This is a genomic window from Streptomyces sp. GQ60 (assembly GCF_059758875.1).
This window is the reverse complement of record NZ_JCAXEG010000001.1, coordinates 735,206-848,110: the sequence shown is the minus strand read 5'-3', so window position 1 is coordinate 848,110 and position 112,905 is coordinate 735,206. Positions and strand designations below refer to the sequence as shown.

Sequence of the window (112,905 nt, the reverse complement as noted above, 5' to 3'; positions counted from 1 at the left end):
CTTCGGCCTCCTCGGCCGGTCCGGGCCTGCGGGCGCTGTCGCTGAGCCGGACGAGGAGCGCGACGATGATCCAGTTGGTGACCACGGAGGAGCCGCCCTGGGCGAGGAAGGGCATGGCCATGCCGGTCAGCGGGATCAGGCCGGTGACTCCGCCGGCGATGACGAACACCTGGAGCGCGACGATCGAGGCGAGTCCGGTGGCGAGGAGGCGGCCGAAGGGGTCGCGCAGCGCCAGCCCGGCGCGGAATCCGCGGGCGACGAGGAGCCCGTAGAGGAGCAGGATCGCGGTGAGGCCGACGAGGCCGAGCTCCTCTCCGGCGGTGGCGAGGATGAAGTCCGATTTGGCAGCGAATCCGATGAGGAAGGACTGGCCGTGGCCGAGCCCGGCACCGAGCAGTCCGCCGGCCCCGAAGGCGAAGAGGGACTGGGCGAGCTGGCCGGGACCGTCGCCGCGCTCGATGGAGGCGAAAGGATTCAGCCAGTCGTCCACGCGGCTGTTCACGTGCGGCTCGAACGTCCCGACGGCGTACGCGCCCACGGCCGCGAGCAGCAGCCCGATCGCGATCCAGCCGATACGGCCGGTGGCCGTGAACAGCATGATCACGAAGAGGCCGAAGAAGAGCAGCGAGGTCCCGAGGTCGCGCTCCAGGACGAGCACGCCGACGGAGAGCAGCCAGATGGCGAGGATCGGGCCGAGGACCCGGCCGGGCAGCAGCCTCAGCTTCCAGAAGAGGGTGCGCCCGGTGAGGGCCAGGGCGGTGCGGTTCGCCGCGAGGTAGGAGGCGAAGAAGACGGCGAGCAGGATCTTGGCGAACTCCCCCGGCTGGAAGGAGAGCCCGGCGAACCGGATCCAGATGTGCGCTCCGTTCACGGCCGGGAAGAAGACGGGCACGAGCATCAGCACGAGCGCCACGGCGACGGACAGGTACGCGTACTTCTGCAGCACCCGGTGGTCGCGCAGCAGCGCGACGACCAGCACGAAGAGCACCATCCCGAGGGCGGACCAGCGCAGTTGCTCTCCGGCGGTGGCGTTACCGGGGGTGGTGGCGTCGAGGCGCTGGATGAGGACGAGGCCGAGGCCGTTGAGCAGGACCGCGATCGGGAGCAGCAGCGGATCGGCGTACGGGGCGTACAGGCGGACGGCGAGATGGGCGACGAGCGCGGCCACGGCGAGGCCGGCGGCGTAGTGGGTGGCGGCCGCGGGGACGTGGCCGGTGGTGGCGAGCCCCACGTAGAGGTGACCGAGGACGGAGATCAGGACGGCGCCGCAGAGCAGCGACAGCTCGACTCCACGACGCTTGGGCGCACGGGCGTCGGGGGGCGGTGGCGGGGCGGGTTCCGTCACCTTCGCCGTCAGAGCGGTCATACGGGAAACGTAGCAAGGAGCCGGGTCGTATGTCCGCTTATGTCATAGTGTGCCGAAGAGTCGTCAGAACTGGTCGGAAGTGAAGTAGCGGATCAGGAGTCTCCCCTCATGGGACCTGCGGAGTTCATCGTCCTGGCCTTTCCGGAAGAACAGCTGCGGGTCGCCGCGGTCGAGGCGGTGATGGGGCTGCGCAAGGCCGGGGTGGTACGGCTGATCGACGGGCTGGTGGCCACCAAAACCGCGTCCGGTGAGGTGCTGTCGGCGGAGTTCGACGAGTTCGTCGAACTCCGGGGTCTGCTCGCCCACCGGGAGGCGGCCCCGCTGATCGGCCCGGAGGACGTCAGGGAATCGGCTGAACTGATGGACCGCGGCAGCTGCGCCCTCCTTCTGGTCGTCGAGCACGTGTGGGCCGAGGACGCCGCCATCGCCGTCCGCGCGGCGGGCGGCCGGATCGCCGGAGCGGTCCGCCTCCCGGCCGACCGGCTGGGGGTGGCCTGATGTTCATCCGCCCCATCGGCTCCGTGGTGAACCCCTCCCAGCGCCCCTCGGGCCACCCCCTGCTGCGCGGAATCCTGGCGCGCGGGTCCTACGTCTGGGACGCCTCCCAGCACCCGGCGGCAGCCGCGGCCCCGACCGCGGCCCCACCCTCCGGCCTGACCCCGACCCCGGCCCTGACCCCGACCCCGGCCCAGGCCCCGGCCCCGGCCCCGGCCCCGGCCCTGCAGCCCGGCCCGGTCCCCTCGCCCCCGGCGGCCCCCTCCGCCCGCCGGGAGCCCGCGGCCGCCGGCCCGGCTCCCCACCCCCGCCCGGCAGCTCCGGGACCGGCCTCCCCCGGAGCCGATCTGACAGACCACCTGACCCAACTGGCCGCCCTGGCCCGCGAGGGCCTGCTCACCCCGGAGGAGTTCTCCGCGGCCAAGGCCCGCCTGCTCGCCGGCTGACCCGGGCCGGGCTCCCCCGTCAGGCAGCCGCGAGGACAGCTGGTCGCCTACTACCGGGGAAGGCCCTTCGGTGCCCCCTCAGGGAGCGGGTGCGCGAAGTCCGGTATGCAGGACGGCAGCCGGGAGGTCTCCATCGTGCCGAAGCCCATGCCGTCGGTCGTACCGCCCCCGGACCCTTCGAGCGGCCTGACGAGCACCAAGGTGTGTCCCGGCTTCACCGTCTCGGAGTTGATCCTCAGTACTGGTTCGTCGGCCTTGGCGTCGAGGACGTCCTCGTACGGCTCCCAGGCCTGACGCTCCTCGTTCCAGACGGGTCCGTCGAACCCGCCGCCGGGCTCCTCGCATTCCGCCGCCGGCTTCCGCTGGATCACCATCACCGGGACACCCAGGCCCCGGAGCTCCCGCTCCAGGCCGGGGAGCCCCTCCGAGTTGAAGAGCTTGACGGTGATGGTGCCGTCCTCGCCCTTGGTCAGCGCGTACGCGGCCGAACCACCCCCCTGGGCCCCCATGACCGGCAACGCGATCGACACCGCGGCCGCCGTCGCCGCGAGCCCGACGATCAGCGGTATCCGGAACCGCCGGGCAGGCGAGCGGACGGCGAAGTCCGCGCGCCCGTCGAACCCCGCCCGGCCGGCGGCTATCGCCACGAGCTCCGCCTTCAGCCGCTCCTCGAACGCGGTGGGCCTGGTGCTCATCGTGCTACCTCCAACTGGTGCGCCGGAACGGAAGTGGGGGTGTCGGCCGGGGTGCGCAGCGCGCGCCGGGCGCGGTGCAGGCGGACCCGGACGGTGGCCTGGGTGACGCCGAGGGCCTGGGCGGCCTCGGCCGGGGTGAGTCCGTCGACCACGACCAGGTCGAGCGCGGCTCGCAGCGGCTCCGACAGTGCGGCATGCCGCTCGGCCAGGGCGCGGAAGGCCCGCTGTGCGTCTATCCGCTCCTCCAGGGCCGCCACGTCCTGGTCGTCGAGCAGCCTGCGGCCGCTGAGCCGCTGTAGTGCTCCTCGCTCGCGGGCTCCCGCACGGGCATGACCGGCCAGCACATTGCGCGCGATCCCGTAGAGCCAGGCGATCGGCACTCCCCTGTCGGGCCGATAGCCGGTCGCGTCCTTCAACGCGGCGAGGAAGATGTCGGCCGTGAGGTCCGCCGCCACGTGGGGGTCGGTGACCCGCCGGGTGACGAATCCGAGCACGGCGTCGATGTGCTGCTCGTAGAACGCACCGAACCCCTCCGGCGTCCGCAGGTCCGGTGGCGGGCGCCCCGCCCCCGTCCACCCGGAGTCCTTCCCCCTCCCAGCCGTCTGCGCGCCGGCCGCCCCCGCGTCGTCCTCGTGTGCGCTGTCCACCTGGTCCCTCCCCTGGTCTCCCGGGCCCCGTCGGCCCCTCACCCGTTACTTGGTGAAAGCCGCATCAAGCGTTTCATCGGGTCCGGCCGGCGGGCTTACGCCGACCGGGTGAGCGGGGCGCCACGGCCGCCCCGGGTGGGCGATTTGTCATACCGCACATGGCAGCATCGGCCGCCAGGAGGTGACCCCATGTCACGACGACGCAGACGTCGGCTGCTTCGCGCCGCGTGCCTCGCAGCAGCCCTCGTCACGGCCGGCCCGTTGCCCCTCGCCCACGCCGAGCCCGCAGCACCCCAGGCACCCGCAGCACCCGAGGCACCGAACACCCCCGCGACACCCGGCATCCCCGCCGCCCCTGGCGCCCCGGACGCCCCCACCACCCCCACCACCGAACCCGTGGGCGTCCTCCTCACCCGCCTCCAAGGCCTCTACCAGCAGGCCGAGCAGGCCGCCGAGGCCTACAACGCCGCCGAGACCGCCCTCACCGCCCGGCAGCGCGAGGAGGCCCGGCTCAGCACCGAGCTCGGCAAGGCCCGTACCGCCGTCACCGACGCCCAGACCACCACGGGCCGGCTGGCGCGCGAGCAGTACAAAGGGGCCCGCGGGTTCTCCCCGTACGCCCGGATGCTGTTCGCCGGAGACCCCCAAGGGGCCCTGGAACAGCGCCGGGTCGCTGAGCGCGAGGGGGCCCGGAGGGCCGCCGCGCTGGACCGGCTCACCCGGGGCGAGCAGCAGGCCGACATCCTCGCCACGGCCGCCCGCAAGGCCCTGGACTCCGAGCAGAAGCTGACCGCCGAGACCAAGGAGCGCAAGGAGGAGGCCGCCGCGCGGCTCAAGGAGGTCGAGCGGATGCTGGCATCGCTCACCCCCGCCCAGCTCACCGGGCTCGCCGCGCGGGAAGCCGGGGACACCGCCGCCGCGCAGCGGGAACTGATCGGTTCGGGGAGGCTGGGCAGCGGCGGCGCGCGGCTCCGCAACCCCACCGCGGCCGGCGGCACGGCCCTCACGTACGCGGCCGCCCAGATCGGGAAGCCGTACGTCTGGGGAGCCGAGGGGCCGGCCTCCTTCGACTGTTCCGGGCTGACCTCGCAGGCCTGGGCGCACGCGGGCCGCGAGATCCCCCGGACCAGTCAGGAGCAGTGGGCCCGGCTGCCCAAGGTGCCGCTGGACGAACTGCGCCCCGGCGACCTGGTGGTGTACTTCCCGACCGCCACCCACGTGGCCCTGTACGTCGGCGACGGCAAGGTCATCCAGGCGCCCCGGCCGGGCGCGAAGGTGAAGGTCTCCCCGATCGCCGCGAACCCGCTGCTCGGCGCGGTACGGCCGGACCCCGACGGGGCGCCGCTGCCCGCCTTCAGCCAGCCGCCGCTGTCCGAGGAGGCGACGGCGGGGGACGACGCCGGTTACTCGGAGGCCGAGGCGCCCGCGACGTCCGCCAGGTAGTCCGCGGCGTCCTCGGGGTCGTAGAAGTACGCGTCGAAGTCGGCCGGGTTGTCGAAGCCGTTGGCGAAGCGGTCCGCCACCGGCTGGAGCTGCCCGGCCGCGCCGAGCAGGTTCAGCACGTGCTCCGGCGGGACGCCGAGCATGGCGTTCGTCCACTGGGTGGCGGGCTTGCCGCTCGTGAACCAGTACTTGTCGAAGGTCGCCTTCATCCACGCCTCGTCGAACGGGTTGTCCCCGTGCATGAGGATCGAGGAGAGGTACGAGGCCGCGCACTTGGCGGCGGAGTTCGAACCCTGCCCGGTGATCGGGTCGTTGGCGACGACCACGTCGGCCACACCCAGCACCAGCCCGCCGCCCGGCAGCCGGCCGACGGGGTTGCGGACGACGGGGGCGTACCGCCCGGCGAGCGTGGCGCCGGCGTCCGTCAGCTCCACCTGCGTCGCCCGCGCGTACTCCCAGGGAGTGAACTTCTCCATCAGTTCCAGCGTCAGCGCGAGATGGTCCGCCGGGTCCTTCACGCCGCCGAAGGCGTCCAGGGGTCCGCCCGGGATCCCCTCCCAGAACAGGATGTCGGCCCGCCCGGAGGTGGTCAGCGTCGGCATCACGAACAGCTCGCCGACACCCGGGACCAGGTTGCAGCGCACGGCCTCCGTCTCCGGGTGCTCGGGGCGCGGAGCCAGCCCGTGCACGTACGACACGGCGAGCGCGCGCTGCGGGGCGTCGTACGGGGAGCGGGCCGCGTCCCGGCCGAACAGCGAGACCAGCTCGCCCTTGCCGGCCGCGACCAGCACCAGGTCGTACGTGCGGGAGAAGAAGTCCAGGTCGGAGACGGACGCGCCGTGGATGACCAACTGGCCGCCGCGCTGCGCGAAGGTGTCGAGCCAGCCGGACATCTTCACGCGCTGGTCGACGGACTGGGCGAAGCCCTTCAGCTTGCCGAGCCAGTCGATGGCGCGGCCGCCGTCGGGGGTGGCGACCGAGACGCCCAGGCCCTCGATCTTCGGCGCCTGCTGCTCCCAGAAGTTCAGCTGGAGGTCCCGCTCGTGCTGGAGCGCCGTGTCGAACATGCACTGGGTGGACATGACCCGCCCGGTGCGGATCTCGTCCGCCGTCCGGTTGGACATGAGGGTGACCTCGTACCCCTTCGCCTGGAGTCCGAGGGCGAGCTGGAGACCGGACTGGCCGGCGCCGACGACGAGTATCTTGCGCATCTGCACGTTCCTCTATTCGGGAGTCGAGTCGAGGGCGTGGCCCACGAGGGTCATCAGGGATTCCAGTACCGTGACCCGGCGCCGCGCGTCCATGATCACGACGGGTACGCGCGCCGGTATGGTCAGCGCCTCCCGCACGTCCTCCGGTTCGTAAGAAGGCGTGCCCTCGAAGTGGTTGACGGCCACGGCGTACGGCAGCCCGCAGCTCTCGAAGTAGTCGAGCGCCGGGAAGCAGTCGCGCAGCCGCCGCGTGTCCGCGAGGACGATCCCGCCGACGGCGCCGCGCACCAGGTCGTCCCACATGAACCAGAAGCGTTCCTGGCCGGGGGTCCCGTACACGTACAGGACGAGGTCGTCGTCGAGCGTGACGCGGCCGAAGTCCATGGCGACGGTGGTGGTGTGCTTGTCCGGGGTCGCCGACAGGTCGTCGGTCGGAGCGGCGGCCTCGGTCATCACCGCCTCGGTGCGCAGCGGCCGGATCTCGGAGACGGAACCGACGAACGTGGTCTTGCCCACCCCGAAACCGCCCGCCACCAGCACCTTCACGGCGACGGGCGCGCGCGAGCGGTCGTACTGCCAGGGCTGTACGCGCTCGTTCGGGTCCGGGTCCGGGGCCGGCTTCGGGTGCGCGTTCGGGGAGAAGAGACCGGTTTCAGAGACGGCGGAGCCCACTGAGCACCCTTTCGAGCAGAGCGCGGTCGGGACGGCCGCTGCCGTGCCCGGTGCCGTAGACACGGATCCTGCCCTGGTCGGCGAGGTCGCTGACCAGGACGCGGACCACGCCGAGCGGGAGCTTCAGCAGTGCGGCGATCTCGGCGATCGTGCGCATGCGGCGGCAGACCTCGACGATCGCCGGCATCTCCGGCATCCGGTCGGGCTTCTGCGGCTCGGACACCTTGCTGTCGAGGGCCGCGACGAAGGTCTCCACGTGCAGGACCTGCGTGAAGCGGGTGCGGCCCCCCGTCAGGGAGTACGGGCGTACGCGGGCGGGACGGCGATCGGCGCCGCGTATCGGCAGCCGGTCGGAGGCCGGACTCCTCACGGGGTGTTCTCCATCGACTGGCGCAGCTCACTGCGGACTTCGGGGGTCAGGACGTGGCCGGCGCGGCCCACGAACAAGGCCATGTGGTAGGCGACGACGCTCATGTCGCAGTCGGGCGTGGCGTGTACGCCGAGGAGCGAGCCGTCGCTGATGGACATGACGAACACGGAACCGTGCTCCATGGCCACCATCGTCTGCTTGACCGAGCCGCCGTCCATCAGGGCGGCGGCGCCCGTGGTGAGCGAGCCGAGGCCGGAGACGATGGTCGCGAGATCGGCGGACGCGCCGCGGGGGCCCTTGGGGCCGGCGGGTGTGGAGGGTGCGGCAGGCGTGTCGGGTGCCACCGGATCGGAGGACAGCAGGAGGAGCCCGTCCGAGGACACGACGGCCACCGAGTTGACCCCGGGGACCTCCTCGACGAGGTCGGTCAGCAGCCACTGAAGGTTGCGTGCCTGGGTGCTCAGTCCGTACGTACTGGGCGCGTTCATGTGCGTGCCTCCTGTGCGGTGTCCCCCCGGTCGGTCTGCCCCTGGTCCTGCGGCGGGTCCTGCGGTGCGTCCTGGCTGGGGGCGTGCGCGAGCTCGGCCTCCACGACGCGGCGCCCGTCCTGGGCGCCACGGTAGAACCCGCCGAGGCGGCGGCGCAGCTCGTCCGCGTCCACCCGGCCCGGCGCCGGGCGCGCCTCGTCCCCGCGTCCGGCGGCGACCACGCGGGGGCTCCGCTTGGGGAGCCCCTTGTCGGTGAGGACTTCCTCCGGCTCGGGCCCGTTCGGGGCCTGGGCGCCGGCGGGCGGATCGGCCTGCGGCGGTACGCGCAACACCTGCTCGGCGGGTGCGTCCGCGGGCGCCTGGGCGGCGGCCTGGGCCTGGGCCTGCGGCAGTACGCGGAACACCTGCTCGGCGGGAACCTCGACCGGTGCCGGGACCCGGAACACCTGCTCCGTGGGCGGCAGCTGCCCGGCCGGCGGCTCGAACGCCGCGGGGGCGGGCTCCGGGGCCACCCGGGCGGGCGGCTCCGCGGCGGCGGCCCGCGCGGTCTCGTGCGCGGGCTCCGGCTCGGGGAAGGCGGCGGGGGCCGGGACCGCCGTGACGGCCGGCTCCGCGGCAGCGGCTTCGGGCGCGGCCGGAGCCGGCTCGGCCGAGAACTCCGGGGCCGGGGCGGCGGGCTCCGCCGAAAGCTCCGGCTCCAGGTACGACTCCGAGGCCGGGTACGACTCCGGGGCCGGGGTCGGCTCCGGGGCCGGGTGAGGCTGCGCGGACGGGGTCGGCTCCGGGGACGCTTCAAGGGCGGGCTCCGGCCGGGCCGGAGCCGCCGGGGCCTCGGGCGTGGCGGCGGCAGGGCCCCGTACGCGCGAGGGGAGGGTGTTCTCGTTGGCCTCCGCGATCACCCCGGGCAGGTGCAGCGCGGGTGCGCCCGGCGCGCCCAGGGTGTGGACCGGCGAAGCCGGCGGGGTGGCGGGCAGCAGCGCCGCCGGTACGACGACCAGGGCCTCCGTGCCGCCGTGCCGCGTGGTGCGCAGCTCGGCGCTGACCCCGTGCCGGGCCGCGAGCCGCCCGGCCACGTACAGGCCGAGGCCCAGGCCGTGTTCCGACTCGGGCTCCTCGTCGTACGCGTCCGGCGTGGCCAGCCGCTCGTTCAGCGTGGCCAGCCGGTCCCCGGTGATCCCGATGCCCTCGTCGACGACGGACAGCACCACGTCGCCGGAGTCCAGCAGCCAGCCGGACACCTTCACCTTGGCGTCCGGCGGCGAGAAGGTCGTCGCGTTCTCCAGCAGTTCCGCCAGTACGTGCGAGATGTCGTCGGCGGCGTGCCCGGCGACCTGCGTGTACGAGGGCAGCACCCCGAGGTCGACGCGCTCGTAGCGCTCGATCTCGCTGACCGCCGCGCGCATGACGTCGACCAGCGGCACCGGCAGGCCCTGCCCGTGGCCGTGTTCCTGGCCGGCGAGGACGAGCAGGTTCTCGTTGTGGCGGCGCATCACCGTCGCCAGGTGGTCGAGCTTGAAGAGGGTGGAGAGGCGGTCCGGATCCGGCTCCTCGGACTCCAGCTCCTCGATGACGGCGAGTTGGCGTTCGACGAGCCCCAGGGTCCGCAGGGACAGCGATACGGACGTCGTCGACATGATGCGGCGGTGCTCTTCCAGCCCCGTCCGCAGCCGCGCGAGCTCCCCCTCCAGCGCCTCGCGCCCGGCCGCGAGCGCCTCGTTGCGGCCGATGAGACGGCGCCGGTCGGCGTCGAGTCCGGCGATCCGGGTGTGCAGGGAGACCGTCTGGTCGCGTACCGCGTTGAGGTGGCGCACCACTTCGGCGAACTCGTCGTTGCGGCCCGTGAACCGGACCGGTTCCACCGAGCCCTCCGGCGTCGCCAGCCGCGCCGCGCCGCGCCGCAGGACCGACAGCGGGCGGGTCAGGGAGCGTGCGATGGCCGTGGAGATGCCGAGGGTGACGAGGAACAGCACGCCGAGGGCGGCGAGCATGACCTCCAGCGCGGTCACGTCGTCGTCGCGCAGCGCAGCGAGCGCGGTGGCGCGCTGGCCGGCGAGGGTGGCTTCCACCGAGCGCATCCGGTCGACGCGGGCGGTGAGGGCCTGTCCGACGGTGCCGGGGTCGAGCTTGCGGTCCGCGGCGGAGAGGGCGGGCCGGTCGGTGAGCCGCTTGAGGTAGTCGTCGGCCGTCTTGACCTCGGGTCCGGTGACGGTGGCGGTCAGGCTCTGGCGTACGTCGGGACGCGCGGCCCGCGCGAAATCGTCGAGCGCGCCCTGCTCCCGTACATGCGCCCGCTGGGCGGCGGCGGTGAGTTCGTCCACGAAGGCGGCACCCGGCTGCCGCTCTCCGCCCGGCACGGACAGCGCGGCGAGCAGCAGTCCGCGGGTGGCGGAGGCCTGCTCCACGGCCTGCCCGAGGGGGGCCAGCGGACGGGTGGTGACGAGGGCGTCCGCGGCGCGCGGCGGGGTGAGCTCGGCGAGCCGGCCGCTCGGTGCGAGGAGTTCGGCGATGACGCCCGAGTAGGCCTGGTGGGCGGCGAGGGCGCTGTCCTTGCCCTGGACGGCCTCGGCGCGGACGGCGCCGACCCGGCCCAGGGCCCTGGCCAGCTCCTCGTCGGCGTCGGCTGTGATCTCGGCGACCTCGGCGAGCTGGCGGTCGGTGCCCGCGGCGCGTTCCTGGACCGCGGCCTGCGCGCCCTGGGCGCCGCCAGGGCGGCCCTTGGCCACGTACGCGGTGACGGCGTCGCGCTCGTCTCCGAGCAGGTGGGCCAGGGTGAGGGTCTGCCGGCTCTGGTCGGCGAGGTTGACCAGGTGCTGCGAGTCCTTCAGGTCCGCCGAGGCGGACAGGACCGCGGGCGCTCCCGCCGCGAGGACGGCGAGCCCGGCCACGGCGACCCCGATGACCAGCCTGCGGCGCACGCGGACGCGGCGCCCTGCGGGAGCGGTCGCGCCGAACGGGCCGTCGGGGGCTCGTCGGTCGGGTGCGGTGCCGTCGGGTGCGGTGCCGTTCGCGACGGTGCCGTTCTTCCGAGGCCGCTTCTTCTGCACCGGTGCTCGCAATCCTGTTTACGTGTGCTGCTCGTGCTCGTTGCCTGGTGGGGCCGGGGTGACGGCCGGTCACCGTATGACGGTCCCCCGCCTCCGTTGTACCGCCGCGCCGTACCGCCGTACCGCTTCAGACCCTCGCAGCGAGTTGGGAGGAGGGCCGCACATCGCCCGCCCGGCCACACGAAGGAGTGAACAGCACGGAAGAGCGGGCGGCCAACTCGGCGATCGGCTGTCAGAGCCCCTCCGTGGACGGGTGGTTGAAAGATCGATGCGGCTTTTGGCAGGATGCCCGCCCACATGTCGAGGGTCACACCGCTGACCCCGGCAGTCCCTTCCCGCCCCACCCGCCCCACTTTGGTCCGGACCTTCCCCGACCCCTCCGACCCCCACGGGCCCCGCGCGGGCAGAATGTCCGTATGCGCATCGACCTCTCCTCCGTGCCAGGCAACCCGGAACGCCCCAACGAGGACTGGATGTCGGCCGCGATCCCCGCCTCGGGCGGCGGGGTCCTGGTCGCCCTCGACGGGGTCACCCCGCCTCCGGGCGAGGTCGGATGCGTGCACGGAGTTCCGTGGTTCGCGGCACGACTGGGCGGCCGATTGACCGAACTGTCCGGATCGCGCCGGGACATGCCCCTCGAACGGGTCCTGGCCGAGGCCATCCGCGCCACCGCGGACGCCCACCGCGACACGTGTGACCTTTCTCACGTCCGGACGCCGCAGGCGACGGTGGTCGTGGTCCGCTGGGACGAGTTCTGGGTCGAGCACCTGGTGCTCTCGGACTCCGTGCTCCTCCTCCAGGCACCCGGAGGCGAGGTGCGCGCGGTCCTCGACGACCGGCTGGACCGGATCCCGCGCGAGCGGCTGCGTACGGAGGCCTCCGCCGACGCGCTGCGCAACGCGGAGGGCGGCTTCTTCACCGCCGCCGCGGACCCGGAGGTGGCCGCCCGGGCGGTGACCGGGCGGACACCGCGTGCGGAGGTACGGGCGCTCGCGGCGCTCACGGACGGGGCCAGCCGGTGGACGGACACCTTCGGGGAGGGCGACTGGTCCGCATGCCTGGCCGTGCTCCGCAAGGAGGGCGCGCAGTCCCTGATCGACCGGGTCCGCACGCTGGAATCGGACCCGGGCCGAGCGCACCGCCGCGGCAAGCGCCACGACGACGCGTCGGCGGCCTACGCGGAGTTGTAGCGGCGCCGAGGTCCCGCCGGCCCCGGTGCTATTCCCCGCTCGCGTTCAACTGGTTGAGGAGCCGCGCCAGTTCCGCCACTTCCCCGCGGTCCCAGTCCGCGAGCTTGCGCATGTACTGCTCGCGCCGGGCGCCCCGGACCCGCAGGAAGCGCTCCCGGCCCTCCGCCGTGAGCCCGACCAGGAAGGCCCGCCCGTCCGCCGGGTCCGGCTCGCGGGCCAGCAGGCCCAGCACCTCCAGGGCCCGGAGCTGTCGGCTCATCGTGGCCTTGCCGACCCCGAAGTACGCGGCGAGCTCCGTCGCCCGCTGCCGGCCGGCGGCTTCCAGCCGTACGAGGAGCCCGTACGCGGCCGGTTCCAGCTCCGGGTGCAGCTCGCGCGCCATCTCCCCGGAGGAGGCGCGGGCCCGTCGGAGGAAGACGGACAGCTCCCGCTCCAGGGCAAGGAACTCCTGGTCTTCGGTCCCGTGCACGGCCCGCTCCTTCGCTGGTGTGTGGGCCACCAGTATTTCGCAGCGGGCACGCCGGGGACCCGGGGCCCCGCCGGAGCGGGAAACCCCGGGCCCGCGGCCCGGCCGGATGCCCGGATCGGGCCGGGATGCCCGGTCGGACCGGATGCCTGGTCGGCCGGGATGCCCGGTCGGACCGGATGCCCGGCAGGCCGGCCGTCCGGATCGGGCCGGCCCTCCGGATCAGGCCGCGGCGGCCACCGGGACCGAGGCCGCGACCAGGGCCAGCTCCAGGACCTGGCGTACATCCGTCACCGGGTGCACCGACAGCCCCGCCAGCACCTCGGCCGGGACGTCGTCCAGGTCGGCCTCGTTCCGCTTCGGGATGATGACGGTGGTCAGTCCGGCCCGGTGCGCGGCCAGTAGCTTCTGCTTGACCCCGCCGATCGGCAGCACCCGCCCGGTCAGCGAGACCTCGCCGGTCATGGCCACGTCCGTGCGGACCTGCCGTCCCGACAGCAGCGAGGCCAGCGCCGTCGTCATCGTGATGCCGGCGCTCGGACCGTCCTTGGGCACCGCGCCCGCCGGGAAGTGGATGTGCACGCCCCGGTCCTTCAGGTCGGCGACCGGGAGTTCCAGCTCGGCGCCGTGCGAACGCAGGAAGCTGAGCGCGATCTGCGCCGACTCCTTCATCACGTCTCCGAGCTGGCCCGTCAGCGTGAGCCCGGCCGCACCCGTTTCGGGATCGGCCAGCGACGCCTCGACGAACAGGACGTCACCGCCCGCCCCGGTCACGGCGAGGCCGGTGGCCACGCCCGGTACGGCGGTGCGCCGCTCGGCCGGGTCCTGCGCGGACTCCGGTACGTGGTGCGGCCGCCCGATGAGCTCCCGCAGGTCCCCGGCGCCGATCCGCAGCGGCAGCTCCCGCTCCCCCAGCTCGTGCTGGGAAGCCACCTTGCGCAGCAGCCGGGCCAGGGAGCGCTCCAGGGTGCGCACGCCCGCCTCCCGGGTGTACTCCCCCGCCAGCTTGCGCAGCGCGTCCTCCTCCAGGACCACTTCCTCCGCGGCCAGGCCGGCCCGCTCCAACTGCCGGGGCAGCAGGTGGTCTCGGGCGATGACCACCTTCTCGTCCTCGGTGTAGCCGTCGAGGCGGACCAGTTCCATGCGGTCCGCGAGGGCCTCGGGGATGGACTCCAGCACGTTCGCGGTGGCGAGGAACACCACGTCGCTCAGGTCCAGTTCCACCTCCAGGTAGTGGTCCCGGAAGGTGTGGTTCTGGGCGGGGTCGAGGACTTCGAGCAGCGCCGCCGCAGGGTCTCCCCGGAAGTCGGAGCCGACCTTGTCGATCTCGTCGAGCAGGACGACCGGGTTCATGGACCCGGCTTCCTTGATCGCCCGTACGATCCGGCCGGGCAGCGCGCCCACGTACGTACGCCGGTGCCCGCGGATCTCGGCCTCGTCGCGGACTCCGCCGAGGGCCACGCGGACGAACTCGCGCCCCATGGCGTGGGCCACGGACTCCCCGAGGGAGGTCTTGCCGACGCCCGGAGGGCCTACGAGCGCCAGCACGGCCCCGCCCCGGCGCCCGCCGACGACGCCCATCCCGCGCTCGGAGCGGCGCTTGCGCACCGCCAGGTACTCGGTGATCCGGTCCTTCACGTCGCTCAGCCCGGCGTGCTCCGCGTCCAGCACGGCGCGGGCTCCCCGGATGTCGTACTCGTCCTCGGTCCGCTCGTTCCAGGGCAGTTCGAGCACGGTGTCCAGCCAGGTGCGGATCCAGGACCCCTCGGGGGACTGGTCACTGGAGCGCTCCAGCTTGTCGACCTCCTTGAGGGCGGCTTCCCGTACCTTCTCGGGCAGGTCGGCGGCCTCGACCCGGGCCCGGTAGTCGTCGGACTCCTCCCCGTCCTTCTCCCCGCCGAGCTCGCGCAGTTCCTTGCGCACGGCGTCCAACTGTCGCTTCAGCAGGAACTCCCGCTGCTGCTTGTCGACACCGTCCTGGACGTCCTTGGCGATGGACTCGGCGACGTCCTGCTCGGCGAGGTGGTCGCTGAGGGCCTTGATCGCGAGCCGCAGCCGGGCCACGGGGTCGGCCGTCTCCAGCAGCTCCACCTTCTGCTCGACGGTCAGGAACGGGGAGTACCCGGAGTTGTCCGCGAGGGCTCCGACGCCCTCGATCTGCTGCACCCGGTCCACCACCTGCCAGGCCCCGCGCTTCTTGAGCCAGCTCGTGGCGAGCGCCTTGTACTCCTTGACGAGCTCGGCGACGGCCCCGGGCAGCGGATCGGGCACCGCCTCGTCCACGCTCTCGCCCTCGACCCACAGCGCGGCGCCGGGGCCGGTCGTCCCGGCCCCGATACGGACCCGGCCGCGCCCCCGGATCAGCGCCCCGGGGTCCCCGTCGGACAGCCGCCCCACCTGCTCGACGGTCCCGAGCACGCCGGTGGCGGCGTACTTCCCGTCGATGCGGGGCACGAGGAGCACCTTCGGCTTGCCACCCGCGGCAGCGGCCTGCGCGGCCTCGACGGCACCCCGCACCTCGGCGTCGGACAGGTCCAGCGGAACGACCATCCCGGGCAGCACGACCTCGTCGTCGAGCGGCAGCACGGGCAGGGTGAGCGTTACGGACGTCGAAGCCATGATGTTCCCTCCGGCAGTGAAGTTGAGCTATGCCGACTCAATGCATGTGCGCGCCCCAATGTTCCCCGACACCCGTTCGCCGGGGGCGAACACGGGAAAAACCCAGGTCACCGCGTATGAAGGCGAGTTCGGGGCAGGGCCGCGCTCTCCGGAGGCCGGACCGAGGCCGGACCGAGGCCGGACCGAGGCCGGACCGAGGCCGGACCGAGGCCGGACCGAGGCCGGAGTCGGAGTCGGAGCCGGAGAGGCCGGGCCAGGAGCGGACGGGGCGGAAGCCGGAGGGGCGGCGGCCGTGGCGTTTCGGTGGCCGGGGATGCCGGGCAGGGGGGCGGCGCGGGCTGTCGGGAGGTCCGGGATCCCGCCCGGCTTCGGGCTGACTGCCTAACTGCCCTGTACGACCGGCCGGTCCGGGGACGGGGTGCCCCACTCGCTCCAGGAGCCGTCGTACACCGCGAGGTCCTCGTACCCGGCGAGGTCGGCGCCGAGGGCGAGCACGCAGGCGGTGACCCCGGATCCGCAGCTGAAGTACAGCCGCTCCCGCGCTCCCGCCGCCGCCCCGAAGGCCGCGCGGAGCTCCGCGGCGGGGCGCATCAGGCCGTCGGGGCGCTGCAGTTCGCCGAACGGGAGGTTGACCGCGCCCGGCATGTGGCCCCCGCGCAGGCCCGGACGGGGTTCGGGGGCGGTGCCGGCGAAGCGTTCGCGGGTCCGGGCGTCGAGCACCGCGGCGGCCGGATCGGCCAGGGCCGCCGAGACGGTGGCCGCGTCCACCAGCAGCCCGGCGCGGGGCCGGGCCGTGAAGGAGCCGTGCGGGCCCTCGTACTCCGGCCGGCGCTGCTCCACCGGCCGCCCCGCGGCGAGCCAGGCCGGCAGCCCGCCGTCGAGGACGGCCACCCGGTCGAAGCCCATGGCGCGCAGCATCCACCAGGCGCGGGCGCTGGAGTAGATCCCGGCGCCGTCGTACGCGACGACCGTACTGCCGTCGTCGACGCCGAGGGCGCGCATCGCCGCGGCGAAGGCGGCGGGGCCGGGCATGGTGTGCGGGGCGGCGGCGGTGTGGTCGGACAGCGCGCCGTCCAGGTCGAAGGGGCGGGCCCCCGGGATCCGCCGGCCCGTGTCGCGGTGTGCCCCGACGGAGGCGTCGAAGACGACGAGTCCGGGTATGCCGAGTCGCTCCGCGAGCCAGGCGCCATCGACGAGCGGACCGGGCGGCACGAGGGAGTCGGGGCGGGGGCGGGCTGCGTCCATGGGGCACCTCCGGCAGAAGTCGGCGGGCCCCGGTGAGGTCGGCGGCCCGCCGCCCATCCTCCCTCCTGCGTTCCCCCTTCCTGCGAACGCTCCGGCTTTCGGCGCGCGTTGCCACGACAGGCGGCCGGGAGGCGAGCCCGACCGGTCGACGCAGACCGCGCTCGCGCACCCGCCGCGGAGTGGACCTGGGAGGGGAACGGCGGGACCGGACCGGGCCGGTGGACCAGGGGAAGGAACCGCAGCCCCGGAGCGGGACCCTCGGCGCCGCCGAGAGCTACGGGCAGTCGCCCGGCCGGGCGAAGAGGGCCACGCGGGCGCCGCGCACGTCCTCCACCGCGCACAGGTCGAAGGAGGAGACCAGGGTCTGGCGCTTCACCGCCTCGGCCGGGTAGCCGTCCAGCGGCTGCCCCACCGGGTCCAGCAGGGCGACCACCCGGTCGACGGCCGGGTCGAGCAGGGCCGCCTGGATCTCCTCCGGAGTCCGCTCCACGCCCTGGAGGCTCCGCGAAGCCGCCGGGGTGCGGGACAGGGCGAGGTCGCGCAGGGCTCCGTAGGCCTCCGGCGAGGACAGCAGCCATTCGCGCCGCCGCGAGGGGAGGAAGAGCACCGCGTCGCCCGGGCGCGCGAGTTCGTTGACGGCCGCGGCCACGGCCCGCGCGTCGTCCTTGCGGCTCTCCGGGGTACGCAGCCACGCGGACCAGCACCCGACGGGGACGAGCAGGACCCCGACCAGCGGCCACACCCACCAGCCCCGCGCCGCGGCGAGCCGCGCTCCCGCGAGGAGGGCGAAGCCGGCGAGCGCGTAGAGGACGTACCGGTCCACGTACCAGGGGTGCACCAGCGAGACCGCGAGCAGCAGCCCGGGCGGCAGCAGCGCCAGCGGAAGGGCGACCCGTACGAGTTCCCGCGCGGCTCCCCGGGCCAGGAGCAGCGAGGCGGCCGCGAGGACCCCGTACACCGCCCAGTCCTGCCAGCTCGGCCGCCCGAGCCAGCCCAACTGCTGCTGCGCCTGCCGCGCGCTGACCAGCGCGAGCGGCAGCAGGGCGGCCACCACGGCTGCGGCCGCGAGCCGCCAGCCACGCGAGCGCCAGGCGGCGAACGCGTGCGCCGGCAGCGCCAATACGGCGAACTCGTGCAGCCAGCACCCGAGCACCAGCACCACGGCGTAGGCGGCCCAGCGCCGGCGCAGCATCAAGTACGTGGCCCAGACGACGGCCGCGGCGACGAGCGCGTACGAGCGCCCCTCCTGGGCGTACATCTGCACGGGCGGCAACACGGCGTACCCGACCCCGGCCAACGACGCGATCCGACCTGCCCGGTCGGGCCGTTCGGGCCCACCGGACCAGTCAGACCCGCCGGCCCCGCCGGCCCAGTCAGGCCCGCCGGACTCCCCGGACCCGACAGGGTCCCCGGACCCGCAGGACCCGTCTTGGTCCCCGGACCCGCCGGACCCGCCGGACCCGTCTTGGTCCCCGGACCCGTCGTGGTCCCCGGACCCGCAGGACCACCCGGACCCCCGAGGCCCCCCGGACCCGACGGGGTCCCCGGACCCGCCGTACCCGTCAGACCCCCCGGACCCCCCGGACCCGTCGGGGTCCCTGAACCCGTCGGGACGGTCGGACCCGTCGGACCCGGCAGACCCATCGGACCGGTTGGGGTCGCCCGGCCTGCCGGACCGGTCGGGGTCACCAGACCGGGGGTCACCAGACCCGTCGGGGCCCCTCGGCCGATCGGACCGGCCAGCCCGGTCAGCCCGGTCGCGGCCGCCGGCCCGCCCGGACCCACCCGGCACGCCACGCATCCACCCCCCTCCCCCGCCGCGCTGCGTCCCCGCGAGGTGGTGGGCCACCGCGGCCACGCCGGACGCGGCGAGGGCGGTGGCGGCCACCGAGGGGAGGCGCAGGGCCCAGAGGCCGGAGTCGGGGGCGCCGGCGTCGCCCGTCAGCGCGAAGACCGCGTGCATGAGCACGTAGTAGAGGCCGTGTACGGCGTCGACCTGGCCGAGCAGTTCCCAGAGCTCTCCGAGCGGCCGGTGCGCGACCTGCCACGTGACGGACTCGTCGCGCCACATGGAGCCGCCCCGCGAGAGGCCCCAGAGGCCGAGTGCGACGGCGGTGAGCGGCGGCAGCCAGCGCCAAAGGGCGAAGCGGCGGATGTCGGCCTCCGAGTGCTATCCGTGCGGGTGGTGCTGACTCCATACTCGGGGTTCGAGCCGGATACCTGCGGGGGTGGGGCGTGCGAGCACGTGGTGGGCGAGTGGGCTGGGCGACAGCGACGGCGGCGCTGGCGCTGGCCGTGGTGGCGGCCTTGGGCGGGTGCTCCTCCGGCGGGCCGGACGACGGAGCCTCACCGACACCGAACGCGAACGCGAGCACGGGCACCGGCGCCGGAACCGGCCCCGCCACGAACCCCCCGTCCGGGACGCCGTCCGCCGGTCAGAGCGCCGGCCAGAGCCGGGACCCGGGCACGGGAACGACCGCTCCCGCCCCGCGGCCCGCGCCCAGTACCTCCGCGCCCGCACCCAGCGCCTCGCCGCCGGCCGCCGGTGAGACGCTCGTCGCGGTCACCCGCAGCGGCGGCATCACCGGAAGGACCAGCACCTTGATCATCAAGGGTGACGGATCGTTCCTCCGGCTCAACGCGAAGGCCGAGACGGTCGACCACGACAAGCTCTCGGCAGCCGCCCTCACGCAACTGCGCACCGCACTCCGGGAGGCGGACTTCCCCCGCCTGCCGCGGATCTCGATGCCCGAGCGGCCGGCCGCCGACGCGTTCACGTACGCCTTCCGGCACGGCGGCTACGAGGTCGCCGCCGCCCAGACCACGCTGCCGCGCCCCCTGAAGGGGGTCCTGAGCGCCCTGCCGCCCTTCGAGCCGCGCTGAGCCGAAAAGGTCGAACGCACCGAGCGGAGCAGGCCGGACGAGCGGAGCGAGCCGAGCGAGCACCGCCACCCCCTACCGCCCCGTCACAGCCCCGTCCCCGCCACCGTGATCTCCCGCAGCCGCCGGTCCAGGTATCCGCGCAGCAGGACCGCCATGTCCACGCCCTCCGGGTCCAGCACCCACTGGATCTGGAACCCGTCCATCACCGCGATGGTCTCGCGGCCGACGGCCTCGCAGTCCGTGTCCGGCCGCACTTCCCCGCGCGCCACGCCCGCCCGGAGCAGGCCGACGCTGTAGCCGAGGACCCGGTCGTAGCGCTGCCGGAAGTACGCGTGCGCGGGGTGGCCGGGGTTCCCCGATTCGCCGACCAGGGTGTTGTACATCCGGACGAGCCCGGGCCGGCGGGTGTTCTCCTCGGCGAGGGCGACCACCGCGGCGAAGTGCTCGGCGACCGGGGGGGCCTCCTCGGCGGGCCCGCTGAAGAGCCGCTCCACGTCGTGCTGCTCGCTCTGCGCCAGAACGGACAGCAGCAGGTCCTCCTTGCCGCGGAAATGGTGCAGCAGGCCGCCCTGGGTGATCCCGCAGTCATGGGCGATCCGGGCGAGCGAGGAGGCGTGGAAGCCCCACTGCGCGAAGTGCTCGACGGCGGTGTCGAGGATCTTCTGGCGACGGGCGTCGCCCACCGCGTAGCCGCCCCGGGCGGCCGCCGCCTTGGGGGCCGTTCGGCCCTTGTCCTGTGCCATGCGGACCACCCTAAACCCGACTGTTTCCGGCCATCCCGATGGAGTGATCCAGCTCACCACGCGAAAACCTAGTGGGTGCGTGGTTTTCGCGCCTACGGTGAAACCGCCCGGTCGGCGACGAGGCCGGCGCGGAGACGCTGGAGCCCTCATGCCGCTCACGCAGGACCCCGGAAGCGCACTCGACGCCACCGACCGCCCCGATCCGGCCGGGCCGGTCACCGCACCGGTCACCGCACGACGCCCTCCCGCAGTCCCTCGTCCCGATGCTCGCGCCGTTCGCCCTCGCCATCGGAGGAGGGGGTAACTACGGCGCCCTCTTCCTCGTCGGCGGCATCGCGGCCGCCGACGGCGCCGCCCTCGTCCAGCTGATCCGCTCGGCGAAGTGACGGCCCTCCCGACCGGGCCCGCGGCCGCCCGGGCAGCCGGCCCCGGCTCTCCGACCGATCAGCGGCCCGCCGTCCCCGCGGCCTCCCCCGCGCACGCTCCCCCGCCCGCCCCCGCGACCGACCTCCTCAGGAGCCCTGCCATGAACGCCACCCCGGCCACCCCGAGCATCCCCACCGGCCCCGCGCCCCTCCCCTACCGGGACGCCTCCCTCCCCGCGGACCAGCGCGTGGAGGACCTGCTCTCCCGCATGACCCTGGAGGAGAAGGCCGGCCAGCTCTTCCACTCGATGCTGATGATGAACCCGGACGGCACCCCGGTCACCGAGACCGACGGCTCGATCCTCCCGTTCACCACCCCCGAGCTGATCGAGGGCCGCTCCCTCACCCACTTCAACCTCCTCGGCAGCTACGGCGCCCGCGAGATGGCGACATGGCAGAACGCCGTCCAGGAGATGGCCGCCGGCACCCGCCTCGGCATCCCGGTGACCCTGTCCACCGACCCCCGGCACTCCTTCACCGACAACATCGGCGCCTCCTTCAACGCCGGTGCCTTCTCCGCCTGGCCCGAGGCCCTCGGCCTCGCCGCGATCGGCGACCCGGAGCTGGTCTTCGAGTTCGCCGACATCATGCGGCGCGAGTACCTCTCCGTCGGCTTCCGCGTCGCCCTGCACCCGCAGATCGACCTGGCCACGGAGCCCCGCTGGGCCCGTCAGTCGGGCACCTTCGGCTCGGACGCGAAGCTGACGGGCGAGCTCGTCCAGGCCTACGTACGGGGCCTGCAGGGCGAGACGCTCGGCGCGGCCTCGGTCTCCGCGATGGTCAAGCACTTCCCGGGCGGCGGCCCGCAGAAGGACGGCGAGGACCCGCACTTCGCGCACGGCAAGGAGCAGATCTACCCGGGCGGGATGCGCGAGCACCACCTGGAGCCGTTCAAGGCGGCCATCGCGGCCGGCTGCTCGCAGATGATGCCGTACTACGGCCAGCCCATCGGCACCGACTGGGAAGAGGTCGCCTTCGGCTTCAACAAGGGCGTCGTCACCGGCCTGCTGCGCGAGGAGCTCGGCTTCCGGGGCATCGTCTGCACCGACTGGGGGCTGCTCACGGACTCGGTGATCTTCGGCGAGAAGCACCCGGCCCGCGCCTGGGGCCTGGAGCACCTGACCACCGCCGAGCGCACGGCCCGCTCGCTGGAGGCGGGCGCGGACCAGTTCGGCGGCGAGCAGTGCCCCGAGGTGGTCGTGGAGCTGGTCCGCTCGGGCCGGGTCCCCGAGGCCCGGATCGACGCCTCCGTACGCCGGCTGCTGCGCGAGAAGTTCGTCCTCGGCCTGTTCGAGAACCCGTACGTGGACCCGGACGCGGCGGCGGAGACGGTCGGCCGCGCCGACTTCGCGGCGGCCGGCGCCGCGGTCCAGCGGCGCTCCCTGACGGTGCTCACCAACACCGGGGAGACCCTGCCGGTCTCCGGCCGGCCGAAGCTGTACGTCAAGGACGTGGACGCGGACGTCGCGGCGGCGTACGGGGACATCGTGTCCGACCCGGCCGAGGCCGACCTGGCGGTGCTGCGGCTGCGCACCCCGCACGAGCCGCGCACGAACATCTTCGAGTCCTTCTTCCACTCGGGTTCGCTGGCCTTCCCCGAGGAGGAGCTCGCCGAGATCCTGTCCCTCCTGGACACCGTCCCGACCCTGGTCTGCATCAACCTGGAGCGGGCAGCGGTGATCCCCGAGATCGCGGAGCGGGCGGCCGCGCTGATCGCGGACTACGGGGCTTCGGACGCCGCCCTCCTCGACGTGGCCTTCGGCCGGGCCGCCGCCGAGGGGCGCCTCCCCTTCGAGCTCCCGCGCTCGATGGCGGCCGTGGCGGCCTCCCGCCCTGACGTCCCGAACGACACCGCCGACCCGGTGTTCCCGCACGGGCACGGCCTGACCCTGTAGCCCTGCGGGGCCGGGACCGCCCTCCGGGCGACCCGGTCCCGCCGGGGCGTACGCGTACAGGCCGACGCCGGCCAAAAATCCTGCCCCGCCTGCGTTTGAGGAGCAGGGGTCCGGGGGCAGAGCCCCCGTGCAGCGGACCCGCATGCGGAACCCGTCATAGCCGGAGCTCAGCCGCTCCTCTACGCTGCACCCCTACCACGCGGGATCTTCAGGGGCGGGACATGGAACAGACGCACACCACCACCCACAACGGCGCCGCGGCCACCCCCGGCGCGCAGCGCCGGGTACTCGTCGTCGAGGACGACCACACCATCGCGGAGGCCATCGCGGCCCGGCTCCGCGCCGAGGGCTTCCAGGTCCAGACGGCCGCGGACGGGCCGGCGGCCGTCGCCGCGGCCGAGAGCTGGCTTCCGGAGCTGCTGGTCCTGGACGTCATGCTGCCGGGCTTCGACGGCCTGGAGGTCTGCCGCCGGGTCCAGGCGCAGCGGCCCGTTCCGGTGCTGATGCTCACCGCCCGGGACGACGAGACCGACATGCTGGTCGGCCTCGGGGTCGGCGCCGACGACTACATGACGAAGCCCTTCTCGATGCGCGAGCTGGCCGCGCGGGTCCACGTACTGCTGCGGCGGGTGGAGCGGGCCACCCTGGCCGCGCACGCTCCGCGCGGGGCCACCCTGCGCCTGGGCGATCTGGAGATCGACCACGCGCAGCGCCGGGTCCGGGTGCACACCGAGGACGTGCACCTGACGCCGACGGAGTTCGACCTGCTGGTGTGCCTGGCCGGGACCCCGCGGGCCGTGCTCTCGCGGGAGCAGCTCCTCGCCGAGGTGTGGGACTGGGCCGACGCGTCCGGGACCCGTACGGTCGACAGCCACATCAAGGCGCTGCGCCGGAAGATCGGCGCCGAGCGGATCCGTACGGTCCACGGCGTCGGGTACGCCCTGGAGACCCCGGCGCAGCCGTGAGCGGCCACCGGCCGCCGGGGCAGCGGCCGCCCGGGGGGCTGCGGCCCTTCTCGCCGTTCTCGATCAAGACCAAGCTGGGCACGCTCGTGGTGGTGTCGGTCTTCATCACCACGGGTCTGCTGATGGTGGCCCTGCGCACGGCCACCGAGGTGCGCTTCATCACGGTGTTCTCGGTGATCGCCTCGATGCTGATCACCCAGTTCGTGGCGCACAGCCTGACGGCTCCGCTCGACGACATGACCACCGTGGCCCGTGCGATATCGCACGGGGACTACACGCGCCGGGTGCGCGGGGCGGGCCGCCGCGACGAGCTGGGCGACCTGGCCGCCACCATCAATCTGATGGCGGACGACCTGGAGGCGGTGGACCGGCACCGCAAGGAGCTCGTCGCCAACGTCTCGCACGAGCTGCGCACTCCGATCGCGGCCCTGCGGGCGGTACTGGAGAACGTGGTCGACGGGGTCTCCGCCGCCGACCCGGAGACCATGCGCACGGCCCTGAAGCAGACCGAGCGGCTCGGCCGGCTGGTGGAGACCCTGCTGGACCTCTCCCGCGTCGACAACGGGGTGGTGCCGCTGCGGGCCCGCCGCTTCGAGGTGTGGCCGTACCTGTCGGGGGTGCTGAAGGAATCGGGCCTGGCGGCCGCCGGCCGGCCGGGGCTGTCCTCCGGCTCGGGCGGGCACACCCGCAACGACGTCCACCTCCACCTGGACGTGTCCCCGCCGGAGCTGACGGCGTACGCGGACGCCGAGCGGCTGCACCAGGTGGTGGCGAACCTGATCGACAACGCGGTCAAGCACAGCCCCCCGCACGGCCGGGTCACGGTCCACGCCCGGGCGGGCGACGCGCCCGGGGGCCTGGTTCTCGAGGTCCGGGACGAAGGTCCCGGAATTCCGGAGGCGGAGCGCCACCGGGTCTTCGAGCGGTTCAACCGGGGCAGCGCGAGGGGCGGCGACGGCGGCACGGGCCTGGGCCTGGCCATCGCCCGGTGGGCGGTCGGCCTGCACGGAGGGCACATCGGGGTGGCCGAATCGTCACGGGGCTGCCGCATCCTCGTCACGCTTCCGGGCAGCTCGCAGGCGCCGGGTTGACGTAGGGTTCGAGTGGGAAGGACATGATCTCGGCCACATGCGCCGGGGTCCGTCAGGGGTGCGAAGCCAGGGGGCCGCAACCGCGGTGCCTCCTGCCCGAACCACGCTTGTTTCCCGCCATTCCAGGTGGTGAAACCCGCCGTTCGATGTGACCTGCGCGACGTAAGTCCCGCCCGGTCTGCATCTCACGGCCCGGGAGGCGTAGCCTTTATTCCCGCTGTCCATACCTTGTGAAGCGGAAGAGGGCGGTTGCCGCCGTGTCGCCACAGTCCCCCAGTAACTCGAGCACCACGACCGAAGCAGGAGAAGGCGGGAAGAACCCCGCCCCAGGCTTCGGCGCGAATGAGTGGCTCGTCGACGAGATCTATCAGCAGTACCTCCAGGACCCGAACTCGGTCGACCGGGCCTGGTGGGACTTCTTCGCCGACTACAAGCCGGGTGGCGCTGTCGCTCCGGTGAAGGCGGATAAGCCCACGGACCGGCCCGCTCCCCCCGCCGCGACGACGACGGACGGCGCCTCCGCACAGGCCGCCACCCCCGTCACCGCCGCGACCCCGCAGGCTTCCGACGCCGTCGTCACGGGGGCGGCCACGCCGGCCACCCCCGGCGCCGTGCCCACGACGCCCGTGCCAGCACCTGCCCCTGTACCTGCCACCCCCTCTGGTGCCCCTGCTGTGACTGTCACCTCCCAGGCCCCGGCCGCCGCCGCACCGGCTGCCCCTGCCTCCCAGGCTCCGGCTCCCGCCGCAGCCCCCGCCGTAGCCCCCCAGAAGGCCGCGCCCCCCGGTGCAAGCACCGCCTCCACCGGAGCGCCTAACGCCGCGCCCACCTCGGAGGCCCCCACGGGCCCCGACCTGGTGACGCTCCGCGGCCCGGCGGCTGCCGTCGTCAAGAACATGAACGCCTCGCTGGAAGTGCCGACGGCCACGTCCGTCCGCGCCGTCCCGGTGAAGCTGCTGTTCGACAACCGCATCGTCATCAACAACCACCTGAAGCGCGCCCGGGGCGGGAAGATCTCCTTCACCCACCTCATCGGCTACGCGATGGTGCAGGCCATCAAGGCCATGCCGTCGATGAACTACTCCTTCACGGAGAAGGACGGCAAGCCGACCCTGGTCAAGCCGGAGCACATCAACTTCGGCCTCGCGATCGACCTGGTGAAGCCCAACGGCGACCGCCAGCTCGTCGTCGCGGGCATCAAGAAGGCCGAGACGCTCAACTTCTTCGAGTTCTGGCAGGCCTACGAGGACATCGTCCGCCGGGCCCGCATCGGCAAGCTGACGATGGACGACTTCACCGGGGTGACGGTCTCCCTCACCAACCCCGGCGGCCTGGGCACCGTCCACTCCGTGCCCCGCCTGATGCCCGGACAGTCGGTCATCATGGGCGTGGGCTCCATGGACTACCCCGCCGAGTTCCAGGGCACCTCGCAGGACACCCTGAACAAGCTGGGCATCTCCAAGGTCATGACCCTGACCTCGACCTACGACCACCGGGTCATCCAGGGCGCGGCCTCCGGCGAGTTCCTGCGCATCGTCGCGAACATGCTGCTCGGCGAGAGCGGCTTCTACGACGACGTCTTCGAGGCGCTGCGCATCCCGTACGAGCCGGTCCGCTGGCTCCGGGACATCGACGCCTCGCACGACGACGACGTCACGAAGGCCGCCCGCGTCTTCGAGCTGATCCACTCCTACCGGGTCCGCGGCCACGTCATGGCCGACACCGACCCGCTGGAGTACAAGCAGCGCAAGCACCCCGACCTCGACATCACCGAGCACGGCCTCACCCTGTGGGACCTGGAGCGCGAGTTCGCGGTCGGCGGCTTCTCCGGCAAGTCGATGATGAAGCTCCGCGACATCCTCGGCGTGCTGCGCGACTCGTACTGCCGCACCACCGGCGTCGAGTTCATGCACATCCAGGACCCGAAGCAGCGCCGCTGGATCCAGGACCGCATCGAGCGCCCGCACTCCAAGCCGGAGCGCGAGGAGCAGCTGCGGATCCTGCGCCGGCTGAACGCGGCGGAGGCCTTCGAGACCTTCCTGCAGACGAAGTACGTCGGCCAGAAGCGCTTCTCCCTGGAGGGCGGCGAGTCCGTCATCCCGCTGCTCGACGCCGTCATCGACTCGGCCGCCGAGGCCCGCCTCGAAGAGGTCGCGATCGGCATGGCCCACCGCGGCCGCCTGAACGTGCTCGCGAACATCGTCGGCAAGTCGTACGCGCAGATCTTCCGCGAGTTCGAGGGCAACCTCGACCCGAAGTCCATGCACGGGTCCGGCGACGTCAAGTACCACCTGGGCGCCAACGGCACCTTCACGGGCCTGGACGGGGAGCAGATCAAGGTCTCGCTCGTCGCGAACCCCTCGCACCTGGAGGCGGTGGACCCGGTCCTGGAGGGCGTGGTCCGCGCCAAGCAGGACATCATCAACAAGGGCGGCACGGACTTCACGGTCCTGCCCGTCGCCCTGCACGGCGACGCGGCCTTCGCGGGCCAGGGCGTCGTCGCCGAGACGCTGAACATGTCTCAGCTGCGCGGCTACCGCACCGGCGGCACCGTGCACGTGGTCATCAACAACCAGGTCGGCTTCACCGCCGCCCCGGAGTCCTCGCGTTCCTCGATGTACGCGACCGACGTGGCCCGCATGATCGAGGCGCCGATCTTCCACGTGAACGGCGACGACCCGGAGGCCGTGGTCCGCATCGCGCGCCTGGCGTTCGAGTTCCGCCAGGCGTTCAACAAGGACGTGGTCATCGACCTCATCTGCTACCGCCGCCGCGGTCACAACGAGTCGGACAACCCGGCGTTCACGCAGCCGCTGATGTACGACCTGATCGACAAGAAGCGCTCGGTGCGCAAGCTGTACACCGAGTCCCTCATCGGTCGCGGCGACATCACGCTGGAAGAGGCGGAGCAGGCGCTCCAGGACTTCCAGGGCCAGCTGGAGAAGGTCTTCGCGGAGGTCCGCGAGGCCGCCACGCAGCCCGCGGTCGCCCCGGTGGCGCCCGCGCAGGTCGCGCAGGAGTTCCCGGTCTTCGTGAACACCGCGATCTCCCAGGAGGTCGTCAAGCGGATCGCCGAGGCCCAGGTCAACATCCCGGACACGGTCACCGTCCACCCGCGTCTGCTGCCGCAGCTGCAGCGCCGCGCGGCGATGATCGACGACGGCACCATCGACTGGGGCATGGGCGAGACCCTGGCCTTCGGCTCGCTGCTGATGGAGGGCACCCCGGTCCGGCTGTCCGGCCAGGACTCCCGCCGCGGCACCTTCGGCCAGCGCCACGCGGTCCTCATCGACCGGGAGACGGGCGAGGACTACACCCCGCTGCTCTACCTGTCGGACGACCAGGCCCGTTACAACGTCTACGACTCGCTGCTCTCCGAGTACGCGGCCATGGGCTTCGAGTACGGCTACTCGCTGGCCCGCCCGGACGCGCTGGTCCTCTGGGAGGCCCAGTTCGGCGACTTCGTCAACGGCGCGCAGACCGTCGTCGACGAGTTCATCTCCTCGGCCGAGCAGAAGTGGGGCCAGACGTCCGGCGTCACGCTCCTCCTCCCGCACGGCTACGAGGGCCAGGGTCCGGACCACTCCTCCGCCCGCCCGGAGCGCTTCCTGCAGATGTGCGCGCAGGACAACATGACGGTCGCGATGCCGACCCTCCCGTCGAACTACTTCCACCTGCTGCGCTGGCAGGTCCACAACCCGCACCACAAGCCGCTCATCGTCTTCACCCCGAAGTCGATGCTGCGCCTGAAGGCCGCGGCGTCGAAGGCGGAGGAGTTCACGACCGGTGCGTTCCGTCCGGTCATCGGCGACACGCGCGTCTCCTCCGGAGCCGGTGATCCGAACGAGATCCGCAAGGTCGTCTTCTGCGCGGGCAAGGTCTACTACGACCTGGAGGCCGAGCGCGAGAAGCGCGGCATCACCGACACGGCGATCATCCGCATCGAGCGCCTCTACCCCCTCCCGGGTGCCGAACTCCAGGCGGAGATCGCCAAGTTCCCGAACGCGGCGAAGTACATCTGGGCCCAGGAGGAGCCGGCGAACCAGGGCGCGTGGCCCTTCATCGCCCTCAACCTGATCGACCACCTCGACCTGGCGGTCGGGGCGGACATCCCGGCCGGCGAGCGCCTGCGCCGCATCTCCCGCCCGCACGGCTCGTCCCCGGCGGTCGGCTCGGCCAAGCGCCACCAGGCGGAGCAGCAGCTCCTCCTGAACGAGGTCTTCGAGGCCTGAGCACTGCGCTTGCCCGAACAGTGGAAGGCCCGGCCCCCTCGAATCACCGAGGGGCCCGGGCCTTCCGGCTTCCCGCTCCGCCCGGCTCCTGGGGCTCCGCCCCAAACCCCGCGCCTCAAACGCCGGAGGGGCTGAATCTGCCCTGCGGGCATCAGCCAAATCCAGCCCCGCCGGCGTTTGAGGCGCGGGTCTGGGCGGAGCCCAGGGAACGGTGGAAGGGCGGGTAGGGGAACTCCGCCCCGCGCAGCGGTCGCCCCGTCAGCCAGCCGCGTACGGAACCAGGTTCGGGTGGGCTTCACACCAATCGGCCCGGGCCCGCTCCACCACCCCGCGGGCCACCGCGTACCGCGTACCCGGCGAGCCCACACCGTCCATGGCCTGCTCGGCCGCCACCATCGAGGCGACGAACACCCGCCCGCCCGCGGTGAGTTCCGGGCAGGCGTCCAAGACGGGCAGTACCGCGGCCACCTGAGCCCGCACCCGTGCGTGCTGCGCCCAGGCCCCCCTGGCCCCGTAGAGCGCCGCGCGCTGCCAGTAGCCCGCCAGCCCGAGATGCGCGTACGCGCCCCGCAGGAGCCCCTCCAGCGGCCGTGGATCGGCCCGCCAGGGCGCCCAGTACCGCGCGGAGCGGTCGGCGGTGTGCAGCGGGACCGCCTCCGCGAGGGCCGCCAGCTTCCCGTGCTGCACCTCGAACACCAGGGTCGCGGCCAGCGCGGGCGGCGGCTGCGGCCGCGCCAGGACGGAGCCCGCCGCCACGGGCAGGGTCCCGCCGTAGGACCGGGCGCTGCCGGACAGCGGGACCACGCAGCGCAGCAGCAGCCCGGCCTCCTCCGCGCGGGCGGTGTCGTAGCGCCGCAGCAGGGTGAGGGCCCCGGACCACTGGGTGTCCCAGCGCTTGTGCCCCTTCGGGGTGAGCCGCCGGGCGGCGGGCACCGTCCCGGGGGCGCGGTACGGGTCCAGGTCGTCGAGGGCGGTCCGCCCGTCGGGCAGCGCGTGCAGGGCCAGCGCCTCCGGGTGGCCGGGGTCCCAGGAGCCCTCGGTCAGGGCGAGCGGGCCGGGCCGGTCCGGGCGCAGCAGTCCGAGGGTGGGCAGGACGAGGCGTCCGTGCGCGGGCCGCAGCGTGATCTTGAAGCCGATCCCGGCGCGCAGCGCGGCGGCGGCGGCGAGCGCCCCGAGGTGTCCGAGGTCGGCGGGCGGTCCGTGCCGCGTGCGCAGCCGCCGCAGCGTCTCCTCGGCCCACACCCCGGTGGCCGGATAGTGCACCACGTCGCCCGCCGCCCGGGGGTCGCGGCGCCCGGCCTCCGCCAGCAGGGCCCAGCGGTCGGCCGCCTCCCCGGAGCGGGCTCCGGGCAGTTCCCCGAGCTCCCGCAGCAGCCGCAGCCGCCGGGCCCGCCGTACGCCGCACACCAGCGCGGTCCCTTCGGCGGACGGCTCGGTGGAACCGAGTGCCCGCAGCACGCCGTCGCTCGGCTCGGGGTGATCCATTCATACCTCCCGCCGCGGACCCTCCATCCCTGCCCTGGAGAGGGGCTCCACGAACGGCGGAAAGCGGTCAGGTCCGGCCCGGCGGACCGGCGGATTATCCTGACGGGACACACCCGAACACCCGACCACCGCACGGAGCCCGACTTGTACTTCACCGATCGCGGCATCGAGGAGCTGGAGAAGCGGCGCGGCGAGGAGGAGGTCACCTTCGAGTGGCTCGCCGAGCAGCTGCGCGCCTTCGTCGATCTGAACCCGGACTTCGAGGTCCCGGTGGAACGCCTCGCCACCTGGCTGGCCCGCCTGGACGACGAAGACGACGAGGACGAGTAGACGAGCGGGACGCTCCGCGCGCGCCGCACCCACGGCATGACGAAGGGGCCCGACCGCACTGCGGTCGGGCCCCTTCGTCATCGTCCCCGCGGGACAAGGCCGATCAGGCTGGAGGGCCTGATCAGGCGGCCTTGGTCTCCCAGAAGATGCGGTCGATCTCGGCGATGAGCTCCAGCGCCTTGGCGCCGGTCGCCGGGTCGTTCGACGCCTTGGCGGCCGAGAGGGCCTTCAGGGTGTCGTTGACCAGGGTGTGCAGCTGCGGGTACTTCTCGAAGTGCGGCGGCTTGAAGTAGTCGCTCCACAGCACGGAGACGTGGTGCTTCGCGAGCTCGGCGCGCTGCTCCTTGATGGTGATGGCGCGCGCGCGGAAGTCGGCGTCGTCGTTGGCCTGGTACTTCTCCTGCACGGCCTTGACGGACTCGGCCTCGATGCGGGCCTGGGCAGGGTCGTACACGCCGCACGGAAGATCGCAGTGGGCGGAGACCTTCGCCTTGGGGGCGAAGAGGCGGGAAAGCATGGAGTTTGTCCTCCTCGTGATCGTCTTCTCAAGGGGGAGATTACTCCGTGAGAAAGACGATTTCGCGGCCGCCCCCGTGGGGTTGGGACAAAAGTCCAGGGGCGTGCCCGGGCCGGTGACCGAATGTACGGAAGAGTGCGGCAGCATGCGGGGTGGCACGAAGAGTGGACGAGCGCGGTCGAGGAGGTCACGGATGGCGGGGAGCACGCGCTCGCGCGGCCGGACGCGGGAGTGGGAGTCGCCGTTGAAGCGGATCGGCACCGTGGAGGTGAGGGGCCCCTCGATGGCGCCGACGCTGGAGAACGGGGACCAGGTGCTGGTCCGCTACGGAGCCCCCGTGCGGGCGGGCAACGTGGTGGTGCTGCGCCACCCGTTCCAGCAGGACCTGCTGGTCGTCAAGCGGGCGGCGGAGCGGCGGCCGGGCGGCTGGTGGGTGCTGGGCGACAACCCGTACAACGAGACGGGCGACAGCACGGACTACGGGGCGGTGCCCGACGAGCTCGTGCTGGCGACGGCGGTGGTCCGCTTCCGGCCGCGCCCCCGGCCGGAGCACGCGGCAGGGGATCAGCGCTCGCTGAGGGCGTGGCTCTCCTGGGCTTCCTCGGCGCTGCGTCCGCTGCGGGCGGACTCCTCGGCCTCCAGCCGCTTGCGGGCGCGGTAGGCGGCGACGTTGGCGCGCGTGGCGCACCGGTCGGAGCAGTAGCGCCGGGAGCGGTTGGTGGAGGTGTCGAGGTAGGCGTTGCGGCAGGGCGGGGCCTGGCAGAGGCCGAGCCGGTCCGGGCCGTGCTCGGTGAGGTGGAAGGCCAGCCCGAAGCAGGCGATCGCGGCGTATCCGGCGGAGGCGTTGGAGGGGTGGTCGGCCAGGTGGATGTGCCAGTTCGGGCCGCCGTGCTCGGCGATCATGTCGTGCCCGGAGACCTGGGGGCTCACCGGGAACTCCATGAGCAGGGAGTTCAGCAGGTCCACGGCGAGGACGTGGTCGCCGCCGTCGGCGGCCTCGAAGACGGCGCGCAGCCGGCCGCGGACGTTGCGGAAGCGGGTGACGTCACCGTCCGTGACCCGGCGGGCCATCTGCACGCTGGCGCCGAAGAGGGCGCGGACGGCGTCCACGGAGGTCAGCGAGTCCTTGTTGCGGGCCGGCTCCTCGGTGTTGACCAGGCGCACGGCGTAGTCCGAGTAATGGGCCAGTTCCACTTGTAGTCCTTACGGCTGCGGATTAGTGTCTCCGGTAACGGCTGAGACATGTTCGAGGGTATTACGCATGGAGGCATTCGTGGCGGATAGAGCACGCTCCGATACGGCAGCAGCGTCCGACTGGCAGGCCTGGCAGGACAGCTGGGACCGGCAGCAGGAGTGGTACATGCCCGACCGCGAGGAGCGGTTCCGGGTGATGCTGGACATGGTGGAGGCCCTGGTCGGCACCGCCCCCCGGGTGCTCGATCTCGCGTGCGGTACGGGAAGTATCACGGACCGCGTCCTCAAGAGGTTCCCGCAATCCACCAGTACGGGAGTCGATCTCGACCCCGCCCTGTTGACGATCGCCCGGGGCCACTTCGCGGGCGACCCCCGCGCCGCCTTCGTGACCGCCGACCTCAAGGACCCCGACTGGCGCGCGGCCCTGCCCCACGACTCCTACGACGCGATCTTGACGGCCACCGCCCTGCACTGGCTGCCCAGCGAGGACCTCGCCGTCCTCTACGGGCAGCTCCCTCCCCTGCTGCGCACCGGCGGGGTGTTCATGAACGCCGACCACATGCCCGACCCCGCCACCCCGCGGATCAACGCCGCCGAGCGAGCCCACCGGCACGGCGGCATGGACCGGGCGAAGGCGGCCGGGGCACTGGACTGGCGCGAGTGGTGGGAGCTCGCGGCCGCCGACCCGGAGCTCTCCGAGCCGACTAAGGCCCGCTTCGAGATCTACGGGGAGCACGCCGACGGCGACACCCCGACGGAGTCCTGGCACGCCGCCACGCTGCGCGGGGCCGGCTTCGCGGAGGCCCGTACGGTCTGGCGCTCGCCGTCCGACGGACTCGTGCTGGCCCTGAAGTAGGCCCCGGCGGCGGGACCGGCCGGGCACGCGCGTGAGGGGCGGTACGGGAATCCGTACCGCCCCTCACGCGTGGGACGCGGCCGTCCTAGAGGACCTTGGAGAGGAAGGCCTTGGTTCGGTCGTGCTGGGGGTTGCCGAGGACTTCGCGGGGGTGGCCGGATTCGACCACGACGCCGCCGTCCATGAAGACGAGGTTGTCGCCGACCTCGCGGGCGAAGCCCATCTCGTGGGTGACCACGATCATCGTCATGCCCGACTCGGCGAGGTCCCGCATGACGTCGAGGACGTCACCGACGAGCTCGGGGTCGAGCGCGGAGGTGGGCTCGTCGAAGAGCATCAGCTTGGGTTCCATGGCCAGCGCACGGGCGATGGCCACGCGCTGCTGCTGGCCGCCGGAGAGCTGGGTGGGATAGTTCCCGCCCTTGTCGCCGAGTCCGACGCGGTCCAGGAGCTTGACGGCGCGTGCGCGTGCGACGGCCTTCGACTCGCCCTTGACCATGACGGGGGCTTCCATGACGTTCTCTATGGCCGTCATGTGGGGGAAGAGGTTGAAGCGCTGGAAGACCATGCCGATGTCCCGGCGCTGGGCCGCGACCTCGCTGTCCTTCAGCTCGTAGAGCTTGCCGGCCTTCTCCTTGTAGCCGACGAGCCGGCCATCGACGGAGAGGCGGCCGGCGTTGATCCGCTCCAGGTGGTTGATGCAGCGCAGGAAGGTGGACTTCCCGGAGCCGGACGGGCCGACCAGGCAGAACACCTCGCGGGGGGCGACTTCGAGGTCGATCCCCCGCAGGATGTGGGCGGGGCCGTAGGACTTGTGGACGGCCTCGGCCTTGACCATCGGCTGGGCGGTCACTTCGCCACCTCCGTACGGCGGAACATGTTCAGGTTGGCCTTCAGCCGCTGGAACGGCGTGGGCGGCAGGGAGCGCAGCGAACCGCGTGCGTAGCGGCGCTCCAGGTAGTACTGGCCGACGCTGAACACACTGGTCAGGGCCAGGTACCAGATGGAGGCGACGAACAGCATCTCCATGATGGCGCCGGCCGTGGACCCGATGTTCGACGAGGCCCGCAGCAGCTCCGTGTACTGGACCGCGGAGACCAGCGAGGAGGTCTTGAGCATGTTGATGAACTCGTTGCCCGACGGCGGGATGATCACCCGCATCGCCTGCGGGAGCACCACGCGGCGCATGGTCTGCGTCTGGGTCATGCCCAGTGCGTGCGAGGCCTCGCCCTGGCCCTCGTCGACGGACTGGATGCCGGCCCGGACGATCTCCGCCATGTAGGCGCCCTCGTTCAGGCCCAGGCCCAGCAGGGCGACCATGAACGGGGTCATCAGCTCGACGGTCTCTTGCTTGTAGATCGGGCCGAGGTTCACGTACTCGAAGATCAGCGACAGGTTGAACCACACCAGCAGCTGCACGTAGACCGGGGTGCCGCGGAAGAACCAGATGTACAGCCAGGCGACCGTGTTGGTCACCGGGTTCTTCGAAAGCCGCATGACCGCGAAGATGATGCCGAGGACCAGGCCCAGCGCCATCGCGGACACGCTGATCACGATGGTGTTGCCCAGGCCGCTGAGGATCGAGGGATCGAAGAGCTTGTCCCCGACCGTCCCCCAGATCACGTTGCCCTGCGAGAAGGCGTAAATCAGCCAGCCCAGCAGCACGACGACGACGATGCCGCTGATCCAGCGGCCGTAGTGCCGCACCGGGATTGCCTTGATGGCCTCGTACGGGGTGCCCGAGGCGCCGGGCCCGGCCGGCGGAGTTGCCGCCGAACCCTTGTCGATCTTGTCAGTCACAGTGACTGCCCTTCAGTGGAGCTAAGGAAACAGGGACCGGCGGGCACGGTCGCCCGCCGGTCCGCACGGGTCACTTGCCTGCGTTGACCGTCGCCGACTGCACGGCGCTGTCCTTGACGTTCCACTTCTCCAGGACCTTGGCGTAGGAGCCGTCCTTGATGATCGCGTCGAGGGCCTGCTTCAGGGCGTCGCGCAGCTGGGTGTTCTCCTTGCTGACGCCGATGCCGAAGAGGCCGACGTCGGCCTGCTGGCCGGCGACCTCGAAGTCGTTGCCGCCACCGGAGGTCTTCGCGGCGTACGCGGCGATCGGGTAGTCGTTCAGGTCGGCCACGGCGCCGCCGGCCTTGACGCGGGTCTGGGCCTCGGCGTCGGTGTCGAAGGCCTCGATGGTGAGCTTCTTGTCACCGCACTTCACGGCCTGGGCCTTGAAGGTGTCCTCGTACGTCGTGCCGCGCTGGACGGCGACCGTCTTGCCGCACAGGTCGTCCAGGGACTTGATGCCCTGCGGGTTGCCCTTCTTGACGAGGAGCGAGACGCCGGAGGAGAAGTAGTCGACGAAGTCGATCCCCTTGCCGATCTGCTTGCCGTCGTCGTCGAGGCCCTTCTGGCGCTTCTCGTTGTCCGTGATGGACGACATGATCGCGTCCTGGCGGCCGGTGTAGATCGAGGTGATCAGACCGTCGAAGCTGCCGGAGGTGAACTCGAACTTCACGCCGAGCTGCTTGCCCATGGCCTCGGCGATGTCGGGGTCGACACCGACGATCTTGCCGCCCTCGGTGTACTCCATCGGCGCGTACGCCGCGTCCGTGCCGACCTTGATGACACCCGCGTCCTGGATCTTCTTCGGCAGGGCGGAGAAGAGCGGGGCGGCGTTGGACTTCGTGGCGTCCCCGGGCCCCTTCTTCTCGGTCTGGTCTCCACAGCCGGTGAGGATCAGGGCGCCGGCGACCGCGATCGCGCCGACCACGGCGATCCGGGACCGGGCGGCGGTCGTACGGCGGGTGGTGCTTGCGGTCATGAGCTGGTTCCTCCGGCAGGTGGAAAGCATCGAAAAGCGGTCGGGCACGCCCCATCGAGTGTCGCGACCTTGTGTGATTAGGGGCATCTTGCCATTCGGACTGAGTCATTCAGGCAGCCCGCCAGGTCAAAATCGGATAACGGCAGCCCCTTCGTACCCAACAGGACTGCGGACAAGGCGCCTCAGAGCCGCACGAACGGCCGTGACCTGGGCCTTTTGCCGCACTATTTACGGCGCGTCTCGCCCATCGGACAGAGAGGTTTGGACTTTTCGCCAAAACCGGGACAAGGAGCTTATGGTCGAGCGGGAATCGACTCGTCTGGGTGAGTGTTCTTCGGGTAGAACAGATCCTTACACCCCTCATCCGGGGCTCAGGGCGCGCGTGCGGCGCGCCCGCGCGTACGAACCTCCCCTTCGCGGAGACGGGCCAACCGTCGATGCGGAGACGGACGCGGTGCCCGCCCACCCCTTAACCAGGAGTGGCCACCCTCAACGATTCAAAGACTTAAGGGGTTAAGACAGTGGCAGCGGAGATCGTCAATCCTCGCAGCGACAGCGTGACGGACAACAACCCGGATGCGGTGTTCGCGCTGCACCGGGGCGGCAAGATGGCCATCGTGGCCACGGTGCCGGTCCACAACAAGGACGACCTGTCCCTGGCGTACACGCCCGGCGTTGCGAAGGTCTGCAGCGCCATTGCCGAGCAGCCCGAGCTCGTGAACGAGTACACCTGGAAGTCCAACGTGGTCGCCGTCGTCACCGACGGTACGGCCGTGCTCGGACTCGGTGACATCGGGCCCGAGGCATCCCTCCCCGTGATGGAGGGCAAGGCCATTCTGTTCAAGCAGTTCGGTGGCGTCGACGCGGTTCCGATCGCGCTCGCCACCAAGGACACGGACGAGATCATCGAGACCGTGATCCGCCTCGCTCCGTCCTTCGGCGGGGTGAACCTGGAGGACATCTCGGCGCCCCGCTGCTTCGAGATCGAGCGCCGCCTCCAGGAGGCGCTGGACATCCCGATCTTCCACGACGACCAGCACGGCACGGCCATCGTGACGCTGGCCGCCATGCGCAACGCCGCGAAGCTCACCGGTCGGACCCTCGCCGACCTGCGCGCCGTGATCTCGGGCTCCGGTGCCGCGGGCATCGCGATCGCCAAGATCCTCGTGGACGCGGGCATCGGCGACGTCTGCGTCACCGACCGCAAGGGCGTCGTCTCCGCCGACCGCTCCGACCTGACGGACGTCAAGGCGGAGATCGCGGGCCTGACGAACAAGACCGGCCAGACCGGTTCCCTGGAGAGCGCCCTCGCCGGCGCGGACGTCTTCATCGGCGTCTCCGGCGGTACGGTCCCCGAGGCCGCGGTGGCGACGATGGCGAAGGACTGCTTCGTCTTCGCCATGGCCAACCCGAACCCGGAGGTCCACCCCGACGTCGCGCACAAGTACGCGGCGGTCGTGGCCACGGGCCGCTCGGACTTCCCGAACCAGATCAACAACGTGCTGGCGTTCCCCGGCATCTTCGCGGGCGCGCTGAAGGTCCGCGCGACCCGGATCACCGAAGGCATGAAGATCGCCGCCGCCGACGCCATCGCCGGCGTCGTGGGTGACGAGCTCGCCGCCGACTACGTGATCCCCTCGCCGTTCGACACCCGCGTCGCCGAGGCCGTCACGGCCGCGGTCGCCGCGGCGGCGAAGGCCGACGGCGTGGCCCGCCTGGCGTAGTCACTGCGCCGGTTGTACGAGGTGGGGCCCGGCCGAACCATTCGGCCGGGCCCCACTTGCGTTCCCGGCCCACCGGCGTTCGCATCCGGTCCGAGGCCGGCCGCATCCTGCCGGCAGGGGACGGCCCCGCAGGGCCCGGCCCTGTGTGGCAAGCCACCCGGCCGGGCAGGGGCCGGCCCTGGATCCCCGGGCTACCGAGCGGTAGCCTCGCGGCCATGTTCGCTGCCTACGCTGCCCGAATCGACCGTGACCAGCCGCTGAGCGGCCTCGAGCTGGGCGATCTCCCCGCCCCGCAGGCCCGCCCCGGCTGGGTGACCGTGAACGTCAAGGCCGCCTCCCTCAACCACCACGACCTGTGGTCGCTGCGCGGAGTCGGCCTCGGGGAGGAGAAGCTCCCCATGATCCTCGGCTGCGACGCCGCCGGGATCGACCAGGACGGCAACGAGGTCGTCCTGCACTCCGTCATCGGCCAGACCGGCCACGGGGTCGGCCCCGACGAGCCCCGCTCGATCCTGACCGAGCGCTACCAGGGCACCTTCGCCGAGCAGGTCACCGTCCCCGCCTGGAACGTCCTGCGCAAGCCCGCCGAGCTCTCCTTCGAGGAGGCCGCCTGCCTGCCCACCGCATGGCTCACCGCGTACCGGATGCTGTTCACGAACGCCGGCGTCCGCCCCGGCGACTCGGTCCTGGTCCAGGGCGCGGGCGGCGGGGTCGCCACCGCCGCCATCGTGCTCGGCAAGGCGGCCGGCCTGCGGGTCTTCGCGACGAGCCGGGACGAGGCCAAGCGCAAGCGCGCGGTCGAGCTGGGCGCCCTGGAGGCCTACGAGCCCGGGGCGCTCCTCCCCCACCGGGTGGACGCCGTCATCGAGACCGTCGGCGCCGCCACCTGGTCGCACTCGGTCAAGTCGCTGCGCCCCGGCGGCACCCTGGTCATCTCGGGCGCCACGAGCGGGGACCGCCCGGCGCACGCCGAGCTGACCCGGATCTTCTTCCTGGAGCTCAAGGTGGTCGGCTCGACGATGGGGTCGAGGGACGAGCTGGAAGACCTGCTGTCCTTCTGTGCCGCGACCGGGGTGCGGCCCGTGATCGACGAGACGCTGCCCCTGGACCGGGCGCGCGAGGGCTTCGAGAAGCTGGAGTCCGGCGACGTGTTCGGAAAGGTCGTCCTGACCGTATAGCCGCAGCCCCGGCCGCAACCGCTCCCGTCAATGTGGGTTGACACTTCCCGTGCGTCAACCTACATTGACATCCATGACGGAAGCTACCGATCTGGCCGAGCGCGCCGGTGACCGTGACCCGCGCGTGGGCCTGCGTGCCGTGGCCGCCCTCCGGCGACTGCTGGAGCAACTCGAGGCCGTACAGGTGCGCGGGGCCCGCGCACAGGGCTGGTCCTGGCAGGAGATCGCGGCCGAGCTGGGCGTCAGCCGGCAGGCCGTACACAAGAAGCACGGGAGGCTCTGATGTTCGAACGCTTCACCCAGGACGCCCGCTCCACCGTGACGGGCGCGGTCACCGAAGCCGAGCGGACCGGGGCGCAGCGGGTCGGCGAGGAGCACCTGCTGCTCGCCCTCCTCGCGCTGGGCGCCCTCGACCCGCTGGGCATCGACCGGGCCGCGATCTCCGCCGACCTGGCGGCGGCCCGCCGCCGGGGCGGCATGTCCAAGGCGGACGAGGAAGCCCTCGCGGGCCTCGGCATCGACCTCACGGAGATCGTCTCCCGCATCGAGGAGACCCACGGCGAGGGCGCCCTGTCGAACCCGGCCCCCCGGCGCCGCTCCGGCCGCACCCGCTTCAGCCCGGGCGCCAAGAAGGTCCTGGAGCAGTCCCTGCGCATCGCCCTGGGCCGCAAGGACCGCCACATCTCCACCCTCCACCTGCTCCTCTCCCTCCTCTCCCGCCCCGGCACGCCCGCCGAGGTCCTCACGGACCACGGGGTCACCTACGCGGGAGCCGAGGCGGCCCTGACGGACTGAGGAGCGGCCGCACTCCCCTTCCGATTGCTGCCGCCTACAACCATTGGCGGGGCCGGTGAGTCTCGTACTCCGAAAAGAACGTTTCTCCAGGGGGTTGTCCGTGAAGTTGTCCCGAATCGCCGCAGCGATCACCACCGCCGCTCTGGCCCCGGCCGTCCTGCTCGCGTCCCCGGCCTTCGCCACCGACCAGGTGCCCACCGCGCCCGCCGATACGACGGCTCCGACCGCACCCGACCAGGGCGCGGCCGACCAGGACGGCAAGGACCAGGCCGAGCAGGACCGCCAGACCATCCTCGCGATCATCGCCGACCCGATGGCCAGCAATTACATGAAGGAAGCCGGCCACAAGGCCATCGCCGACGGCCCGGCGGCCATGCGCAAGTTCATCGAGACCGACCAGCACGCCATCCGCCGGGACGACTACCGGGTGCTCATCACCCGTCTGGCGAACGACGCCGGCCCGGGCCTGATGGCCGGGATCGATCAGATCATGCGGAGCGACGCGACCCTGGAACAGCTGCGCCACTTCTACGAGGTCACCCAGCACGAGCTGCGCGATGACGACAACAAGGTCGAAATCTCCAGGCTGATCGGCACCGGCGGCCCCAAGGTGAGGGAAAAGGGCAAGGAGGCCCTCAAGGGCACCCCTGCCGACCGCATCGCCTTCCTGAAGACGGGGCGGTACCTCGCGCAGGCCTCCGACGACCGGGTCGAGCTCGCCCGCATCGACGAAGGCTGGGACGGCCCCCTCCTGAGCGGGGCGATCAGCGAGATCCTCGACCGTTCCGCGACCCCCGCCGAGCTGCGTCACTTCCTTGAGGTGACCCAGTACGAGCTGCGCGACCAGGACAACCGGGTCGCGATCGAGAAGATCATCGACGGTGGGGGTCCGGAAGTGGTCAAGGCCGGCCGCGCCGCGCTGGCGGGCACCGCCGCCGACCGCACCGAGTTCCTGAAGACGGGCCAGCACGAGGCGCGCGCCAAGGACAAGAAGGCCCAGGAGGAAAAGGAGAAGGAGAAGGAGGGCCAGAAGGAGGAGGGGAAGCAGCCGGCCCCGACCACCCCCACCCCCAGCCCCGGCGCGGGCTCCTCCGGCACCGGGACCGTCGGCGGCAACACCGCCACCACCCCCCAGGGCGGCAGCGGCCCCCTCGCCAACACCGGCGCCGGTGACTCCGGTTGGATCGCGGGCGGTGCGGGCACCGCGCTCGTCGCCGGCGCGGGCCTCCTGCTCGCCGCGCGCATGCGGCGCGCCGCCTCCGCGCGCTGAGCCGAGCCGAACCGAGTCGAGTCGAGTCGAGTCGAGTCGGGCTCAGCCGGCCTGTCCCTGTGGGCCGAGGGCGGCGGCGATGCGTTCGGCCGCCTCGGACAGGTGGGTACGGGCCCGCGCCAACTGCTCGTCGCTGATGCCCCGGTCGCGGGCCGCGTCGCGGATGTCGTCGCGGAAGCGGTCCAGCAGCCGGTCCAGGTCACGGGCCGGGTCCCCCGTCGCCGGCACGTCCCGCGCCCAGTCCGTGTCGGGCGCGGGCGCCGGGGCGGCCGACGGAGCGGGGGGCGCGGTGGGGGCCGTCGTCGAGCCGGATCCGCCGAGCCAGGCTCCCGCCAGGCTGCCCAGGACCCCGCCCGACTTCGCGAACTGCTCCTGGAGCTGCCCCGCGATGCGCTGGACCTCCTCGCGGGCCCGCTCCTGGGCCTCCTTGGCCTGCCTGCGGGCCTGCTGGGCCTCTTCCCGGGCCCGGCGGCTCTCGTCCTTCGCCCGGCGCGCCTGTTCCTTCCACTCGGCCTTGGCCTTGCGGAGCTCCTCCTTGGCGGCCTTCCAGGACTCGTCCTCCACCTGCGTGGCCGACGCACTGGCGGCGGCCCGCATCTCGCGCCGCAGATCGCCCGCCGCACCACTCACGTCGGCGCGGATCTCGGCGGCCAGCTCGGAGACCGAGTCGCGGATCTCCAGTTCCAGGTCGGCCAGTTCGCCGCCGCGGTCGGCCAGTTCGGCGCGGCCCGCGTCGGTGATCGAGTACACCTTGCGCCCGCCTTCGCTCGCGTGCGTGACCAGGCCCTCGGTCTCCAGCTTGGCCAGGCGCGGGTACACCGTGCCCGCGGAGGGCGCGTACAGCCCCTGGAAACGCTCCTCCAGCAGCCGGATCACCTCGTACCCGTGGCGCGGGGCCTCGTCCAGCAGCTTGAGGAGGTAGAGGCGGAGGCGGCCGTGGGCGAAGACGGGCGGCATGTCAGAGCACCTTCTTGTCGAGCGCGAGAGGGTCCGGCCCGGCCGGTTCGGTCGGGGAGGCCTCGGCGGGGCGGCGCAGCAGCGCGATGGAACCGGAGACGGTGGTGGCGCGCAGGGTGCCGGTGCCGGCGCCCAGGGTGCCGGTGATCCTCTTGGCGCCCAGCTGGCCGGAGACCCGCAGGTCCTCGAACGCGTTGGAGACGCCGCCGGTGGCGGTGTTCGCCTCGACCCGGGCGTCGGCCGGATGCGGGAGGCGGATGGCGACCTGCCCGGAGACGGAGTTGAGGGAGATGTCGACCGGCCGGGGCGCGGGCCGCTCGTCGAGGGCCAGGTCGATCAGCATGTCGCCGCTGACCGAGTCGGCCCGTACGTTGCCCGCGGCGCCGTCGACGACCGTCAGGCCGCCGGACACCGAGTGGAATCCGAGCTCGCCGGTCACGGACTGGGCCTCGACCCCGCCGGAGACCGTGTGCGCCTTGACCCGGCCGGACAGGCCGACGAGCGTGGTGTCGCCGGAGACCCCGTGGATGTCGGTGCCGCCGTCGATGCCGGAGACGAAGACGGTGGCGCTGACGGTGGCCAGCTGCACCCGGGTGGCGGCCGGGACCGTGAGGGTCACGGTCGCGCTGCGCTCCCAGGCCTTGCGGCCGGAGTCGGAAGCGGACCAGGCCTTCCAGGGCTTGCTCTCGAACCACTGCTTGAGCCCCTGCGAACCGTTCCAGGGGAGGTCCTCGTAGGAGATGGTGAGGGTTCCGCCCTCCTGCACCACGTGCAGGGGAGGCCCGTCGACCTCGGACACCTCCAGGCGGGCCGGACCCTCGTCGGCGACGACGTTGACCGTGCCGCCGGCCACCCGGACGCGGACCTCGGTCACCGGCTCCTCGAAGGCGAGCTTCTGCGGTTCGGCGACCGACCATGTCGTCTGCGGATTCTGCGCTGCCTCAGCCATGGTGCTGATCCTCCTCGGCGTACGTGCACGCAACATATCGCGTCTTCTGACCAACACGATATATCGCGGTTGCGGGAAGTCAAGCACGTCAGGATGATCCAAAATCCCCGCTTTGCGCCGGTTTGGATTAGCGTGTGGGCATGTCGAACTCCCAGACCACGACGGGTGGACTCCTGCTCTGCCGCGCAGAGCCCCTCGCCGCCCGCCCCGCCGCGCACATCCTGCGCGAACGCCTGCTGTTGGCCCCCGCCGGGGAGTGGAGCGTGCTGGTCCCCGAGGCCAAGCCCTGGCTCGGCGGCACGGAGTCCGTGGCCGAAGTCCTGGCGGGCTGGGGTGCGGCGGTCGCGCTGAGCTCCGACCGGCCGGTGCTGAGCCTGTGGTGGGAAGAGGGCCGGACCGGCTTCGTGCTGTCCTCCGGGTTCCGCCGGTCCGCGGCCTACGCCTGGGACGCGGCGGGCCGTCCGCACGGCGAGCCCGACGCCCCGAACTCAGACGCCATGCGGACCCTGGCGGCCCGGCTCGGACTGGACCCGGTCCTGGACCTGGAGGAACTGGAGCACCTCACCCGCCCCGACGCGGCGGCGGACGGCGACGCCCGGCTGCTCGGCGTCATCGCGCTGCTCGCCCGCGCGGGACTGGCGCTGCCGGCGGGTCTGACCCCGGGCGAACCCGCCGACCGGCTGCGGGAGGCGGCCCGGGTCGCGCAGGGGGCGGAGCGGGTGGAATGGGCGGGCTGGCGCGACACGGTGCGGGCGGAGCTCGCGGTGGTCGAGGACAGCCCCCTGGGCCCGTGGCTCCGGGGCCCAAAGGCCCGCCTGGCGGGCGCGGCCCAACTGGCCGCCGGAGCCCCCCTCATGATGTGGGCGGCCCGCCGCCGAAGCCCGGGCTGGCTCGCCGCGGGCACCGTCCTGGTGGCCCACGGCGCGGCCGCCCTGGCCTACGACCGGGCCCGCCGCCCGGCCTAGCCCGTCCGCCCCCCTAAGGCGAGCAGCCCCCTACGACGCCAGCAGCGGGCTCGCGTTGCGGCGCAGCCAGGCGCGGTAGGGCGGAGTCCCCAGCGCCGCTTCGCGGTAGGCCGCGCGGAGGTCCTCGTACACCCCCTCGGACATCTGGGCGTGCACCCCGGGGCGGGTCGCGAGGAGGAGGCGCACGGCGAGCGGATCGCCCGAGAGCGGCCGGATCGCCATGTCCTCGCGCGGTCCCGAGGTGGGCTGGCAGGGGGCGACGGCCTCGCCGGAGACGATCAGCGAGGCGGCCGTGTGGTAGTCGGCGTGCAGCAGCGGCGGGTCGAGGCCGGCGCCCGCGAGGACCCGGCGCAGGCCGTCCCACTCGCCGTCCACCGACGGGTCCACGGTCCACCGGTCGGCGGCGAGGTCCCGCAGCTCCACCACGGCCCGCGCCGCCGCGGGATGGTCCCGGGACATGGACACGAACTGCGGCTCCCGCTCCATCAGCACCCGTAACTCCAGCCCGGCCGGCACCCGCAGCGGGCTGCCCTCCACCTCGTGCACGAACGCCACGTCGAGCCGGCCCGCGGCCGTCATCCGCAGCAGCGCGTTGGCGGACACGTCGACCACCAGGTCGGTCTCCGTGTCGGGCAGCCGCCGGTGCAGCCGCCGCAGCCAGCCGGGCAGGGCGCGGCTGGCCGTCGAGCCGATCCGCAGCCGGGGCCCCTGGGAGAGCGCCCGGGCCTCCGCCACGAGGGCGGCCATCTCGGCCAGCAGCGGCCGCGCCCGCCCGAGTACGCTGCGCCCGAAGGGAGTCGGCCGGCACCCGGTCCGCTCGCGCAGGAACAGCTCCCCGTCCAGGGCGCGTTCGATGCGCCGAAGCTGGGTCGTCAGTGAGGGCTGGCTCACGCCGAGCTGCCGGGCGGCCTTGTGCAGGCTGCCGGCGTCGGCGATGGCGCACAGCGCGCGCAGGTGCCTGACCTCAAGCTCCATGCCCCGAGAGTAGGCCGGGGCGAGCCGACCGCACCAGTAACCGGTATCCCCTCGAATCCCGCCATTCTCTTGGGAGTCGGGCTTCCGAAATCCCCCCGATAACCCGGCGCTATCGGGGTCTGGCATCATCCGCCGGCCACTCCCGCTCCCGCAGACTCCGGTACCGAACGACCCCCCACCGCACCGGATGAGCAGGAGTCCCCCACATGCGCCACTCCCGCAAGACCACCCTGTCCGCCGTCGGCCTCGGCATCGCCGCCGTCCTCGGCGCCGTCGTCCCGGGCGCGACCGCCACGGCCTCCCCCGGCGCCGGCGGCCCGAACACGTACGCCGCGTACGAGCAGTCGAAGGAGAACCAGGCCGCCAACCGCGCCTTCTTCGAGGCCGTGCGGCGCTCGGTCGCCGAACAGCGCGCCGCGTCCCCCGGCCTGGCGGCCGTCACGGTCACCTACAACACCCGCAACGCGCCGAGCTTCCGCACCCAGATAGCCCGCTCCACGCAGATCTGGAACAGCTCGGTGGTCAACGTCAAACTGCAGGAGGTGTCCTCGGGCGGGAACTTCGCGTACTACGAGGGCAACGACTCGCGCGGTTCCTACGCGAGCACGGACGGCCACGGCAGGGGCTACATCTTCCTGGACTACCGGCAGAACCAGCAGTACAACTCCACCCGCGTGACCTCGCACGAGACCGGTCACGTGCTCGGCCTGCCGGACCACTACTCGGGCCCGTGCAGCGAGCTGATGTCCGGCGGCGGCCCCGGCACCTCCTGCCAGAACGCCACGCCGAACTCCGCCGAGCGCTCGCGCGTCAACCAGCTCTGGGCGAACGGCCTCGCCGCGTCCGGTCTGGACACGAAGGGCTAGGGCCTCTCGGGCTAGGCCCCGTCGTCCCGGGGCCCCTCGGGCTCGTACGCCGTGCACTCCGGGTTCTTGCAAGGACCCGGAGTCCATGTCGGGACGAAGATCCCCAGGGACTTGCGCCGTCCGACCATCGTGTCGACGGGGCTCCCGCAGACCGGGCACGACTGCTGCTCGTGTCCGGCCTGCGGGGCGACCGTCCCGCGCTTGTGCTGTTCCCGCTGTTCACCGGCCATACCTCCACGGTAGGCCGGTTTCGCCGCTTCGGCGGGTCAGCGCTTGACCGCGTACGAGGTGACGACCTGGCCGCCGCCCAGGGCCTTGAAGCCGGTCAGCTCCAGGGGCCGGGCCCCGAACCCGGCGCGCGACATCGGCATGCCCGTGCCGACGAAGACCGGGTAGGTCTTCACGACGAACTCGTCGATCTCGTCGATGAGCTGCCCCGCGAGGTCGGCCCCGCCGCACAGCCAGATGCCGAGCCCGTCCTCGGCCTTCAGTTCACGGACCTTCTCCACCAGATCCCCGCCGATCAGCCGCACCGCCGGGTCGAGCGTGGTGGTGAGCGAGCGCGAGACCACGTACTGCTCGCGCAGGTGCCCGTACGGGCTGGTCAGGCCCTGCTTGAGGCCGGGCTCGTAGGTACCGCGGCCCATGAGCACGGTGTCGAAGTGCCGGGCTTCGGCGTCCTCGATCCCAAGCTGGGCGCGTCCGGGGGTGGAGATGGTCTCCGGGTACTCGGCCTTGAGGAAGTCGATGAACTCGCCGTCGAGGTAGCCGTAGATGAAATCGGCATCGCCATCCGGGGCCCCGATGAAGCCGTCGACCGAGGTGGCGATGAAGTACGTGAGCTTGCGCAAGCGATTCTCTTCCGTTCGACAGTGCACCCCCATCGAGGCACGTCGGCCAAAGTACTTCAGACGAAGTGGTCTCGCAAGGGGGTGCACGGGGATCGGCTACTGCGGCTTGCGCCACATCGGCCACATCAGCGGGCCGTCCGGCAGCCGCACCGCCTCGCCCGTGAACTCCCAGCCCAGCCGCTCGTACAACCCCTTGCTGCGCTCGCTGCTCGCCTCCAGGTACGCCGGCACGCCCTCGCTGTCGCAGCGCTCCAGCACCGGGCGGATCAGCTCCGTACCCAGACCCTCGCCCTGCCGCGCCGGGGCGACCGCGATCATCAGGAGGTACTCGTGCTCCTCCGCCACGGGGTGCACCGCGCCCGTGAGCCGGCCCACCAGCTCGCACCGCTCGTTGTCGGGGTCGGCCACGGCCCGCATCTTCGCCGGGATCTCGTCCTCGACGTGCCCGCCCTCCGGGTCGGCCGCCGGGATCCGCAGCCACAGCGCCGCCGCGGAACCGTCCACCGCGTAGTCGATCCGGCCCTCGGCCAGCGCCACGTCCACGAAGACGCCCAGGAACTTCCCGTGCACCGCCGCCCGGTGCTCCGGGTCCGGAAACACCCAGCTGCTCACCGGATCGGTGCGGAAGGCCTCGTCGAGCAGCCGCGCCACGGCGTCCCGGTCCGACTGACCGGCTTGACGTATCTCCAGCCCCATGGGTCACACCCTTCACTTCACTCACGCGTCAACAACCGTGAGTGATCCTAGAGTTGCCCCACCGACGCAGAAAGGCCCGTTCCGGCACCGTGCGGTGCCGGAACAGGCCTCCGGGGTTCCCCCTCCCCTACGCGGTCACTTCGTACGCCGTGTCACGAACTCCGCGAGCGCCAGCAGTCCGCCCGCCGCCCCGAGGTCCGGGACGGCCCGCGACAGCTGCTGCACCGCCCGCCCCATCCGGTCGGCGGCATGGGCCTGCGCCCAGTCCCGCCCGCCCGCCCGCTCCACCGCGGCGGCCGCCCGGCCCACGTCGCCCCCGGTCATGGGACCCGCGTACAGCGCGGCCAGCTCCTCCCCCGCCTCGGTGCCCGAGGTGAGGGCGGCCACGACCGGAAGGGACTTCTTGCGGGCCAGCAGATCGGCCCCGGCGGGTTTTCCGGTGTGGCCGGGGTCCCCCCAGATGCCGATCAGATCGTCGATGAGCTGGAACGCCAGCCCGGCCTCCCGGCCGAAGGCGTCCATGGCGTCGACCTCGTCCGGACCGGCCCCCGCGTACAGCGCGCCGAGCGCGCACGCGCAGCCCAGCAGGGCCCCGGTCTTGGCCGTCGCCATGGTCAGGCACTCGTCGAGCGAGACGCTGCGGCGCTGCTCGAAGGCGCAGTCCGCCTGCTGGCCGGCGCACAGCTCGACGATGCAGGCGGCGAGCCGGGCCGAGGCCGCCGCCGAGGCGGGGTGCGGGTCCTCGGCGAGCAGCTGCAGCGCGAGCGCCATCATGGCGTCGCCCGTGATGATCGCGTCCGGTGTCCCGAAGACCGTCCAGGCCGTCGGTCGGCCGCGCCTGCGCGCGTCCTTGTCGATGACGTCGTCGTGCAGCAGCGTGAAGTTGTGGGCCAGCTCCACGGCCACCGCCGCCCGTACGGCGTGCCCGGTGTCCCAGGCCCCGCGGTCCCCGTGCAGGGCCTGCGCGGCGGCGAGCACCAGGGCGGGCCGGATGGCCTTGCCGGCGCTGCCCGCCGCCGGGGTGCCGTCCTCGTGCTCCCAGCCGAAGTGGTACATCGCCACGCGCCGCATCGAGCCGGGCAGGCTCTCCACGGTCCGGCGCAGCTCGGGGTTGACCGTTTCTCTCGTCCGTTCCAGCAGGACGGCGGCTTCCTGCCCCTCGCTGGTGGTGATCGCCTCAGTGGTCGACATGGCGTGTGCGCTCCGTCCTGTCCCGTCCTGTCCCGTCCCCGTCGCTCCGGCGCCGGGCGGCTCAGCTCCAGCGGGCGATCTCGACGTTCTCCAGGACGCCGAGCGCGTCCGGCACCAGCACCGCGGCGGAGAAGTAGGTGGTGACCAGGTAGGAGATGATCGCCTGCTCGCTGATTCCCATGAACCGCACCGAGGTGCTCGGCTCGATCTCGTCCGGGATCCCGGGCTGGTGCAGGCCGATCACGCCCGACTCGTCCTCGCCGGTGCGCATGCACAGGATGGAGGTCGTACGGGCGTCGCTGATCGGGATCTTGTTGGACGGGAACATCGGGACCCCGCGCCAGGCCGGCACCCGGTGCCCGCCGATCTCCACCGACTCGGGATACAGCCCGCGCTTGTTGCACTCGCGCCCGAAGGCGGCGATGGCCTTGGGGTGGGCCAGGAAGAACTTGGAGCCGCGCCGCATGCTGAGCAGCTGGTCCATGTCGTCGGGGCTGGGCGCGCCGTCGTGGGACTGGATGCGCTGGTCGTAGTCGGCGTTGTGCAGGAGGCCGAAGTCGCGGTTGTTGAGCATCTCGTGCTCCTGGCGCTCGCGCAGCGCCTCGACCGTGAGCCGCAACTGCTGCTCGGTCTGGTTCATCGGCTGGTTGTACAGGTCGGCGACGCGGGTGTGGACGCGCAGAACCGTTTGCGCGATGGAGAGTTCGTACTCGCGCGGCCGGGCCTCGTAGTCCACGAAGGTGCCCGGCAGCACGGCCTCGCCCGCGTGGCCGGCGGAGAGGTCGATCGCTGCCTCGCCGTACTTGTTGGTGCGCTGCTCCGGCAGGGCCCGTACGGAGTCCACGTGCGCCCGCAGCGAGTCGACCCGGTCGGCGAGGATCTGGAAGTCCTGGCGGGAGAGGACGAGCACGGTGCCGGCGGTGGCGGTGCGGGCGGTGTACTCCCAGATGGCCTCCTCGTCGACGAGGGCGTCCTCGCCGAAGAAGGCCCCGTCGGCGACGGTCTGCAGGACGGCGTCGTCACCGTAGGGACCGGGGCCGATCTGGTCGATGCGCCCGTGGGCGAGCAGGAACACCTTGTCGGCGGGGCTGCCGAAGGAGGTGAGCTCCTGGCCCGGCTCGAAGTCGATCTGCTGGCAGCGCGCGGCGAGTTCGGCCAGCGCGTCGGGGTCGTCGTAGTCGCGCAGCACCGGGAGCTCCCCCAGCTCCGCCGGAATCACCTGCACCTGCGTGCCGGTCTTGACGAACTCCACGATGCCGTTGCCGACCGAGTAGCTCAGCCGCCGGTTGACCCGGTACGTGCCGCCCTGGACGGGCACCCAGGGGAGCATCTTCAGGAGCCACCGCGAGGTGATCTCCTGCATCTGCGGCGCGGACTTGGTCGTGGTTGCCAAGTTCCGCGCGGCCGCCGTTCCCAGACTGCGCTGCGGTGCCTGGGCCTCGGATTCGGAACCTGCCTGGACCGACATGAATTTCCCCTTCGATCACTCCATGAATCTGCGGGAGGAGCCTTTCAGCACGGACCGTGGTGGGACCATTACACAAAAGGGTGGGACTACTCCGTTCGAGGCTGGGCACTCTCTTGAGTTCAACTTCCGCCCCACGAGGAACTTGGACCCCACCCGTTTCAGCCATCCCGCGCGAGGACCACCGCTCCCGCCGTTTAAATTTGCACGCAGGATGCAAGTTTTCTACGCTGGCCCCATGCGGCTGACCCGATTCACCGACCTCGCCCTGCGCGTCCTGATGCGCCTGGCCGTCGCCGACGCGGACCTTCCCACCACCCGCGACGTGGCGGCGACCATGGAGGTTCCGTACACCCACACCGCCAAAGTGGTCGCCAAGCTGCAGCATCTCGGCCTGGTCGAAGCCCGTCGCGGACGCGGCGGCGGCCTCACCCTGACCCCCGCCGGCCGCGCCGCCTCGGTGGGCGGGCTGATCCGCGAACTGGAGGGCGCCGGCGACGTCGTGGACTGCGACGGCACCACCCCGTGCCCCCTGCGCGGCGCCTGCGTCCTGCGCGGGGCGCTGCGCCGGGCCCAGGAGGCCTTCTTCGCCTCCCTGGACCCGCTGACGGTGAACGACCTGGTCGCGGCCCCGACCGGTCCGCTCCTGCTGGGCATTTCGGGCGGATCGCCGGGGGCCGGAAGACCCTGAGGGATGGGGCCGGATGGCCGGTTCACACCGGCACTGGGCCCGCATAGCGTGAGACGCACGGACCCTTCGAACACAATTCCGTATCGGAACGAACGCCCGACTCCCTGCCCGTAAATGCGCATCCAGTATTCAAATTCTGCGCCCCCACCCCGACCCCAGGAGCCACCGATGCTTTCCGAGAAGTCCGCCGCGACCGTACGAGCCACCCTGCCCGCCGTGGGCGCGGCGATCGGCGACATCACGGAGCTCTTCTACGGAAAGCTCTTCGCGGCCCACCCCGAACTGATCCGCGACCTCTTCAACCGCGGCAACCAGAACGCGGGCCTCCAGAAGCAGGCCCTCGCCGGCTCCATCGCCGCCTTCGCGACCCACCTCGTCGAACACCCCGACGCCCGCCCCGACGTGATGCTGAACCGCATCGCCCACAAGCACGCCTCCCTCGGCGTCACCCGCGAGCAGTACCCGATCGTCCACGAGCACCTCTTCGAGGCGATCGCGGAGATCCTCGGCGAGGCCGTCACCCCCGAGGTCGCCGAGGCCTGGGACGAGGTCTACTGGCTCATGGCGAACGCCCTCGTCACCATCGAGGAGCGCCTCTACGCCGAGCAGCAGGTCCTCGCCGGCGACGTCTGGCGCACGTGGACGGTCGCCGCCCGCGTCGAGGAGACCGCGGACTGCACCACCTTCCACCTCACCCCGGCCGACGACTCCCCGGCGCCCGGGTTCAAGCCGGGCCAGTACGTCTCCGTCCAGGTCGAACTCCCCGACGGCGCCCGGCAGATCCGCCAGTACAGCCTCTCCAGCGCCCCCGGCTCCCCGATCCGCTCGATCACCGTCAAGCGGGTCCACGGCCCGGCTGCCGACGGCCCCGACGGAGAGGTCTCCAACCACCTGCACGCCGAGATCCGGACCGGCGACACCCTGCGCGTCTCGACCCCCTACGGCGACCTGGTCCTCCAGGACTCCGCCTCGCCGGTGATCCTCGCCTCGGCCGGCATCGGCTGCACCCCGATGCTCTCGATGCTGGAGCACCTGGCCGAGACCGCGCACCCGGCCCCCGTCACCGTCCTGCACGCCGACCGCTCCCCCGCCGACCACGCCCTGCGCACCGACCACCGGGCCCTGACCGACAAGCTCACCGACGCCACGGCGCACTTCTGGTACGAGGCCGGCGCCGAGCCGGGCGACCACGAGGGCCTCCTCGACCTCACCGCCGTCCCGGTCGCCCCGGGCACGAAGGCCTACCTCTGCGGCCCCCTCCCCTTCATGCGGGTGGCGCGCGAGCAGCTGATCGCCAAGGGCGTGGCGCCCGCCGACATCACCTACGAGGCCTTCGGCCCCGACCTGTGGCTCGCCTCCGCGTGAGCCGTGCGCCCGGTGCGCGCCCTTGCGACGGAATGACCGCCTCCACTAAACGTTGAGTAACCACTCGGCTACTCACAGCCCAAGGAGGCGGTCATGTCCGCACCCCTGTCCGCGAAACGGTTCCTCGACGTCCTGCGGGCCGAGGGCCTGACGGTCGTCGAAGTCGGCGCCTGGCGCACCCACAACCGCAACCACAAGGGCCCCTGGGGTCCCGTGCACGGGGTGATGCTCCACCACACCGTCACGCACGGCACCGCGAACACGGTCCGGCTCTGCCGCGACGGCCGCGCGGACCTCCCCGGCCCGCTCTGCCACGGAGTGATCACCAAGGACGGCCGGGTCCACCTGGTCGGCCACGGCCGCGCCAACCACGCCGGCGCGGGCGACTCCGCCGTCCTGGCTGCGGTGATCGCGGAGAAGCGCCTCCCACCCGACCAGCACGCCGACACCGACGGCAACCGCCACTTCTACGGCTTCGAGTGCGAGAACCTCGGCGACGGCGAGGACCCCTGGCCGGCCCCCCAGCTCGACGCGATGGCCCGCGCGTCGGCCGCCCTGTGCCGCGCCCACGGCTGGTCGGCCCGCTCGGTCATCGGCCACCTCGAATGGCGCCCGGGCAAGATCGACCCGAAGGGCTTCACGATGGCCTCGATGCGCGACCGCGTCACGGAACGCCTGAAGTAGCCCCGGAGCGGAAGTCCGGAGCAGACCCGCTCTGACGTGCGACGGAACGGGCGGGCGCGGCACACAATGTACGGGTGAACCGCCCCGCGAACCCCGACATCCTCTTGCGACCCCGCCCGCCGTCCCCGTTGCAAGAGGTCCGCGACGAGCGGTTCGACGCGCGGGGCGTGCGGCTGCTGCTCAAGCGGGACGATCTGGTCCATCCGGAGCTTCCCGGCAACAAGTGGCGCAAGCTCGCGCCGAATCTGCGGGCCGCCGTCGCGGGCGGATACCCGGAGCTCGTGACCTTCGGCGGCGCCTACTCCAACCACCTCCGGGCCACCGCCGCGGCCGGCCGGCTCCTGGGGCTGGCGACCGTCGGGATCGTACGGGGGGACGAGCTCGCGGGGCGGCCGCTGAACGACTCGCTGGCCCGGTGCGCGGCGGACGGCATGCGGCTGCACTTCGTGTCCCGGTCGGCCTACCGGGACAAGGCCGGGCTCCCGGCGCTGGCGGGCGCGGAGGGGGCCTACGTGATCCCCGAGGGCGGCAGCAACGCGCTCGCGCTGCACGGCTGCGCCGAACTGGGCCGCGAGCTGCGCGGTGCCTGCGACGTGGCCGCGGTGGCCTGCGGGACCGGGGGCACGCTGGCCGGACTGGCGGCGGGGCTCGGCGCGGGCCGGCGGGCGCTGGGGGTCCCGGTGGTCGGGGGCGGGTTCCTGGAGGCGGAGATACGTTCCCTCCAGACGGCCGCGTTCGGCGGTCCGGCGGGCGACTGGTCGCTGGCCGAGGGCTACGCCCACGGCGGCTACGCCCGCGTCCCCGCCGAGCTGGCGGAGTTCGCGGCGGACTTCGAGTCCCGCCACGGCCTGCCGGTGGAGCGGATCTACGTGGCGAAGCTCCTCTGGGCCCTGCTCGCGATGACCCGCGCGGGCGCCTTCCCCCGCGGCACCACCCTGGCGGCGGTCGTCACGGGCCGCCCGTAGCCCAGGAGGCGGCTCCGCACCGGCCGCACCGGGCCCCGCCACCACCGCGGCCCCGGCCCGCTGCCGCGCCAGGGCCTCAGAGGGCCGCGGGCAGGGCCGCACACCGCCGCCCGCTCGCCCTCAGCCCGCTTCCTCCCGGTACGCCGCCGCCTCCTCCAGGTCCAGGCGGCGCAGCAGGGCCCGGAGCATTTCGTCGTCGATGCGGCGGGCGTCGCGCAGGGAGACGAATACCTCGCGCTCCGCCTCGATCATCTCCCCCGCCAGACGGCGGTAGACGTCGTCCGCGGACTCGCCCGTGACCGCGTTGACCTCCCCCAGCCGCTCCCACACGGCGTTCCGCCGGCGCTCCAGGACCGTCCGCAGCCGGTCCGCCAGCGGGGGCGGCAGCGCGTTCGCCGGGGAGTCCAGCAGCTCCGCCAGACGGTCTTCCGCGGCCTGCGAGGCCTCGCTCTGGGCCTGGGCCTCCGCTAGGGTCTCGGCGTGCGTGTCCTTGGGCGGCAGCCTCAGCAGCCGGATCAGCGGCGGCAGGGTCAGGCCCTGGACCACCAGCGTGCCGATCACCGTCGTGAAGGTCAGGAACAGGATCAGGTTCCGGTGCGGCACGCTCATCGGCACGGAGAAGGCGATGGCCAGCGAGACGACGCCCCGCATGCCCGCCCATCCCACGACGACCGGGGCCTTCCAGGTCGTCTCCGGCTCGCGCGCGCGGATCCGCTGCGAAAGCCTCGGCAGGAACGTCGCCGGGAAGACCCACGCGAAGCGGGCCGCGACCACGACGAGGAACACGACGACCGCGTAGCCCGCCGCCGCCGTGCCCTCGTACTCCCCCAGCCCCTTCAGCACCACCGGCAACTGGAGCCCGATCAGCGCGAAGACCACCGATTCGAGGATGAAGGCGACCATCTTCCAGACCGCCTCCTCCTGGAGCCTTGTCGCGAAGTCGACCTGCCAGTTGCGGTGCCCCAGGTACAGCGCGACCACCACGACCGCCAGCACTCCCGACGCGTGCACCCGCTCGGCGGCCGCGTAGGCCACGAAGGGGATCAGCAGCGACAGGGTGTTCTGCAGGAGCGGTTCGCGCAGCTTCCTGCGCAGGACGTGGATCGGGACCATCAGCAGCAGGCCGACCGCGACCCCGCCGACCGAGGCCAGCAGGAACTCCTGGATCCCGCCCGCCCAGCCGGCGCTCGCGCCGACCGCCGCCGCCAGCGCGACCTTGTACGCGGTGATCGCGGTGGCGTCGTTGACCAGGGACTCACCCTGGAGGATGGTCGTGATCCGGTTCGGCAGCCCGAGCTTGCGGGCGATGGCCGTCGCCGCGACCGCGTCGGGCGGAGCGATGACCGCCCCCAGCACCAGCGCCACCGGCAGCGAGAGCCCCGGCACCAGCAGGTACGCCGCGTACCCGACGGCGACGGTCGCGAAGAGCACGTACCCCACCGAGAGCAGGGCCACAGGCCGTAGGTTCGCCCGCAGGTCCAGGTACGAGCTGTCGACCGCGGCCGTGTAGAGCAGCGGCGGGAGCAGCAGCGGCAGCACGATGTGCGGGTCCAGCCCGTACTCGGGCACCCCCGGCACGTAGGCCGCGGCCAGTCCGGCGGCGACCAGCAGCAGCGGGGCCGGTACCGGGGTCCGGCGGGCCAGGCCCGCGACGACCGCACAGCCGGCCACCAGCGCCACCAGCGGCAATACCTCCATCGAAGATCATCCTCGCTTGAGTCATGTCATCCCGGGCGCCCGCACCTCAGTACGCTGGCCATCATGAGCGAGTGCACCCACGTTCCCGAACTGCCGCGCCCCGAGCCGGTCCCGCTTGCCCAGACCTGCCCCGAATGTCTGGCCCTCGGCAGCCATCCCGTGCAGCTCCGGATGTGCCTGGGGTGCGGGCACGTCGGGTGCTGCGACTCCTCGCCCCACCGGCACGCCACGGCGCACCACCGGGAGACCGGGCATCCCGTGATGCGCAGCTTCGAACCGGGCGAGACCTGGAGATGGTGTTTTGTCGACGGTTCGATCGTCTGAACCGGGGTAGATCAACCCTCCGCCGGTTCCCCTGATTTGGACCCGCAGACCCCTAGCCACTGTGCGTCCCCATGGGCTTACCATCAGTCACTGGTCGCAGGCACGGCCCTCGGGCCAGCTATGTGCAGCTAAGTTCAAAGGGGTTCTGCCCCCACCGACAGGGGTGCCGCGACACGATCGCCCGGATCGCGATAGCGTCACCGGCGAACAGAGCTCGTACCACCTTGGAGGTGAGGGTGTCCCAGATCGCAGGCGAGCCCGGGACCCAGGACTTCGTGGAAGTCCGGCTGCCCGCTGCGGGTGCCTACCTGTCTGTGCTGCGAACGGCCACGGCCGGCCTCGCGGCACGTTTGGACTTCACCCTCGACGAGATCGAGGACCTCCGCATCGCGGTGGACGAGGCCTGCGCGATCCTGCTCCAGCAGGCCGTGCCCGGCTCCGTCCTCAGCTGCGTCTTCCGGTTGGTCGACGATTCGCTGGAGGTGACCGTCTCCGCCCCGACCACCGACGGCCGGGCGCCGGAGCGTGACACGTTCGCGTGGACGGTCCTCTCGGCACTCGCCGGGAAGGTCGAGGCCACGGTCGAGGAGAACAAGACGGTGAGCATCAGCCTCTACAAACAGCGCGGCGCGGGGCCAGGCCCGGCGTGAGCGGCGGGGAGGTCCCGGTGCGGGGCGGGGATCGGCCCCGGGTAGGACACGAGGTCGACGGCGGCATTCCGGAGCAGCAGCACGCCCGGCCGCACCCGGCTGACACGGACGCGGAAAACGGCTTTTTGGACTCGGCGGAGCGACGGGCGGGCCCTGTGAGCGAGAACCAGCACGACCAAACACTGCCGGTCCAGCCACCGGGGGCCGCTGCCACGGCCCCGCCGGCGGCGCCGGCCGCGGACACACCACTGGCCCCGGACACCTCCGAAGCCCTGCGGGCTCCGGTGTTCACGGCGCCGGTACCCCTGCCGGATCCGCGCGACCGCAGCGGTGCCCGGGCCCTCTTCATCGAGCTCCGGGCGCTGCCCGACGGCTCGCCGGAGAAGGCGGAGCTGCGCAACCGGCTCGTACGGATGCACCTGCCGCTGGTCGAGCACCTGGCCCGGCGCTTCCGCAACCGCGGCGAGCCGCTGGACGACCTGACCCAGGTGGCCACCATCGGCCTGATCAAGTCGGTGGACCGCTTCGACCCGGACCGCGGGGTCGAGTTCTCCACGTACGCCACGCCCACGGTGGTCGGCGAGATCAAGCGCCATTTCCGTGACAAGGGCTGGGCGGTACGGGTCCCCAGGCGCCTGCAGGAGCTGCGGCTCTCGCTGACCACGGCGACGGCTGAACTGTCCCAGCAGCACGGCCGCTCCCCCACGGTGCACGAACTGGCCGAACGGCTGGGCATCTCGGAGGAGGAGGTGCTGGAGGGCCTGGAATCGGCCAACGCCTACAGCACGCTCTCGCTGGACGTCCCGGACACCGACGACGAGTCGCCGGCGGTCGCGGACACCCTGGGCTCGGAGGACGAGGCGCTGGAGGGCGTCGAGTACCGCGAGTCCCTCAAGCCGCTGCTCGAAGGACTGCCGCCGCGGGAGAAGCGGATCCTGCTGCTGCGGTTCTTCGGCAACATGACCCAGTCGCAGATCGCCCAGGAGGTCGGCATCTCCCAGATGCACGTCTCCCGGCTGCTGGCCCGCACCCTGGCCCAGCTCCGCGAAAAGCTCCTGGTCGAGGAGTAGGAGAGTCGCCCGCCGGGCTATCGGGCCCGTTCCGCGGGCCCGATGCCCAGCGCTTCGGTGGCCTTCGGGTTCACCAGGAGGGCCGTGACGGCCACCGCAGCCAGGGCCAACGCCACGGCGGCGACCTTCATCGACCCTCCCGCGGTCCACAGCATCCAGGCCACCGGCAGCGACATCAGCTGGGTGATCAGCGCCGGACCGCGGCTCCAGCGGCGGCCCAGGACCAGACCGCGCGCCGCGACCAGCGGCAGCGCGGCCAGGACGAGCAGAGTGATCCCGCCGGTCCCGGCCTGCACGGCGTCCGCGTCGCCGACGACGGCCATGTAGAGATCGGCGACGCCGGGACCGGCCAGGGCCAGCCCCTCCAGCGCGGCGAGCGCGGCGGCAGCGGTCAGCCTGCGGGGCAGCGGGGCGGGGACGGCGGACTCGGTGGGGCTGGGCTTCGTACTCACCCCAGCAGGGTAGCCGCGGCCCTCCCGCACCCGGAGGGGACGGCCAGTATGGGCGGCACCGGAAGGGGTCGGTAGGCTGACGCCCATGCGTGCACTCCTCGTGGCCAACCCAGCAGCGACGACGACCAGTGCGCGCACGCGCGACGTCCTGACCCATGCGCTCGCCAGCGAGATGAAGCTGGAGGCGGTCACCACCGAATACCGTGGCCACGCCCGGGACCTGGGCCGCCGGGCGGCCGAGACCGGGGTCGACCTGGTGGTGGCCCTGGGCGGTGACGGCACCGTCAACGAAGTGGTCAACGGGCTGCTGCACGAGGGCCCCGATCCGGACCGGCTGCCCGGGCTCGCGGTGGTCCCCGGTGGCTCCACCAATGTCTTCGCCCGCGCGCTCGGCCTGCCCAACGACGCGGTCGAGGCGACCGGCGCCCTGCTGGACGCGCTGCGGGAGCGGCGCGAGCGCACGGTCGGCCTGGGGCTCGCGGCCGGCACCCCGGGCACGGAGGACGAGTCGGTCCCGGCGCGCTGGTTCACCTTCTGCGCGGGCTTCGGCTTCGACGCGGGCGTGGTGGGCCGTGTCGAACAGCAGCGGGAACGGGGCAAACGTTCGACCCATGCCCTGTACATGCGACAGCTGATGCGCCAGTTCTGGGAAGAGCCCCACCGCCGACACGGCATGGTGACACTGGAGCGGCCCGGCGCGGATCCCGTGAGGGACCTGGTGCTGTCGATAGTGTGCAACACGTCACCCTGGACATACCTGGGCAACCGGCCGCTCTACGCCTCTCCGGAGGCGTCGTTCGATACCGCACTTGACGTATTGGCACTGAACCGTTTGTCAACTCCGGCCGTCGCTCGCTACGCGACACAGCTCCTGACCTCGACTCCTGAGCGCGGCCCGCACGGCAAGCATGCGGTGTCTCTGCACGATCTGACGGACTTCACCTTGCATTCGAAGGTGCCGCTTCCGTTCCAGATGGACGGAGACCACCTCGGGCTGCGCACCAGCGTTCGGTTCACAGGCGTACGCCGTGCACTGCGTGTGATTGTGTGAGCGGAAGGGCCGAAAGGCCTTTCACTCGAACGTTTACACGCCGGTCCACCCCTAGGAAGTAGGGCTGTGACCTAGTAGACACCGACGAATCAAAAAAAACTTTCCGGAAGGGGTTGTATCCCCGTCCGAGGTTTGCGAATCTCTACATGGCGATCGGGACAGCCCGCAGAACCGGCACCCACACAGACCGCCAGAACCCCTCCACGAATCTCCGGCAGCCCAGGGCGAGTTTTTCCCCAAACTGGGCGGCCTCCCTTCCCTCACGAAGGGATTCGTGAAAGCGTTCACATTCACAAGCAACCTGCCCGCAATACAAGGAGATGGAGCAGCCATGGACTGGCGTCACAACGCCGTTTGCCGCGAGGAAGACCCGGAACTCTTCTTCCCCATCGGCAACACCGGTCCTGCGCTGCTGCAGATCGAGGAAGCCAAGGCCGTCTGCCGCCGTTGCCCCGTCATGGAGCAGTGCCTGCAGTGGGCGCTCGAGTCCGGTCAGGACTCCGGTGTCTGGGGCGGTCTCAGCGAGGACGAGCGCCGCGCGATGAAGCGCCGCGCCGCTCGCAATCGGGCGCGCAACGCAACCGCCTGACGTCGACTTTCGAGCCTCGAGCCGCAGCGCGTAGTACCCATATAAGCGCTCAGCAACGTGCTCTCGAACCCCGTACCGAAAACCATTCGGTACGGGGTTCAGTGCTGTCCGGAGCCCGACCCCTGCCGATGACGTCACCCTGAGTCACGGGCACGGCGCGCTACTTCTGCGGGCTGGCCGGGATGTCGAGGACGACCTTGGTGCCGCGCGGCGCCGACGCGACCATGTCGAAGGTGCCGCCGAGCTCCCCCTCCACCAGGGTCCGTACGATCTGCAGCCCGAGGTTGCCGGCCCGTTGGGGGTCGAACCCCTCGGGCAGACCGCAGCCGTCGTCGACCACCGAGATCAGCAGCCGGGCGTCGTCGCGACCGGTGCCCGAGCGGGCCGCGGACACCTCCACGGTGCCTCCCTCGCCCTGCGTGAAGGCGTGCTCCAGGGCGTTCTGGAGGATCTCCGTCAGCACCATCGACAGCGGGGTGGCGACCTCGGCGTCCAGGATTCCGAAGCGGCCGGTGCGCCGGCAGTCGACCCTGCCCGGGGAGATCTCGGAGACCATCGCGATCACCCGGTCGGCGATCTCGTCGAACTCGACCCGCTCATCCAGGTTCTGAGACAGCGTCTCGTGCACGATCGCGATCGAACCGACGCGGCGGACGGCTTCGTTCAGCGCCTCGCGCCCCTGCGGCGAATCCATGCGGCGGGCCTGTAGCCGCAAGAGCGCGGCCACGGTCTGGAGGTTGTTCTTGACCCGGTGGTGGATCTCCCGGATGGTCGCGTCCTTGGTGATCAATTCACGTTCGCGACGGCGCAGTTCCGTGACGTCGCGGCACAGGACGAGCGAGCCGATCCGGGTGCCCTTGGGCTTGAGCGGGATCGCCCGCAGCTGGATGACCCCGCCGCTGCCCTCGGCCTCGGTCTCGCGCGGGGCCCAGCCGCTGGCGAGTTTGACCAGGGCCTCGTCCACCGGGCCGCGCGAGGGCGCGAGTTCGGAGGTGATCGTGCCCAGGTGCTGGCCGACCAGGTCGGAGGCGAGGCCGAGCCGGTGGTAGGCGGAGAGCGCGTTCGGGGACGCGTACGTCACCACGCCCTCGGAGTCGAGCCTGATCAGGCCGTCGCCGACGCGCGGGGAGGCGTCCATGTCGACCTGCTGGCCGGGGAACGGGAAGGAGCCCGCCGCGATCATCTGGGCCAGGTCGGAGGCGGACTGGAGGTAGGTGAGCTCCAGCCGGCTGGGTGTACGCACAGTGAGCAGGTTGGTGTTGCGTGCGATCACTCCGAGGACCCGGCCCTCGCGGCGCACGGGGATCGACTCGACGCGGACCGGCACCTCCTCGCGCCACTCGGGGTCGCCCTCGCGCACGATGCGGCCCTCGTCGAGCGCGGCGTCGAGCAGCGGGCGGCGGCCGCGCGGGACCAGGTGGCCGACCATGTCGTCCTGGTACGAGGTGGGGCCGGTGTTCGGGCGCATCTGCGCGACGGAGACGTACCGGCTGCCGTCGAGCGTGGGAACCCACAGCACGAGGTCGGCGAAGGAGAGGTCGGAGAGCAGCTGCCACTCCGAGACCAGCAGGTGGAGCCACTCCAGGTCGGTTTCACTGAGAGCGGTGTGCTGGCGTACGAGGTCGTTCATGGAGGGCACGTGGCGAGCGTACCCCGGGTACGGGCCATGACTTTCCGCAGCGCGATACTCCGGAGTATCCAGGAGACCCCGCTTCCGCGTAGGCTTGGAGGAAGTGACGGGAACCAGGGTCACGTCATTGGATGGACAGAACAGATTGGTCTAGTCCACAATTACATCAAGCTTCCGCCCTCCCCGCACAGGAGGACGGATCGAGGTAACCGCGCGCTCTGCCCTGACCGCGCGTCACCTCCCACCGGCCGTCGGGCACCGCACACCCGTCGGCCGTGAGTACTCCGGGCTACGGTGCCGGGCGGGCTGAGGGTCCCGTTCGGCACCGTGGCCCAGAGGAACGTGCGGCCCGGGCGGCGCGTCCCCCGGAAGATGCGTCCCGGCAGACGGCCCCTACTGCGGCCAGGCCCGCAGGGCCAGCTCCGCCACCGCCTCCAGCTCCTCCCGGCCCGCACCGTCGCGCGACTGCTGGGACATCCCCTGCAGCACCGCTCCGGCGTAGCGCGCCAGCGCCCGGGTGTCCGTACCGGCCGGCAGTTCTCCCGTGGCGACATCGGCCCGGATCCGGCTCTCGAACGCCACCAGGTTGGCCTCGCGCCGTACGCGCAGCGCCTCCGCCACCTCGTCCGACGTGGTGTTGACCGCCGCGCTGATCACCATGCAGCCCGGCGGGTGGGCGGGGTCGGTGTAGACCTCCGCCGCCTCGCGCAGGATGCGCCCCACCGCCGCGCGGGCGGTGGGCTCTTCTGCGAGGGCCGCGGCCGCGAAGTCCCCGTAGCGGCCGCCGTAGACCACCACGACCTCGTCGAAGAGCTTGCGCTTGTCGCCGAACGCCGCGTAGAGGCTCGGGGCGCTGATTCCGATCGAGGCGGTCAGGTCGGAGATCGACGTGGCCTCGTAGCCGCGCTCCCAGAAGGCGAACATCGCCTTGTCGAGGGCCGCGTCACGGTCGAAGGAGCGGGGCCTGCCGCGCTGTCCGGTCACCATGACCTCATTCTATAGCGGTCGCTACGAAACTTGGTCGCGGTGGCTGCGGATACAACGCGGGCCGCCGGGGAGGCCGTGGGCGCCCTCGGGGCGGCCCGGGGCCGCGCCTTCGCGGTAGGGGCGGAGCTCGGCGTTCCGGGTGGCGCCGAGGCCCTCTGGGGGGCGTACGCGGCCCCATCCGCCGGTCACCGAGGGGGCCGAGGCCTCCCGCTCCGCCTTCGACCGGCTCCGCACCCCGCAGGAGGTCGCGGACGCGGTCGCCTTCCCGGCCTCCCCGGACTCCCGCCGGGCCACGGGCCGGCACCTCGCCATGACGGGCGGGCTCCAGCTCTCGCCGCTGCAACGGGCCCCGGTCCGGGAGGCCGGAGCGGCGGATCCGGCCCACCATGGAGTGTGCGAAGACCCGGCAACGGGGCCTCGCCTCTGCTAGATTGGTCTATACCACAACGTCACACTCCAGATCGGCAGGCCCCGCGTGGAAGTTGTCATCGTCCCGGACGCCAAGGCAGGCGGCGAGCTCATCGCGGAGGCCATGGCCGCCCTGGTCCGCCGCAAGCCCGACGCCCTGCTCGGCGTGGCGACCGGCTCTACCCCGCTGCCCATCTACGAGGCGCTCGCCGCCAAGGTCAAGGCCGGACTGGTCGACGCCGGCAAGGCCCGCGTCTGCCAGCTCGACGAGTACGTCGGCCTGCCGGCCGGGCACCCGGAGTCCTACCGCGCCGTCGTCCTGCGCGAGGTCGTGGAGCCGCTGGGCCTGTCCGAGGCCTCCTTCATGGGCCCGGACGGCTCGGCCGCGGACATCGTCGGCGCCTGCGACGCCTACGACCGCGCGCTGGCCGAGGCCGGCGGCGTGGACCTCCAGCTCCTCGGGATCGGCACGGACGGGCACATCGGCTTCAACGAGCCCTGCTCCTCGCTCGCCTCCCGCACCCGCATCAAGACGCTGACGGAGCAGACCCGCGTGGACAACGCGCGCTTCTTCGACAACGACATAGAGCAGGTGCCGCACCACGTCATCACCCAGGGCATCGGCACCATCCTCGACGCCCGCCACCTGGTCCTGCTGGCCACCGGCGAGGGCAAGGCCGAGGCCGTCGCGCAGACCGTCGAGGGCCCGCTGTCCGCCCTCGTACCGGCCTCCGCGCTCCAGCTCCACCGCCACGCCACGGTGGTCGTGGACGAGGCCGCCGCGTCCAAGCTGAAGCTGGCGGACTACTTCCGCCACACCTACGCCAACAAGCCCGCCTGGCAGGGCTTGTAGGACGTACCGGTACACGACGAAGGGCCGGGCCCCCTCAGGGGGCCCGGCCCTTCGTCGTGGAAATCCAGCCCGTCGGCGTGTGAGGCGCGGGGTCCGGGGCGGAGCCCCGGCAGCCGGCCCGCAGGGGCCCGCTAAACCCCGGCGATGACCTCAGCGGCAGCGCGCCCGCAGACCCGGGCCGCCCCGTGCGTCGCGATGTGCAGCGCACCCCGCGGCTCGGCCCGCGGCAGGCCCATCTCGACCACGATCGTCTCCGGCCGCGCCGCGACGAGCGCGTCCAGGGCCTCGGTCATCCAGGGGTGCCGGTGCGCGTCGCGGACCACCGCGACGACGGTGCGGTTCCCCGCTGCGGCCAGGACGTCCGCGGCGGTCGAGCCCTGCGGGAACACGCCCGACTCGGTGCCCGGGATCAGCGCGGACACTTCCCCGGCCACCCCCCACGGGGTCTCGTCGCCGACCGCGATGTTCGCGACGGGGGCGAGCGTGGCGATGTACGGGGCGTTCACCGGCGAGGCCGCCTTGGGCGAACCCGTCACGACCACCGCGCGGCGGGCGGCCGCCAGTCCGATGCCGGGCGCGCTGCTCCCCTCCGGCCGCGCGCCCTCGCGGACCCGGCGGGTCCACTCCGCCAGCGACCGGACCCGGGCGGCGGCCTCGGCGAGCCGCTCCTCGGGGAGCGAGCCCTCGCGCACGGCCGCGACCAGTGCGTCGCGCAGGCTCAGCACGGTGCCCTCGTCGGCGAGCCCGCCGCCGACGCAGATGGCGTCGGCTCCGGCCGCGATGGCCAGCACCGAGCCGCGCTCGATGCCGTACGTCCCGGCGATGGCGTTCATCTCCATGCCGTCGGTGACGATGAGGCCCTCGTAGCCGAGCTCCTTGCGCAGCAGACCGGTCAGGATCTGCGGGCTGAGGGTGGCCGGCCGGGTCGGGTCCAGAGCGGGCACCAGGATGTGCGCGCTCATGACGGCCTTGGTGCCGGCCTCGATGGCGGCCCGGAACGGTACGAGTTCCCGCGCGACCAGGGTGTCGAGGTCCACGTCGATGCGCGGCAGCGCGTGGTGCGAGTCGACGTTGGTGTCGCCGTGGCCCGGGAAGTGCTTGGTGCAGGCGGCGACGCCGGCGGCCTGGAGGCCTTCGACGTACGCGGCGGTGTGGCGGGCGGCGAGGTGGGTGTCGGCGCCGAAGGACCGTACCCCGATGACCGGGTTGTCCGGGTTGGAGTTCACGTCGGCGGACGGGGCCCAGTTGAGGTTGACCCCGCACTCGGCGAGCCGGCGGCCCAGCTCGCGGGCGACGTCGCGGGTCAGGTCCACGTCGTCCACGGCGCCGAGGGCCAGGTTGCCGGGGAAGGAGGAGCCGCCCCGGACCTCCAGGCGGGTGACGTCGCCGCCCTCCTCGTCGATGGCGACGAGGACGTCGTCCCGCTCGGTACGGAGCTGCGCGGTCAGCGCGCCGAGCTGCTCGGGCGAGGTGATGTTGCGGCCGAAGAGGCCGACGGCGGTGAGGCCTTCGGCGACCTGGCGCAGCAGCCAGGCGGGGGCGGTGGTGCCCTCGAAGCCGGGCTGGAGGACCGCGAGGGCATCTCGGGTCAACGTGTCTGTGCGGTGCGCAAGGACAGTCATGGGCCGTTATCCCTTCACGGCGCCGGCGGTCATGCCGCCGACGGCCTTGCGCTGGAGGAAGACGAAGATGAGCAGGACCGGGACCGCGAAGAGCGAGGACGCGGCCATCGTGGCGCCCCAGTCGTTGCCGAAGGCCGTCTGGAACTGGGTCAGCCACAGCGGCAGGGTCTGCGCGGTCTTGTCCTTGTTCAGGATCAGGACCATCGCGAACTCGTTCCAGGCCGTGATGAAGCCGAAGAGCGAGGTGGACATCAGGCCGGGGGCCAGCAGCGGGAAGATCACCTTGCGGAAGGCCTGGCCGCGGGTGCAGCCGTCGATCTGGGCGGCCTCCTCCAGGGTCACCGGGACGGCGGCGATGAAGCCGCGCAGGGTCCAGATGGTGAAGGGGAGGACCATCACGAAGTAGATCGCGGTGAGCAGCGGGAGGCTGTTCAGCATCTCGGAGTCGCGGGCGATCATGTACATCGCGATGACCATGACCTCCCAGGGCGCCATCTGGGCCATCATCACCGCGAGGACCAGGCCCTTGCGGCCCTTGAACTTCATGCGGGCGATGGCGAAGCTCGCGGCGAGGGCGACGAGCAGGGCCAGGGTGACGGCGCCGATGGTGACGATGAAGCTGTTCGCGACGTAGGTCCAGAACAGGTCGACCCCGGTGGCCTTGGTGAAGTTCTCCATCGTCGGGGCGAAGACGAAGACGGGGTCCTTGGAGAGGATCTCGCTGGACGGCTTGAGGGCCGAGGAGAACATCCAGTAGACGGGGAAGACGAAGAGGACGGCCAGCAGCAGGGCGCCGACGTTCTTGGCGACGGCCGCGGGACGGATCGGCCGGCGGTTGCGCAGCTGCTGGGGCTTCACGGACGGCGCGGGCTTCGGGGCGGTGGTCGTGCTCACTGCTCCTCCTCCTGCTTCAGGATCAGACGGAAGTAGAAGGACATGACGACCACGAGCATCACGATCGTCAGGACGGAGATCGCCGCGGCCAGACCGTAGTGGCCCTGGCTCTGGCCCTCTACGTACGCGTAGATCGTCAGCGTCTCCGAGGCGCGGTCGGGGCCGCCCTTGTTCATCGCGTAGATCTGGGTGAAGGCCTTGAAGATCCAGATGACCTCAAGGAACGTCGTGACCAGGAAGAACGACTTGAGGTTCGGGAAGACGACCTTCCAGAACGTCTGCCAGCCGTTGGCCCCGTCCATGCGCGCGGCCTCGTACAGCTCGCCGCTGACCGTGGTCAGGCCGGCGTACATGTTGAGGGCGACGAAGGGGATCGAGCCCCAGGCCAGCAGGACCGTGATGATCACCATGGTGGACAGGCCGGTCTCGAACCAGTTGTGCTGGTCGTAGCCGGCGAAGCCGAAGGTGCGCATCAGCCAGTTCATGACGCCGTACTGCTCGTCGAACAGCCACTGGAAGACGGTCACGGAGGCGACGATCGGCATGGCCCAGGCCATCACCAGCGCCATCGACAGGACCAGGCGCATCCACTTGCCGAGCCGGTTCAGCAGGAGCCCGATGAGGCTGCCGATCACCATGATCAGGAAGACGTTGCCCGCGGTGAAGAGGAAGCTTCGGACCACCACGGTCCAGAACTGCGAGTCGCCCAGCAGCTGGGTGTAGTTCTCCACGCCGTTGAACGGCGCCTTCCGCTGGATGAACTCGATCTTGTCGACCTTCTGGAACGACAGGATGATGTTCTTGATCAGCGGGTACAGCAGCAGGGTCGCCATGCTGAGCACGGCGGGCCCGATCAGGAGGTACGGCATCCACCCTGAGGGGAGCGACTTTCTGCCCCCGCGAGGAGACTGGGACGCTGCCTTGGCTCCGGTGGGCGGCGGCGTCTTGGCCGGCCCCGCGGACTCGTGTGGTGCGTCCTGTGGAGCGGAGGTCGCCGCTCCCTGGGAGTGCACGGTCATGTCTGGGCTTCCTCGCGGTTGACTGTGGCGACTCGCACCCGCTACCCCGCTCGGAGCGGGCGGTGCTTACGTCTGTCAATGCGCGACCGGGGGCGAGGTGGGCGCTCTGGGCGCCCACCGCGCCCCCGGTGCGTTCAGTACTGGTACTGCGGGTGCTGCGGGGTGTTACTTGTTGATGCGGCTCGCGATTTCCTTGTCCGCGTCCGCGCCCGCCTTGGCGGCGTCGTCACCCTTCAGGACCTTCGTCATGAACTCCTTGATGGGGTTCGGCTCGGTCTCGACGTTCGCCCAGCCCGGGGTCACCGGGGTGATGTTGCCGTTGACGCCGGCCTTGGCCATCGCCTCGGCGAAGGAGCCCGCAGCCGGGGTGAAGTTCGCGCCGGCCTGGTTCGGGAGCAGCGCGCCCTTCGTCTCGGCGGCGTACTTGGTCATCTGGTCCTTGCCTGCGGCGAGGGCCAGCCACTCCTTGGCGAGGTCCTTGTTCTTGGAGCGCTCGGCGATCGCCAGGTTCGAGCCGCCGAGGAAGACGGTGCCCGGCTTGTCGGCGGTCTTGCCCGGGATCGGGAAGTAACCGAAGTCGGCTTCCTTGCCCGCGTCCTTCAGCGCCTTCTCGGCACCGCCGGCCTCCCAGCCGAGGCCGATCCAGGAGGCGACGCCACCCTTGGGAACGACGTCGGTGGACTGCTGCGGGTTCGCCTCGTCCTTGTCCTTCGGGGCGGTGGAGAAGGACTGGAGCTTCTTGTAGAACTCCATCGCGGAAGCGGCCTGGGGGGTACCGAGACCGCCCTTCCACTTGTCGCCGTCCTTGGTGGCGAGGTCGCCGCCCTCGTCCCAGATGAGACCGGCGAGGACGTACCAGCTCTGGCCGGGCAGGTAGATCGGCTGCGAGGCCGGGTCGGCCGCCTTCAGCTTCTCCAGACCGGCGACCCACTCGTCGCGGGTCTTGGGCGCCGTGACGCCGGCCTTCTCGAAGGCCTTCTTGTCGTAGATGACGACGCGGTTGGCCGCGTACCACGGAGCGGAGTAGAGCTTGCCGTCGATCTCGGCCGAGGCCAGACCGCTCTTCGCCCAGGCGTCCGCGCCGAGCTTGGACTTGTCCTTGGTCAGGTCGGCGAGACCACCGGTGACCGCGTAACCGGCGGTCTGGGTGTTGCCGAGCTCCAGGACGTCCGGCGGGGTGTTCTCGGAGAGGGCCGTGGTGACCTTCTCCTGGATGCCCTTCCAGGGCTGGACCTCTACCTTGACCGTGACACCGGGGTGCTTGGCGGAGAACTCCGCGTTGACCGCGTCGATCCAGGTCTTCGGTGCGGAGCCGTCCATCACCCAGACGGTGATCTCCTTGGCGCCACCCGCGTCGGCCTTCGGCTTGTCGTCGCCGCCGTTGCCGCACGCCGCGACTCCGACCATCATGCCCGCGACACTGACCGCCGCGATGAGCTTGCGCTTCACGCCACCCTCCTCAGGGATGCTGCCTGCAACTTCCCTTGCCCGCCGCGGTGACTCAAAAAGCACCAAGTACTGCCCGTGGGGCTGGGATCTGATCCATATTGGTGTAGACCAGTAGCTGGAGCTTGGCCTAGACCTTTAGGGGTGTCAAGGGTCTAATGAGCGGGTGCTCGGTCCGTTATCGGACCGACACCTGGGGGAGGGAGGAGGCCCGCCCTCCCTCCCGTGTCACGATGTGACCGCACATATCGGAGGAGCCGGTGACGGCAACGAAACTGGAGTCGGGAAGGCGGGCGGCGATGGCCACCGAAGGGGCGATCACGGAGCCGGACAGCGGGGCGGCCACCCGCACGGCACGCGTGCCCAAGTACTACCGGCTCAAGCGCCACTTGCTCGATATGACCGAAACCTTGCCACCAGGAACGCCGGTGCCGCCGGAGCGCACGCTCGCGGCCGAGTTCGACACGTCCCGCACCACGGTGCGACAGGCTCTCCAGGAGCTCGTCGTCGAGGGGCGGCTGGAACGGATTCAGGGCAAAGGAACCTTCGTCGCCAAGCCGAAGGTCTCCCAGCCGCTCCAACTCTCCTCCTACACCGAGGACATGAGGGCACAGGGCCTGGAACCCACCTCCCAGCTCCTGGACATCGGCTACGTCACGGCCGACGACACCCTCGCCGGCCTCCTCAAGATCGCCACCGGCGGCCGGGTCCTGCGCATCGAACGCCTCCGCCTGGCCAGCGGTGAGCCGATGGCCATCGAGACCACGCACCTGTCGGCCAAGCGCTTCCCCGCGCTGCGCCGTTCGCTGGTCAAGTACACGTCCCTCTACACCGCCCTCGCCGAGGTGTACGACGTGCGCCTCGCCGAAGCGGAGGAGACCATCGAGACCTCGCTGGCCACCCCGCGGGAGGCCGGACTGCTCGGCACCGACGTCGGGCTGCCGATGCTGCTGCTTTCCCGCCATTCGCTGGACACCGACGGGGAGCCCGTCGAGTGGGTGCGTTCCGTATACCGCGGCGATCGTTACAAGTTCGTCGCCCGACTCCAGCGCCCCGTCGTCTGATTCGTAGTTGACTCTCGTTCCGCTATGCGGACGGGGGCTTACGCCCAGCGGGCGGGTCCCCGTAGATTCCCTGCGCCATAACGCAGATGATCGACGAGGGGACGACGGATCATGACGGAACCAGGACCGGAAGCAACGGAGCCGGATGCGGCACGGGCGATACGGGACGCGGCGAGTCCGGGCACCACGCCGGGCTCGCCTTCTCCATCGGGCGCCATGACCCCCAAGGCCGTGGCCGCGTGGGTGCTCGTCGGGCTCGTGGGGGCCATCGGCTGGGGCGTGCTGGCACTCTCGCGCGGCGAGGAGATCTCGGCCGTCTGGCTGCTCGCCGCCGCCCTGGGCTCGTACGCGATCGGCTACCGCTTCTACGCGCGCTTCATCGCGAACCGCGCCCTGAAGGTGGACAAGACCCGCGCCACCCCCGCCGAACGCCTTGACAACGGTGTCGACTTCCACCCGACCGACCGGCGGGTGCTTTTCGGCCACCACTTCGCCGCCATCGCCGGCGCCGGACCGCTCGTGGGCCCCGTTCTCGCCTCGCAGATGGGCTACCTGCCCGGCACCATCTGGATCGTCGTCGGCGTGATCTTCGCGGGCGCCGTCCAGGACATGGTCACGCTCTTCTTCTCCACCCGGCGCAACGGCCGCTCGCTCGGCCAGATGGCCCGGGACGAGATCGGCCCGGTCGGCGGCGCCGCCGCGCTGGTCGGCGTCTTCGCGATCATGATCATCCTGCTGGCCGTGCTGGCCCTGGTGATCGTCAACGCGCTGGCGCACTCCCCGTGGGGCGTCTTCTCCATCGGCATGACCATCCCGATCGCCCTCTTCATGGGCTTCTACCTGCGCGTCCTGCGCCCGGGCCGGGTCACCGAGGTCTCCGTCATCGGAGTCGCGCTGCTGCTGCTCGCCATCGTCGCGGGCGGCTGGGTCGCCGAGTCCTCCCTGGCGGACACCTTCACCCTGGAGAAGGAGACGCTGGTCATCTGGATGGTCGCCTACGGCTTCGTGGCGTCCGTCCTGCCGGTGTGGATGCTGCTCGCCCCGCGCGACTACCTCTCCACCTTCATGAAGGTGGGCACCATCGCGCTGCTGGCCCTGGGCGTGGTCATCGCCATGCCGACACTGAAGATGCCCGCGGTCACGGAGTTCGCCTCGCGCGGCGACGGCCCGGTCTTCGCCGGCTCGATGTTCCCGTTCGTCTTCATCACCATCGCCTGCGGAGCCCTGTCCGGCTTCCACTCCCTGGTCTCCTCGGGCACCACCCCGAAGATGATCCAGAAGGAGACCCAGGTCCGGGTCATCGGCTACGGCGCGATGCTGACCGAGTCCTTCGTCGCCGTCATGGCGATCATCGCGGCCTGCATCATCGATCCCGGCCTGTACTTCGCCATCAACTCGCCCGGCGGGGTCGTCGGCGCCACCGTCGAGACGGCCTCCCAAGCCGTGACGAACTTCGGCTTCGCCATCTCCCCCGAGGCCCTCACACAGGCCGCGAAGGACGTGGAGGAGAGCAGCCTGCTGTCCCGTACGGGCGGCGCGCCGACCTTCGCACTCGGAATGGCGGAGATCTTCTCGGCCGTCATCGGCGGCACCGCGATGAAGGCGTTCTGGTACCACTTCGCGATCATGTTCGAGGCCCTGTTCATCCTCACGACCGTGGACGCGGGCACCCGGGTCGGCCGCTTCATGCTCCAGGACACCCTCGGCAACGTGCACAAGTCCTTCAAGGACGTCAGCTGGAAGCCGGGCGTCTGGTTCGCCAGCGCGGTGGTCGTCGGCGGCTGGGGCTACTTCCTCTGGGTCGGCGTCAAGGACCCGCTGGGCGGCATCAACCAGCTCTTCCCGCTGTTCGGCATCGCGAACCAGCTCCTCGCGGCGGTCGCCCTGGCCGTCTGCACCACCCTGCTGATCAAGTCCGGCCGGCTCAAGTGGGCCTGGGTGACGGGCGTTCCGCTGGCCTGGGACCTGGCCGTCACGCTCACCGCCAGCTACCAGAAGATCTTCTCGGACAACCCGAAGATCGGCTTCTTCGCCCAGCGGGACGTCTACCAGGACGGCATCGACGCGGGCAAGGTCCTCAAGCCCGCGAAGAACATGGACGAGATGCACACCGTGGTCACCAACGCCACGGTGGACGGCGTCCTGTCGGTGTTCTTCGCCCTGCTGATCATCATCGTGCTCGTGGACGCGGCCCGCACCTGCCTCAAGGCCATCCGCAAGCCCGAGTCGGTCACCATGGTCGAGTTCCCGTGGACCGAGTCCAAGCTCGTCGCCCCGGCCGGGCTCATCCCGACCGCCGAGGAGCGCGCGGAGCTCGCCGCCGCCGGCCTCGACTCGGGCGGAGGCCGCGTCAAGGAACCGGTCGCGTGACGCGCCTGCGCCACGTGCTGGGCCGCGCCCGGTACTTCGTACGGGAGTTCTCGGGCGAGGCGGCCTACGACCGCTACGTCGCCCACGCCCGTACGCACGACCCGGACGCGCAGGTCCAGTCCCGCCGGGAGTTCGAGCGGGCCCGTACCGACGCCCGCGAGGGCGATCCGCGCGAAGGGTTCCGCTGCTGCTGAACCGGTGGGCCAGGAAGGGCCGCCCCGTCTCCGCCGTCCCGGCGGGAACGCGGCGGCCCTTTTCCGCGCCCCGGCCGTCCTGGCGCACACTCGGGCCATGGACATCACCATCAGGACGGCGGCGGCCGCCGAATACGAAGAGCTCGGCGAGATCACCGCACGGGCCTACCTCGACGACGGGCTGCTGGACTTCGCCGAGGACGACCCCTACCTGAGCCGGCTGCGCGATGTCGCCGGCCGGGCCCCCGACGGCGAGGTGCTCGTCGCGGAGTACGAGGGCACGCTGCTCGGCGGCGTGACCTTCGCCCCTCCCGGCAGCCCGCTGTGCGACATCGCGGGCGCCGGCGAGGCGGAGTTCCGGATGCTGGCCGTCTCCGCGGCGGCGCGCGGACGCGGCGCCGGGGAGGCCCTCGTACGGGCCTGCGTGAGCCGCGCCCGGGAGCTGGAGGGCGTGAGCCACCTGGTGCTGTCGACCACGGAGAAGATGCTCGGGGCGCACCGGATCTACGACCGGCTGGGCTTCGTACGGACTCCGGAGCGGGACTGGTACCCGGTTCCGGGCCTCCCCCTGCTCACCTACCGCCTGGAGCTCTAGCGGTGCACCGCCCCCGAGGAGCGACACAACATGTGGGGGCTACCGCAAGCACCGGCCCCCACATGTATGCTCATGCTCGCTGTCGCCGCAGGGGAATCCGGCGAGAATCCGGAACTGTCCCGCAACGGTATGAAATGCACCGACCTGTTCGGTGCATCCGCAAGTCCGAGGACCTGTCGACAGTGCGCCCGGCTCGACCGAACCGGGTGCAGACACGTCCGGGCCTCGCGGTTGGGCCGGTGGACGCCACGTGGCGCACGCGCACTGCCCTGCCAGGCACGCGCTCCCCCACGTGCGCCCCCTCGCGCCCCGCACCAACGGTGTTCCCGGAGCCGAGCGAGGGAGAGCTCCCCCCGTGACCATCGCGCCTTCCGCACCGCGCGCCGAGTCCGACCCGTCCGCCCATGAGGGTCCGGGGGCCGCGCTCCTGCGCACGCTCACCGAGCTGACCGCCGACCTGCCCGACACGGACCCCGGCCGGGTCGCCGCCGCCGCACTGCGCGGCCGCAGCGCCGCCGCCGACGAGGCGGAGCTCCGTACGCTCGCCACCGAGGCGGCCGCCGGACTGATCTCCGAGGACCCGGCGTACTCCCGCCTCGCCGCCCGCCTGCTGACGCTGGCCGTGCGCGAAGAGGCCGCCGGCCAGGGAGCCACCTCCTTCTCCGGATCCGTCGAGGCCGGCCACCGCGAGGGCCTGATCGCCGACCGCACCGCCGGCTTCGTACGCCTGCACGCGAACCGGCTCGACGCGCTGGTCGAGCACGCGCTCGCCGAGGGCGCCGACGACCGCATGGGCTTCTTCGGCCTGCGCACCCTGCACAGCCGCTACCTGCTGCGCCACCCGATCACCCGACAGGTCATCGAGACCCCGCAGTTCTTCATGCTGCGCGTGGCCTGCGGCCTCGCCGAGGGCGACGGCGTCCAGGCCGTCGAGGAAGTGGCCTCGCTGTACCGGCTGATGAGCCGCCTCGACTACCTGCCCTCCTCCCCCACCCTCTTCAACTCCGGCACCCGGCACCCGCAGATGTCCTCCTGCTACCTGCTGGACTCCCCGCTGGACGAGCTCGACTCGATCTACGACCGCTACCACCAGGTCGCGCGCCTCTCCAAGCACGCCGGCGGCATCGGCCTCTCGTACTCCCGCATCCGCGCCCGCGGTTCCCTGATCCGCGGGACGAACGGCCACTCCAACGGCATCGTCCCGTTCCTGAAGACCCTCGACGCCTCCGTCGCCGCCGTGAACCAGGGCGGCCGCCGCAAGGGCGCCGCCGCCGTCTACCTGGAGACCTGGCACGCGGACATCGAGGAGTTCCTGGAGCTCCGCGACAACACCGGCGAGGACCAGCGCCGCACCCACAACCTGAACCTGGCGCACTGGGTGCCGGACGAGTTCATGCGCCGCGTGAACGCCGACGCCGACTGGTCGCTGTTCTCCCCGGCCGACGTCCCCGAGCTGGTCGACCTGTGGGGCGACGCGTTCGACGCCGCCTACCGCGAGGCCGAGGCGGCCGGCCTGGCCCGCAAGTCCATGCCCGCCCGCGACCTCTACGGCCGGATGATGCGCACCCTCGCGCAGACCGGCCAGGGCTGGATGACCTTCAAGGACGCCTCCAACCGCACGGCGAACCAGACCGCCGAGCCGGGCACCGTCGTCCACTCCTCGAACCTCTGCACCGAGATCATCGAGGTCACCAACGACGGCGAGACGGCCGTCTGCAACCTCGGATCGATCAACGTCGGTGCCTTCGTCGTGGAGGGGGAGATCGACTGGGAGCGCCTGGACGAGACCGTCCGCACCGCCGTCACCTTCCTCGACCGCGTCGTGGACATCAACTTCTACCCGACCGAGCAGGCCGGCCGCTCCAACGCCCGCTGGCGCCCGGTGGGCCTGGGCGCCATGGGTCTCCAGGACGTCTTCTTCCAGCTCAAGCTGCCCTTCGACTCCCCCGAGGCGAAGGCGCTGTCCACGAAGCTCTCCGAGCGCATCATGCTCGCGGCGTACGAGGCCTCCTGCGACCTGGCCGAGCGCAGCGGCCCGCTGCCCGCCTGGGAGCAGACGCGTACCGCGCGCGGCGTGCTGCACCCCGACCACTACGACGTCGAGCTGAACTGGCCGGAGCGCTGGGACGCGCTGCGCACCCGGGTCGCGACGACCGGCATGCGCAACTCCCTGCTCCTCGCCATCGCCCCGACGGCGACCATCGCCTCCATCGCGGGCGTGTACGAGTGCATCGAGCCGCAGGTCTCCAACCTCTTCAAGCGCGAGACCCTGAGCGGGGAGTTCCTCCAGGTCAACGGCTACCTGGTGCAGGAGCTCAAGCGGCTCGGCGTCTGGGACGCCCAGACCCGCGAGGCGCTGCGCGAGTCCTCCGGCTCGGTCCAGGGCTTCGGCTGGATCCCGGCCGAGGTGCGCGAGCTGTACCGCACCGCGTGGGAGATCCCGCAGCGCGGACTGATCGACATGGCGGCGGCCCGTACGCCGTTCCTGGACCAGTCGCAGTCGCTGAACCTGTTCCTGGAGACGCCCACCATCGGCAAGCTCAGCTCGATGTACGCGTACGCCTGGAAGCAGGGCCTGAAGACCACGTACTACCTGCGCTCCCGCCCGGCGACGAAGATCGCCCGCGCCGCCTCCGCCAGCACGGTCCCGGCGGCCGCCACCCCGCTCCCGCAGGCCGTCGACGCCGACGCGCTGGCCTGCTCCCTTGAAAACCCCGAGTCCTGCGAGGCCTGCCAGTAATGTCCAACGCCACCACGACCGCGTCTGTCAAGAACCTGCTGGACCCGGGCTTCGAGCTCACCCTCCGCCCCATGCGCTACCCGGACTTCTACGAGCGCTACCGGGACGCGATCAAGAACACCTGGACCGTCGAGGAGGTCGACCTCCACTCGGACGTCGCGGACCTCGCGAAGCTGACGCCCTCCGAGCAGCACATGATCGGCCGCCTGGTCGCGTTCTTCGCGACGGGCGACTCGATCGTCTCGAACAACCTCGTGCTGACCCTGTACAAGCACATCAACTCCCCGGAGGCGCGCCTGTACCTGTCGCGCCAGCTGTTCGAGGAGGCCGTGCACGTCCAGTTCTACCTGACGCTGCTCGACACCTACCTGCCCGACCCGGACGACCGCGCGGCCGCCTTCGACGCCGTCGAGGAGATCCCCTCGATCCGCGAGAAGGCGCAGTTCTGCTTCCGCTGGATGGCTGCACTGGACGGAGAGGGGGTCGAGAAGATCGACCGCCTGGAGACGGCCGCCGACCGCCGCCGCTTCCTGCTGAACCTGATCTGCTTCGCGGCGTGCATCGAGGGGCTGTTCTTCTACGGCGCCTTCGCTTACGTGTACTGGTTCCGCTCGCGCGGCCTGCTGCACGGCCTGGCCACGGGCACCAACTGGGTGTTCCGCGACGAGAGCGCCCACATGAGCTTCGCCTTCGAGGTGATCGACACGGTCCGCAAGGAGGAGCCGGAGCTCTTCGACGACGCCCTCCAGCAGCAGGTCACCGACATGCTGCGGGAGGCCGTCGAGGCCGAGCTGCAGTTCGGCCGCGACCTGTGCGGTGACGGCCTGCCGGGCATGAACACCGAGTCGATGCGCGAGTACCTGGAGTGCGTCGCGGACCAGCGCCTGGTCCGCCTCGGCTTCCCGCCGGTCTACGGCTCGCAGAACCCGTTCTCCTTCATGGAGCTCCAGGGCGTCCAGGAGCTGACGAACTTCTTCGAGCGCCGCCCGTCGGCCTACCAGGTCGCGGTCGAGGGCACGGTTGACCTGGACGAGGACTTCTAAGACTTGATCCGCAATTCACCAGAGGGTGAGCTGCGGGTTGCAGCCGGGGCGGGGTCCGGGCTTTCCGGCGTGGTCACGCTTGGGGCGTGGCTCATCCGGGGTCGCTCGGTCCCGCCTTCCGGCGGTTCGGGGAGCAGAGGTTCCACGGCGTTGCCGCGGGACTGCCACGCGGCCAGCACCCCGAGGGGTGTTCTGGCACGGTGTGGTTGACTCCCGCAGGGCTTCTTCCAGCCCTTCTGCATAAACGATCTGTGCGTGCCGGGACGCGGTGGTGTCCAGGTACGCGGTCTTGGGGTCGTCCGCGTCGTTGAAGCGGACGAACGCGGCCAGGGCGGCGGACACCATGTCGCGCTTGCCGACGAGGCCGCACGCGATGCACTTGTGCTCGCGGTCCCGCAGCGACTTGTTTACGCGCTCGCCGCACAGACAGTGCTGCGACAGGGCCGTGGACCAGGTGGAGGCCCGGACAAGTCGCCCGCCCGCAGCCTGGCACTCACGCTCAAGGGCGGCGATGAGCAGGCCGGGGGTGGTCTGGGACAGGCGCTGGCCCCACAGCCGGTACCAGGTGCGGATGTCGCAGTCTTCCACCACGAGCGTGGGGCCGTGGACGGCGATGATCTCGCGAGCCACTGCGCGGGCGCGGTGGCGTCGGTGCTCCGCCATCGAGGCGGCGTGTTCGGCCTGGCGGGCGCGCAGGTCCCGGTAGCCGGTGGAGAGCTGATCGCGGCGGAACGCCTGCTTGGGCACCCCATCGACACGTGCGGCGCGGGCACCGCCGGGCACGGCGACAGCCTTGGGCGTCAGACCCTTGGCCGCCCGGCGCTCGGCGCGCCGGGCCTGCTTCTTCGACAGCCCGTACTGCGCGGTGTTCGTAGCCCGGCGGGAGCGCTCCAGGGCCCGTGCACGACCGCGCCGCTTCTTCGCCTCCCGCCCCAGCAGCGCCCGCTCCTCCGGACCGAGGGTGATCTCGGTGGAGGCCGGAGCACCGTCGGCGGGATCGAGGCTGACGGGCAGGGAGATGACAGATACGTTCGAGACATTGCCGTCCACCCCGCCGATCCGATCCAACGCGGCGGCCTGCTTGCGCATCTGTCGTACGGCCGGGGCGGTATAGCCGGAGCCGAGGATCATCAGGTGCGCCTCGTACACCCAGCCGCCCGGCGCACTGGCTTTGCGGCGGCGCACAAGATCGACCTTGTGCCAGCGGCCGGGGCTGGCGAGGAAGTGTTCGACACGTGCCCGCTGTCCGGGCTCCTGCGGGATACGCACGGGCAGTACGAGGTCACCACGGCCGGAGTCGGGCCCGCCCGCGAACACCACGGCGAGCGGACCCGTGTGATCCCACCAGGTCGCCTTCCGCATGCCCGGCTTCCCCGACGTCGTGGTCTTGCCGGTGGGCATGACGCCGGACGGCGTGGCCGGTACTGGCATCCGGCGCGGCTGCTGAAGCGCGTGACGGCCCCCACCGACGTAGGCCATGGTGTGGCCGTGGAGCGTACCGGCCAGGCGGAAGGTCTCCCACTTGCGGTCGGTGGTGTGGGAACGGGCACTGCCGGGGATACGGGTGAAGTCGTACCACCTGCCCGTCTTCGGGCGACCGTGCCGCTTGCCGGTGGAATCAGGGAACAGGTGGCGCTGAACCCCGTTCCAGGCCTCGTCGGCCATGTGCATGGCCAGGGCCTTGGAGGCGTGGTGCTTCAAGTGCCCGGACGATTCGAGGTGCTTGTACGCGGAGTGCTCCAGGGCCTCACGGGACAGGCCGAGGCGCTGCCGGACCGTCTTCGCCCCGTCGCGGGCGCGCTCGTGCTTGGCAGCCCAGTAGGCATCGACCTTGGCGCGGGCATCACGCTGGACAGCCCGCTTGACCGACCACATCGCCCCGAACAGCTTCTCCAGCCGGGCTAGTTCGGCGGGGTCGGTGACCGCAAGCGGCAGCACCATCACCGACACGACCCCGTCGTCCGGCTTCCTCCACTTCGGGGCCTTGTTCTTTCCCCGGAACCTGCGCGTCTGAGCAGCCCGCACCACCGTCACCCCCGTCGCAGACTAACTGAAGACCAGCACGGTAAGTGAGCAATTGGTTACTTCAAGCAGACCGCGCAGGCTCAGGATCACCGTCCAGCACGTCTACAACCTCAACGGCGGTCGCACCCCCGCCCCGGCTATATCCGCCGCACCCCGGCCCTCGCCGCCCGACGCCGTCACCCCCGCGCCGCCGCCTTGGGTCCTGTGCGTGCTTGCGTCGGCCGCGCTGACCGCGTCGGTGCGGATGCCGATCCGCACGAAGAGGAGGCCGACGGGCCGGCACCCCGTCTGGACCGTGACGGCGACGCGGGATCCGGAGCTCGGATGACCCCCGTCGGCCGGACCGGCCGGACCGGCTCGGTCCGCTGACCGGCGGCACGGATCTGCCGGTCGAGGCGGCGCTCGCGCAAAGCCCCGTCAAGGGAGGGGGCCAGCAGGAGGGCGGCGACGGCGAGAACGGTCAGGTAGCTCAACAAGGTGTTCATGACTCCACTCTCGCCAGGGCGGCCGAAACCCGACAGTGGCAGGACTGTCACAGAAGAGCGAATTACTGCCACACTGGGGTGATGCTGAAGCCTTGCCCCCTCCACAACGTGGCCGTGGCCGTGGTGAACGGGGTCACCCCCTTCGAGATGGGCATCTTCTGCGAGGTCTTCGGGGTCGACCGCAGCGCCATGGGCCTGCCGACCTACGACTTCGCCGTCTGCGCGATGGAGGAGAACCCGATCACCGTGGGCGACGGCCACTACCGCCTCACGCTCCCCCACGGACCCGACCGGCTGGAGGAGGCGGATCTGATCTGCCTGCCCGCCGACCGCGGGGCCGCCACCCGGGTGTACCCGGAGCCGCTCCTGGAGTCCCTGCGGCGGGCCGTCGACCGGGGCGCGCGGGTGCTGAGCGTGTGCAGCGGGGCCTTCATGCTGGGCGCGGCCGGGCTGCTGGACGGCCGGCGGTGCACCACGCACTGGATGCACGCCCCGGCCCTGGCCCGCCGCTTCCCGCGGGCCAGGGTCGACCCGGACGTGCTCTACGTGGACGAGGGCCCGGTGATCACCTCGGCCGGCACCGCCTCCGGGATCGACGCGTGCCTGCACGTCGTCCGGCAGGAACAGGGCGCCGAGGTGGCCAACACCATCGCCCGGCGGATGGTCGTACCGCCGCACCGGGACGGCGGGCAGGCGCAGTACATCCAGCGCCCGCTGCCCCGTACCTCCTGCGACACGGTGGGCGAGGTGATCGGGTGGATGGCCCGCCACCTGGAGGAGGAGATCACGGTCGAGCAGCTCGCGGAGCGGGCCCACATGTCCGCGCGGACCTTCGCCCGCCGCTTCCTCCAGGAGACGGGGACCACCCCGTACCAGTGGGTGCTGCGCCAGCGGGTCCTGCTGGCGCAGGAGCTGCTGGAGGCCACCGACGAGACGGTGGACGCGATCGCGGGGCGCTGCGGGTTCGGCACCGCGGCGGCCCTGCGCCACCACTTCCTGCGGACGCTGAGCACCACTCCGAACGCCTTCCGGCGCACCTTCAGGGGGCCGTCCGCGGCCTGATGTCCGACCGACTTGATGAAGTGGTCGGGAAGCCCTTCCCTTCTTGATCGTTTTCGCCCTACCGTTTGCTCGTTCGCATACGACAGGGGATCCCATGACTCGCACCATCGGGGCCGCCGGCCGGTACCCGGCCACGCCCGACCCGAGCGACCTCGGCTGGGACTAGGCCCGTACCGCTCCACGCGAAAGGCGCCCCGCTCCTGACCAGGAGCGGGGCGCCTTTCGCGTACGTGAACACGTACGGGAACGCGAACGTCATCGAGAAACGTCGGCTACGCGTTCGGAACCGTCTCGTAGCGCGGGGTGCCCTCTTCCATCTGCCGCAGCGCGTCCTTGCGGTCCCGCTTCGAGAGCCGGTCGATGTACAGGTAGCCGTACAGGTGGTCGGTCTCGTGCTGGAGGCAGCGCGCGAAGTAGCCGGTGCCCCGCACCTTGATCGGGTTGCCCTGCGCGTCCTGGCCGGTCACCTCGGCGTAGTCCGGGCGGGCCAGCGAGGCGTAGGCGGTCGGGACCGACAGGCAGCCCTCGTTCGAGTCGTCCAGGATCCGGGCGGCCGCCGGCAGCTCGACGAGCTTCGGGTTGATCACGACGCCCGTGTGGCGGTTGCCGTCGTCGTCCGGGCAGTCGTAGACGAAGACCTTGGCGTCGACGCCGATCTGGTTCGCGGCGAGGCCCACGCCCTCGGCGGCCTTCTGGCTGGCGAACATGTCGTCGATCAGCTGCGCCAGCTCGTCGCCGAACTCGGTGACGTCCTTGCACTCCCGGTGCAGGACCGGGTTGCCGACCACCGTGATCGGGCGGGCGGTGCCGCGCTCGCGGTGGGCGAGCTCGCGCGCCTCACAGTCCTCGGTGTCGACGACGTACCCGTCGTTCACAACCTCGACCTCGACCACGTCGTTCTCCTGCTGCGCCATGTCCGCCGTACGCCTTCCGTAATTCCACCAGTCACCGATGTGCCGGTACAGACTACGGCCCCGGCTCAGCAGACTTCTTCGAGATCCCGCCACTCCCGGCTGTCCGGACTGTCCGCGACCCAGCCGTCGAGCAGCCCGCGCACCAGGCCCGCCGGCGCCGCGATCCCACACTCCCGCTCGGGCACCCAGAGGGATCCGGACCCGGTCGTGCGGTGCCCCAGCGGGCCGGGGTGGCCCGGTTCGCTGTGGTCGTGCGGGTCGAGCTGCTCGCCGTCCCCCTCGCCGCTCGGCATCGCGCTCTCCGAGCAGGTCCGGCACAGCAGCCGCACCGAGGAGGACCAGTCCTCCGCGGCGAAGCCGGCGTCGGAGGCCAGCTGCTCCAGGGCGTTGCGGTCGGCCTCGGTGGCCGCTTCCAGGAGCACCACCCAGGTCGGCACCGGCGAGGGCGCCCACAGCTCGATCTCGTCGAAGACGGGGTACGAGGGCCCGGCCGCGGTGACGCGCTCGCCGTGCGGGACGCCGTCGTGCAGGACGACCTCGCCCCAGCGCCGCCCCGAGGAGGGCAGCGGGATCGACAGGACCTCCATGCGGGCCGGGTCCAGCCTGCGGCCCCAGACCACCTCGGCCTCGCCCTCGGGCGACAGCCGTACGGCCGCGCTGCCGAGCTCCATGCCGACCGGTTCGCCGTTGGAGTGACCGCCGCCACCGCCCGGGCCGTGCGGGTCCCCGGGCACCTTGAGCCCGTACGCCTGCCACGCCCGGCGGGCGAGCGGCCAGTCCTGCAGCGCGGTCGCGGCGATGCCCACGTTCCACCAGTCCGGGGCGCCGGTCTCCCGGTCGAGCAGGGCCACGGCACGCAGCCCGGCGGCCCGGGCCTGCTCCCAGTCGTGGCGGAACTTGTGGAGCAGCGCCAGGTTGAACCAGGACTCGGACAGCCAGGGTTCCAGGTCCGCCGCTCTGGTCAGGAGCGCGCCCGCGTCCTCGTACCGACCGTCGCCGATCAGCGTGAACGCGCGGTCGGTGGCCTGCCGCCACGAAGCGGAGGGCCGATGCCGTACCTTCCCGAAGATCCTCACGATTCCCGCCTGCCGGACACTCTTGCTCGGGACACTCCTGCTGCGAACACTCCTGCTGGGAACACTCTCACTGGCATCCAACCATGCCCACTCGGACAGCCGCTCATTACCCATGGGTTACCCAGGCGGGACGGGTCCGACTCTGGCACGTCCGCCCCGTGCGAGCACCCTGGCGAGACATTCCACGACTTCCGGCTGATAGTCGCGCCCGGTCCCCAGGCGCAGCCGCTCCAGGGCCTCCAATGAGCCGCCCGGGTGACGGGCACCGCCGACGAGGTCGTCGTACGCGTTGACCGCGCGCACGATCCGGGCGGCGACGGGCTGGTCGAGGTACGGGTCCGCCTGCAGCTCCACCACGACCGCGACCTCGGCCGGGACCCCCGTCTGGCGGGCCACCTCCCCGCCGAGCCCGGCGATCCGGCGGGCCTCCGCCTCGGGCAGCTCGGCGGTGGCACCGGCCGGGACCGGGTCGACGAGGGAGAGCTGCCCGATGTCGTGCATGAGGGCGGCGTACTCCAGCACCGTGAGCTCCCGCTCCGAGAGGCCCAGCTCCCGCCCCACGGCGCAGCTCAGCGCGGCGACCCGGCGGGAGTGGCCGGGCCGGGTGTAACCGGCGATCTCGGTGGCGCGGGCGAGGGAGGTGATGGTCTGGCGGTAGGTGGTGCGGATGGCGGTGATCCGGTGGAAGGACATCTGGGTCAGGAGCAGCGGCACGCTGAAGACGGGCACCGCCCACAGGCCCGCGACGGCGACCCCGAGGGCCATGACCACGCCCGTGGCGCAGATCGCGGAGCCGATGCCCAGCTGGGCGCGGAGCTCGTCGCGGAGCAGCGGGGCGAACGGCCAGCCGGTGCGGGCCCCGGCGAGGGCGGCGCCGAGGACCGCGTCGCACAGGGCGGTGAGCCCGAGGAGGAAGACCAGGAAGAGCACGAGGTACGGGCCCTGGCCGACCCAGTGCTCCAGTCGCCCGGAGTTGTAGAGCGGCTGGAAGCAGACGGCGGCGAAGGTGACCGTGAGGACGCGGCGGGCCAGGTGGTCGAGGGCGGGGCCGCGGCCCCGGGCGATGTGCGGGACGATCCCGAGGAGTGCGGCCGTGACGACCACGGCGACGATCTGCAGGACCCCGTGGTGCGTGGGGGCGCCGGCGTTCTGCCCGAGCAGGGCGTACGCGAGCGCCCCCGCGGATCCGAGCGGCGCGGGCTGCTGGCGCGCGGCGTCGCCGCTGTCCCGGCGGGCCAGCTCGCCGATGGTGATCAGCGTGCCGAAGGCGAGGGCGTTGCCCGGCTCGACCAGGCCGTTCCACACGGTGTGCCCGAGCGCGGCCACGGTCAGCACCGCGGCGGCTCCGCGCACGCTGCCGGCGGCCCACCCCCTCACGCCTTCGCTCCCGCGGCGGGGGCGGACGGGGAGCCGGGGGCTCCCGGCGCCTCCTCGACGGCCGCTCCGGGCTCGGCGGCGGGCGCCGGCGCGCAGTGGCAGGGGTCCCCGGCAGCGGCGGCCGGGAGCGCGCTTCCGGCCCCTCGGGCCTGGGGCGCGGTTCCGGCCGGGGCGGCCTGGGCGGGCAGTCCGGTCAGCGCCGCACCGGCTGGCACGGCCTCCCGCACGGTCCCTGGGGCCCCGGCGGCGGGCACCTCGCCACCGCCGGCCGGGATCACCTGGAGGTCGTCGTCCGAGGTCACCTTCGGATGCCAGCCCTGGCGGCCGATCGCGTCGACCAGCGCCCGCACCATCTCCGGGTCGAACTGGGCCCCGGCGCACCGTTCCAGCTCGGCCAGCGCCACCGGGACCGGCCGGGCCCTGCTGTACGACCGGGTCGAGGTCATCGCGTCGAAGGCGTCGGCGACCGCCACGACCCGGGCCAGCACCGGGATCTGCTCCCCGGTCAGGCCGTACGGGTAGCCGGAGCCGTCCACCCGCTCGTGGTGGTGCAGGATCGCCGCGCGGGCCTCTCCCAGGAACCCGATCCCGCGCACCATCTCGTGTCCGTACTCGGGGTGGAGTTCGATGATCCTGCGCTCTTCGGGGGTCAGCGGACCGTCTTTGCGCAGCAGCCGCGTCGGGACGCCGAGCTTGCCCACGTCGTGCAGGATCCCGGCGATGCGGACGACCTCGAGGCGTTCCTCGCCCATGCCCAGCTGGCGGGCGATCATCGCCGAGGCCTGGCCGACCCGCTCGCTGTGGCCGCGCGTGTAGCGGTCCTTGATGTCGACGGCCTGGACCAGCGCCCGGATCGTGGCCTGGTGGGCGGCGCGCTCGCGGTGGTACTGGGCGAAGACCCAGCAGGAGATGTACATCGGCAGCAGGACGAGCAGTGCGGCCGGGAGTCCGTACGGGCTGCGCCACATGACGGCCATCATCAGCCCGGCGAGGCCGTGCACGCAGTGCGGGGCGAGGGACCGGGTCGGCAGTCCGCGCCAGGCGGTGGTGGCGGGCCGGCGTTCGGCGGCGGCCAGGATGCCGCCGTCGAGGGCGGTCAGCACCAGGCAGAAGGCGACGGCCGCGGCGGCGGCGGGCAGCATCACGTACGGGAAGTCGGCGACCCAGGCGGCCGGGCCCGCGGGCCCGGCCGGGTCCGGCGGCCCGGTCCCGCCGAAGGAGCCTCCGCCCAGCGCCTCGGTCCCGCCCAGCAGCCCGTACACCTGCCCGGCGGTCCAGGCGGCTATGGACTGCTGCGCCCCGTGCCAGACGCGCCGCACCCAGGCGGGCCGCGCCGTCACGGTCCCGGCGAGTCCGCCGGGCAGCGCGACGAGGGCCGCGGCCGCAGGAGGCAGGAGGAACACGGCGGCCAGCACCACGGGGAAGAAGGAGCCGAGCCCCTCGGGCACCCGGCGGCCCATGAGCGGGCAGATTTTGACGAGTTCGCAGCCGAGGTAGAGCACGGAGAGCAGGCCGACGGAGGGCCACGGGGTGGCGGAACCGGTGACGGCGGGCGTGACGCACGCGCAGGCCGCGAGGACGGCGCACAGGACGTAGGCGCGCGCCAACGGCGGAAGTACCCGCATGGCGCTCTCCTCCCCATGAGCCGTGCAAGTCAGGTACGAATCAAACCAGTACCGAATGGGGAGAATAAGTGGGCCCGGGAGCGAGGTGGGCCACATTTTCGCATTGCGCCATGCGGACGCCCCCGGATTACCACCTTCGGGTGAAGGAAGTGCCCTTCCGGGGGCGGCTGTTCGGGATTGTTCAATCGGGTACCGCTTCACCGGCGCGGGTGGCCGGTTTTCGGCTTTTCAGCCCGACGCGGATCCCGGCATCGGCTCGACGACCGCCGGCGCGGGCGGCCCGGCCGTGATGTCATGATCCGGCACGGCCTGCCCCGAACGGATGAGCTCGATCCGTCCCATCACCTTCGAGCGCAGGTCGGTCGGCACGTCGTCCGACCCGCAGCAGCGCTTGACCAGCTTCTTCACGGCCTGTTCCAGGCCGTACTTCTCCAGACAGGGATTGCACTCGCCGAAGTGCGCCTCGAACTTCGTGCAGTCGCTGTCGGGCATCTCCTGGTCCAGGAACTCATAAAGGTGGTCCAGGACCTCGGAGCACTCCGTCTCGTGCGCATCTCCGCAGCTCATGAGCCCGAGCCTTTCAGGTCGTTCGACTCTCCCGCGCCGGCCGGGACGAGCCCGCGCTCACGGGCGTAGTCCTCAAGCATTCCACGGAGTTGACGGCGGCCACGGTGCAGTCGCGACATGACCGTACCGATCGGTGTACCCATGATGTCCGCGATCTCCTTGTACGCAAAGCCCTCTACGTCGGCAAGATAGACCGCGATGCGGAACTCCTCCGGAATGGCCTGGAGCGCTTCCTTCACATCGGAATCGGGCAGGTGGTCGAGAGCCTGCGACTCGGCGGAACGCAAGCCCGTCGACATGTGCGACTCGGCGCGCGCGAGCTGCCAGTCCTCGATCTCCTCCGCCGCACTGCGCTGGGGTTCGCGCTGCTTCTTGCGGTACGAGTTGATGAAGGTGTTGGTCAGAATGCGGTACAGCCACGCCTTCAGGTTGGTGCCCTCGCGGAACTGGTGGAAGGACGCGTACGCCTTCGCGTACGTCTCCTGGACCAGGTCCTCGGCGTCGGCCGGATTGCGCGTCATGCGCAGGGCGGCCGAGTACATCTGGTCGAGGTAGCCGAGGGCGTCCCTCTCGAAGCGCGCATTGCGCTCCGGGGTCGTCTCCTCCGCGTGGCCTTCGTCGGTCCCGGCGACAGGACCCACCTCCTCCGACTGCGTGGCGACTCCGAAAGCGGACCCGCTCGAATCGGAGAATAGTCGACCATCCCGGTCGCCCGCCGCCCGAGCCGAGCCGCGCTTGGGCGCGGGCAGCACTGTCCAGTCCAGGTCAGCGGCCTGCGGACGGTTCTGGCTGATGACCTGGGTCATGCGGTGCCTCTCCTCCGACGTCTTCCCGTACGTACCGACATCCGGGACAACAGAAGGCCGCTGCGGCACATTCCCGGGCGGGGCACGGGTTTCGGGACCAACGTCACAACGGCAGCCGGCCGAGCCACCCGGCCACCGCCCCGGTGATCACCGCCAGTGCCTCCTCCTGGGTGGGACCGGTCCTCTTCGGCACGGCGAAGCCGTGGTCCCCGCCCTCCACTTCCACCAGCTCGTACGGGGCTCCGCGCGCTCCCCGCGCCGGGAACTCCTCCGGCAGCCCGAAGGCGTCGCGGCCGCCCTGGACCACCAGCGCCGGCCGCCCGGCGCCCAGCAGCTCGTGCGCCCGGGACTTCTCCGGCCGGCCCGGCGGGTGCAGCGGAAAGGCCAGCGCGAGCACCCCGGCCGCGCCCAGCTCCGCGGCGGTCCGGCAGGCCACCCGGGCCCCGGCGCTGCGCCCGCCCGCGACGACGGGCAGCCCGGGCTCCGCGAAGGCGGGCCACAGGGCGCGCCAGCCCTCGTCCAGCACCTTGGGCGCGGCGGCGACCTTCTTCCCCGCGACCCGCCAGGGCTGTTCGGCCAGCGCCACGGTGACCCCCAGGGCGGGCAGGGCCGCGGCCAGGGCCTCGAGGTCCCGGGCCTCGATCCCGCCGCCGGCTCCGTGGCCCAGGGCGAGCACCAGGCGCGCCGTGCCCGCCGGGGCCGGGTGCCAGGTGACGCGGGCCTCGCCCGCCGGGGTGTCGACGCTCTCGGTGCGCGGGCTGCTCATCCCCCGATCATGCCGGTCGGCGACGGCCGCCGGGGGGAGCGCCGGGCCGTCAGAAGAGCGTGCCCTCCTCCGGCCCTTCCAGTTCCTCCAGCAGTTCGGGCCCGTTGTTGCGGACGTTGCTCGCGGCCGTGGACACCGGATAGGCGCGCATGAGCCCGCCGGGCGGCGGGGCCAGCAGGGCCTGGAGCTCGTCGGGGTCGGTCCGCGCCGGGTCCAGCCAGGCGTCCCACCGGTCGGGGGTGAGCATCAGCGGCATCCGGGGGTGGATGTCGGCGAGCGAGCGCGGGCCCTCGGCGGGGGCGACGCCGAGCGGACCGGTCTCGGCCTCGGCGGTGATCACCGAGCAGGTCGCCCACCAGGCGAGCGGGTGCTCGTCGGGCAGGGTCCGGTCGCGCCAGAACTCGTATATCCCGGCCATGGCGAAGACGGAGCCGTCGCTGGGGAGGACGAAGTAGGGCTGCTTGCGCGCCCGCTTCTTCTTGCCCTCGGTTTCGAGCTGCCGCTCGTCGTGGGCGGTGACCCACTCGTAGTAGCCGTCCGCGGGGATGATGCAGCGGCGCTGCGCGAAGGGGCGGCGGAAGGACGGCTTCTCCGCGATGGTCTCGGACCGGGCGTTGATCATCCGGGCGGCGCCGTCGGGATTCTGCGCCCAGGAGGGGACGAGGCCCCATTTGAGGACCCTCAGCTGGCGAACCGGACGCGGGTTCGGAGCGTCTTTCAGTGGACGGTCGAGGACGACGTGGACCTCTTTCGTCGGAGCCACGTTCCAGTCGGGCGCCAGAGCCTCTTCCGGCTCCCACCGCTCCACCCCGAACACCTCGGCCAGCTCCTCCGGCCCCCGACTCGCTGCATACCTTCCGCACATGGCTGCCACACTGCCATGTCACCCGATTGCCACCGCAAGGAGTCCGCCACCTCATGAACACCAGCACCACGGCCGGCCTGTGGGACCGGCTCACCGGCATACAGGCGGCGCCCGACCAGTGGCTGGTGATCGCGACGGGGCTGGCGGCGCTCGTGGCCGTGGGCCCCCGGCCGGTGTGGCGGCTGTCGCGCAACGCGATCACCATCGCGCACGAGGGCGGCCACGGGCTGCTGGCCCTGCTGACGGGCCGCAGCCTGGACGGGATACGGCTGCACTCGGACACCAGCGGGGTCACCGTCAGCCGCGGCAAGCCCACCGGCCTCGGCATGGTCCTCACCGCCGCCGCCGGGTACACGGCGCCCTCCCTGCTCGGCCTCGGCGGCGCGGCCCTGCTCTCGGCGCACCGGATCACCCTGCTGCTGTGGGCGGCGACCGCCCTCCTGCTGGCGGTGCTGGTGATGATCCGCAACGCGTACGGGCTGCTGTCGGTGCTGGCCACGGGCGCCACCTTCGTACTGGTCTCCTGGCTGGCCCCGGCGGACGTGCAGGCGGTCTTCGCGTACGCCGTGGTGTGGTTCCTGCTCCTCGGCGGCGTCCGGCCGGTCTTCGAACTGGGGGCCAAGCGCCGGCACGGCGGGGCGCCCGACTCCGACGCGGACCAGCTCGGACGGCTCACCCATGTGCACCCGGTGGTGTGGCTGCTGCTCTTCCACGTGGTGGCGCTCTCCTCCCTCGTCGGCGGCGGCCGCTGGCTGCTGTCCCTCTGACGGGCCGGCGGGTGTCCGGCCGCCGAGACTCCCAGGTGATCAAGATCTGCGGCGATGGGAAGCCACTAAAGTGGTGGCCATGACCGAGACCCCCGCGCTCCCCGCCCTCTGGCCCGCCCCGCTAGCCGACGCCGCCGTCCGGGCCACCGTCACCGTGCCCGGGTCCAAATCGGTCACCAACCGCGCCCTCGTGCTCGCCGCGCTCGCCTCCGAGCCGGGCTGGGTGCGCCGCCCGCTGCGTTCGCGCGACTCCCAGCTGATGTCCGACGCGCTGCGCGCGCTGGGCGTCGGCATCGAGGAGACGGTCTCGTCCAGCTCCGCCGGCGAGGGCGACAACGGCGAGGCCTGGCGGATCATCCCGGCCGCGCTGCACGGCCCGGCCACGGTCGACGTCGGCAACGCGGGCACGGTCATGCGCTTCCTGCCGCCCGTCGCCACCCTCGCCGCCGGCGACATCCGCTTCGACGGCGACCCGCGCTCCTACGAGCGCCCCCTCGGCCAGGTCATCACGGCGCTGCGCACGCTCGGCGCCCGCATCGACGACGACGGCCGCGGGGCGCTGCCGCTGACCGTCCAGGGCGGCGGGGCCCTGGAGGGCGGGACCGTCGAGATCGACGCGACCAACTCCTCGCAGTTCGTCTCCGCGCTGCTGCTCTCCGCCCCGCGCTTCAACCAGGGCGTCGAGGTCCGGCACGTGGGCACCAACCTGCCGTCCATGCCGCACATCCGGATGACGGTGGAGATGCTGCGCGCGGCGGGCGCCCAGGTCGACACCCCCGAGTCCGGCGGCGAGAAGAACGTCTGGCGGGTCGCCCCCGGCGCCCTGCTCGGCCGCGACCTGGTCGTGGAGCCGGACCTGTCCAACGCGCAGCCCTTCATGGCGGCGGCCCTGATCACCGGCGGCACGGTCACCATCCCGGACTGGCCGCGGCGCACCACGCAGCCCGGTGACGCGCTGCGCCGGATCTTCACGGAGATGGGCGGCTCCTGCGAGCTGACGGACGCGGGCCTGGTCTTCACCGGCTCCGGCAAGATCCACGGCATCGACGTGGACCTGGGCGAGGTCGGCGAGCTCACCCCGGGCATCGCGGCGGTCGCGGCGCTGGCCGACTCGGAGTCGGTGCTGCGCGGGGTGCAGCACCTGCGGATGCACGAGACGGACCGGCTGGCGGCGCTCACCAAGGAGATCAACGGGCTGGGCGGCGATGTCACGGAGACCGCGGACGGTCTGCGGATCCGCCCGCGCACGCTGCACGGCGGCACGTTCCACACGTACGACGACCACCGGATGGCCACGGCCGGCGCGGTGATCGGCCTGGCGGTGGAGGGCGTGCTCATCGAGAACGTGGCGACGACCGCGAAGACCCTGCCGGACTTCCCGCAGATGTGGGCGGACATGCTCGCCCGGGCCGAAGCGGCTCCGGCAGGCGTGGGAGCGTAGGGCCCGTCATGCGCAGGTACGGGAAGCACACCGACGAGGACGACATCCGCCAGCGGCCCAACCCCAAGGGCAACCGGCCGCGTACGACCATCCGCCCCAAGCACGAGGACGCGGCCGAGGGCTTCGTCCTGACCGTGGACCGGGGCCGGCTCACCTGCCTGGTCGAGGACCGTCCCGTGCACGCGATGAAGGCCCGCGAGCTGGGCCGCAAGGCGGCGGTGGTCGGGGACCGGGTCTGGATCGTCGGCGACCTGTCCGGCAAGAAGGACACCCTCGCGCGCATCGTGCGGATCGAGGCCCGCAAGTCCGTCCTGCGGCGCACGGCCGACGACGACGATCCGTACGAGCGCGTCGTCGTCGCCAACGCCGACCAGCTCGCCATCGTGACGGCGCTGGCGGATCCGGAGCCGCGGCCCCGGATGATCGACCGCTGCCTGGTGGCCGCGTACGACGCCGGGCTGGAACCGCTGCTGGTGCTCACGAAGTCCGACCTGACCTCCGCGGACAAGATCCTGGAGATCTACTCGACCTTCGGCCTGAACTACGTGGTCACCAACCGCGACGAGCTGGCAACGGGTGACGCGGCCGACCGGGTGCGCGAGCACCTGAACGGCCGGATCACCGCCTTCGTCGGCCACTCCGGCGTCGGCAAGACCACGCTGGTGAACTCGCTGGTCGCCGAGGGCCGCCAGCGCGCGACCGGCGTGGTCAACGCGGTGACCGGCCGCGGCCGGCACACCACCACCTCGGCGCTCGCGCTGCCGCTGCCGGGCGGGGACGGCTGGGTCATCGACACCCCGGGCGTCCGCTCCTTCGGCCTGCACCACGTGGACCCGTCCCGGGTGATCCTGGCCTTCCCGGAGCTGGTGCCGGGCACGGAGGGCTGCCCGCGCGCGTGCAGCCACGACGAGCCGGACTGCGCGCTCGACAAGTGGGTGGAGGACGGCCACGCGGATCCGGCGCGGCTGTACTCTCTGCGTCGGCTGCTCGAGACCCGGGAGCGCCGCGAGGGCGACTGACCGGGCGGGGCGAGTGATCGATGGCCGATCGACCGGCGGGGTTTGTCGGCCCCGATGTCTGGTAAATGCATACTCGCACCAAGTGACGCTGGGGCCCGGCCCGTGAGCGCGTCACACGACGCGGGGAGGCATACGCCATGGCGTGGCTGCTGGTCGTGGTCGCCGGGATCCTGGAAACGGGGTTCGCGGTCTGCCTCAAGCTGTCGCACGGCTTCACCCGGCTGTGGCCCACCATCGCCTTCGCGTGCTTCGCGCTCGGCAGCTTCGGCCTGCTGACCCTGGCGCTGAAGAAGCTGGACGTGGGGCCCGCCTACGCGGTGTGGACCGGCATCGGGGCGGCCGGTACGGCGATCTACGGGATGGTCTTCCTCGGGGACCTGGTCTCCACCCTCAAACTCGTCTCGATCTCGCTGGTGATCCTCGGCGTCATCGGGCTCCAGCTCTCGGGCTCGTCCCACTGAGGCCCGTCACACCGAGCAGGGGCAACAGCCCGGCGTGGCCCGGCCCCGGCGGCTCGGCCGGGGCGATCAGGTAGGACAGCGCGAGCCGTACGGCGAGCTCGCACCGCTGCGCCCCCTCCGGCGCCCCGAACGCGGCGCCGGCCCGCTCCCGGACCCCGCGGATCAGCTCGGCGGGCCCCAGCGCGGGCAGCCCCGGCCGGACCCCGCGGCCGGCCGGGACGGGTAAGTTGCCGTTCCAGCACCCCGTCAGCAGGGCCCGCACGAGGGGCCGCTCCCGGCCGGCGCGCACGGTCCACTCGACGACCGCGGCCAGTCGCTCGGCAGCAACGCCCGAGGAGGCCAGGGCCCGCTCCACCCCGTCGAGGTACCAGGCGGCGTCGCGCCGGACCAGCGCGTGGCCCAGGCCCGTCTTGCCCGCGAACTCGTTGTAGAGGGTCTGCCGCGAGACCCCGGCGGCGGCCGCCACGTCGACCATCCGCACGGCAGGCCACGGGCGCGCCGCGAGCGCCGCTCCCGCCGCTTCGAGCAAGGACTCCCGGGCCGTCGGCACCGTCGCCTCCCCTGTGACGTCTCCGGTCGACGTCTCCGCCAGAGTTGACGGACCGACAGATCCTGTCAAGGGTGCCCGTGCCGCTCCGTGGACGCCCGCCACGGCGGCGCGGCCGCCTGGGTAGGGTTCTGGCATGCCCGAGTATGACGATGACCTGCGCCTTGCCCTCGAACTCGCCGACGCGGCGGACGCCGCCACGATGGAGCGGTTCCGCGCCCTCGACCTGAAGGTCGAGACCAAGCCCGACATGACCCCGGTGAGCGAGGCCGACACCGCCACCGAGGAGATCATCCGGGCCGGGATCTCCGCCGCGCGGCCCTCCGACGCCATCCTGGGCGAGGAGTACGGCCTCAAGGGCGACGGCCCGCGCCGCTGGGTCGTGGACCCCATCGACGGTACGAAGAACTACGTGCGCGGCGTTCCGGTGTGGGCGACGCTGATCTCCCTCATGGAGGAGCAGGCCGACGGCGCCTTCCGCCCCGTGGTCGGCGTGGTGTCCGCGCCGGCGCTGGGCCGCCGCTGGTGGGCGGCGCGCGGCCGGGGCGCCTTCACCGGCGGTGCGCTCGGCGAGACCACCGCGCTCGGCGTTTCCAAGGTCGCCACCCTGGGCGACGCCTCCTTCGCCTACTCCTCGCTGAGCGGCTGGGAGGAGCAGGGGCGGCTGCCCGGCTTCCTGGATCTGACCCGCGCGTGCTGGCGTACCCGCGGCTACGGCGATTTCTGGCCGTACATGATGGTCGCCGAGGGCTCGCTCGACCTGTGCGCCGAGCCGGAGCTGAACCTGTGGGACATGGCGGCCCTGGCCGTCGTCGTGGAGGAGGCCGGCGGCCGCTTCACCGGCCTGGACGGGGTGGACGGCGTACACGGCGGCAACGCGGCGGCCTCGAACGGGCTGCTGCACACGGAGATGCTGGACCTGCTGCACCCGCGCGGCTGACGCGTACGGGGCGGGCGCGCGCCGGCCGCGCCCGCGGCCCGCGCCGTACGCGCCGAAAGCGCCCCTTACGCGCCTCCTTGCTGGCTTCCCGCGGGCGTGGGAATCTGAGACTCCTCCGCTTGTGCGCTTGTGAAGGACTTCTCTAAGTGCGGCCCTTCGTGCGCACCCACCCAAGCGGGGGGACTCACCAGGAGGTGGCTCTCTTCATGCTCGTCCGCGACGCCATGAGCACCGTGATCCTCACCCTCGGACCCACTCACACCCTGCGGCAGGCGGCCTGCCTGATGTCCGGCCGGCGCGTCGGCGCGGCCGTCGTCCTCGACCCCGAACACAGCGGCATCGGCATCCTGACCGAGCGCGACATCCTCAACTCGATCGGCGCGGGCCACGATCCCGACCGGGAGTCCGTGGGCGCGCACACCACCAACAACGTGGTCTTCTGCACCCCGGACGCCACCGTGCAGGAAGCCGCCGAGGCGATGGCCCACGGCGGCTTCCGTCATCTGATCGTCCTGGAGCACGGCGGCCCGGTGGGCATCGTGTCCGTACGCGATGTCATCCGCTGCTGGGCCCCGGCGCGGCGGGGCACCGTGCCCGCCTCCGTTCCCGCCTAGGAACGGCCGACGGGCCGGCGCCCCCTCTCGGGAGCACCGGCCCGTCGGCCTGCTACGGCAGGCGCCCGTCAGGCGCGGAGGGCCTGGACCGCGGCGTCCAGACGCTTGCCGAAGTCACCGTCCGCCTGGCGGAAGTTGTTGATCGCACGCTCGACGATGTCGTCGCGCGAGACCTTGGCGATGAAGCCGGAGAGGTTCTCGATCAGACGGGTCTTCTCGTCCTCCGAGTACAGGCGGTAGAGGTTGCCCGCCTGGACGAAGTCGTTGTCCTCGGAGTGCGAGGGCGCGGCGTGGTTGCCCGTGCCACCGGTGACGGCGGAGGAGACCCACAGCGGACGGTCCGTCTGGTGCGGGCCGCCGAAGCTGTTCGGCTCGTAGTTCTTCGCACCCGCGTGGCGGCCGTCGTACAGGTAGCCGTCACGGGAGTTGGTGCGCGCCTCGGTGGCGTGCGGGCGGTTCACCGGCAGGTGGTCGGCGTTGATGCCGACACGGTAGCGGTGGGCGTCGCCGTAGCCGAAGAGGCGGCCCTGGAGCATCTTGTCCGGGGACGGACCGATGCCGGGGACGAAGTGCGCCGGGGAGAAGATCGACTGCTCGACCTCGGCGAAGACGTTCTCCGGGTTGCGGTTGAGCTCCAGCTTGCCGATCTCGATCGGCGGGTAGTCCTCGTGCGGCCACACCTTGGTGAGGTCGAACGGGTTGAAGCGGTACTCGGCCGCCTCGGCCGCCGGCATGATCTGGACCTGCACGGTCCAGGACGGGAACTCGCCGCGCTCGATGGACTCGCGCAGGTCGCGCTGGTGCGAGTCGGGGTCCTCGCCGGCGAGCTGGTTGGCCTCGGCCTGGGTGAGGTTCTTGATGCCCTGGTCGGTCTTGAAGTGGTACTTGACCCAGAAGGCCTCGCCGGCCTCGTTGTTCCACTGGAACGTGTGCGAGCCGTAGCCGTTCATGTGGCGGTAGGTCGCCGGGATGCCGCGGTCACCGAACAGCCAGGTCACCTGGTGGGTGGACTCGGGCGACAGACCCCAGAAGTCCCAGACGTTGTCCGCCTCCTGCGAGCCCGTGTACGGGTCGCGCTTCTGGGTGTGGATGAAGTCGGGGAACTTGATGGCGTCCTTGATGAAGAACACCGGGGTGTTGTTGCCGACGAGGTCGTAGTTGCCCTCTTCGGTGTAGAACTTCAGGGCCCAGCCGCGGGGGTCGCGGACCGCGTCGGCGCTGCCGAGGTTGCCGGCAACGGTGGAGAACCGCAGGAAGGTCTCGGTCTCCTTGCCGACCTCGGACAGGAACTTCGCACGGGTCCACTGCGAGACGTCACGGGTCAGCGTGAACGTGCCGTACGCACCGGCGCCACGGGCGTGCACCACGCGCTCCGGGATGCGCTCGCGGTTGAAGTGCGCGAGCTTCTCCAGCAGCAGCTGGTCCTGAACCAGAACGGGTCCGCCGATGCCGGCGGTCTCGCTGTTCTGGTTGTCGGCGACCGGAGCTCCGGCCTCCGTGGTGAGCGGTCCCTGCGTCACGTGCGCCTCCTGCGTAAATTTGCTGCAAACCTGTCCTGCGCCCTACGTAAACGATCCTACGATGGACTTTGTCTAAGTCAAGCCGACATCCAAGTCGAAACTGATTCGGGAGTTACACCGAATCCCCTCGCTGTTAGGCTGGCGTGCATGAGTGACCTGCTGGAACGACTTCGCGGACGCGGATGGCGCATGACCGCACAGCGGCGCGTCGTGGCCGAGGTGCTCGACGGTGACCACGTTCACCTGACGGCCGACGAGGTACACGCGCGCGCCGTGGACAGGCTGCCGGAGATCTCCCGCGCGACCGTCTACAACACCCTGGGCGAGCTCGTCACCCTGGGCGAGGTCCTGGAGGTTTCCACGGACCGGCGCGCCAAGCGGTACGACCCGAACGCCCACCGCCCCCACCAGCACCTGGTGTGCGCGCAGTGCGGGGCGATCCGCGACGTGCACCCGGCGGGCAACCCGCTGGCCGACCTGCCCGACACGGAGCGTTTCGGCTTCGTGGTGTCGACGGTCGAGGTCACGTACCGCGGGGTGTGCCCGAACTGCGCCGGGGCCTGAGGAACGAGGACACGAAGAAGGCCCGGGAGCTCACGGAGCTCCCGGGCCTTCTTCTTTCTCGTCTTCTCGTCTTCGCCTTCAGAAACGACCGAAGGCCCGGATCTATGGGATCCGGGCCTTCGAGCCTTCAGTAGCGGGGACAGGATTTGAACCTGCGACCTCTGGGTTATGAGCCCAGCGAGCTACCGAGCTGCTCCACCCCGCGTCGGTAAACCTGACTCTACGCGAGCACGGCGAGCAGATGCAAATCGGATAACGGCTCGGCTCCGGCAGCCGTCCGCACCCCTACGCGGACAGTTCCTCCGCCAGGGCCTCGCGCAGCCGGGCCGCCCGCTCGGAGACCTCCGCGGGGCCCAGTTCCATGGCGCGCACGCACCACTTCTGCCCCTCCGTCAGGTCTCCCTGGCGGGCCGCGAGCAGCCCCAGCCGCAGCGCCGCCCGCCCGTGTCCGGCCACCGCCGCCCGGGTCCACCACAGCGCCGCCTCGGGCTCGTTGCCCTCGCGCGCCAGCAGCAGCCCCAGGTTGAACGCGCCGTTGCGCGAGCCGGCCTCCGCCGCCTCCCGGTACCACCGGGCCGCGGCCCCCAGCTCGCCCCGCGCGGCGGCCAGCATGCCGACCCGGACCTGCGCCCGCCGGTGCCCCAGCTCCGCGGCCCGCTCGTACCACTCCTCGCTCTCGGTGCGCGCGGCTCCGCCCACCGGTTCGCCCAGGGCCACCGGCTCGGGCGGCGGGGCCAGCGACTCCAGCAGCGCGGCCAGCCGGAAGGCGGCCTCCGCGCTGCCGCCGCCGGCCGCGCACCGCAGGTGGCGTTCCGCCGCCCGCTCCTCGCCGTCGCGGACCAGCGCGATGCCCACCTGGAGCGCCGCGTCGGTGTGTCCCGCCGAGGCCGCCCGCTCGTACCACTTCAGGGCCGTGCGGTCCTCGTCCCGGCTGGCGAAGAGGATCCCGAGGTTGAAGGCGGCGTCCACGCTCCCCGCCTCCGCCGCCTTCGAGAACCACGGCTCCGCGCCCTCCGCGTCACCGCCCTGCAGCAGCAGGATGGCCAGCGCGTTGGCCGCCTCGCGGTGTCCCGCGTAGGCGGCGCGCCGGTACCACTGCTCGGCGGGTCCGGTCCGCTCCTGGGCGGCGCAGAGCAGCGCGAGGTTGTACGCCCCGTTCTGGTCGCCCGCGTCCATCGCGGCCCGGTACCACTTCTCCGCCGTCTGGGTCTCGCCGCGCGCGGCGTGCAGTGCGCCCAGCGCGTTCGCCGCGTTGCCGTCGCCGTCCTGCGCGGCGCGCAGCCACCACGTGGCCGCGTTCTCCTCGTCGCCGGCGTCGCGCAGCAGGAAGCCGAGCGCGCAGGCCGCGCGCGCCTCACCCTGCTTGGCGGAGGTCAGGTACCAGCGCCCGGCCTCCTTGAGTTCCCCGCGCGCCTCCAGCAGTGCGCCCAGGTGCAGCCCGGCGCGCCGGTGCCCGCGCGCGGCGGCCTGCCGGTACCACTGCTCGGCCTCGGTCGGGTCGCCCTTCCTCAGGTGCCGGGCGAGCCGGTACGCGGCCTCTCGGTGCCCCTGCTCGGCGGCAGCGCGGAACCACCGCTCGACGCCCTTGTCCCCGCGGTGCTCCAGCAGGTCGGCGAGGCCGTAGGCCCCCAGGGCATGACCGGATTCCGCCGCCTGGCGCATCCAGTACTCGGCGGCGGGCTCGTCGCCCCGCTCGCGGTAGTGGCGGCCCAGGGCGTGTGCGGCGGGGGCGGATCCGGCCACGGCGGCCACGCGCCACCAGCCGGCGGCCTCTTCGGGGTAGCCGCGCTGGTGCAGCAGTACGCCCAGGTTGTTGGCGGCCGCGCGGTCGCCCGCCCCGGTCGCCCCGCGCAGGTACGGCTCGGCTCCCGCGAGGTCGCCGCGGCGCAGCAGGAGCGCCCCGAGTACGCTCATCGCGCCCGGGTCACCCTTGTCGGCGGCGACCCGGTGCCGGGCCTCCAGCGCGGCGTCGCTGGCCGCGTCGGTCAGCGCGAAGACCGCGTCGTCGAACAACGCGTCGACTGACACGTCCGACACGTCCGGCGTGGCCGGCGCCGCGGCCGTGGTCCGTACCGGCCGCGTGGTCATCGCGGTCCGCACGTCAACGGCCTGAGCCGCCCCATCGGCCTCCGGTTCCGATTCGGAGTCCGCCCTCACAAACCGCCCTGTCTCCAGCAGAGTTGACCTGTCCCCCATAAATCCCATCGTCGCATCACCTGCTACCCGCGTACACCTGGTATGTCGCAGTCAGTGAGGTCACTACAGCGTTTTGTCGACATGCCCACAGAGAGACAAGTCAAACACGCTCACACCCCAACTCACCCACCCCAGTGACCCCGCGTCGGCGAAAACCTCGATCGGGCATGACGAAGGCCCGGATCCATCGGATCCGGGCCTTCGTCTTCAGTAGCGGGGACAGGATTTGAACCTGCGACCTCTGGGTTATGAGCCCAGCGAGCTACCGAGCTGCTCCACCCCGCGTCGGTAAACCAACAGTAGCACGACGCGGGGTGGAACCATTACCGCTATCCGCTGGGCGTGGGGGTGGGCGCGGGCGCCACCACCTTCGCCTCGGCCTCGATGGCCCGCTTCAGCGCGGCCTGGAGGTCGCCCTGCGCCTTTCCGTACGCCGCCCAGTCGCCGGCCTTGAGCGCCTTGTCGGCGTCCTCGACCGCCTTCTGCGCATCGGCGAGGGCCGCCTTGACCGTCGGGTCCTGGCTGGTCGGCGGCGGGGTGGTGGTCCCGTCGCCCGGCGGGGTCGTCGGCGGGGTGGTCGGCGACTCGGCCCCGAACACCACGTTCAGCGCCTTCTCCAGCGTGTCCTCGAAGGCCGTCTGGTCCCCGTAGGTCACCAGGACCTTCTTCAGCAGCGGGTACTTGAGGCCGCCACCGCGCACGTACACCGGCTCGACGTAGAGCATTCCCTTGTCGAGCGGGACCGTGAGCAGGTTGCCGTACTCCACCTGGGAATCGCCCCGGCTCAGGATGTTGATCTCCTGGGCGATCTCCGGCTTGGAGTTGAATCTCGCCTGCACGAGCTTCGGGCCGTCCACCGGGTTCTGGGTCGGCAGCTTCAGCAGCTGGATCTTCCCGTAATCGGCGGTCGTGGGGTCGGCGTTGACCGCCATGAAGGCGCTCAGGTTGTCCCTGCCGTTCGGCGTGAGCGTCGTGGTGAGGGAGAAGGCCTGGTTGGGGTCCTTCTGGCCCGGCATCTTCATGGAGAGGTAGTACGGCGGAACCGCCGTCCCCGCCTTGGTGGTCGGGTCGTCCGGCACCGCCCAGACCTCACTGCCGCTGAGGAAGGTCTGCGGGTCCGTGACGTGGTAGCGGGTCAGCAGCTCACGCTGGACCTTGAAGAGGTCCTGCGGGTAGCGCAGGTGCTCCATCAGGGTCGGCGAGATCTCCTTCTTCTCCTCCACCGTGCCGGGGAAGGCCTTCATCCACGTCTTGAGGACCGGGTCCTTGGTGTCCCACTGGTAGAGCTTCACCGTGCCGTCGTAGGCGTCGACGGTGGCCTTCACCGAGTTCCGGATGTAGTTGACCTGGTTCTCCTGCGCGACCACGGCGCGCTGGGAGTTGGTCAGCGAGTCCGCCGTCGTGTCCCCGAGCTGGGTGCGGGACGCGTAGGGGTAGCCGTTGGTGGTGGTGTAGGCGTCCACGATCCACTGGACCCGGCCGTCGATCACCGCCGGGTACACGGCTCCGTCGATCGTCAGCCACGGGGCGACCGCCTCGACCCGGGCCTTGGGCGTGCGGTTGTAGAGGATCTTCGACTTGTCGTCGATGGCGCCTGAGTAGAGGATCTGCGGCTCGCTGAAGGCCAGCGCGTACGCGGCGCGGTTGACCGGGTTGCCCAGGCTCACCCCGCTGTCGCCCTGGTAGGTGGTCTCCTTCTCGCCCGAGTCGTTGGCGTAGTCGAGCTCCTTCTGCGGTCCGCCGACGATCGAGTACTGCTTCGTCTGCTCGCCGTAGTAGATCCGCTGCTCGTACGTCCCGAGGTCGCCCTGCGCCGGCAGGCCGGACTCGGTGAACAGGGGCTGCCCGCCCGGGGCCACCTCGGTGCCCTTGGCCGCGACCACGCCGTATCCGTGGGTGTAACGGAAGTGGTCGTTGATCCAGTTGTTCTTCGGGATGCCCGCGAGGTTGATCTCACGGAGCCCGATGACCGTGTCCTGGCCCTTGTACCGGTCGACCGCCAGCGTGGCCGGGAAGCCGTAGTAGCCCTTGTTCTGCTGGAGCTGCTGGAAGGCCGGCGACACGATGTTCGGGTCGAGCAGGCGGATGCTCGCCGTGGTGTTGGCGTCCTGGCGGAGCTTCTTCTTGTCCGCCTTGGGGTCCGGCAGGCCCGGGTAGTCCGTGACCGAGGCGTCGGCGACCCCGTAGGCGTCGCGCGTCGCCTTGATGTTCTTCTGGACGTACGGCGATTCCTTGGCCTGCTCGTTCGGCTGGACCTGGAACTTCTGCACGATCGCCGGGTACAGGCCGCCGATCAGGATCGCCGAGAGCACCATCAGGCCGAAGCCGATGACCGGGAGCTGCCAGGTGCGGCGCCACAGCGTCGCGAAGAACAGCACCGCGCAGATCGCGGCGATCGCGACGAGGATCGTCTTGGCCGGCAGGTAGGCGTTGGCGTCGACGTAGCGCAGACCGGTCCAGTTGTCCGCGGCCTTGAAATCGCTGGACTTCACCGCGAGGCCGTACCGGTCGAGCCAGTACGCGACCGCCTTGAGCGTGACGAAGAGGCCGAGCAGCACCGACAGGTGGCCGGTCGCCGCGGCGGTGGCCCGCGCACCGGGGCTGGTGACGCGCAGTCCCCCGTAGAGGTAGTGCACGACGGCGGCGGCGATCACCGAGAGCACGACGGCGGCGAAGCCGAAGCCGAGCAGGAACCGGTACCAGGGCAGGTCGAAGGTGTAGAACGACACGTCCAGGTTGAACTGGGGGTCCTTCGTGCCGAAGGGCACCCCGTTCACGTACATCAGCCAGGTCTTCCACTGGCCCGCCGCCGAGGCGCCCGCGATCAGGCCGACCAGTGCGGAGATGCCGAGCAGCAGCCACTTGCGGTACGGGGCGACGGTCATCCGGTAGCGGTCGAGGCTCTGCTGCTCCAGCGACATCGCGCTGAGCGGCGGCCGCAGCCGGTGGGCCAGCCAGATGTTCAGCCCGACGGCACCCGCCATCAGCAGGCCGAAGACGGCGAAGAGGCCGACCTTGGTCCACAGGGTGGTGGTGAAGACGGTGGAGTAGTTGACGGAGCGGAACCAGAGCCAGTCCGTCCAGAACCCGGCGAACATGATGAACGCCATGGCCAGGACGGCCAGCACGCCCAAGGTCATCAGAAGAGTCCGGGCGCGCCGGGACGGGCGGCCGACTCTCATCCGTGGCCCGGAGGGGCCTCCGCCGCGGTCCGGCATCTGGAAAGCCAAGGTGCGCACCTCGAAAGTCGCTGTGTGTAAGTGATGCTGAGATTTTTCAAAGCATGGGCCCCCGATCGTAGAGCCCACTCATGCAACTTACTGAGGCTTTAGTCAGTTCCCGGTATCCGGGGGAAAGCAGGCAGGATGTTGCCATGTCCAACCTTTCGCCGTCCCCCGGCACCCCTATGGCGGCAAGCCCGCTGACCCGTGCCGTCCTCGAAATCGACGAGTACGCCTCCACCCTCGGCTGGGACAAGCCCGCCCGGCTCTTCGCCCTGGTCGACACGGCCAAGCTGCGCAAGGAGGCGCCGGGCGTCGCCCGCCAGCTCGGCCTCGACCAGGACGACACGGGCAAGAACCAGCTCACCCCGATCGAGCAGGACGAGGTGCCTGCCGGAACCCCGCTGGACAAGTTCCTGGGAACCATCGCCTGGCCCCCGTCGATCCTCGGCTGCGCGCTGACGGTGGAGCGGCTGATGCTGCCGCCGTCGGCGGAGTCCTCCGTACCCGAGGGGCTCAGCGACAAGCAGCTCGCCAAGTGGGTCGCCGCCCACCCGGACCGGCAGGAGGTACGCCTGACCGTGGGCGTCCTGCGCAACGGATCGCGGGAGTCGGCCGTGCGGCTGCGGGACAAGGACTCGGCGAACGAGGTGCTGACCGGCGCGACGCTGGTGCCGGGGCTCGCCGAGGCGCTGGCCGCGACCTTCCTCGACTAGCGGGTGGGGGCGGCCGGGCCGGCGCGGCCGGCGGGGCCGCCGAAGAACACGGTCAGGGCTTGGCGCACTGCGTCAGCCCGGCCGTGTCCCCCTTGCTGATCTTCTCCAGCGACTTCACGGCGTCTTCGATGGTGGAGACCTTCACCAGCGTCAGCCCGTCGGGCACGTCGAGCGCGGCGGAGGCGCAGTTCTCGGCGGGCGTCAGGAAGTACTGGGCACCGGCCTGGCGGGCGCCGATGGTCTTCATCTGGATGCCGCCGATCGGGCCGACCTTGCCCGCGTCGTCGATGGTGCCGGTGCCGGCGACGAACTTGCCGCCGGTCAGGTTCTCCGGGGTGAGCTTGTCGACGATGCCGAGCGCGAACATCAGGCCGGCGCTGGGGCCGCCGACGTCGGCGAGCTTGATGTCGATGGTGAACGGGAAGGTGTGGTCGGTACCGGCCCGGATGCCGACGATGGCGTGACCGTCGCCCTCCGCCTTGCCCGCGATGATCGTGACCTTCGTCGTGGCGGTGGGTTCGCGCTGGGCCTTCTCGGCCTCGGCGGCCGCGGCGGCGGGCACGATCGTGAACTCGACCGGCTCGCCGGGCTTGTGCTTGGTGACCAGCTTGGCCACGTCCTCGGGAGCCTTGACGGGCGTCCCGTCCACGGCCTTGATGACGTCTCCGGCGTGCAGTTTGCCCTCGGAGGGGCTGCCCTTGACCACGGAGGCGACGATCACGCGGGCGGCGACCGGGATGCCGAGCTGCTTGAGGGCGGCCACCTTGGCGCTCTCCTGCGACTGGCTGAACTCCTCGGCGTTCTCCTGCGTGGACTCCTGCTCCGTCTTGCCGTCCGGGTACAGGTTCTCGTGCGGCACGACGATGTTGTCGCCCGCCGCCCAGCCGTACACGGCCTCCAGCAGGTTCATGTCGTAATCCGCGCCGGTGACGCGGACCGTCGTCATGTTCAGGTGCCCGGTGGTCGGGTACGTCTTGTGCCCCGAGATGTTCAGGACGGGCTCGCCGTGCGAGTCCCCGAGCGTGTTCACGGTCGGGCCCGGGCTCATCTCGGAGTACGGGGCCTTCATGAACACTCCCACGCAGAGCAGCGCGAAGAGCATGAGGGTGGAGGCGAGCATCGTCGCAGTGCGGCGTGGCATGGATCGACAGTACGTGACGGCCCTGACGAGCGGCCCCCGGGGCCGGTCCGTACGGGGGCCCGGCACCGCGTCAGACGGAGTCGACCGTGTCCTTCTTGTGGTGCGCGTCCGCCTTCGCCGCACTCGGGTCGTTCTGGCCCATGACCTCACGGAACCTCGCGTAGCCGGCGAGCTCGGATATGTCGCCGGCCGTGCGGTCGCGTGCCGCCCAGCTGCCCCATATCGCCGCTCCGATCGCGGCGAACAGTGGAATCAGCAACCACGCCAAAGACGCCATGGGCGTGTCTCCCTACCCCGAAGTACGTGTTGTTGGTGGCTTCAACGCTGCTGCCCGGGAGGGGGTTACGCAAATCGAGGGCGTGTTGCGCGTCCGAACGGGGCAATCCAGCGGGCCCCGGCCCCTGTCTCAGCAGGCGCCGACCCACTCCTCCGTGCCGTCCGAGAAGGTCTGGTGCTTCCAGATCGGGACCTCGTGCTTGAGGTCGTCGATCAGCATCCGGCAGGCCTCGAAGGCTTCGCCGCGGTGCGGGCAGGACACGGCGACGACGACCGCGAGGTCGCCGACGGCCAGGTCGCCGATGCGGTGCACGGCGGCGAGGGCGCGGACCGGGTACTTCTCCACGACGCGCTCGGCGACGCGGCGCATCTCGGCCTCGGCCGAGGGGTGGCAGGAGTAGCCGAGCTGGTCGACGTCCGCCCCGCTGTCGTGATCGCGCACGGTGCCGACGAAGAGCGTCGTCCCGCCGGTCGCATCGTCGCCGACGGCCTGGAAGACCTCGTCGATCGAGAGCGGGGTCTCACGGATTTCGAGCAGCCGGATCGGGTCCGGAGCGGCGTGCTCGCCGGGGTGATCGAAGTGCGGTGCCATACCCTCCATCGTGCCCTAGCCGTCGACCCGGCGGAATAGCAGTTTCACCATGTCCCCACGGGCCGGCTTGGGAGCCTCCTACAGGAACGTCCTGGTCACGGCGCAGGCCGATCCCAGCCGTGCCGGCACATCCGGCCCCGCCGACGTGTGAGGCGCGGGGGGGTCCGGGGGCGGCGCCCACGGCGAGGGCGCCGCACCGGAGGCCGCGCCCCGGCCCCGCCCGGGGTCAGATGCCCCGGCGCCGGCGCGCTGCGCGGATCGCCGCGGCGGCACCGAGCAGCGCGACCGTCGCACCCGCGGCCCCCGCCGCGGTGGCGTCCTTGCGCCCCAGCCGGCGCCCCGCGACGGTGTGCCGCCCCGCGACCTCCTGGAGCAGCTCCGCCAGCACCTCCTCGTTGGTCCAGCGCGGCCGCCACCCCGCCGCGTGCAGCCCGCTGACGCTGACCACCCACGGGTGCATCGTGTAGGCGAGGTCGCCCGCCGGGGACGGGGTGAGGCCGATCCGGTGCAGCCTGGCCGCCGCGCCCAGGGCCACGGCCGACGGGAGCTCCATGCGGCGGATCCCGCTCAGCTCCTCGACCTCCTCCTGCTCCAGCCAGCCCTCGCAGCCGACCGCCAGCTCTCCCTCGACCTTCTCCAGGGCCGCGTACTCCAGCGCGCTGACCAGGTCCTCGACGTGGCAGAACTGCCAGGTCGGCCGGGAGCCGGCCACCACCAGCAGCCGCGGCGACTCGAAGTACCGGGTCAGCGCGGTGTCCGTGCCGCCGACCAGCACCGCCGGGCGGACCACGGTGACGTTCAGGCCGGGGTGCGCGCGCGGCGCCCGTCGGCCCAGCCGCTCGATCTCCAGCAGGTCGCCGACGCCGGTCGCCTCGGCGGTGGCGCGCAGCTCGGCGTCCTCGGAAAGGGGGATGTCGTTGTCCGGCAGGGCCCCGTAGACCATGGCCGAGGTGCAGAGCACGACCCGGTGCACTCCGGCCGCCGCGGCGGCGGTGAGCACGGTCTGGGTCCCCCGCACGTTGTACGCCGTACGGGCCGCCGGGTCCGTCTCCAGGTCGAGGTCGAGGGCGAGGTGCACGACGACGTCCGCGCCGCGCAGCTTCTCGGCGATCGCGGGGTCCCGTACGTCCAGGAGGTGCCACTGCGCGTCGGTGCAGTCCCCGCGCCGCTCGTCGATCGCGACGACCTGCTTGACCTCCTCGGACGCGGCCAGCCTGGTCACCAGCGCCGCCCCGACCCCGGAGGCGGCGCCGGTCACGGCGATCACGGGGCCTCGGCGCGCGGAACCGCCCGGGTTTCGCGTCCGGCGAACGTCCGGGGCGTCCTCGCCGTGCTCAGGGCGGTCTTGCGGGCCCTGTTCGTCCAAAGCGTGCGGATCTGGGGAACTCACCAGGCGTCTCCAGCGGTTGTCTTCAGTAGGACGCGCCGTGACGCGGACCCACCAGTTGATGTCCATCCTGCCGCAGCCCAGGAGCCAGCGGAGCACCGAGCCCGTAAGCGGGGTCTGGTGTCTACGCTGGGTGGTGTTGTCGACCCATTGCCCGCCGGCTCCCGCCGGCGGCCCTACGAGCCGAGGAAACCCGTGAGCGACACCCCATTCGGATTCGGCCTTCCGCCCGAGGAGCCGGACAACGGCGACGAGGGCAAGAAGAAGGGCAACCAGGGCGGCCAGGGCGGCCCGACTCCGTTCGGGTTCGGCACGGGCCTGCCCGGCGGCTCCGGCGGTCCGGGCGACGCCGACAACCCCTTCGCCGCCATGTTCGGTTCCATGAACCCCAACGACCTCGGCGCCGCCTTCCAGCAGCTCGGCCAGATGCTGAGCTACGAGGGCGGTCCGGTCAACTGGGACATGGCCAAGGACATCGCCCGCCAGACCGTGGCCCAGGGCACCGCGGACGGGGTCAAGGACGCCAGCGTGGGCATCGCCGAGAAGTCGGCGGTCGAGGAGGCCGTGCGCCTCGCCGACCACTGGCTCGACGACGTCACCTCGCTCCCGTCGGGCGCCGCCACGGCCGTGGCGTGGAGCCGCGCCGAATGGGTCGAGGCGACCCTGCCGGTGTGGAAGGAGCTCGTGGACCCGGTCGCCGAGCGCGTCGGCGCGGCCATGGGCGGCGTCCTGCCCGAGGAGATGCAGGCCATGGCGGGCCCGCTGCTCGGCATGATGCGCTCCATGGGCGGGGCCATGTTCGGCCAGCAGATCGGCCAGGCCGTGGGCACCCTCGCGGGCGAGGTCGTGGGCTCGACGGACGTCGGGCTCCCGCTGGGCCCGGCCGGCAAGGCCGCCCTGCTGCCGCTGAACATCGAGCGCTTCGGCAAGGACCTGGGCGTCTCCTCCGACGAGGTACGGCTGTACCTGGCCCTGCGCGAGGCCGCCCACGCGCGGCTCTTCGCGCACGTGCCGTGGCTGCGCTCGCACCTCTTCGGCGCGGTCGAGGGGTACGCGCGGGGCATCAAGGTCGACACCTCGAAGCTGGAGGACGTGGTCGGCCAGCTCGACCCGTCGAACCCGGAACAGCTTCAGGAAGCCCTCCAGGGCGGCATGTTCCAGCCGCAGGACACCCCCGAGCAGAAGGCCGCGCTGGCGCGCCTGGAGACGGCGCTCGCGCTGGTCGAGGGCTGGGTGGACGCGGTCGTGCACGAGGCCGCCAAGCCCCGGCTGACCTCGGCGGACGCCATGCGCGAGACCATGCGCCGGCGGCGCGCCTCGGGCGGCCCGGCGGAGCAGACCTTCGCGACGCTGATCGGCCTCGAGCTGCGGCCGCGCCGGCTGCGCGACGCCTCGCGGCTGTGGGCGTCGCTCACGGACGCGCGCGGCGTGGACGGGCGCGACGGGCTGTGGGAGCACCCGGACATGCTGCCGACCGCTTCCGACCTGGACGACCCGGACGGGTTCGTGCACCGCGAGCAGCTGGACTTCTCCGAGATCGACAAGATGCTGGGCGAGGCCGCCCAGAAGCGCGAGCAGGACGGCGACGACAAGAAGTGAGCCTGCACGAAGACGCGGTCCTCGTCCTCAAGGGCTACGAGGGCCAGCCCGAGCTGCGCGACGTCTACCTGGAGCACCTCTCCGCCCATCCGGACGGGGTCTACAAGCCCTGCCGGGCGGGCCACGTCACCGGCAGCGCGCTGGTGATCGACCCGGAGCGGGAGCGGGTCCTGCTGACCCTGCACAAGAAGCTGGGCATGTGGCTCCAGATGGGCGGGCACTGCGAGCCGGGTGACGCCACCCTCGCCGACGCGGCCGTGCGCGAGGCCCGCGAGGAGTCCGGCATCGGCGCCGGGCTGACCCTGCTGCCCGGCGGCCCGGTGCGCCTGGACCGGCATCCGATCCCGGCGCCGTGCAACTGGCACCTGGACGTGCAGTACGCGGTGCTGGCGCCCGCGGGGGCGGTCGAAGCGATCAGTGACGAGTCGCTGGACCTGCGCTGGTTCTCGTACGCGGAGGTGGCGGAGGTGGCCGACGCCTCGGTGGTGAGGCTGCTGGAGGCGACCCTCGCGCGGCTCTGAGCCGGCGGACACGGGGAAGGGGCGGCCCCGCCGATGCGGGGCCGCCCCTTCCGTCCGTCCGTACCCGGACCGCTTCCGGTCAGTTCCAGGCGTTGTTCTGGTTCTGCGCGTGGGCACCCTGCTGGCCCATGCCGAACTGGGCGGCAGCGCCCTGCCCGATCTGGGCGTTCTGCGGCGGGAGCACCTCGCTGGGCTGGACCAGGGCGAAGCCGGTGCCGAGGAAGCTCAGCTCCCAGCCCTCGCCGGTGTTGCCGCGCCGCCGCCAGACGCCGGTGGAGTGCGTCTGGGCCTGCATCTGCACGCGCAGCGAGGTGGACCAGGCGACGATGGCGTCCGCGTCGGCGTTGACGTACTTGTCGGGCGTGACCTGCATCATCAGCGGCTGCCCGGAGGTCATCAGCGCGACCTTGCCGCGGCCGGTGATGTTGAGCTGGTACTTGCCGGAGCCGGAGATCCCGTACTGGCTGTCCACCGCGATGGCCTCGGTGTGCAGGGTGGAGTCCAGGGCCAGCACGTAGCTGCTGTCGACGGTGAGGCCTTCCTGGTCCACGTCCACGACGTGGACGTACTGCGCCAGGTTGGCGAGGTAGACCGTGCCCTGCCCGGAGCAGCGCATCAGGTCGAGGCCCTCTCCGGTGCTGGCGCGGGCGGTGCGCTGGGTGGTGCTCTGGTACTCGCCGTCGAAGTCGATGATCCCCTGGTAGGCGACCATCGCGCCCTTGCGGGCGAGGACGTCGTCGGAGCCGCTCAGCGAGACCCGCAGCAGCTGCGGGTTCTGGACGGCGTACCGCTCCTGGGACTGCGCCTCGGCGTGGGCGAAAAGTGAGCTCTGCATGGTGTGTCTTCTCCCCCTCAGCCCCGGGCCCGGAGCCGGTCGGTGCTGTCCTCGCTGGGCTGTACGACGACGATGCCCTGGCCTGAGAAGGCCATCTGGTAGGCCTCCCCGCTGCCCCGGCCGAGCATGGACGAGGCCTTGAAGCTCCGCTTGCCCTTGATCTTGAGGTTCGGGGACCAGGCGACGAGCGCGTCGGGGTCGACGTAGGTCTCGTCCTCGCCGCGGCCGCAGTCGACCACGATCGGCGTGCCGCGCGAGGTGATCGCGACCCAGCCGGTGCCGGCGACGGACACGTTGAACAGGCCCTGGCCGGCGAACTTGGCCATGCCCTTGACCCGCTCGACGCCCCACTGGAGGTGGGCGTCGAAAGCGAGCAGGTTGGTGCCGTTGACGGAGAGCGAGTCGTTGTTGAGGTTGATCACGACGACGTCCGCGCCGTAGTCGGCGAGGTAGAGCAGGCCGTCGCCCGTGCACTTCATCAGGGGGGCGCCTTCGCCGGTGAGCCACTGCGAGGCCATCTGGCGGACGGCCGGCGGGTTGGGCTCGTACTGCACGAAGCCCTCGTAGGCGACCATCGATCCGGTGCGCGCGAAGAGGTCCTGGCCGCTCTGCATGGCGACCTTGAGCATCGCGCGGCCGTGGTTCTCCATGCGGGCCGTGACGGGGGTCGGGGCGTAGCCCGCGAGCTGCTGGTTCATTGCGTTCATGGCATTCATGTGGGGCTCCCTCAGACCTCGTACGGCTGGACGACGATGAAGTTGCCGGGGGCGCCGCGGAACTGGAGGTTCACGGTCTCCCCGCTGTGGCCGGGGTAGGCGTTGCGGCGCAGCCGGACCTGGCTGGAGATGATCACCTGGGAGGCGGCGGACCACGCGACGATGGCGTTGCTGTCCGCGAAGGTGGTCGGGGTGACGGGCAGGACGACGGGCACGCCGTGCGTCTTGACGATCACCGTGCCGGTGCCCTGGAACAGCATGGTGAACAGGGCGCCGCCCGGGATGCCGTGGCCCTCGATGCGGCGGACCTCGTGCTGGAGCGACTCGTCGAAGGCGAGGACGCTCTCCGCGGAGACGCAGATGCCGTCGCCCTGGAGCTCGATGGCGTGCAGGTGGGCGCCGGTCTCCGCGAGGAAGACCTGGCCGCGGCCCGAGCAGCGCATCAGCTGCATCTCCTGGCCCGTGGCGTTGCCGACGACGCGGCCGGCGAAGCCCGCTCCCTTGTAGCTGAAGTCGACCTTGCCCTGGTAGAGGACCATGCTGCCCTGGCGGGCGAGGACGGCCTGGCCGCCCATGGACAGGTCGACGCGCATGAGCTGCTGGTTCTGCGGGGTCCAGCGGGCGCCGGTGGGGGCTTCCTTGTACGGCTGCAGGGCGGCGGCGAGTCCGGCGCCGGCGGCGGGCACCGCTTGCGCGGGCTGGCCGTAGCCCTGGGGCTGCTGGCCGAAGCCGGGCTGCTGGCCGTACGGGGGCTGCTGCTGGCCGGGGACCTGGCCGTACGAGGGCTGCGGCTGCTGCCCGTACGGCGCGGGGGCCGGGGCGGGCGGCGGAACCTGCCCGTAGGGCGCGGGGGCGGGCGGCGCCAGGGGGGCGCCCATCGGGGCGGCCATGGTGGGGGCCGTGTGGGCGGGCTGCTGGTACGGCGCGGGGGCCGGGACCTGTGCCGGTGCGGGCGCCGGGGCCTGGGCGGGAGCCTGGGCCGGGGCCGGTGCCTGGGCCGGGGCGCCGAAGGAGGGCGCGGGGGCCGGGGGCTGCGCCTGGGCGGGAGCACCGAAGGAGGGCGCCGGGGCGGCGGCCTGCGGGGGCGGCGCGAAGCCGGGCGCGGCGGCCGGGGGCTGCGCCTGCGGTGCGGGCTGCTCCTCCTCGGCGACCTCGCCGCCGAAGTTCTGGAGCAGCGCGGCGAGCCCGCCGTCGAAGCCCTGGCCGACGGCGGCGAAGCGCCATACGTCCTTGAGGTAGAAGTCGCCGATCATCAGCGCGCGCTCGGTGCTGAACTCCGAGCCCGTGAAGGAGTAGCGGACGACCTCCTCGCCACCCGCGACGATGCGGATGTAGCCGGGGCCGATCTGCGACATCTGCCCGGCGCCGTCGATCGAGGCGGCGAAGGAGAGCTTGTGGATGTTGGCCGGAATGCGGTCCAGGGTCACCCGGAAGGATTCCGTGTCGCCTGCCTGCGCGCCGAGCTGCTGGATGGACGCTTCCGGCGACTTCGGCTGGTTGAAGAAGACGAAGTAGCGATCGTCCGAGAGCTGTTCGTTGGCGTCGAGGCCGAAGCAGCTGATGTCGATGGCGAGTCCGGGCCCGGCGATCTGGACACCCACGTAGAGGTCCGTGCCCGCCGTCAGATCACTGATTTTGGCCTTGTGACCGCGTTGGAATTCCCTGGCCATACGTAAGACCGTCCCCCATCCCGACTGTGAATGCGTGCCGCTCAGGCTAACGGCAACCTCGGACATCCGGCCAAGTCGGTACCGACCCGGTACATATCACGAGGCGTGACATCCCTGGCATATAAGGGGCAAATGCGGATCATTCTTCGCGGGCGGCCGGGACTTTGGGAAGGCGTTCGGCGGCGACGACTCCTTCGAGGTACCCGCGCGCCCGCTCGGTGCGCGGGTACGCCTCCAGCAGCTCCCAGAAGCTGGGCCCGTGTCCGGGCACGAGGAGGTGCGCCAGCTCGTGCAGCAGCACGTAGTCGACGACGTACTCCGGCATCCCCTGGATGCGGTGGGAGAGCCGGATGCTGCCTTCGGCCGGGGTGCAGGAGCCCCAGCGGGTGTTCTGATTGGTGACCCAGCGGACCGAACGGGGGCGGGCGCGGCCGCCGAAGTACTGCCCGGACAAACGCTCGGCCCGCTCGGCGAGTTCCGCGTCCCCGAGGGTGCGCTTGCTCTCCTGCGCCGCCAGCTTGTCGAGCATGACGCCCACCCAGCGCTGCTCCTCGGCCTCGGACATCCGGGCAGGGATGAGGACGACCGTACGATCACCCTCGCGGTAGGCGGATACGGTCCTTCGGCGGCGCGCGCTCCGGCGGACTTCGACGGCGCGCTGTGGTGGATCGGCGGACACGCCACGACCGTACCCGCTCGCCCCGGCGGAAGTCCCGCCCCTCCGGGCGTCGAACGCGAACCGATGCGCGGTCGGCGGTACGGGCACGCCAAAAGAACCCCCATCATTCATTTCATATACCTAATACCCCTCACCTGTGGACAAACTTGCGCAGGTCTTTCGCCGGCGGGGCAATCTTGCGGAAAGCGACGCGGACTCGAGGGAATGCGGCGCGCGAATCGAACCGCGAATCGAGGGAGGGCCGTGATGTATCCGAAGGTGAAGCCGGCACTGGCACGGGCCTGGCGGGATCTGCAGACGGTGCAATTCGGGGTGACGCCCGCCCACGCGGTCGTCCTCGGCCCGGTGGACACCGCGACGGGCACGCTCCTCGACCTGATCGACGGGACACGGGGCATGGAGCTGCTCCGGGCGGAGGGCAAGGGGATGGGGCTCCCGGACGGCCGGGTCGACGAGGTGGTGCGGAGGCTGGCGGCGGCCGGGCTGCTCGACGACGCCACGGCGGGCGGCCCCCGCGCCCAGGCCGTGCGGGACCGGCCGGAGGCATTGGAGCGGCTCGGCCCGGACCTGGGGTCGCTGTCCTTGGTCCGGCCCCGGCCGGGCGGGGACTTACAAGGGGTCGCCGCCCGCAGGGTGATACGGGTTCAGGTGCGCGGGAGCGGCCGGGTGGGTGCGGTGATCGCCTCGGTCCTCGCGGGAGCGGGCATCGGCAGGGTCGAGGTGCTCGACGGGGGACGTACGCAGCCGGCCGACGTGGCGCCGGGCGGTCTGGGCCCCGGCAGCGTGGGACGGCTGCGCGCCGAGGCCGCGCGGACGGCGGTCCGCGACGCGGCCCCCGGACGCGGGCCGCGGACCGGGGAGAGCGAGGGACCGGAGCCGGGGCTTGCCCTGGTCGTGGTCGCACCCCGGGACGGACTGCAGTCCTGGGCTCCCGATCCACAGACGGCGGCCGACTGGATCACCACCGGCACCCCCCATCTGTACGCCGGGGTACTGGAGGGCACCGGTCTGGTGGGACCGCTGGTCCTCCCCGGAGCCACGGCGTGCGCCGGCTGCATGGAGCGCGACCGGATCGAGCGCGACCCGGCCTGGCCCCGCATGCTGGTCCAGTGGCGCTCGGCCCACCGCCGCCGCGGCGCGGCCGCCTGCGATCTCGGCCTCTCCACCGCCGTGGCCGGCCTGGCGGCGGCCCACGCCCTGTCCTTCCTCGACGGCGAACTCCCCGCCTCCACCGCGACCCGCTGGGAGGCCTCCCTCCCGACCCTCACCTGGCAGTCCACCCCGGTCCACCCACACCCCGACTGCCCGTGCGCGGCGGCCAGGGTCCCGGCGGGTCAGGGGGTGGGGGCATGAGGGGGCTATGGCGGAGGCACGGCCGTGAGCCGGTCCTCAAGTACCAGGCAGAACCCTTCGATCCGGGGCTCGGCCGACGGGATCACGGGGACGAGGCTGCGGAGGTTGACGATCAGCGCGTGCAGGCGCCCCGGAGTCGGAGCGGCTTCGAGAAACTCCGCGAGGCGCCGGCCCGCTCCCAGTCAGGCAGCAGGCAGGGCGAGCAGGAGGCTGTCCGCCTGAGGGCGTCCCGGAAGGCGCTGACCTCGCCCTGTCTGCCGATGAATCCGACGGATCGGCGTCGCCGGATCGCTTCCTGCCTCGAAGGCCCCCGACCCGTCATCCCCCCGTCCCTTCCACCGGCATTGCGCGGCCCGCTCCACCGCCGTGCTGTCCCATGGGTGTGGCCCGCGTCTGCCGACCGGTGGATCGCCGCCTCGTTCCGGGCAAGAGACTCGGACGGGGT

105 protein-coding genes, 2 tRNA genes and 1 riboswitch (1 of these 108 running past the window's edge) are annotated in these 112,905 nt (G+C 71.9%); of the genes, 48 read left to right on the top strand and 59 right to left on the bottom strand.

Annotated features, from left to right (window positions below):
• On the bottom strand, positions 1–1,366 hold the 5' portion of the coding sequence (locus AC6CKD_RS03965; protein ID WP_498325137.1) for an FtsW/RodA/SpoVE family cell cycle protein. The gene continues 5 nt to the left of window position 1, outside the view; only the first 1,366 of its 1,371 coding nucleotides appear in the window; the start codon lies at positions 1,364–1,366; its stop codon lies off the left edge, out of view.
• A gap of 108 nt (positions 1,367–1,474) precedes the next feature.
• Between AC6CKD_RS03965 and AC6CKD_RS03960 the strand changes: the two genes are divergently transcribed.
• Positions 1,475–1,864, top strand: coding sequence for a DUF6325 family protein (locus tag AC6CKD_RS03960; RefSeq protein WP_498325136.1), 390 nt, complete (start codon positions 1,475–1,477; stop codon positions 1,862–1,864).
• Positions 1,864–2,307: an SHOCT domain-containing protein gene (locus tag AC6CKD_RS03955; RefSeq protein WP_498325134.1), complete on the top strand. Its 444-nt coding sequence runs from the start codon at positions 1,864–1,866 to the stop codon at positions 2,305–2,307. Before AC6CKD_RS03960 ends, AC6CKD_RS03955 begins: the two co-directional genes overlap by 1 nt.
• A gap of 50 nt (positions 2,308–2,357) precedes the next feature.
• Here the strand turns inward: AC6CKD_RS03955 and AC6CKD_RS03950 are convergent, their stop codons facing one another.
• Both AC6CKD_RS03950 and AC6CKD_RS03945 read right to left on the bottom strand, forming a co-directional pair.
• Positions 2,358–3,002: a hypothetical protein gene (locus tag AC6CKD_RS03950; protein WP_498325133.1), complete on the bottom strand. Its 645-nt coding sequence runs from the start codon at positions 3,000–3,002 to the stop codon at positions 2,358–2,360.
• On the bottom strand, positions 2,999–3,649 hold the full coding sequence (locus tag AC6CKD_RS03945) for an RNA polymerase sigma factor (protein ID WP_498325132.1): 651 nt from the start codon (positions 3,647–3,649) through the stop codon (positions 2,999–3,001). Before AC6CKD_RS03945 ends, AC6CKD_RS03950 begins: the two co-directional genes overlap by 4 nt.
• A 189-nt stretch (positions 3,650–3,838) precedes the next feature.
• On the opposite strand from AC6CKD_RS03945, the gene AC6CKD_RS03940 reads away from it, so the two are divergent.
• Entirely contained in the window at positions 3,839–5,092 is a 1,254-nt protein-coding gene (locus tag AC6CKD_RS03940; protein WP_498325130.1) for a C40 family peptidase, read from the top strand.
• Here the strand turns inward: AC6CKD_RS03940 and AC6CKD_RS03935 are convergent.
• From AC6CKD_RS03935 to AC6CKD_RS03915, 5 genes are read right to left on the bottom strand one after another with little or no spacing between them, the layout of a single operon-like run.
• Positions 5,053–6,303 carry a styrene monooxygenase/indole monooxygenase family protein gene (locus AC6CKD_RS03935; RefSeq protein ID WP_498325129.1) on the bottom strand — a complete coding sequence of 417 codons (1,251 nt, stop codon included), beginning with the start codon at positions 6,301–6,303 and terminating at the stop codon, positions 5,053–5,055. The two genes, AC6CKD_RS03940 and AC6CKD_RS03935, sit on opposite strands and share 40 nt — an antisense overlap.
• Positions 6,304–6,315: 12 nt before the next feature.
• The gene (locus AC6CKD_RS03930) at positions 6,316–6,975 is read right to left on the bottom strand and encodes a GTP-binding protein (protein ID WP_498325127.1); all 660 of its coding nucleotides are present in this window, start codon (positions 6,973–6,975) and stop codon (positions 6,316–6,318) included.
• A complete protein-coding gene (locus tag AC6CKD_RS03925; protein WP_498325125.1) occupies positions 6,956–7,345 on the bottom strand; it encodes a DUF742 domain-containing protein in 390 nt (129 codons plus the stop codon). The genes AC6CKD_RS03930 and AC6CKD_RS03925 overlap by 20 nt, the downstream gene beginning before the upstream one ends.
• Positions 7,342–7,833 carry a roadblock/LC7 domain-containing protein gene (locus AC6CKD_RS03920; RefSeq protein WP_498325124.1) on the bottom strand — a complete coding sequence of 164 codons (492 nt, stop codon included), beginning with the start codon at positions 7,831–7,833 and terminating at the stop codon, positions 7,342–7,344. Before AC6CKD_RS03920 ends, AC6CKD_RS03925 begins: the two co-directional genes overlap by 4 nt.
• The gene (locus tag AC6CKD_RS03915) at positions 7,830–10,877 is read right to left on the bottom strand and encodes a sensor histidine kinase (RefSeq protein ID WP_498325123.1); all 3,048 of its coding nucleotides are present in this window, start codon (positions 10,875–10,877) and stop codon (positions 7,830–7,832) included. The genes AC6CKD_RS03920 and AC6CKD_RS03915 overlap by 4 nt, the downstream gene beginning before the upstream one ends.
• 416 nt (positions 10,878–11,293) lie before the next feature.
• Here AC6CKD_RS03915 and AC6CKD_RS03910 point away from each other — a divergent pair, with 416 nt between their 5' ends.
• Entirely contained in the window at positions 11,294–12,067 is a 774-nt protein-coding gene (locus AC6CKD_RS03910; protein WP_498325121.1) for a protein phosphatase 2C domain-containing protein, read from the top strand.
• A gap of 28 nt (positions 12,068–12,095) precedes the next feature.
• Here AC6CKD_RS03910 and AC6CKD_RS03905 read toward each other — a convergent pair whose 3' ends face one another.
• The 5 genes from AC6CKD_RS03905 to AC6CKD_RS03885 form a co-directional block, all read right to left on the bottom strand.
• Positions 12,096–12,536, bottom strand: coding sequence for a MarR family winged helix-turn-helix transcriptional regulator (locus AC6CKD_RS03905; RefSeq protein ID WP_498325120.1), 441 nt, complete (start codon positions 12,534–12,536; stop codon positions 12,096–12,098).
• A gap of 219 nt (positions 12,537–12,755) precedes the next feature.
• Positions 12,756–15,152, bottom strand: a complete 2,397-nt coding sequence (gene lon, locus AC6CKD_RS03900; RefSeq protein ID WP_498325119.1) for an endopeptidase La — start codon at positions 15,150–15,152, stop codon at positions 12,756–12,758.
• Positions 15,153–15,533: 381 nt separating this feature from the next.
• Positions 15,534–16,397 (bottom strand): sulfurtransferase, encoded by an 864-nt coding sequence (locus tag AC6CKD_RS03895; RefSeq protein ID WP_498325117.1) that lies wholly within the window; start codon positions 16,395–16,397, stop codon positions 15,534–15,536.
• Positions 16,398–16,671: 274 nt separating this feature from the next.
• Complete coding sequence (locus tag AC6CKD_RS03890) at positions 16,672–17,694, bottom strand: hypothetical protein (protein WP_498325116.1); 1,023 nt, start codon at positions 17,692–17,694, stop codon at positions 16,672–16,674.
• Between the two features lie 1,138 nt (positions 17,695–18,832).
• On the bottom strand, positions 18,833–19,009 hold the full coding sequence (locus tag AC6CKD_RS03885) for a hypothetical protein (RefSeq protein ID WP_498325115.1): 177 nt from the start codon (positions 19,007–19,009) through the stop codon (positions 18,833–18,835).
• On the opposite strand from AC6CKD_RS03885, the gene AC6CKD_RS03880 reads away from it, so the two are divergent.
• Positions 18,999–19,280, top strand: a complete 282-nt coding sequence (locus AC6CKD_RS03880; RefSeq protein WP_498325113.1) for a hypothetical protein — start codon at positions 18,999–19,001, stop codon at positions 19,278–19,280. The two genes, AC6CKD_RS03885 and AC6CKD_RS03880, sit on opposite strands and share 11 nt — an antisense overlap.
• An 83-nt stretch (positions 19,281–19,363) precedes the next feature.
• Here AC6CKD_RS03880 and AC6CKD_RS03875 read toward each other — a convergent pair whose 3' ends face one another.
• Positions 19,364–20,023: a TetR/AcrR family transcriptional regulator gene (locus AC6CKD_RS03875; RefSeq protein ID WP_498325111.1), complete on the bottom strand. Its 660-nt coding sequence runs from the start codon at positions 20,021–20,023 to the stop codon at positions 19,364–19,366.
• 263 nt (positions 20,024–20,286) lie between these two features.
• On the opposite strand from AC6CKD_RS03875, the gene AC6CKD_RS03870 reads away from it, so the two are divergent.
• From AC6CKD_RS03870 to AC6CKD_RS03850, 5 genes are all read left to right on the top strand, one after another.
• Positions 20,287–20,409, top strand: a complete 123-nt coding sequence (locus tag AC6CKD_RS03870; protein ID WP_498325110.1) for a hypothetical protein — start codon at positions 20,287–20,289, stop codon at positions 20,407–20,409.
• A 140-nt stretch (positions 20,410–20,549) separates the two neighbouring features.
• Positions 20,550–22,343, top strand: coding sequence for a glycoside hydrolase family 3 protein (locus AC6CKD_RS03865; RefSeq protein WP_498325109.1), 1,794 nt, complete (start codon positions 20,550–20,552; stop codon positions 22,341–22,343).
• A gap of 221 nt (positions 22,344–22,564) precedes the next feature.
• A complete protein-coding gene (locus AC6CKD_RS03860; protein ID WP_330298546.1) occupies positions 22,565–23,308 on the top strand; it encodes a response regulator transcription factor in 744 nt (247 codons plus the stop codon).
• The gene (locus tag AC6CKD_RS03855) at positions 23,305–24,399 is read left to right on the top strand and encodes a HAMP domain-containing sensor histidine kinase (protein WP_478689519.1); all 1,095 of its coding nucleotides are present in this window, start codon (positions 23,305–23,307) and stop codon (positions 24,397–24,399) included. Before AC6CKD_RS03860 ends, AC6CKD_RS03855 begins: the two co-directional genes overlap by 4 nt.
• A 257-nt stretch (positions 24,400–24,656) precedes the next feature.
• Positions 24,657–28,631 carry a multifunctional oxoglutarate decarboxylase/oxoglutarate dehydrogenase thiamine pyrophosphate-binding subunit/dihydrolipoyllysine-residue succinyltransferase subunit gene (locus tag AC6CKD_RS03850; protein ID WP_498325107.1) on the top strand — a complete coding sequence of 1,325 codons (3,975 nt, stop codon included), beginning with the start codon at positions 24,657–24,659 and terminating at the stop codon, positions 28,629–28,631.
• Between the two features lie 258 nt (positions 28,632–28,889).
• On the opposite strand, the gene AC6CKD_RS03845 is transcribed toward AC6CKD_RS03850, so the two are convergent.
• The gene (locus AC6CKD_RS03845) at positions 28,890–30,116 is read right to left on the bottom strand and encodes an aKG-HExxH-type peptide beta-hydroxylase (RefSeq protein ID WP_498325106.1); all 1,227 of its coding nucleotides are present in this window, start codon (positions 30,114–30,116) and stop codon (positions 28,890–28,892) included.
• 144 nt (positions 30,117–30,260) lie between these two features.
• On the opposite strand from AC6CKD_RS03845, the gene AC6CKD_RS03840 reads away from it, so the two are divergent.
• Positions 30,261–30,446: a DUF6104 family protein gene (locus tag AC6CKD_RS03840; RefSeq protein ID WP_422524664.1), complete on the top strand. Its 186-nt coding sequence runs from the start codon at positions 30,261–30,263 to the stop codon at positions 30,444–30,446.
• A 121-nt stretch (positions 30,447–30,567) separates the two neighbouring features.
• Here AC6CKD_RS03840 and sodN read toward each other — a convergent pair whose 3' ends face one another.
• Complete coding sequence (gene sodN, locus AC6CKD_RS03835) at positions 30,568–30,963, bottom strand: superoxide dismutase, Ni (protein ID WP_030709803.1); 396 nt, start codon at positions 30,961–30,963, stop codon at positions 30,568–30,570.
• Between the two features lie 193 nt (positions 30,964–31,156).
• Between sodN and sodX the strand changes: the two genes are divergently transcribed.
• Positions 31,157–31,624, top strand: a complete 468-nt coding sequence (sodX, locus tag AC6CKD_RS03830) for a nickel-type superoxide dismutase maturation protease (protein ID WP_498325104.1) — start codon at positions 31,157–31,159, stop codon at positions 31,622–31,624.
• Here the strand turns inward: sodX and AC6CKD_RS03825 are convergent.
• On the bottom strand, positions 31,528–32,157 hold the full coding sequence (locus AC6CKD_RS03825) for a CGNR zinc finger domain-containing protein (protein WP_498325103.1): 630 nt from the start codon (positions 32,155–32,157) through the stop codon (positions 31,528–31,530). The genes sodX and AC6CKD_RS03825 overlap by 97 nt on opposite strands.
• 79 nt (positions 32,158–32,236) lie before the next feature.
• On the opposite strand from AC6CKD_RS03825, the gene AC6CKD_RS03820 reads away from it, so the two are divergent.
• Positions 32,237–33,013: a class I SAM-dependent methyltransferase gene (locus AC6CKD_RS03820; RefSeq protein ID WP_498325102.1), complete on the top strand. Its 777-nt coding sequence runs from the start codon at positions 32,237–32,239 to the stop codon at positions 33,011–33,013.
• An 85-nt stretch (positions 33,014–33,098) separates the two neighbouring features.
• Here AC6CKD_RS03820 and AC6CKD_RS03815 read toward each other — a convergent pair whose 3' ends face one another.
• The 3 genes from AC6CKD_RS03815 to AC6CKD_RS03805 form a co-directional block, all read right to left on the bottom strand.
• Positions 33,099–33,851, bottom strand: coding sequence for an amino acid ABC transporter ATP-binding protein (locus AC6CKD_RS03815; protein ID WP_266912717.1), 753 nt, complete (start codon positions 33,849–33,851; stop codon positions 33,099–33,101).
• Positions 33,852–33,862: 11 nt separating this feature from the next.
• The gene (locus AC6CKD_RS03810; RefSeq protein WP_498325100.1) at positions 33,863–34,813 is read right to left on the bottom strand and encodes an amino acid ABC transporter permease; all 951 of its coding nucleotides are present in this window, start codon (positions 34,811–34,813) and stop codon (positions 33,863–33,865) included.
• 70 nt (positions 34,814–34,883) lie between these two features.
• Complete coding sequence (locus tag AC6CKD_RS03805) at positions 34,884–35,831, bottom strand: ABC transporter substrate-binding protein (RefSeq protein ID WP_498325099.1); 948 nt, start codon at positions 35,829–35,831, stop codon at positions 34,884–34,886.
• 521 nt (positions 35,832–36,352) lie between these two features.
• Between AC6CKD_RS03805 and AC6CKD_RS03800 the strand changes: the two genes are divergently transcribed.
• From AC6CKD_RS03800 to AC6CKD_RS03780, 5 genes are all read left to right on the top strand, one after another.
• The gene (locus AC6CKD_RS03800) at positions 36,353–37,555 is read left to right on the top strand and encodes an NAD(P)-dependent malic enzyme (protein ID WP_243336158.1); all 1,203 of its coding nucleotides are present in this window, start codon (positions 36,353–36,355) and stop codon (positions 37,553–37,555) included.
• A 215-nt stretch (positions 37,556–37,770) separates the two neighbouring features.
• On the top strand, positions 37,771–38,733 hold the full coding sequence (locus tag AC6CKD_RS03795) for a zinc-binding dehydrogenase (protein WP_498325098.1): 963 nt from the start codon (positions 37,771–37,773) through the stop codon (positions 38,731–38,733).
• A gap of 73 nt (positions 38,734–38,806) precedes the next feature.
• Positions 38,807–39,016, top strand: coding sequence for a helix-turn-helix domain-containing protein (locus AC6CKD_RS03790; protein WP_243336126.1), 210 nt, complete (start codon positions 38,807–38,809; stop codon positions 39,014–39,016).
• A complete protein-coding gene (locus tag AC6CKD_RS03785) occupies positions 39,016–39,528 on the top strand; it encodes a Clp protease N-terminal domain-containing protein (protein ID WP_498325096.1) in 513 nt (170 codons plus the stop codon). Before AC6CKD_RS03790 ends, AC6CKD_RS03785 begins: the two co-directional genes overlap by 1 nt.
• A gap of 100 nt (positions 39,529–39,628) precedes the next feature.
• Positions 39,629–40,798: an ALF repeat-containing protein gene (locus AC6CKD_RS03780; protein WP_498325095.1), complete on the top strand. Its 1,170-nt coding sequence runs from the start codon at positions 39,629–39,631 to the stop codon at positions 40,796–40,798.
• A 42-nt stretch (positions 40,799–40,840) separates the two neighbouring features.
• Here AC6CKD_RS03780 and AC6CKD_RS03775 read toward each other — a convergent pair whose 3' ends face one another.
• Together AC6CKD_RS03775 and AC6CKD_RS03770 are read right to left on the bottom strand one after the other, a co-directional pair.
• Positions 40,841–41,755 (bottom strand): PadR family transcriptional regulator, encoded by a 915-nt coding sequence (locus AC6CKD_RS03775; RefSeq protein ID WP_498325093.1) that lies wholly within the window; start codon positions 41,753–41,755, stop codon positions 40,841–40,843.
• 1 nt (position 41,756) lies between these two features.
• Positions 41,757–42,704 carry a DUF4097 family beta strand repeat-containing protein gene (locus AC6CKD_RS03770; RefSeq protein ID WP_498325091.1) on the bottom strand — a complete coding sequence of 316 codons (948 nt, stop codon included), beginning with the start codon at positions 42,702–42,704 and terminating at the stop codon, positions 41,757–41,759.
• A gap of 140 nt (positions 42,705–42,844) precedes the next feature.
• Between AC6CKD_RS03770 and AC6CKD_RS03765 the strand changes: the two genes are divergently transcribed.
• On the top strand, positions 42,845–43,669 hold the full coding sequence (locus tag AC6CKD_RS03765; RefSeq protein WP_498325090.1) for a hypothetical protein: 825 nt from the start codon (positions 42,845–42,847) through the stop codon (positions 43,667–43,669).
• A 30-nt stretch (positions 43,670–43,699) separates the two neighbouring features.
• Here the strand turns inward: AC6CKD_RS03765 and AC6CKD_RS03760 are convergent, their stop codons facing one another.
• Positions 43,700–44,644, bottom strand: coding sequence for a LysR family transcriptional regulator (locus AC6CKD_RS03760; RefSeq protein WP_498325088.1), 945 nt, complete (start codon positions 44,642–44,644; stop codon positions 43,700–43,702).
• Positions 44,645–44,850: 206 nt separating this feature from the next.
• Between AC6CKD_RS03760 and snpA the strand changes: the two genes are divergently transcribed.
• A complete protein-coding gene (gene snpA / locus AC6CKD_RS03755) occupies positions 44,851–45,510 on the top strand; it encodes a snapalysin (protein ID WP_498325087.1) in 660 nt (219 codons plus the stop codon).
• 11 nt (positions 45,511–45,521) lie between these two features.
• Here the strand turns inward: snpA and AC6CKD_RS03750 are convergent, their stop codons facing one another.
• The 5 genes from AC6CKD_RS03750 to AC6CKD_RS03730 form a co-directional block, all read right to left on the bottom strand.
• Positions 45,522–45,740 (bottom strand): hypothetical protein, encoded by a 219-nt coding sequence (locus AC6CKD_RS03750; RefSeq protein ID WP_498325086.1) that lies wholly within the window; start codon positions 45,738–45,740, stop codon positions 45,522–45,524.
• A 36-nt stretch (positions 45,741–45,776) separates the two neighbouring features.
• The gene (locus AC6CKD_RS03745; RefSeq protein ID WP_498325084.1) at positions 45,777–46,361 is read right to left on the bottom strand and encodes a dihydrofolate reductase family protein; all 585 of its coding nucleotides are present in this window, start codon (positions 46,359–46,361) and stop codon (positions 45,777–45,779) included.
• A 96-nt stretch (positions 46,362–46,457) separates the two neighbouring features.
• Positions 46,458–47,057, bottom strand: a complete 600-nt coding sequence (locus AC6CKD_RS03740; RefSeq protein WP_498325082.1) for a GNAT family N-acetyltransferase — start codon at positions 47,055–47,057, stop codon at positions 46,458–46,460.
• A gap of 135 nt (positions 47,058–47,192) precedes the next feature.
• A complete protein-coding gene (locus tag AC6CKD_RS03735) occupies positions 47,193–48,248 on the bottom strand; it encodes a family 2 encapsulin nanocompartment cargo protein polyprenyl transferase (RefSeq protein WP_498325081.1) in 1,056 nt (351 codons plus the stop codon).
• 61 nt (positions 48,249–48,309) lie between these two features.
• Positions 48,310–49,716, bottom strand: coding sequence for a family 2B encapsulin nanocompartment shell protein (locus AC6CKD_RS03730; protein ID WP_498325080.1), 1,407 nt, complete (start codon positions 49,714–49,716; stop codon positions 48,310–48,312).
• Positions 49,717–49,951: 235 nt separating this feature from the next.
• Between AC6CKD_RS03730 and AC6CKD_RS03725 the strand changes: the two genes are divergently transcribed.
• The 4 genes from AC6CKD_RS03725 to AC6CKD_RS03710 all read left to right on the top strand — a co-directional run bounded on the left by AC6CKD_RS03725 (position 49,952) and on the right by AC6CKD_RS03710 (position 53,418).
• On the top strand, positions 49,952–50,404 hold the full coding sequence (locus AC6CKD_RS03725; protein ID WP_498325079.1) for an RrF2 family transcriptional regulator: 453 nt from the start codon (positions 49,952–49,954) through the stop codon (positions 50,402–50,404).
• 168 nt (positions 50,405–50,572) lie between these two features.
• Positions 50,573–51,769, top strand: coding sequence for a globin domain-containing protein (locus AC6CKD_RS03720; RefSeq protein WP_498325078.1), 1,197 nt, complete (start codon positions 50,573–50,575; stop codon positions 51,767–51,769).
• Positions 51,770–51,862: 93 nt separating this feature from the next.
• Positions 51,863–52,453 (top strand): N-acetylmuramoyl-L-alanine amidase, encoded by a 591-nt coding sequence (locus tag AC6CKD_RS03715; protein ID WP_498325077.1) that lies wholly within the window; start codon positions 51,863–51,865, stop codon positions 52,451–52,453.
• Positions 52,454–52,527: 74 nt separating this feature from the next.
• Positions 52,528–53,418 carry a 1-aminocyclopropane-1-carboxylate deaminase/D-cysteine desulfhydrase gene (locus tag AC6CKD_RS03710; RefSeq protein ID WP_498325075.1) on the top strand — a complete coding sequence of 297 codons (891 nt, stop codon included), beginning with the start codon at positions 52,528–52,530 and terminating at the stop codon, positions 53,416–53,418.
• 120 nt (positions 53,419–53,538) lie between these two features.
• Here the strand turns inward: AC6CKD_RS03710 and AC6CKD_RS03705 are convergent, their stop codons facing one another.
• Positions 53,539–55,116 (bottom strand): Na+/H+ antiporter, encoded by a 1,578-nt coding sequence (locus AC6CKD_RS03705; protein ID WP_498325073.1) that lies wholly within the window; start codon positions 55,114–55,116, stop codon positions 53,539–53,541.
• Positions 55,117–55,179: 63 nt separating this feature from the next.
• Between AC6CKD_RS03705 and AC6CKD_RS03700 the strand changes: the two genes are divergently transcribed.
• The 3 genes from AC6CKD_RS03700 (at position 55,180) to AC6CKD_RS03690 (ending at position 57,160) form a co-directional block, all read left to right on the top strand.
• On the top strand, positions 55,180–55,440 hold the full coding sequence (locus tag AC6CKD_RS03700) for a UBP-type zinc finger domain-containing protein (protein ID WP_383952157.1): 261 nt from the start codon (positions 55,180–55,182) through the stop codon (positions 55,438–55,440).
• Between the two features lie 236 nt (positions 55,441–55,676).
• Positions 55,677–56,090 (top strand): ATP-binding protein, encoded by a 414-nt coding sequence (locus tag AC6CKD_RS03695; protein ID WP_214949331.1) that lies wholly within the window; start codon positions 55,677–55,679, stop codon positions 56,088–56,090.
• A complete protein-coding gene (locus AC6CKD_RS03690; RefSeq protein WP_498325072.1) occupies positions 56,087–57,160 on the top strand; it encodes an RNA polymerase sigma factor SigF in 1,074 nt (357 codons plus the stop codon). Before AC6CKD_RS03695 ends, AC6CKD_RS03690 begins: the two co-directional genes overlap by 4 nt.
• A 17-nt stretch (positions 57,161–57,177) precedes the next feature.
• Here AC6CKD_RS03690 and AC6CKD_RS03685 read toward each other — a convergent pair whose 3' ends face one another.
• Positions 57,178–57,612: a hypothetical protein gene (locus AC6CKD_RS03685; protein ID WP_498325070.1), complete on the bottom strand. Its 435-nt coding sequence runs from the start codon at positions 57,610–57,612 to the stop codon at positions 57,178–57,180.
• An 85-nt stretch (positions 57,613–57,697) separates the two neighbouring features.
• Here AC6CKD_RS03685 and AC6CKD_RS03680 point away from each other — a divergent pair, with 85 nt between their 5' ends.
• The gene (locus AC6CKD_RS03680) at positions 57,698–58,663 is read left to right on the top strand and encodes a diacylglycerol/lipid kinase family protein (protein ID WP_498325069.1); all 966 of its coding nucleotides are present in this window, start codon (positions 57,698–57,700) and stop codon (positions 58,661–58,663) included.
• A 331-nt stretch (positions 58,664–58,994) separates the two neighbouring features.
• Positions 58,995–59,252 (top strand): WhiB family transcriptional regulator, encoded by a 258-nt coding sequence (locus AC6CKD_RS03675; protein ID WP_004937597.1) that lies wholly within the window; start codon positions 58,995–58,997, stop codon positions 59,250–59,252.
• 160 nt (positions 59,253–59,412) lie between these two features.
• Here AC6CKD_RS03675 and AC6CKD_RS03670 read toward each other — a convergent pair whose 3' ends face one another.
• Together AC6CKD_RS03670 and AC6CKD_RS03665 are read right to left on the bottom strand one after the other, a co-directional pair.
• Positions 59,413–60,882, bottom strand: a complete 1,470-nt coding sequence (locus AC6CKD_RS03670; protein WP_498325436.1) for a sensor histidine kinase — start codon at positions 60,880–60,882, stop codon at positions 59,413–59,415.
• Positions 60,883–61,275: 393 nt separating this feature from the next.
• Positions 61,276–61,869, bottom strand: coding sequence for a TetR/AcrR family transcriptional regulator (locus AC6CKD_RS03665; protein WP_498325067.1), 594 nt, complete (start codon positions 61,867–61,869; stop codon positions 61,276–61,278).
• Positions 61,870–62,344: 475 nt separating this feature from the next.
• On the opposite strand from AC6CKD_RS03665, the gene nagB reads away from it, so the two are divergent.
• A complete protein-coding gene (gene nagB, locus AC6CKD_RS03660) occupies positions 62,345–63,130 on the top strand; it encodes a glucosamine-6-phosphate deaminase (RefSeq protein WP_498325066.1) in 786 nt (261 codons plus the stop codon).
• A 131-nt stretch (positions 63,131–63,261) separates the two neighbouring features.
• Here nagB and AC6CKD_RS03655 read toward each other — a convergent pair whose 3' ends face one another.
• The 4 genes from AC6CKD_RS03655 to AC6CKD_RS03640 form a co-directional block, all read right to left on the bottom strand.
• Entirely contained in the window at positions 63,262–64,752 is a 1,491-nt protein-coding gene (locus AC6CKD_RS03655; RefSeq protein WP_498325064.1) for a glycoside hydrolase family 3 protein, read from the bottom strand.
• 6 nt (positions 64,753–64,758) lie between these two features.
• A complete protein-coding gene (locus AC6CKD_RS03650; protein ID WP_478687228.1) occupies positions 64,759–65,595 on the bottom strand; it encodes a carbohydrate ABC transporter permease in 837 nt (278 codons plus the stop codon).
• A gap of 47 nt (positions 65,596–65,642) precedes the next feature.
• Complete coding sequence (locus AC6CKD_RS03645; protein ID WP_498325063.1) at positions 65,643–66,665, bottom strand: carbohydrate ABC transporter permease; 1,023 nt, start codon at positions 66,663–66,665, stop codon at positions 65,643–65,645.
• Between the two features lie 165 nt (positions 66,666–66,830).
• Positions 66,831–68,114: an extracellular solute-binding protein gene (locus AC6CKD_RS03640; RefSeq protein ID WP_478687195.1), complete on the bottom strand. Its 1,284-nt coding sequence runs from the start codon at positions 68,112–68,114 to the stop codon at positions 66,831–66,833.
• A 296-nt stretch (positions 68,115–68,410) separates the two neighbouring features.
• On the opposite strand from AC6CKD_RS03640, the gene AC6CKD_RS03635 reads away from it, so the two are divergent.
• The 6 genes from AC6CKD_RS03635 to AC6CKD_RS03610 all read left to right on the top strand — a co-directional run bounded on the left by AC6CKD_RS03635 (position 68,411) and on the right by AC6CKD_RS03610 (position 76,117).
• Entirely contained in the window at positions 68,411–69,175 is a 765-nt protein-coding gene (locus tag AC6CKD_RS03635) for a GntR family transcriptional regulator (protein ID WP_356516953.1), read from the top strand.
• Between the two features lie 216 nt (positions 69,176–69,391).
• Positions 69,392–71,545 (top strand): carbon starvation CstA family protein, encoded by a 2,154-nt coding sequence (locus AC6CKD_RS03630; RefSeq protein ID WP_498325061.1) that lies wholly within the window; start codon positions 69,392–69,394, stop codon positions 71,543–71,545.
• Positions 71,542–71,739 carry a YbdD/YjiX family protein gene (locus AC6CKD_RS03625; protein ID WP_498325060.1) on the top strand — a complete coding sequence of 66 codons (198 nt, stop codon included), beginning with the start codon at positions 71,542–71,544 and terminating at the stop codon, positions 71,737–71,739. The genes AC6CKD_RS03630 and AC6CKD_RS03625 overlap by 4 nt, the downstream gene beginning before the upstream one ends.
• A 97-nt stretch (positions 71,740–71,836) precedes the next feature.
• Positions 71,837–72,334, top strand: a complete 498-nt coding sequence (locus AC6CKD_RS03620) for a GNAT family N-acetyltransferase (protein ID WP_498325059.1) — start codon at positions 71,837–71,839, stop codon at positions 72,332–72,334.
• A gap of 66 nt (positions 72,335–72,400) precedes the next feature.
• Positions 72,401–72,529, top strand: a riboswitch (cobalamin riboswitch).
• 160 nt (positions 72,530–72,689) lie between these two features.
• Entirely contained in the window at positions 72,690–75,074 is a 2,385-nt protein-coding gene (locus AC6CKD_RS03615; RefSeq protein ID WP_498325057.1) for a ribonucleoside-diphosphate reductase subunit alpha, read from the top strand.
• Entirely contained in the window at positions 75,074–76,117 is a 1,044-nt protein-coding gene (locus AC6CKD_RS03610; RefSeq protein ID WP_498325056.1) for a ribonucleotide-diphosphate reductase subunit beta, read from the top strand. The genes AC6CKD_RS03615 and AC6CKD_RS03610 overlap by 1 nt, the downstream gene beginning before the upstream one ends.
• Positions 76,118–76,132: 15 nt before the next feature.
• On the opposite strand, the gene AC6CKD_RS03605 is transcribed toward AC6CKD_RS03610, so the two are convergent.
• Entirely contained in the window at positions 76,133–78,058 is a 1,926-nt protein-coding gene (locus AC6CKD_RS03605) for a transposase family protein (RefSeq protein WP_498325055.1), read from the bottom strand.
• Positions 78,059–78,708: 650 nt separating this feature from the next.
• Between AC6CKD_RS03605 and AC6CKD_RS03600 the strand changes: the two genes are divergently transcribed.
• Positions 78,709–79,689, top strand: coding sequence for a helix-turn-helix domain-containing protein (locus AC6CKD_RS03600; RefSeq protein WP_498325053.1), 981 nt, complete (start codon positions 78,709–78,711; stop codon positions 79,687–79,689).
• A 272-nt stretch (positions 79,690–79,961) separates the two neighbouring features.
• Here the strand turns inward: AC6CKD_RS03600 and def are convergent, their stop codons facing one another.
• From def to AC6CKD_RS03560, 8 genes are all read right to left on the bottom strand, one after another.
• Entirely contained in the window at positions 79,962–80,603 is a 642-nt protein-coding gene (gene def / locus AC6CKD_RS03595; RefSeq protein ID WP_498325052.1) for a peptide deformylase, read from the bottom strand.
• Positions 80,604–80,668: 65 nt separating this feature from the next.
• Entirely contained in the window at positions 80,669–81,679 is a 1,011-nt protein-coding gene (locus tag AC6CKD_RS03590) for a tetratricopeptide repeat protein (protein ID WP_498325051.1), read from the bottom strand.
• Positions 81,680–81,796: 117 nt separating this feature from the next.
• Positions 81,797–83,056, bottom strand: a complete 1,260-nt coding sequence (locus AC6CKD_RS03585; RefSeq protein ID WP_498325050.1) for an HD-GYP domain-containing protein — start codon at positions 83,054–83,056, stop codon at positions 81,797–81,799.
• Entirely contained in the window at positions 83,053–84,681 is a 1,629-nt protein-coding gene (locus AC6CKD_RS03580) for an HD-GYP domain-containing protein (RefSeq protein WP_498325049.1), read from the bottom strand. The genes AC6CKD_RS03585 and AC6CKD_RS03580 overlap by 4 nt, the downstream gene beginning before the upstream one ends.
• 228 nt (positions 84,682–84,909) lie before the next feature.
• Positions 84,910–85,248, bottom strand: a complete 339-nt coding sequence (gene rsrA / locus AC6CKD_RS03575; protein WP_498325047.1) for a mycothiol system anti-sigma-R factor — start codon at positions 85,246–85,248, stop codon at positions 84,910–84,912.
• Positions 85,245–85,889: a sigma-70 family RNA polymerase sigma factor gene (locus AC6CKD_RS03570; RefSeq protein WP_008741505.1), complete on the bottom strand. Its 645-nt coding sequence runs from the start codon at positions 85,887–85,889 to the stop codon at positions 85,245–85,247. Before AC6CKD_RS03570 ends, rsrA begins: the two co-directional genes overlap by 4 nt.
• Before the next feature lie 268 nt (positions 85,890–86,157).
• The gene (locus AC6CKD_RS03565) at positions 86,158–86,820 is read right to left on the bottom strand and encodes an alpha/beta hydrolase family protein (protein WP_498325045.1); all 663 of its coding nucleotides are present in this window, start codon (positions 86,818–86,820) and stop codon (positions 86,158–86,160) included.
• A 49-nt stretch (positions 86,821–86,869) separates the two neighbouring features.
• A complete protein-coding gene (locus tag AC6CKD_RS03560) occupies positions 86,870–87,685 on the bottom strand; it encodes an SOS response-associated peptidase (protein WP_498325044.1) in 816 nt (271 codons plus the stop codon).
• 53 nt (positions 87,686–87,738) lie between these two features.
• On the opposite strand from AC6CKD_RS03560, the gene AC6CKD_RS03555 reads away from it, so the two are divergent.
• From AC6CKD_RS03555 to AC6CKD_RS03540, 4 genes are all read left to right on the top strand, one after another.
• Complete coding sequence (locus tag AC6CKD_RS03555) at positions 87,739–88,452, top strand: M50 family metallopeptidase (protein ID WP_498325043.1); 714 nt, start codon at positions 87,739–87,741, stop codon at positions 88,450–88,452.
• Positions 88,453–88,531: 79 nt separating this feature from the next.
• A complete protein-coding gene (gene aroA, locus AC6CKD_RS03550) occupies positions 88,532–89,893 on the top strand; it encodes a 3-phosphoshikimate 1-carboxyvinyltransferase (RefSeq protein WP_498325041.1) in 1,362 nt (453 codons plus the stop codon).
• A gap of 8 nt (positions 89,894–89,901) precedes the next feature.
• Complete coding sequence (gene rsgA / locus AC6CKD_RS03545; protein ID WP_498325039.1) at positions 89,902–90,912, top strand: ribosome small subunit-dependent GTPase A; 1,011 nt, start codon at positions 89,902–89,904, stop codon at positions 90,910–90,912.
• Between the two features lie 137 nt (positions 90,913–91,049).
• The gene (locus tag AC6CKD_RS03540) at positions 91,050–91,373 is read left to right on the top strand and encodes a DMT family transporter (protein ID WP_112447780.1); all 324 of its coding nucleotides are present in this window, start codon (positions 91,050–91,052) and stop codon (positions 91,371–91,373) included.
• Here AC6CKD_RS03540 and AC6CKD_RS03535 read toward each other — a convergent pair.
• A complete protein-coding gene (locus AC6CKD_RS03535) occupies positions 91,339–91,923 on the bottom strand; it encodes a TetR/AcrR family transcriptional regulator (RefSeq protein WP_498325037.1) in 585 nt (194 codons plus the stop codon). The genes AC6CKD_RS03540 and AC6CKD_RS03535 overlap by 35 nt on opposite strands.
• Positions 91,924–92,056: 133 nt before the next feature.
• On the opposite strand from AC6CKD_RS03535, the gene hisN reads away from it, so the two are divergent.
• Both hisN and AC6CKD_RS03525 read left to right on the top strand, forming a co-directional pair.
• The gene (gene hisN, locus AC6CKD_RS03530; RefSeq protein ID WP_498325036.1) at positions 92,057–92,860 is read left to right on the top strand and encodes a histidinol-phosphatase; all 804 of its coding nucleotides are present in this window, start codon (positions 92,057–92,059) and stop codon (positions 92,858–92,860) included.
• A 206-nt stretch (positions 92,861–93,066) separates the two neighbouring features.
• Positions 93,067–93,474, top strand: coding sequence for a CBS domain-containing protein (locus tag AC6CKD_RS03525; RefSeq protein WP_498325035.1), 408 nt, complete (start codon positions 93,067–93,069; stop codon positions 93,472–93,474).
• A gap of 68 nt (positions 93,475–93,542) precedes the next feature.
• Here AC6CKD_RS03525 and AC6CKD_RS03520 read toward each other — a convergent pair whose 3' ends face one another.
• The gene (locus AC6CKD_RS03520) at positions 93,543–94,994 is read right to left on the bottom strand and encodes a catalase (RefSeq protein WP_498325033.1); all 1,452 of its coding nucleotides are present in this window, start codon (positions 94,992–94,994) and stop codon (positions 93,543–93,545) included.
• A gap of 147 nt (positions 94,995–95,141) precedes the next feature.
• Here AC6CKD_RS03520 and AC6CKD_RS03515 point away from each other — a divergent pair, with 147 nt between their 5' ends.
• Positions 95,142–95,558, top strand: a complete 417-nt coding sequence (locus AC6CKD_RS03515; RefSeq protein WP_498325032.1) for a Fur family transcriptional regulator — start codon at positions 95,142–95,144, stop codon at positions 95,556–95,558.
• A gap of 131 nt (positions 95,559–95,689) precedes the next feature.
• Here AC6CKD_RS03515 and AC6CKD_RS03510 read toward each other — a convergent pair.
• The 4 genes from AC6CKD_RS03510 to AC6CKD_RS03495 all read right to left on the bottom strand — a co-directional run bounded on the left by AC6CKD_RS03510 (position 95,690) and on the right by AC6CKD_RS03495 (position 100,972).
• Positions 95,690–95,763 (bottom strand) — tRNA-Met (locus AC6CKD_RS03510).
• 80 nt (positions 95,764–95,843) lie between these two features.
• A complete protein-coding gene (locus AC6CKD_RS03505; RefSeq protein WP_498325031.1) occupies positions 95,844–97,763 on the bottom strand; it encodes a tetratricopeptide repeat protein in 1,920 nt (639 codons plus the stop codon).
• Between the two features lie 202 nt (positions 97,764–97,965).
• A tRNA-Met gene (locus AC6CKD_RS03500) sits at positions 97,966–98,039 on the bottom strand.
• 44 nt (positions 98,040–98,083) lie between these two features.
• A complete protein-coding gene (locus AC6CKD_RS03495; protein ID WP_498325433.1) occupies positions 98,084–100,972 on the bottom strand; it encodes a UPF0182 family membrane protein in 2,889 nt (962 codons plus the stop codon).
• Between the two features lie 155 nt (positions 100,973–101,127).
• Between AC6CKD_RS03495 and AC6CKD_RS03490 the strand changes: the two genes are divergently transcribed.
• Positions 101,128–101,691, top strand: coding sequence for a PPA1309 family protein (locus AC6CKD_RS03490; RefSeq protein WP_478687172.1), 564 nt, complete (start codon positions 101,128–101,130; stop codon positions 101,689–101,691).
• Between the two features lie 52 nt (positions 101,692–101,743).
• Here the strand turns inward: AC6CKD_RS03490 and AC6CKD_RS03485 are convergent, their stop codons facing one another.
• The 4 genes from AC6CKD_RS03485 to AC6CKD_RS03470 form a co-directional block, all read right to left on the bottom strand.
• Complete coding sequence (locus tag AC6CKD_RS03485; protein ID WP_498325028.1) at positions 101,744–102,832, bottom strand: YlbL family protein; 1,089 nt, start codon at positions 102,830–102,832, stop codon at positions 101,744–101,746.
• A 70-nt stretch (positions 102,833–102,902) separates the two neighbouring features.
• Positions 102,903–103,109 (bottom strand): hypothetical protein, encoded by a 207-nt coding sequence (locus AC6CKD_RS03480; protein WP_498325027.1) that lies wholly within the window; start codon positions 103,107–103,109, stop codon positions 102,903–102,905.
• A 129-nt stretch (positions 103,110–103,238) separates the two neighbouring features.
• Positions 103,239–103,700: a molybdenum cofactor biosynthesis protein MoaE gene (locus AC6CKD_RS03475; protein WP_498325025.1), complete on the bottom strand. Its 462-nt coding sequence runs from the start codon at positions 103,698–103,700 to the stop codon at positions 103,239–103,241.
• 226 nt (positions 103,701–103,926) lie between these two features.
• Positions 103,927–105,156, bottom strand: coding sequence for an SDR family oxidoreductase (locus AC6CKD_RS03470; protein WP_498325023.1), 1,230 nt, complete (start codon positions 105,154–105,156; stop codon positions 103,927–103,929).
• A 126-nt stretch (positions 105,157–105,282) separates the two neighbouring features.
• Between AC6CKD_RS03470 and AC6CKD_RS03465 the strand changes: the two genes are divergently transcribed.
• Together AC6CKD_RS03465 and AC6CKD_RS03460 are read left to right on the top strand one after the other, a co-directional pair.
• Positions 105,283–106,686 carry a zinc-dependent metalloprotease gene (locus AC6CKD_RS03465; RefSeq protein WP_498325021.1) on the top strand — a complete coding sequence of 468 codons (1,404 nt, stop codon included), beginning with the start codon at positions 105,283–105,285 and terminating at the stop codon, positions 106,684–106,686.
• On the top strand, positions 106,683–107,207 hold the full coding sequence (locus AC6CKD_RS03460) for an NUDIX hydrolase (RefSeq protein WP_498325020.1): 525 nt from the start codon (positions 106,683–106,685) through the stop codon (positions 107,205–107,207). The genes AC6CKD_RS03465 and AC6CKD_RS03460 overlap by 4 nt, the downstream gene beginning before the upstream one ends.
• A 79-nt stretch (positions 107,208–107,286) precedes the next feature.
• Here AC6CKD_RS03460 and AC6CKD_RS03455 read toward each other — a convergent pair whose 3' ends face one another.
• The 4 genes from AC6CKD_RS03455 to AC6CKD_RS03440 form a co-directional block, all read right to left on the bottom strand.
• Positions 107,287–108,042, bottom strand: a complete 756-nt coding sequence (locus AC6CKD_RS03455; protein WP_498325018.1) for an AIM24 family protein — start codon at positions 108,040–108,042, stop codon at positions 107,287–107,289.
• Positions 108,043–108,059: 17 nt separating this feature from the next.
• On the bottom strand, positions 108,060–108,740 hold the full coding sequence (locus AC6CKD_RS03450) for an AIM24 family protein (protein WP_498325432.1): 681 nt from the start codon (positions 108,738–108,740) through the stop codon (positions 108,060–108,062).
• 29 nt (positions 108,741–108,769) lie between these two features.
• A complete protein-coding gene (locus AC6CKD_RS03445; RefSeq protein WP_498325016.1) occupies positions 108,770–110,428 on the bottom strand; it encodes a TerD family protein in 1,659 nt (552 codons plus the stop codon).
• A 139-nt stretch (positions 110,429–110,567) separates the two neighbouring features.
• Positions 110,568–111,194: a M48 metallopeptidase family protein gene (locus AC6CKD_RS03440; protein ID WP_498325015.1), complete on the bottom strand. Its 627-nt coding sequence runs from the start codon at positions 111,192–111,194 to the stop codon at positions 110,568–110,570.
• A 159-nt stretch (positions 111,195–111,353) separates the two neighbouring features.
• On the opposite strand from AC6CKD_RS03440, the gene AC6CKD_RS03435 reads away from it, so the two are divergent.
• Positions 111,354–112,460, top strand: coding sequence for a ThiF family adenylyltransferase (locus AC6CKD_RS03435; RefSeq protein ID WP_498325014.1), 1,107 nt, complete (start codon positions 111,354–111,356; stop codon positions 112,458–112,460).
• Positions 112,461–112,905: the final 445 nt, after the last annotated feature.

Coding starts and splice junctions, on each gene's coding strand:
- AC6CKD_RS03450 (WP_498325432.1), bottom strand. CDS start 108,740: ATGAACCAGCAGCTCGCGGGCTACGCCCCGACCCCCGTCACGGCCCGC.
- AC6CKD_RS03635 (WP_356516953.1), top strand. CDS start 68,411: ATGGCCACCGAAGGGGCGATCACGGAGCCGGACAGCGGGGCGGCCACC.
- AC6CKD_RS03540 (WP_112447780.1), top strand. CDS start 91,050: ATGGCGTGGCTGCTGGTCGTGGTCGCCGGGATCCTGGAAACGGGGTTC.
- AC6CKD_RS03870 (WP_498325110.1), top strand. CDS start 20,287: ATGCTCGCGCCGTTCGCCCTCGCCATCGGAGGAGGGGGTAACTACGGC.
- AC6CKD_RS03775 (WP_498325093.1), bottom strand. CDS start 41,755: ATGCCGCCCGTCTTCGCCCACGGCCGCCTCCGCCTCTACCTCCTCAAG.
- AC6CKD_RS03630 (WP_498325061.1), top strand. CDS start 69,392: ATGACCCCCAAGGCCGTGGCCGCGTGGGTGCTCGTCGGGCTCGTGGGG.
- AC6CKD_RS03845 (WP_498325106.1), bottom strand. CDS start 30,116: ATGGATCACCCCGAGCCGAGCGACGGCGTGCTGCGGGCACTCGGTTCC.
- AC6CKD_RS03935 (WP_498325129.1), bottom strand. CDS start 6,303: ATGCGCAAGATACTCGTCGTCGGCGCCGGCCAGTCCGGTCTCCAGCTC.
- lon (WP_498325119.1), bottom strand. CDS start 15,152: ATGGCTTCGACGTCCGTAACGCTCACCCTGCCCGTGCTGCCGCTCGAC.
- AC6CKD_RS03760 (WP_498325088.1), bottom strand. CDS start 44,644: ATGGAGCTTGAGGTCAGGCACCTGCGCGCGCTGTGCGCCATCGCCGAC.
- hisN (WP_498325036.1), top strand. CDS start 92,057: ATGCCCGAGTATGACGATGACCTGCGCCTTGCCCTCGAACTCGCCGAC.
- sodN (WP_030709803.1), bottom strand. CDS start 30,963: ATGCTTTCCCGCCTCTTCGCCCCCAAGGCGAAGGTCTCCGCCCACTGC.
- AC6CKD_RS03485 (WP_498325028.1), bottom strand. CDS start 102,832: ATGCCACGCCGCACTGCGACGATGCTCGCCTCCACCCTCATGCTCTTC.
- AC6CKD_RS03875 (WP_498325111.1), bottom strand. CDS start 20,023: ATGGCACAGGACAAGGGCCGAACGGCCCCCAAGGCGGCGGCCGCCCGG.
- AC6CKD_RS03475 (WP_498325025.1), bottom strand. CDS start 103,700: ATGGCACCGCACTTCGATCACCCCGGCGAGCACGCCGCTCCGGACCCG.
- snpA (WP_498325087.1), top strand. CDS start 44,851: ATGCGCCACTCCCGCAAGACCACCCTGTCCGCCGTCGGCCTCGGCATC.
- AC6CKD_RS03680 (WP_498325069.1), top strand. CDS start 57,698: ATGCGTGCACTCCTCGTGGCCAACCCAGCAGCGACGACGACCAGTGCG.
- AC6CKD_RS03950 (WP_498325133.1), bottom strand. CDS start 3,002: ATGAGCACCAGGCCCACCGCGTTCGAGGAGCGGCTGAAGGCGGAGCTC.
- AC6CKD_RS03565 (WP_498325045.1), bottom strand. CDS start 86,820: ATGAGCAGCCCGCGCACCGAGAGCGTCGACACCCCGGCGGGCGAGGCC.
- AC6CKD_RS03655 (WP_498325064.1), bottom strand. CDS start 64,752: ATGACTGTCCTTGCGCACCGCACAGACACGTTGACCCGAGATGCCCTC.
- AC6CKD_RS03960 (WP_498325136.1), top strand. CDS start 1,475: ATGGGACCTGCGGAGTTCATCGTCCTGGCCTTTCCGGAAGAACAGCTG.
- AC6CKD_RS03715 (WP_498325077.1), top strand. CDS start 51,863: ATGTCCGCACCCCTGTCCGCGAAACGGTTCCTCGACGTCCTGCGGGCC.
- aroA (WP_498325041.1), top strand. CDS start 88,532: ATGACCGAGACCCCCGCGCTCCCCGCCCTCTGGCCCGCCCCGCTAGCC.
- AC6CKD_RS03815 (WP_266912717.1), bottom strand. CDS start 33,851: ATGGTCAAGGCCGAGGCCGTCCACAAGTCCTACGGCCCCGCCCACATC.
- AC6CKD_RS03785 (WP_498325096.1), top strand. CDS start 39,016: ATGTTCGAACGCTTCACCCAGGACGCCCGCTCCACCGTGACGGGCGCG.
- AC6CKD_RS03910 (WP_498325121.1), top strand. CDS start 11,294: ATGCGCATCGACCTCTCCTCCGTGCCAGGCAACCCGGAACGCCCCAAC.
- AC6CKD_RS03700 (WP_383952157.1), top strand. CDS start 55,180: ATGAGCGAGTGCACCCACGTTCCCGAACTGCCGCGCCCCGAGCCGGTC.
- AC6CKD_RS03895 (WP_498325117.1), bottom strand. CDS start 16,397: ATGGACGCAGCCCGCCCCCGCCCCGACTCCCTCGTGCCGCCCGGTCCG.
- AC6CKD_RS03600 (WP_498325053.1), top strand. CDS start 78,709: ATGCTGAAGCCTTGCCCCCTCCACAACGTGGCCGTGGCCGTGGTGAAC.
- AC6CKD_RS03605 (WP_498325055.1), bottom strand. CDS start 78,058: ATGGTGCTGCCGCTTGCGGTCACCGACCCCGCCGAACTAGCCCGGCTG.
- AC6CKD_RS03750 (WP_498325086.1), bottom strand. CDS start 45,740: ATGGCCGGTGAACAGCGGGAACAGCACAAGCGCGGGACGGTCGCCCCG.
- AC6CKD_RS03665 (WP_498325067.1), bottom strand. CDS start 61,869: ATGGTGACCGGACAGCGCGGCAGGCCCCGCTCCTTCGACCGTGACGCG.
- AC6CKD_RS03955 (WP_498325134.1), top strand. CDS start 1,864: ATGTTCATCCGCCCCATCGGCTCCGTGGTGAACCCCTCCCAGCGCCCC.
- AC6CKD_RS03670 (WP_498325436.1), bottom strand. CDS start 60,882: ATGAACGACCTCGTACGCCAGCACACCGCTCTCAGTGAAACCGACCTG.
- AC6CKD_RS03795 (WP_498325098.1), top strand. CDS start 37,771: ATGTTCGCTGCCTACGCTGCCCGAATCGACCGTGACCAGCCGCTGAGC.
- AC6CKD_RS03860 (WP_330298546.1), top strand. CDS start 22,565: ATGGAACAGACGCACACCACCACCCACAACGGCGCCGCGGCCACCCCC.
- AC6CKD_RS03620 (WP_498325059.1), top strand. CDS start 71,837: ATGGACATCACCATCAGGACGGCGGCGGCCGCCGAATACGAAGAGCTC.
- AC6CKD_RS03455 (WP_498325018.1), bottom strand. CDS start 108,042: ATGCAGAGCTCACTTTTCGCCCACGCCGAGGCGCAGTCCCAGGAGCGG.
- AC6CKD_RS03735 (WP_498325081.1), bottom strand. CDS start 48,248: ATGTCGACCACTGAGGCGATCACCACCAGCGAGGGGCAGGAAGCCGCC.
- AC6CKD_RS03645 (WP_498325063.1), bottom strand. CDS start 66,665: ATGACCGTGCACTCCCAGGGAGCGGCGACCTCCGCTCCACAGGACGCA.
- AC6CKD_RS03770 (WP_498325091.1), bottom strand. CDS start 42,704: ATGGCTGAGGCAGCGCAGAATCCGCAGACGACATGGTCGGTCGCCGAA.
- AC6CKD_RS03940 (WP_498325130.1), top strand. CDS start 3,839: ATGTCACGACGACGCAGACGTCGGCTGCTTCGCGCCGCGTGCCTCGCA.
- AC6CKD_RS03505 (WP_498325031.1), bottom strand. CDS start 97,763: ATGGGATTTATGGGGGACAGGTCAACTCTGCTGGAGACAGGGCGGTTT.
- AC6CKD_RS03920 (WP_498325124.1), bottom strand. CDS start 7,833: ATGAACGCGCCCAGTACGTACGGACTGAGCACCCAGGCACGCAACCTT.
- AC6CKD_RS03580 (WP_498325049.1), bottom strand. CDS start 84,681: ATGCGGGTACTTCCGCCGTTGGCGCGCGCCTACGTCCTGTGCGCCGTC.
- AC6CKD_RS03805 (WP_498325099.1), bottom strand. CDS start 35,831: ATGACCGCAAGCACCACCCGCCGTACGACCGCCGCCCGGTCCCGGATC.
- AC6CKD_RS03480 (WP_498325027.1), bottom strand. CDS start 103,109: ATGGCGTCTTTGGCGTGGTTGCTGATTCCACTGTTCGCCGCGATCGGA.
- AC6CKD_RS03730 (WP_498325080.1), bottom strand. CDS start 49,716: ATGTCGGTCCAGGCAGGTTCCGAATCCGAGGCCCAGGCACCGCAGCGC.
- AC6CKD_RS03675 (WP_004937597.1), top strand. CDS start 58,995: ATGGACTGGCGTCACAACGCCGTTTGCCGCGAGGAAGACCCGGAACTC.
- def (WP_498325052.1), bottom strand. CDS start 80,603: ATGGCGCAGCAGGAGAACGACGTGGTCGAGGTCGAGGTTGTGAACGAC.
- AC6CKD_RS03490 (WP_478687172.1), top strand. CDS start 101,128: ATGTCCAACCTTTCGCCGTCCCCCGGCACCCCTATGGCGGCAAGCCCG.
- AC6CKD_RS03790 (WP_243336126.1), top strand. CDS start 38,807: ATGACGGAAGCTACCGATCTGGCCGAGCGCGCCGGTGACCGTGACCCG.
- AC6CKD_RS03470 (WP_498325023.1), bottom strand. CDS start 105,156: ATGGACATCAACTGGTGGGTCCGCGTCACGGCGCGTCCTACTGAAGAC.
- AC6CKD_RS03765 (WP_498325090.1), top strand. CDS start 42,845: ATGTCGAACTCCCAGACCACGACGGGTGGACTCCTGCTCTGCCGCGCA.
- AC6CKD_RS03515 (WP_498325032.1), top strand. CDS start 95,142: ATGAGTGACCTGCTGGAACGACTTCGCGGACGCGGATGGCGCATGACC.
- sodX (WP_498325104.1), top strand. CDS start 31,157: ATGGCGGGGAGCACGCGCTCGCGCGGCCGGACGCGGGAGTGGGAGTCG.
- AC6CKD_RS03725 (WP_498325079.1), top strand. CDS start 49,952: ATGCGGCTGACCCGATTCACCGACCTCGCCCTGCGCGTCCTGATGCGC.
- AC6CKD_RS03560 (WP_498325044.1), bottom strand. CDS start 87,685: ATGTGCGGAAGGTATGCAGCGAGTCGGGGGCCGGAGGAGCTGGCCGAG.
- rsrA (WP_498325047.1), bottom strand. CDS start 85,248: ATGAGCTGCGGAGATGCGCACGAGACGGAGTGCTCCGAGGTCCTGGAC.
- AC6CKD_RS03610 (WP_498325056.1), top strand. CDS start 75,074: ATGTCCAACGCCACCACGACCGCGTCTGTCAAGAACCTGCTGGACCCG.
- AC6CKD_RS03705 (WP_498325073.1), bottom strand. CDS start 55,116: ATGGAGGTATTGCCGCTGGTGGCGCTGGTGGCCGGCTGTGCGGTCGTC.
- AC6CKD_RS03525 (WP_498325035.1), top strand. CDS start 93,067: ATGCTCGTCCGCGACGCCATGAGCACCGTGATCCTCACCCTCGGACCC.
- AC6CKD_RS03740 (WP_498325082.1), bottom strand. CDS start 47,057: ATGGGGCTGGAGATACGTCAAGCCGGTCAGTCGGACCGGGACGCCGTG.
- AC6CKD_RS03555 (WP_498325043.1), top strand. CDS start 87,739: ATGAACACCAGCACCACGGCCGGCCTGTGGGACCGGCTCACCGGCATA.
- rsgA (WP_498325039.1), top strand. CDS start 89,902: ATGCGCAGGTACGGGAAGCACACCGACGAGGACGACATCCGCCAGCGG.
- AC6CKD_RS03445 (WP_498325016.1), bottom strand. CDS start 110,428: ATGGCCAGGGAATTCCAACGCGGTCACAAGGCCAAAATCAGTGATCTG.
- AC6CKD_RS03435 (WP_498325014.1), top strand. CDS start 111,354: ATGTATCCGAAGGTGAAGCCGGCACTGGCACGGGCCTGGCGGGATCTG.
- AC6CKD_RS03865 (WP_498325109.1), top strand. CDS start 20,550: ATGAACGCCACCCCGGCCACCCCGAGCATCCCCACCGGCCCCGCGCCC.
- AC6CKD_RS03720 (WP_498325078.1), top strand. CDS start 50,573: ATGCTTTCCGAGAAGTCCGCCGCGACCGTACGAGCCACCCTGCCCGCC.
- AC6CKD_RS03495 (WP_498325433.1), bottom strand. CDS start 100,972: ATGCCGGACCGCGGCGGAGGCCCCTCCGGGCCACGGATGAGAGTCGGC.